The sequence below is a fragment of the Variovorax sp. 10N412 genome (assembly GCF_056394985.1).
The window spans coordinates 547,577-659,666 of the sequence record NZ_JBFTIO010000001.1; the positions used below are offsets into that span (position 1 = coordinate 547,577).

General features: G+C 67.3%; 110 protein-coding genes and 1 other RNA gene (2 of these 111 cut by a window edge). 69 read left to right on the forward strand and 42 right to left on the reverse strand.

The genetic code is table 11. The features are described from left to right. Positions 1-793, forward strand: partial view of an ABC transporter permease/substrate-binding protein gene (locus AC1DJH_RS02810; protein ID WP_478184634.1) — the 3' portion only. Its footprint begins 755 nt before the window's first position; only the last 793 of its 1,548 coding nucleotides appear in the window; its start codon lies beyond the left edge, outside the window; its stop codon occupies positions 791-793. Positions 794-865: 72 nt separating this feature from the next. Here the strand turns inward: AC1DJH_RS02810 and AC1DJH_RS02815 are convergent, their stop codons facing one another. The 6 genes from AC1DJH_RS02815 to AC1DJH_RS02840 form a co-directional block, all read right to left on the reverse strand. Further along, a complete protein-coding gene (locus tag AC1DJH_RS02815) occupies positions 866-2,302 on the reverse strand; it encodes an aldehyde dehydrogenase family protein (protein WP_478184635.1) in 1,437 nt (478 codons plus the stop codon). A gap of 88 nt (positions 2,303-2,390) precedes the next feature. Beyond that, positions 2,391-3,725 (reverse strand): glucarate dehydratase, encoded by a 1,335-nt coding sequence (gudD, locus tag AC1DJH_RS02820; protein ID WP_478184636.1) that lies wholly within the window; start codon positions 3,723-3,725, stop codon positions 2,391-2,393. Between the two features lie 4 nt (positions 3,726-3,729). Further along, positions 3,730-4,179: a nuclear transport factor 2 family protein gene (locus AC1DJH_RS02825; RefSeq protein ID WP_472117607.1), complete on the reverse strand. Its 450-nt coding sequence runs from the start codon at positions 4,177-4,179 to the stop codon at positions 3,730-3,732. 40 nt (positions 4,180-4,219) lie between these two features. After that, a complete protein-coding gene (gene kdgD / locus AC1DJH_RS02830) occupies positions 4,220-5,131 on the reverse strand; it encodes a 5-dehydro-4-deoxyglucarate dehydratase (protein WP_472117609.1) in 912 nt (303 codons plus the stop codon). Positions 5,132-5,193: 62 nt separating this feature from the next. Next, positions 5,194-6,201 (reverse strand): Bug family tripartite tricarboxylate transporter substrate binding protein, encoded by a 1,008-nt coding sequence (locus AC1DJH_RS02835; protein ID WP_478184637.1) that lies wholly within the window; start codon positions 6,199-6,201, stop codon positions 5,194-5,196. Between the two features lie 110 nt (positions 6,202-6,311). Beyond that, complete coding sequence (locus AC1DJH_RS02840) at positions 6,312-7,187, reverse strand: FadR/GntR family transcriptional regulator (protein ID WP_478184638.1); 876 nt, start codon at positions 7,185-7,187, stop codon at positions 6,312-6,314. A gap of 154 nt (positions 7,188-7,341) precedes the next feature. On the opposite strand from AC1DJH_RS02840, the gene AC1DJH_RS02845 reads away from it, so the two are divergent. The 19 genes from AC1DJH_RS02845 to AC1DJH_RS02935 all read left to right on the forward strand — a co-directional run bounded on the left by AC1DJH_RS02845 (position 7,342) and on the right by AC1DJH_RS02935 (position 29,456). Next, positions 7,342-8,163: an NAD-dependent epimerase/dehydratase family protein gene (locus AC1DJH_RS02845; protein ID WP_478184639.1), complete on the forward strand. Its 822-nt coding sequence runs from the start codon at positions 7,342-7,344 to the stop codon at positions 8,161-8,163. Then, the gene (locus AC1DJH_RS02850) at positions 8,153-9,043 is read left to right on the forward strand and encodes an SMP-30/gluconolactonase/LRE family protein (protein ID WP_478184640.1); all 891 of its coding nucleotides are present in this window, start codon (positions 8,153-8,155) and stop codon (positions 9,041-9,043) included. The genes AC1DJH_RS02845 and AC1DJH_RS02850 overlap by 11 nt, the downstream gene beginning before the upstream one ends. Positions 9,044-9,094: 51 nt before the next feature. After that, on the forward strand, positions 9,095-10,072 hold the full coding sequence (locus tag AC1DJH_RS02855) for a TRAP transporter substrate-binding protein (protein WP_435483325.1): 978 nt from the start codon (positions 9,095-9,097) through the stop codon (positions 10,070-10,072). Between the two features lie 135 nt (positions 10,073-10,207). After that, positions 10,208-10,696, forward strand: coding sequence for a TRAP transporter small permease (locus AC1DJH_RS02860; protein WP_435435546.1), 489 nt, complete (start codon positions 10,208-10,210; stop codon positions 10,694-10,696). A gap of 145 nt (positions 10,697-10,841) precedes the next feature. Continuing rightward, the gene (locus AC1DJH_RS02865; protein ID WP_435483324.1) at positions 10,842-12,137 is read left to right on the forward strand and encodes a TRAP transporter large permease; all 1,296 of its coding nucleotides are present in this window, start codon (positions 10,842-10,844) and stop codon (positions 12,135-12,137) included. A gap of 33 nt (positions 12,138-12,170) precedes the next feature. Further along, positions 12,171-13,745, forward strand: a complete 1,575-nt coding sequence (garD, locus tag AC1DJH_RS02870) for a galactarate dehydratase (RefSeq protein WP_478184641.1) — start codon at positions 12,171-12,173, stop codon at positions 13,743-13,745. 28 nt (positions 13,746-13,773) lie between these two features. Then, positions 13,774-14,535: an SDR family NAD(P)-dependent oxidoreductase gene (locus tag AC1DJH_RS02875; RefSeq protein WP_435435543.1), complete on the forward strand. Its 762-nt coding sequence runs from the start codon at positions 13,774-13,776 to the stop codon at positions 14,533-14,535. Positions 14,536-14,614: 79 nt separating this feature from the next. Further along, positions 14,615-15,592, forward strand: a complete 978-nt coding sequence (locus tag AC1DJH_RS02880; RefSeq protein WP_478184642.1) for a Bug family tripartite tricarboxylate transporter substrate binding protein — start codon at positions 14,615-14,617, stop codon at positions 15,590-15,592. Then, positions 15,589-16,668 (forward strand): lactonase family protein, encoded by a 1,080-nt coding sequence (locus AC1DJH_RS02885; protein ID WP_478184643.1) that lies wholly within the window; start codon positions 15,589-15,591, stop codon positions 16,666-16,668. Before AC1DJH_RS02880 ends, AC1DJH_RS02885 begins: the two co-directional genes overlap by 4 nt. A gap of 53 nt (positions 16,669-16,721) precedes the next feature. Further along, positions 16,722-17,717, forward strand: a complete 996-nt coding sequence (locus tag AC1DJH_RS02890; protein ID WP_478184644.1) for a Bug family tripartite tricarboxylate transporter substrate binding protein — start codon at positions 16,722-16,724, stop codon at positions 17,715-17,717. Positions 17,718-17,844: 127 nt separating this feature from the next. Further along, entirely contained in the window at positions 17,845-18,696 is an 852-nt protein-coding gene (gene asd, locus AC1DJH_RS02895) for an archaetidylserine decarboxylase (protein ID WP_478184645.1), read from the forward strand. A 189-nt stretch (positions 18,697-18,885) separates the two neighbouring features. Continuing rightward, positions 18,886-19,347 carry a winged helix-turn-helix transcriptional regulator gene (locus AC1DJH_RS02900; protein ID WP_478184646.1) on the forward strand — a complete coding sequence of 154 codons (462 nt, stop codon included), beginning with the start codon at positions 18,886-18,888 and terminating at the stop codon, positions 19,345-19,347. Positions 19,348-19,432: 85 nt separating this feature from the next. Then, a complete protein-coding gene (locus AC1DJH_RS02905; protein WP_472117642.1) occupies positions 19,433-19,783 on the forward strand; it encodes an FKBP-type peptidyl-prolyl cis-trans isomerase in 351 nt (116 codons plus the stop codon). 162 nt (positions 19,784-19,945) lie between these two features. Next, positions 19,946-20,518, forward strand: coding sequence for a nucleotide exchange factor GrpE (gene grpE / locus AC1DJH_RS02910; RefSeq protein ID WP_472117644.1), 573 nt, complete (start codon positions 19,946-19,948; stop codon positions 20,516-20,518). A gap of 119 nt (positions 20,519-20,637) precedes the next feature. Then, complete coding sequence (dnaK, locus tag AC1DJH_RS02915) at positions 20,638-22,578, forward strand: molecular chaperone DnaK (RefSeq protein ID WP_478184647.1); 1,941 nt, start codon at positions 20,638-20,640, stop codon at positions 22,576-22,578. 109 nt (positions 22,579-22,687) lie between these two features. Then, positions 22,688-23,827 (forward strand): molecular chaperone DnaJ, encoded by a 1,140-nt coding sequence (dnaJ, locus tag AC1DJH_RS02920; RefSeq protein ID WP_435435534.1) that lies wholly within the window; start codon positions 22,688-22,690, stop codon positions 23,825-23,827. Positions 23,828-24,616: 789 nt separating this feature from the next. Next, positions 24,617-26,539: a PrkA family serine protein kinase gene (locus tag AC1DJH_RS02925; RefSeq protein WP_435483317.1), complete on the forward strand. Its 1,923-nt coding sequence runs from the start codon at positions 24,617-24,619 to the stop codon at positions 26,537-26,539. Between the two features lie 68 nt (positions 26,540-26,607). Next, positions 26,608-27,900, forward strand: a complete 1,293-nt coding sequence (locus tag AC1DJH_RS02930) for a YeaH/YhbH family protein (protein WP_435483316.1) — start codon at positions 26,608-26,610, stop codon at positions 27,898-27,900. Beyond that, a complete protein-coding gene (locus AC1DJH_RS02935; protein WP_478184648.1) occupies positions 27,897-29,456 on the forward strand; it encodes a SpoVR family protein in 1,560 nt (519 codons plus the stop codon). Before AC1DJH_RS02930 ends, AC1DJH_RS02935 begins: the two co-directional genes overlap by 4 nt. 7 nt (positions 29,457-29,463) lie before the next feature. Here AC1DJH_RS02935 and aroQ read toward each other — a convergent pair whose 3' ends face one another. Next, positions 29,464-29,904, reverse strand: coding sequence for a type II 3-dehydroquinate dehydratase (aroQ, locus tag AC1DJH_RS02940; protein ID WP_435435530.1), 441 nt, complete (start codon positions 29,902-29,904; stop codon positions 29,464-29,466). A 40-nt stretch (positions 29,905-29,944) separates the two neighbouring features. Next, positions 29,945-30,916 (reverse strand): LysR family transcriptional regulator, encoded by a 972-nt coding sequence (locus tag AC1DJH_RS02945; protein ID WP_478184649.1) that lies wholly within the window; start codon positions 30,914-30,916, stop codon positions 29,945-29,947. 109 nt (positions 30,917-31,025) lie between these two features. Here AC1DJH_RS02945 and AC1DJH_RS02950 point away from each other — a divergent pair, with 109 nt between their 5' ends. Genes AC1DJH_RS02950 through AC1DJH_RS02995 form a run of 10 tightly spaced genes read left to right on the forward strand, consistent with a single transcriptional unit; the run spans position 31,026 to position 38,176 of the window. After that, positions 31,026-31,697 carry a Rieske 2Fe-2S domain-containing protein gene (locus AC1DJH_RS02950; protein ID WP_478184650.1) on the forward strand — a complete coding sequence of 224 codons (672 nt, stop codon included), beginning with the start codon at positions 31,026-31,028 and terminating at the stop codon, positions 31,695-31,697. A gap of 8 nt (positions 31,698-31,705) precedes the next feature. Beyond that, positions 31,706-32,560: an aromatic ring-hydroxylating dioxygenase subunit alpha gene (locus tag AC1DJH_RS02955; protein WP_478184651.1), complete on the forward strand. Its 855-nt coding sequence runs from the start codon at positions 31,706-31,708 to the stop codon at positions 32,558-32,560. After that, entirely contained in the window at positions 32,557-33,198 is a 642-nt protein-coding gene (locus AC1DJH_RS02960) for a glutathione S-transferase family protein (RefSeq protein WP_478184652.1), read from the forward strand. The genes AC1DJH_RS02955 and AC1DJH_RS02960 overlap by 4 nt, the downstream gene beginning before the upstream one ends. Before the next feature lie 40 nt (positions 33,199-33,238). Continuing rightward, on the forward strand, positions 33,239-34,345 hold the full coding sequence (locus AC1DJH_RS02965; protein ID WP_472117668.1) for an S-(hydroxymethyl)glutathione dehydrogenase/class III alcohol dehydrogenase: 1,107 nt from the start codon (positions 33,239-33,241) through the stop codon (positions 34,343-34,345). Between the two features lie 49 nt (positions 34,346-34,394). Continuing rightward, entirely contained in the window at positions 34,395-35,306 is a 912-nt protein-coding gene (locus AC1DJH_RS02970) for an alpha/beta fold hydrolase (RefSeq protein ID WP_478184653.1), read from the forward strand. A gap of 7 nt (positions 35,307-35,313) precedes the next feature. Then, on the forward strand, positions 35,314-36,192 hold the full coding sequence (fghA, locus tag AC1DJH_RS02975) for an S-formylglutathione hydrolase (RefSeq protein WP_478184654.1): 879 nt from the start codon (positions 35,314-35,316) through the stop codon (positions 36,190-36,192). A gap of 39 nt (positions 36,193-36,231) precedes the next feature. Beyond that, the gene (locus tag AC1DJH_RS02980; RefSeq protein ID WP_435493434.1) at positions 36,232-36,726 is read left to right on the forward strand and encodes a GNAT family N-acetyltransferase; all 495 of its coding nucleotides are present in this window, start codon (positions 36,232-36,234) and stop codon (positions 36,724-36,726) included. Positions 36,727-36,750: 24 nt separating this feature from the next. Beyond that, positions 36,751-37,146 carry a VOC family protein gene (locus AC1DJH_RS02985; protein ID WP_472117675.1) on the forward strand — a complete coding sequence of 132 codons (396 nt, stop codon included), beginning with the start codon at positions 36,751-36,753 and terminating at the stop codon, positions 37,144-37,146. Next, positions 37,143-37,571, forward strand: coding sequence for a TfoX/Sxy family protein (locus AC1DJH_RS02990; RefSeq protein WP_478184655.1), 429 nt, complete (start codon positions 37,143-37,145; stop codon positions 37,569-37,571). The genes AC1DJH_RS02985 and AC1DJH_RS02990 overlap by 4 nt, the downstream gene beginning before the upstream one ends. Beyond that, positions 37,568-38,176: a 3'-5' exonuclease gene (locus AC1DJH_RS02995; protein ID WP_478184656.1), complete on the forward strand. Its 609-nt coding sequence runs from the start codon at positions 37,568-37,570 to the stop codon at positions 38,174-38,176. The genes AC1DJH_RS02990 and AC1DJH_RS02995 overlap by 4 nt, the downstream gene beginning before the upstream one ends. Before the next feature lie 13 nt (positions 38,177-38,189). Here the strand turns inward: AC1DJH_RS02995 and AC1DJH_RS03000 are convergent, their stop codons facing one another. Then, positions 38,190-38,918: an alpha/beta fold hydrolase gene (locus tag AC1DJH_RS03000; protein WP_478184657.1), complete on the reverse strand. Its 729-nt coding sequence runs from the start codon at positions 38,916-38,918 to the stop codon at positions 38,190-38,192. 134 nt (positions 38,919-39,052) lie between these two features. Between AC1DJH_RS03000 and AC1DJH_RS03005 the strand changes: the two genes are divergently transcribed. The 4 genes from AC1DJH_RS03005 to arsH are packed head-to-tail and all read left to right on the forward strand — an operon-like array spanning position 39,053 to position 41,801. Continuing rightward, the gene (locus tag AC1DJH_RS03005; protein ID WP_435435518.1) at positions 39,053-39,370 is read left to right on the forward strand and encodes an ArsR/SmtB family transcription factor; all 318 of its coding nucleotides are present in this window, start codon (positions 39,053-39,055) and stop codon (positions 39,368-39,370) included. Between the two features lie 7 nt (positions 39,371-39,377). Beyond that, a complete protein-coding gene (locus tag AC1DJH_RS03010) occupies positions 39,378-40,670 on the forward strand; it encodes an arsenic transporter (protein ID WP_478184658.1) in 1,293 nt (430 codons plus the stop codon). Beyond that, positions 40,667-41,098, forward strand: coding sequence for an arsenate reductase (glutaredoxin) (gene arsC, locus AC1DJH_RS03015; RefSeq protein ID WP_478184659.1), 432 nt, complete (start codon positions 40,667-40,669; stop codon positions 41,096-41,098). The genes AC1DJH_RS03010 and arsC overlap by 4 nt, the downstream gene beginning before the upstream one ends. Further along, positions 41,082-41,801, forward strand: a complete 720-nt coding sequence (arsH, locus tag AC1DJH_RS03020) for an arsenical resistance protein ArsH (protein ID WP_478184660.1) — start codon at positions 41,082-41,084, stop codon at positions 41,799-41,801. The genes arsC and arsH overlap by 17 nt, the downstream gene beginning before the upstream one ends. Before the next feature lie 8 nt (positions 41,802-41,809). On the opposite strand, the gene AC1DJH_RS03025 is transcribed toward arsH, so the two are convergent. Then, positions 41,810-42,778, reverse strand: coding sequence for a helix-turn-helix domain-containing protein (locus tag AC1DJH_RS03025; protein WP_472117693.1), 969 nt, complete (start codon positions 42,776-42,778; stop codon positions 41,810-41,812). A 154-nt stretch (positions 42,779-42,932) separates the two neighbouring features. Here AC1DJH_RS03025 and gnd point away from each other — a divergent pair, with 154 nt between their 5' ends. Both gnd and AC1DJH_RS03035 read left to right on the forward strand, forming a co-directional pair. Continuing rightward, the gene (gnd, locus tag AC1DJH_RS03030) at positions 42,933-44,354 is read left to right on the forward strand and encodes a decarboxylating NADP(+)-dependent phosphogluconate dehydrogenase (protein ID WP_478184661.1); all 1,422 of its coding nucleotides are present in this window, start codon (positions 42,933-42,935) and stop codon (positions 44,352-44,354) included. Positions 44,355-44,491: 137 nt separating this feature from the next. Further along, complete coding sequence (locus AC1DJH_RS03035; protein WP_478184662.1) at positions 44,492-45,070, forward strand: N-acetyltransferase family protein; 579 nt, start codon at positions 44,492-44,494, stop codon at positions 45,068-45,070. Between the two features lie 39 nt (positions 45,071-45,109). On the opposite strand, the gene AC1DJH_RS03040 is transcribed toward AC1DJH_RS03035, so the two are convergent. Next, complete coding sequence (locus tag AC1DJH_RS03040) at positions 45,110-45,616, reverse strand: gluconokinase (RefSeq protein WP_478184663.1); 507 nt, start codon at positions 45,614-45,616, stop codon at positions 45,110-45,112. A 108-nt stretch (positions 45,617-45,724) separates the two neighbouring features. Between AC1DJH_RS03040 and AC1DJH_RS03045 the strand changes: the two genes are divergently transcribed. From AC1DJH_RS03045 to AC1DJH_RS03055, 3 genes are all read left to right on the forward strand, one after another. Next, the gene (locus tag AC1DJH_RS03045; RefSeq protein WP_478184664.1) at positions 45,725-48,946 is read left to right on the forward strand and encodes an efflux RND transporter permease subunit; all 3,222 of its coding nucleotides are present in this window, start codon (positions 45,725-45,727) and stop codon (positions 48,944-48,946) included. A 93-nt stretch (positions 48,947-49,039) separates the two neighbouring features. Next, the gene (locus AC1DJH_RS03050) at positions 49,040-50,296 is read left to right on the forward strand and encodes an efflux RND transporter periplasmic adaptor subunit (protein WP_478184665.1); all 1,257 of its coding nucleotides are present in this window, start codon (positions 49,040-49,042) and stop codon (positions 50,294-50,296) included. Then, a complete protein-coding gene (locus AC1DJH_RS03055; protein ID WP_478184666.1) occupies positions 50,293-51,804 on the forward strand; it encodes an efflux transporter outer membrane subunit in 1,512 nt (503 codons plus the stop codon). The genes AC1DJH_RS03050 and AC1DJH_RS03055 overlap by 4 nt, the downstream gene beginning before the upstream one ends. Here the strand turns inward: AC1DJH_RS03055 and AC1DJH_RS03060 are convergent. Continuing rightward, entirely contained in the window at positions 51,755-52,849 is a 1,095-nt protein-coding gene (locus AC1DJH_RS03060; protein ID WP_478184667.1) for a PA0069 family radical SAM protein, read from the reverse strand. The genes AC1DJH_RS03055 and AC1DJH_RS03060 overlap by 50 nt on opposite strands. 121 nt (positions 52,850-52,970) lie before the next feature. Here AC1DJH_RS03060 and AC1DJH_RS03065 point away from each other — a divergent pair, with 121 nt between their 5' ends. From AC1DJH_RS03065 to AC1DJH_RS03090, 6 genes are read left to right on the forward strand one after another with little or no spacing between them, the layout of a single operon-like run. After that, positions 52,971-53,573 (forward strand): GbsR/MarR family transcriptional regulator, encoded by a 603-nt coding sequence (locus tag AC1DJH_RS03065; RefSeq protein WP_478184668.1) that lies wholly within the window; start codon positions 52,971-52,973, stop codon positions 53,571-53,573. Between the two features lie 60 nt (positions 53,574-53,633). After that, positions 53,634-54,056, forward strand: coding sequence for a thiol-disulfide oxidoreductase DCC family protein (locus AC1DJH_RS03070; RefSeq protein WP_478184669.1), 423 nt, complete (start codon positions 53,634-53,636; stop codon positions 54,054-54,056). Positions 54,057-54,088: 32 nt separating this feature from the next. Continuing rightward, on the forward strand, positions 54,089-55,051 hold the full coding sequence (locus AC1DJH_RS03075) for an SAM-dependent methyltransferase (RefSeq protein ID WP_478184670.1): 963 nt from the start codon (positions 54,089-54,091) through the stop codon (positions 55,049-55,051). Positions 55,052-55,088: 37 nt separating this feature from the next. Next, a complete protein-coding gene (locus AC1DJH_RS03080; protein WP_478184671.1) occupies positions 55,089-56,141 on the forward strand; it encodes an SRPBCC family protein in 1,053 nt (350 codons plus the stop codon). Beyond that, positions 56,138-56,764: a DUF4166 domain-containing protein gene (locus tag AC1DJH_RS03085; protein ID WP_478184672.1), complete on the forward strand. Its 627-nt coding sequence runs from the start codon at positions 56,138-56,140 to the stop codon at positions 56,762-56,764. The genes AC1DJH_RS03080 and AC1DJH_RS03085 overlap by 4 nt, the downstream gene beginning before the upstream one ends. Positions 56,765-56,771: 7 nt before the next feature. Beyond that, a complete protein-coding gene (locus tag AC1DJH_RS03090) occupies positions 56,772-57,119 on the forward strand; it encodes a DOPA 4,5-dioxygenase family protein (RefSeq protein ID WP_435483289.1) in 348 nt (115 codons plus the stop codon). On the opposite strand, the gene AC1DJH_RS03095 is transcribed toward AC1DJH_RS03090, so the two are convergent. Continuing rightward, positions 57,116-57,772: a glutathione S-transferase gene (locus tag AC1DJH_RS03095; protein WP_478184673.1), complete on the reverse strand. Its 657-nt coding sequence runs from the start codon at positions 57,770-57,772 to the stop codon at positions 57,116-57,118. The two genes, AC1DJH_RS03090 and AC1DJH_RS03095, sit on opposite strands and share 4 nt — an antisense overlap. An 81-nt stretch (positions 57,773-57,853) precedes the next feature. Here AC1DJH_RS03095 and AC1DJH_RS03100 point away from each other — a divergent pair, with 81 nt between their 5' ends. The 3 genes from AC1DJH_RS03100 (at position 57,854) to AC1DJH_RS03110 (ending at position 60,969) form a co-directional block, all read left to right on the forward strand. After that, positions 57,854-59,074, forward strand: a complete 1,221-nt coding sequence (locus AC1DJH_RS03100) for a polyhydroxyalkanoate depolymerase (protein WP_478184674.1) — start codon at positions 57,854-57,856, stop codon at positions 59,072-59,074. A 363-nt stretch (positions 59,075-59,437) separates the two neighbouring features. Beyond that, entirely contained in the window at positions 59,438-60,319 is an 882-nt protein-coding gene (locus AC1DJH_RS03105) for a universal stress protein (RefSeq protein ID WP_478184675.1), read from the forward strand. 8 nt (positions 60,320-60,327) lie between these two features. Beyond that, on the forward strand, positions 60,328-60,969 hold the full coding sequence (locus AC1DJH_RS03110) for an N-acetyltransferase (protein ID WP_478184676.1): 642 nt from the start codon (positions 60,328-60,330) through the stop codon (positions 60,967-60,969). Between the two features lie 4 nt (positions 60,970-60,973). Here AC1DJH_RS03110 and AC1DJH_RS03115 read toward each other — a convergent pair whose 3' ends face one another. Next, on the reverse strand, positions 60,974-61,939 hold the full coding sequence (locus AC1DJH_RS03115) for a LysR family transcriptional regulator (RefSeq protein WP_472117725.1): 966 nt from the start codon (positions 61,937-61,939) through the stop codon (positions 60,974-60,976). A 95-nt stretch (positions 61,940-62,034) separates the two neighbouring features. Between AC1DJH_RS03115 and AC1DJH_RS03120 the strand changes: the two genes are divergently transcribed. The 3 genes from AC1DJH_RS03120 to AC1DJH_RS03130 are packed head-to-tail and all read left to right on the forward strand — an operon-like array spanning position 62,035 to position 65,214. After that, positions 62,035-63,135, forward strand: coding sequence for an adenosine deaminase family protein (locus AC1DJH_RS03120; RefSeq protein ID WP_478184677.1), 1,101 nt, complete (start codon positions 62,035-62,037; stop codon positions 63,133-63,135). A gap of 8 nt (positions 63,136-63,143) precedes the next feature. After that, positions 63,144-64,121, forward strand: coding sequence for a Bug family tripartite tricarboxylate transporter substrate binding protein (locus AC1DJH_RS03125; RefSeq protein ID WP_478184678.1), 978 nt, complete (start codon positions 63,144-63,146; stop codon positions 64,119-64,121). Positions 64,122-64,125: 4 nt separating this feature from the next. Beyond that, positions 64,126-65,214: a nucleoside hydrolase gene (locus tag AC1DJH_RS03130; RefSeq protein ID WP_478184679.1), complete on the forward strand. Its 1,089-nt coding sequence runs from the start codon at positions 64,126-64,128 to the stop codon at positions 65,212-65,214. Positions 65,215-65,256: 42 nt separating this feature from the next. Here the strand turns inward: AC1DJH_RS03130 and AC1DJH_RS03135 are convergent, their stop codons facing one another. Beyond that, entirely contained in the window at positions 65,257-65,712 is a 456-nt protein-coding gene (locus AC1DJH_RS03135; RefSeq protein WP_435435493.1) for a CBS domain-containing protein, read from the reverse strand. Between the two features lie 175 nt (positions 65,713-65,887). Between AC1DJH_RS03135 and AC1DJH_RS03140 the strand changes: the two genes are divergently transcribed. Together AC1DJH_RS03140 and AC1DJH_RS03145 are read left to right on the forward strand one after the other, a co-directional pair. Beyond that, the gene (locus tag AC1DJH_RS03140; protein WP_478184680.1) at positions 65,888-67,198 is read left to right on the forward strand and encodes an O-acetylhomoserine aminocarboxypropyltransferase; all 1,311 of its coding nucleotides are present in this window, start codon (positions 65,888-65,890) and stop codon (positions 67,196-67,198) included. Position 67,199: 1 nt separating this feature from the next. Further along, positions 67,200-68,006, forward strand: a complete 807-nt coding sequence (locus AC1DJH_RS03145) for an alpha/beta fold hydrolase (protein WP_478184681.1) — start codon at positions 67,200-67,202, stop codon at positions 68,004-68,006. A gap of 4 nt (positions 68,007-68,010) precedes the next feature. Here AC1DJH_RS03145 and AC1DJH_RS03150 read toward each other — a convergent pair whose 3' ends face one another. The 3 genes from AC1DJH_RS03150 to AC1DJH_RS03160 form a co-directional block, all read right to left on the reverse strand. Continuing rightward, complete coding sequence (locus AC1DJH_RS03150; RefSeq protein ID WP_478184682.1) at positions 68,011-69,030, reverse strand: Bug family tripartite tricarboxylate transporter substrate binding protein; 1,020 nt, start codon at positions 69,028-69,030, stop codon at positions 68,011-68,013. Positions 69,031-69,153: 123 nt separating this feature from the next. Then, entirely contained in the window at positions 69,154-70,143 is a 990-nt protein-coding gene (locus AC1DJH_RS03155; RefSeq protein WP_478184683.1) for a Bug family tripartite tricarboxylate transporter substrate binding protein, read from the reverse strand. An 18-nt stretch (positions 70,144-70,161) separates the two neighbouring features. After that, positions 70,162-71,595: a M20 family metallopeptidase gene (locus tag AC1DJH_RS03160; protein WP_478184684.1), complete on the reverse strand. Its 1,434-nt coding sequence runs from the start codon at positions 71,593-71,595 to the stop codon at positions 70,162-70,164. Between the two features lie 126 nt (positions 71,596-71,721). Between AC1DJH_RS03160 and AC1DJH_RS03165 the strand changes: the two genes are divergently transcribed. Next, the gene (locus AC1DJH_RS03165; RefSeq protein WP_472117745.1) at positions 71,722-72,660 is read left to right on the forward strand and encodes a LysR family transcriptional regulator; all 939 of its coding nucleotides are present in this window, start codon (positions 71,722-71,724) and stop codon (positions 72,658-72,660) included. 18 nt (positions 72,661-72,678) lie between these two features. Here AC1DJH_RS03165 and AC1DJH_RS03170 read toward each other — a convergent pair whose 3' ends face one another. Both AC1DJH_RS03170 and AC1DJH_RS03175 read right to left on the reverse strand, forming a co-directional pair. Further along, the gene (locus tag AC1DJH_RS03170) at positions 72,679-73,341 is read right to left on the reverse strand and encodes an NAD-dependent epimerase/dehydratase family protein (protein ID WP_478184685.1); all 663 of its coding nucleotides are present in this window, start codon (positions 73,339-73,341) and stop codon (positions 72,679-72,681) included. A gap of 34 nt (positions 73,342-73,375) precedes the next feature. Beyond that, complete coding sequence (locus tag AC1DJH_RS03175) at positions 73,376-73,777, reverse strand: thioredoxin family protein (RefSeq protein WP_478184686.1); 402 nt, start codon at positions 73,775-73,777, stop codon at positions 73,376-73,378. Positions 73,778-73,890: 113 nt separating this feature from the next. On the opposite strand from AC1DJH_RS03175, the gene AC1DJH_RS03180 reads away from it, so the two are divergent. After that, the gene (locus tag AC1DJH_RS03180) at positions 73,891-74,229 is read left to right on the forward strand and encodes an Mpo1-like protein (protein ID WP_478184687.1); all 339 of its coding nucleotides are present in this window, start codon (positions 73,891-73,893) and stop codon (positions 74,227-74,229) included. 6 nt (positions 74,230-74,235) lie between these two features. Here AC1DJH_RS03180 and AC1DJH_RS03185 read toward each other — a convergent pair whose 3' ends face one another. Then, complete coding sequence (locus AC1DJH_RS03185) at positions 74,236-75,447, reverse strand: YihY family inner membrane protein (protein WP_435483272.1); 1,212 nt, start codon at positions 75,445-75,447, stop codon at positions 74,236-74,238. Positions 75,448-75,513: 66 nt separating this feature from the next. Between AC1DJH_RS03185 and AC1DJH_RS03190 the strand changes: the two genes are divergently transcribed. Next, positions 75,514-75,930: a DUF2069 domain-containing protein gene (locus AC1DJH_RS03190; RefSeq protein ID WP_478184688.1), complete on the forward strand. Its 417-nt coding sequence runs from the start codon at positions 75,514-75,516 to the stop codon at positions 75,928-75,930. Beyond that, complete coding sequence (locus AC1DJH_RS03195) at positions 75,927-77,351, forward strand: FAD-binding oxidoreductase (protein WP_478184689.1); 1,425 nt, start codon at positions 75,927-75,929, stop codon at positions 77,349-77,351. The genes AC1DJH_RS03190 and AC1DJH_RS03195 overlap by 4 nt, the downstream gene beginning before the upstream one ends. Before the next feature lie 140 nt (positions 77,352-77,491). Here the strand turns inward: AC1DJH_RS03195 and AC1DJH_RS03200 are convergent, their stop codons facing one another. Genes AC1DJH_RS03200 through nthA form a run of 3 tightly spaced genes read right to left on the reverse strand, consistent with a single transcriptional unit; the run spans position 77,492 to position 79,148 of the window. After that, positions 77,492-77,860: a nitrile hydratase accessory protein gene (locus tag AC1DJH_RS03200; protein ID WP_478184690.1), complete on the reverse strand. Its 369-nt coding sequence runs from the start codon at positions 77,858-77,860 to the stop codon at positions 77,492-77,494. Beyond that, on the reverse strand, positions 77,857-78,522 hold the full coding sequence (gene nthB, locus AC1DJH_RS03205; protein ID WP_478184691.1) for a nitrile hydratase subunit beta: 666 nt from the start codon (positions 78,520-78,522) through the stop codon (positions 77,857-77,859). Before nthB ends, AC1DJH_RS03200 begins: the two co-directional genes overlap by 4 nt. Beyond that, positions 78,519-79,148 (reverse strand): nitrile hydratase subunit alpha, encoded by a 630-nt coding sequence (nthA, locus tag AC1DJH_RS03210; protein ID WP_435483267.1) that lies wholly within the window; start codon positions 79,146-79,148, stop codon positions 78,519-78,521. The genes nthB and nthA overlap by 4 nt, the downstream gene beginning before the upstream one ends. A 36-nt stretch (positions 79,149-79,184) precedes the next feature. On the opposite strand from nthA, the gene AC1DJH_RS03215 reads away from it, so the two are divergent. The 4 genes from AC1DJH_RS03215 to AC1DJH_RS03230 all read left to right on the forward strand — a co-directional run bounded on the left by AC1DJH_RS03215 (position 79,185) and on the right by AC1DJH_RS03230 (position 82,045). Then, a complete protein-coding gene (locus AC1DJH_RS03215; RefSeq protein ID WP_478184692.1) occupies positions 79,185-80,024 on the forward strand; it encodes a thymidylate synthase in 840 nt (279 codons plus the stop codon). Positions 80,025-80,037: 13 nt separating this feature from the next. Further along, positions 80,038-80,559, forward strand: a complete 522-nt coding sequence (locus AC1DJH_RS03220) for a dihydrofolate reductase (RefSeq protein WP_478184693.1) — start codon at positions 80,038-80,040, stop codon at positions 80,557-80,559. Continuing rightward, complete coding sequence (locus AC1DJH_RS03225) at positions 80,556-81,701, forward strand: phosphatidate phosphatase App1 family protein (RefSeq protein WP_478184694.1); 1,146 nt, start codon at positions 80,556-80,558, stop codon at positions 81,699-81,701. The genes AC1DJH_RS03220 and AC1DJH_RS03225 overlap by 4 nt, the downstream gene beginning before the upstream one ends. Before the next feature lie 104 nt (positions 81,702-81,805). After that, entirely contained in the window at positions 81,806-82,045 is a 240-nt protein-coding gene (locus AC1DJH_RS03230; protein WP_472117773.1) for a hypothetical protein, read from the forward strand. Positions 82,046-82,084: 39 nt separating this feature from the next. On the opposite strand, the gene AC1DJH_RS03235 is transcribed toward AC1DJH_RS03230, so the two are convergent. Continuing rightward, a complete protein-coding gene (locus AC1DJH_RS03235) occupies positions 82,085-85,264 on the reverse strand; it encodes an EAL domain-containing protein (RefSeq protein ID WP_478184695.1) in 3,180 nt (1,059 codons plus the stop codon). 268 nt (positions 85,265-85,532) lie between these two features. Here AC1DJH_RS03235 and xth point away from each other — a divergent pair, with 268 nt between their 5' ends. Both xth and AC1DJH_RS03245 read left to right on the forward strand, forming a co-directional pair. Next, positions 85,533-86,318 (forward strand): exodeoxyribonuclease III, encoded by a 786-nt coding sequence (xth, locus tag AC1DJH_RS03240; RefSeq protein WP_435483262.1) that lies wholly within the window; start codon positions 85,533-85,535, stop codon positions 86,316-86,318. 4 nt (positions 86,319-86,322) lie between these two features. Continuing rightward, positions 86,323-86,853: a hypothetical protein gene (locus AC1DJH_RS03245; protein WP_478184696.1), complete on the forward strand. Its 531-nt coding sequence runs from the start codon at positions 86,323-86,325 to the stop codon at positions 86,851-86,853. 23 nt (positions 86,854-86,876) lie between these two features. On the opposite strand, the gene ntrC is transcribed toward AC1DJH_RS03245, so the two are convergent. From ntrC to ompA, 17 genes are all read right to left on the reverse strand, one after another. Then, complete coding sequence (gene ntrC / locus AC1DJH_RS03250) at positions 86,877-88,412, reverse strand: nitrogen regulation protein NR(I) (RefSeq protein WP_478184697.1); 1,536 nt, start codon at positions 88,410-88,412, stop codon at positions 86,877-86,879. 26 nt (positions 88,413-88,438) lie between these two features. Beyond that, positions 88,439-89,518, reverse strand: a complete 1,080-nt coding sequence (glnL, locus tag AC1DJH_RS03255) for a nitrogen regulation protein NR(II) (protein ID WP_435435468.1) — start codon at positions 89,516-89,518, stop codon at positions 88,439-88,441. A 1-nt stretch (position 89,519) separates the two neighbouring features. Then, positions 89,520-90,026, reverse strand: a complete 507-nt coding sequence (locus AC1DJH_RS03260; protein ID WP_478184698.1) for a hypothetical protein — start codon at positions 90,024-90,026, stop codon at positions 89,520-89,522. Positions 90,027-90,185: 159 nt separating this feature from the next. After that, positions 90,186-91,601 carry a type I glutamate--ammonia ligase gene (gene glnA / locus AC1DJH_RS03265; protein ID WP_093434476.1) on the reverse strand — a complete coding sequence of 472 codons (1,416 nt, stop codon included), beginning with the start codon at positions 91,599-91,601 and terminating at the stop codon, positions 90,186-90,188. A 146-nt stretch (positions 91,602-91,747) separates the two neighbouring features. After that, a complete protein-coding gene (locus tag AC1DJH_RS03270; RefSeq protein ID WP_478184699.1) occupies positions 91,748-92,548 on the reverse strand; it encodes a competence/damage-inducible protein A in 801 nt (266 codons plus the stop codon). Next, positions 92,545-93,441: an EI24 domain-containing protein gene (locus AC1DJH_RS03275; protein ID WP_478184700.1), complete on the reverse strand. Its 897-nt coding sequence runs from the start codon at positions 93,439-93,441 to the stop codon at positions 92,545-92,547. Before AC1DJH_RS03275 ends, AC1DJH_RS03270 begins: the two co-directional genes overlap by 4 nt. 50 nt (positions 93,442-93,491) lie before the next feature. Continuing rightward, on the reverse strand, positions 93,492-94,466 hold the full coding sequence (locus AC1DJH_RS03280) for a sterol desaturase family protein (protein WP_478184701.1): 975 nt from the start codon (positions 94,464-94,466) through the stop codon (positions 93,492-93,494). A gap of 10 nt (positions 94,467-94,476) precedes the next feature. Next, the gene (locus AC1DJH_RS03285; protein ID WP_478184702.1) at positions 94,477-95,289 is read right to left on the reverse strand and encodes a polysaccharide deacetylase family protein; all 813 of its coding nucleotides are present in this window, start codon (positions 95,287-95,289) and stop codon (positions 94,477-94,479) included. Further along, positions 95,273-96,280, reverse strand: coding sequence for a YncE family protein (locus AC1DJH_RS03290; RefSeq protein WP_472117795.1), 1,008 nt, complete (start codon positions 96,278-96,280; stop codon positions 95,273-95,275). The genes AC1DJH_RS03285 and AC1DJH_RS03290 overlap by 17 nt, the downstream gene beginning before the upstream one ends. An 81-nt stretch (positions 96,281-96,361) precedes the next feature. Further along, positions 96,362-97,111: a pseudouridine synthase gene (locus tag AC1DJH_RS03295; protein ID WP_478184703.1), complete on the reverse strand. Its 750-nt coding sequence runs from the start codon at positions 97,109-97,111 to the stop codon at positions 96,362-96,364. 61 nt (positions 97,112-97,172) lie between these two features. After that, the gene (gene ggt, locus AC1DJH_RS03300; protein WP_478184704.1) at positions 97,173-98,909 is read right to left on the reverse strand and encodes a gamma-glutamyltransferase; all 1,737 of its coding nucleotides are present in this window, start codon (positions 98,907-98,909) and stop codon (positions 97,173-97,175) included. Between the two features lie 37 nt (positions 98,910-98,946). Beyond that, positions 98,947-100,542 carry a methyltransferase regulatory domain-containing protein gene (locus AC1DJH_RS03305; protein ID WP_478184705.1) on the reverse strand — a complete coding sequence of 532 codons (1,596 nt, stop codon included), beginning with the start codon at positions 100,540-100,542 and terminating at the stop codon, positions 98,947-98,949. Between the two features lie 209 nt (positions 100,543-100,751). Further along, positions 100,752-101,003, reverse strand: coding sequence for a hypothetical protein (locus AC1DJH_RS03310; RefSeq protein ID WP_478184706.1), 252 nt, complete (start codon positions 101,001-101,003; stop codon positions 100,752-100,754). A 587-nt stretch (positions 101,004-101,590) separates the two neighbouring features. Then, positions 101,591-101,977: a transfer-messenger RNA gene (ssrA, locus tag AC1DJH_RS03315) on the reverse strand. A 12-nt stretch (positions 101,978-101,989) separates the two neighbouring features. After that, positions 101,990-102,658 (reverse strand): HAD-IA family hydrolase, encoded by a 669-nt coding sequence (locus AC1DJH_RS03320; RefSeq protein ID WP_472117810.1) that lies wholly within the window; start codon positions 102,656-102,658, stop codon positions 101,990-101,992. Continuing rightward, on the reverse strand, positions 102,655-103,383 hold the full coding sequence (gene ubiG / locus AC1DJH_RS03325; protein ID WP_478184987.1) for a bifunctional 2-polyprenyl-6-hydroxyphenol methylase/3-demethylubiquinol 3-O-methyltransferase UbiG: 729 nt from the start codon (positions 103,381-103,383) through the stop codon (positions 102,655-102,657). Before ubiG ends, AC1DJH_RS03320 begins: the two co-directional genes overlap by 4 nt. 127 nt (positions 103,384-103,510) lie before the next feature. Next, positions 103,511-104,161, reverse strand: a complete 651-nt coding sequence (gene ompA, locus AC1DJH_RS03330) for an outer membrane protein OmpA (RefSeq protein WP_472117813.1) — start codon at positions 104,159-104,161, stop codon at positions 103,511-103,513. Between the two features lie 224 nt (positions 104,162-104,385). On the opposite strand from ompA, the gene gyrA reads away from it, so the two are divergent. The 6 genes from gyrA to AC1DJH_RS03360 all read left to right on the forward strand — a co-directional run. Further along, positions 104,386-107,031 (forward strand): DNA gyrase subunit A, encoded by a 2,646-nt coding sequence (gyrA, locus tag AC1DJH_RS03335; protein ID WP_478184707.1) that lies wholly within the window; start codon positions 104,386-104,388, stop codon positions 107,029-107,031. Beyond that, positions 107,028-107,603, forward strand: coding sequence for a DUF2059 domain-containing protein (locus AC1DJH_RS03340; RefSeq protein WP_435435453.1), 576 nt, complete (start codon positions 107,028-107,030; stop codon positions 107,601-107,603). Before gyrA ends, AC1DJH_RS03340 begins: the two co-directional genes overlap by 4 nt. A gap of 70 nt (positions 107,604-107,673) precedes the next feature. Next, entirely contained in the window at positions 107,674-108,741 is a 1,068-nt protein-coding gene (serC, locus tag AC1DJH_RS03345; RefSeq protein ID WP_478184988.1) for a 3-phosphoserine/phosphohydroxythreonine transaminase, read from the forward strand. Between the two features lie 29 nt (positions 108,742-108,770). Then, positions 108,771-109,904 (forward strand): prephenate dehydratase, encoded by a 1,134-nt coding sequence (gene pheA / locus AC1DJH_RS03350; RefSeq protein ID WP_478184708.1) that lies wholly within the window; start codon positions 108,771-108,773, stop codon positions 109,902-109,904. A gap of 16 nt (positions 109,905-109,920) precedes the next feature. Beyond that, positions 109,921-110,811: a prephenate dehydrogenase gene (locus AC1DJH_RS03355; protein ID WP_478184709.1), complete on the forward strand. Its 891-nt coding sequence runs from the start codon at positions 109,921-109,923 to the stop codon at positions 110,809-110,811. A 1-nt stretch (position 110,812) separates the two neighbouring features. Then, positions 110,813-112,090, forward strand: partial view of a bifunctional 3-phosphoshikimate 1-carboxyvinyltransferase/cytidylate kinase gene (locus AC1DJH_RS03360; protein ID WP_478184710.1) — the 5' portion only. Its footprint extends 774 nt past the window's final position; 1,278 of the gene's 2,052 nt are visible here — the first part of the coding sequence; its start codon is at positions 110,813-110,815; its stop codon lies off the right edge, out of view.

A 112,090-nucleotide genomic window follows, 5' to 3' on the forward strand; every position in this document is an offset into this window, starting at 1 on the left:
GGCATTGAAGACGCTCGAAGGCAAGGTCGACGAGCACGCGATGATCGCGATGAATGCACGCGCGGAGCTGCAGAGCGTGCCCTTCGATGCGATTGCGCGCGACTTCCTGGCGAGCACCGGCAAGGACGCGAAGGCCCAGCCGCAGGAGGCGCGTCGCGGCTTCATGGCCAAGCTGTTCGGGCCCGACCTGTGGAAGCTCGCGCGCCAGCACCTGCTGCTGGTGGCGCTGTCGGTCGGCATCGCGATATTGATCGGCGTGCCCATCGCGATCCTGGTGTTCCCGCACGTGCGGGTGCGCGCCGTGGTGCTGGGCCTGGCGAGCCTGATGCAGACCGTGCCGTCGCTGGCGCTGCTGGCGGTGCTGATCTCGATGCTCGGCGCCATCGGCGCCCTGCCCGCGTTGATTGCGCTCACGCTCTATTCGCTGTTGCCGATCATGCGCAACACGGTCACGGGCCTGGCCGAAGTGCCCAACGGGCTGCGTCTGGCCGGCACCGCGCTCGGCATGACGCCGCCGCAGAGCCTTCAGCTGGTGTTGCTGCCGCTCGCGCTGCCCACGCTGCTGGCGGGTGTGCGAACGGCCACCGCCATCGCGATCGGCACCGCGACCATCGCGGCCTTCATCGGCGCGGGTGGCTTCGGCGAACGCATCGTGACGGGGCTGGCATTGAACGACCGCGAACTGCTGATGGCGGGCGCGCTGCCCGCTGCGGCGCTGGCGCTGCTCAGCGAAGGGCTCTTCGAGCTGATCGAGTTCCTGATGCGGCGCAGTCGCAGGGCCCCGGCGGCCTAGGCCTTCGCTGAGGCGCGCGAACGCAAAAAAGCCCCCGGGCGGGGGCTTGCGAAACCTGGCGGCTCGACGAGATCAGGCCAGCGTATAGGCCGTCTTCACCGTCGTGAAGAACTCCTGCGCGTACTTGCCCTGCTCGCGCGGGCCGTAGCTCGAGCCCTTGCGGCCGCCGAACGGCACGTGGTAGTCCACACCCGCGGTCGGCAGGTTGACCATCACCATGCCGGCCTGGCTGTGGCGCTTGAAGTGGGTGGCGTACTTCAGCGAGGTGGTGGCAATGCCGGCCGACAGGCCGAACTCGGTGTCGTTGGCCGTGGCCAGCGCCTCTTCGTAGTTCTTCACGCGGATCACGCTCGCCACCGGGCCGAAGATCTCTTCCTTGTTGATGCGCATCGAGGCGGCCGATTCGCTGAACAGCGCGGGCGACATGTAGTAGCCGTCGGTCTCCAGCTTCAGCAGTTCGCCGCCGGCCGCCAGCGTGGCGCCTTCGCCCTTGCCGATGGCGATGTATTCCATGTCCTGGTCGAGCTGCGACTTCGACGAGACCGGGCCCACGTCGGTGCCCTGCGCGAGCGCGTCGCCCACCTTGATCTTGGCCATGCGTTCCTTCATGGCCGCGATGAACTTCGGGTAGATGCCCTCGGTCACGATGAGGCGGCTCGACGCGGTGCAGCGCTGGCCGGTCGAGTAGAACGCGCTCTGCACGCTGAGCTCCACGGCCTGCGCGAGGTCGGCGTCGTCCAGGATCACCTGCGGGTTCTTGCCGCCCATTTCGAGCTGCACCTTCTTGTGGTGGGTGACGCACTGGATCGCGATGTTGCGTCCCACGCCCACCGACCCAGTGAAGCTGATCGCATGGATGCCCGGGTGCTTGACCAGCGCCTCGCCGATCACGCTGCCGCGGCCCATCACCAGGTTGAACACGCCGGCCGGAATGCCCGAGCGGCTGATGATTTCACTCAGCGCCCAAGCGCTGCCTGGCACGAGGTCGGCGGGCTTCAACACCACGCAGTTGCCGAAGGCCAGCGCGGGCGCGATCTTCCAGGCGGGAATGGCGATGGGAAAGTTCCACGGCGTGATGAGGCCCACCACGCCGACCGGCTCGCGCGTGATTTCCACGCCGATGTTCGGGCGCACCGACGGCAGCACTTCGCCCGACAGGCGCAGGCACTCGCCCGCGAAGAACTTGAAGATCTGGCCCGCGCGCGCGGCCTCGCCCATGCCTTCGGCCTTGGTCTTGCCTTCTTCGCGCGCCAGCAGCGTGCCCAGTTCTTCCTTGCGCGCAAGGATCTCGGTGCCGATCTTGTCGAGCGCGTCGGAGCGCGCCTGGATGCTGCCCGTGGCCCAGGCGGGGAAGGCGGCGGTGGCGGCCGCTACGGCGGCATCGACATGGGCGGCGTCGCCTTGCGTGTACTGGCCCAGCACGTCGGTGAGGTTGCTGGGGTTGACGTTGGGGCTGTAGCTTGCGCCGGCACGCCATTCGCCTGCGATCAGGTTGTCGAAGTTCTGCATGTTGTGTTCCTTGCTGCTCGATGGAAAGAAAGAAGCCGGAGCGTGAAGGCTCCGGCTGCGGAAAGGGAAAAAGCGGGAGTCTGAACCTTCAACGGACCATGCATGGCTTCTTGTTGTCGAAGGTCCAATTCGGGATCAGGTACTGCATGGCTTGCGCATCGTTGCGCGCGCCCAGGCCGTGCTTCAGGTACAGCTGATGCGCCTTCTCGACTTCATCCATGTCGAGCTCCACGCCCAGCCCGCCGCGCGTTGGCACCTTCACGAAGCCGCCTTCGATCTGCAGCGGCGACTTCGTCAGGCGCTGGCCGTCCTGCCAGATCCAGTGCGTGTCGATGGCCGTCACCTTGCCGGGCGCGGCCGCCGCCACGTGCGTGAACATCGCGAGCGACACGTCGAAGTGGTTGTTTGAATGCGAGCCCCAGCTCAGGCCCCAGGCCTGGCACAGCTGCGCCACGCGCACGGAGCCCTGCATCGTCCAGAAATGCGGATCGGCCAATGGAATGTCGACCGATTGCAGCGAGAGGCTGTGCACCATCTCGCGCCAGTCGGTGGCCACCATGTTGGTCGCGGTCGGCAGGCCCGTGGCGCGGCGGAACTCGGCCATCACCTCGCGGCCGGAGAACACGCCTTCGGCGCCGCATGGATCTTCGGCATAGGCCATCACGCCGTGCAGGTCGCGGCACAGGCGAATGGCGTCCTGCAGCAGCCAGCCGCCGTTCGGGTCGAGCGTGACGCGCGCCTGCGGAAAGCGTTCGTGCAGCGCGCGGATGGCGTCGACCTCTTCCTCGCCGCGCAGCACGCCGCCCTTGAGCTTGAAGTCGGTGAAGCCGTAGCGCGCATGCGTGGCCTCGGCCAGGCGCACGATGGCCTCGGGCGTCATGGCCTCTTCGTGGCGCAGGCGGAACCAGTCGTTGTCGGCACCGGGGTCGCTCTCGTACGGCAGGTCGGTCTTCCGGCGGTCGCCCACATAGAACAGGTAGCCCAGCATCTGCACCGCGTCGCGCTGCTGGCCTTCGCCGAGCAGCGCGGCCACGGGCACTTCGAGGAACTGGCCCAGCAGGTCGAGCAGCGCGGCTTCCACCGCGGTGACCGCATGGATGGTCACGCGCAGGTCGAAGGTCTGCTGGCCGCGCCCGCCGCTGTCGCGGTTGGCGAACTCGCGCCGCAGGCTGTTGAGCACGGCGTTGTGGTTGCCGATGGGCTGGCCGACGATGAGGCTGCGCGCGTCTTCCAGCGTCTGGCGGATCTTCTCGCCGCCGGGCACTTCGCCCACACCGGTGCGCCCGGCGCTGTCGGTCAGGATCAGCAGGTTGCGCGTGAAGAACGGACCGTGCGCGCCGCTCAGGTTCATGAGCATGCTGTCGTGGCCCGCGACGGGGACCACGCGCATGGCCGTGACGGTGGGGGTCTGGCTCGTGCTCATGGGGTCACACGCGCACGGCCTGGCGGGCCAGCAGCTTCCAGCTGCCGCCCTGCTTCTGCCACACGCCCAGGATCTTCAGCGCGACCTTGCCGGGCTTGCCCGAGTCGTTGGTGTCGGCCGCGAGCGAGTGGCGCACGATGGCGGTGTTGGCGTCGACCACCTTGATGGTCTGCTCGGTGATCGTGATGGTCACGAAGTCGGACTTGCCGTCCATCAGGTCGGCGATGAAGCTGGCCTTGGTGTCGACCTTGCCGCCCGAGTGGCCGTAGCTCAGGTCGTCGGCCACCAGGGCGCCGAGCGCTGCGGCGGTCGGGTCGATCATGGCGATGCGCAGGCGCTCCGCGGCGGCAGCCACTTCGGGTTGCGCCGACGCACCGCTGCCCGCGGGCATCATCGCGCAGCCAGAGAACATCAGGGCCGCGGCGGCCACGAGGAAGAACTTCTTGATGGACATGTCGTCTTGTCTCCGTTGTCGTTGTGCTTGCTGCGGCGGCTTACTGCGGGCCGAGCGCGTCGATCAGCGCCTTGAGCTGTTCCACTTCGGCGGGCTTGAGGTCGGTGAGCGGTGCGCGCACGGGGCCGGCGTCGTGGCCGACGATCTTGGCGCCCGCCTTCACGATGCTCACGGCGTAGCCCGGCACGCGGTTGCGCAGTTCGAGGTAGGGCATGAAGAAGTTCTTCAGCAGGCGGTGCTGCGTGGGCAGGTCGTCGGCGGCAACGGCCTTGTAGAAGTCCATGGCGGTCTTCGGAATGAAGTTGAAGACGGCCGACGAATACACCGGCGTGCCCATGGCCTTGTACGCCGCGGCATAGACCTCTGCCGTGGGCAGGCCGCCCAGGTAGGCGAAGCGGTCGCCCATGCGCTGGTAGATGGCGACCATGGCCTCGATGTCGCCGATGCCGTCCTTGAAACCGACCAGGTTGGGGTTGCGCTCGGCCAGGCCGGCCAAGGTTTCGGGCTTCAGGCGGCTGGAGGCGCGGTTGTAGACGATCACGCCGAACTTCACGCTCTTGCACACGGCTTCCACGTGCGCGGCCAGGCCTTCCTGGCCGGCTTCGGTGAGGTAGTGCGGCAGCAGCAGGATGCCGTGCGCGCCGGCTTTTTCCGCCGCTTGCGCACACTGGATCGCGAAGCGCGTCGGGCCGCCGGCGCCGGCAATGATCGGCACCACGCCGCGACAGGTGTCCACCGCGGTCTTGATGATGCCGGGGTATTCGTCGCCCGTCAGCGAGAAGAACTCGCCCGTGCCGCCGGCCGCGAACAGCGCGCTCGCGCCGTAGGGAGCGAGCCATTCGAGGCGCTTGACGTAGCCCTGCGCGTTGAAGTCGCCGTTGCTGTCGAAGTCGGTCAACGGAAACGAGAGCAGGCCGGAGCCCATGATGGTCTTGAGTTCTTGCGGGTTCATGGGGAAGAGTCCTGTGAAGATTTGAAGAATGAAATGAAAGGGGGAAGGCTGGTATGGGCCGCTCAGTCGAGCTTGACGTTGGCTTCCTTGATGACTTGCGCCCAGCGCGCGCGCTCCTTGGCGAAGAACTGGTCCTGCTCGGGCGCGTTCATGGTCACCACTTCGGCGCCCTGCCCCGCGAGGCGGGCACGGATGTCGGGCGTGCGGATGATGCGCACCAGCTCGCGGTTGAGCCGCGCGACCACCGCGTCGGGCACGCCGCGCGCCGCGACCACGCCTTGCCAGGTGCCCGACTCGTAGCCGGGCGCGCCCTGCTCCGCGATGGTCGGCACGCTGCCGATCAGCGGCATGCGCGTGGCCTTGGACACGGCGATCAGCTTGAGCTTGCCGGCCTGCACCTGCGGGTAGGTGGCGAGCATGCCGTTCATCAGCACCTGCGTCTGGCCCGAGACAGTGTCGAGCACGGCCTGCACGCCGCCCTTGTAGGGCACGTATTCCCACTTGGCGCCCACCTTGCGCTGCAGCTCGATGCCGGCCAGGTGCGCGGTGCTGCCGCTGGCGGTGACGGCGAAGTTGAAGTCGCTCTTCTTCGACAGCTCGACCAGTTCCTTCAACGTGTTCGCCTGCACCGAGGGGTGCACCACCAGCAGGTGCGGCGAGTAGGCCAGCATGGCCACGCTGCGCAGGTCCTTCGACGGATCGAACGGCAGCTTGGGGTACAGCGACGGGCTGATGGCCAGCGCGCCCAGGTCGCACAGCATGAGGGTGTAGCCGTCGGCCGGCGCCTTGGCCAGCAGGTCGGCGCCGAGGTTGCCGTTGGCACCCGCGCGGTTGTCGATGATGACCGACTGCCCCAGCGCCTCCGACAGCGGCTGGCTGATGGAGCGCGCAATGATGTCGGACGAGCCCCCCGGCGGGTACGGAACGATGAGCTTGATCGGCTTCAGCGGCCAGTTGGTGCCCGCGCCCTGCGTGCCCTGGCCGGCTTGGGCGAGGGCGCGCAGCGGCAGGCTGGCGGCCAGTGTGGTGGCAAGTGCCGCGCCCAATGCGCCGCGTCGGTGGATGCTCATGTTGTCTCCTGCTTGTTCGATGAAGTCACGGGCTCACCCGTCCCACCGGGTGAGTTATCAGTCATCGTACAACTAGAAAAACAACTTGTCCAGAAAGACGGCCAAGAAAATCAGCGTACTGGCGAATTCGGGTAGGTGGACGAAGGCGCCGGCGCGCCCTGCCCCGCGGCGGCGTCGGCCTGCGCCTTCTGCTGCGCGGCCTCCTGCGCCATGCGCAGCCGCTCGCGGCTGTTGGTCAGGTGGATGCGCATGGCCGCGCGCGCAGACTCGGGGTCGCGCCGTGCGATGGCCGCGTAGATTTCTTCGTGCTCGCGGTTCACACGGCTCAGGTAAGGCGCCCCGCCGCCCTCGTGCGTGCGGATGGCGCTGATGCGCGTGCGCGGAATGAGGGTGGTGCCCAGGTGCCGCATGATGTCCGCGAAATACGGGTTGCCGGTCGACTGCGCAATCTGCAGGTGGAAGCGAAAGTCGGGCCCCACGGTGTCGCCGGCCACGGCCACGTTCTTCTCGAAGTCGTCGAGCGCCTGGCGCATGGCCACGAGCTGTTCGTCGGTGCGGCGGCTGGCGGCGAGCCCGGCCGATTCGGTCTCCAGGCTGATGCGCAGTTCCAGCACGGCCAGCACGTCGACCGAGGCCGCGATCTCGCCCGGGTCCAGGCGGAACACCCCGCCAGAGCGCGGCTGCAGCACGAAGGTGCCCACGCCGTGCCGCGTCTCGACCAGCCCGCCGGCCTGCAGCTTCGACAGCGCCTCGCGCACCACGGTGCGGCTCACGCCGTAGGCCTGCATGATGGCCGACTCGGTGGGTAGCTTGTCGCCCGGGCGCAGCGACTGGCTGCGGATCTTCTCGCCCAGGTCGTCCACCAGCCCATGCGCCAGGCCGCGTGCGCGCCGGCGCGGCTGGCCCACGAAAGCGACACCCGCGCCGGCGGCGGCGTCTGCCGGCGCTTCTGATACCGAGGGATTACCCGCAATCGACTGAACCATGGCCACGATGATAATCCCCCACTAGTTGTACGACAACAGATAACTCATCACTGAACCTCCCGAATCCGTCGTTCCACGCCCGCGGCTGCACAGGCGGCGCGTGCGACGGCAAGCCGCCTGAACACATCACGAGACCCTCAACGGACAAGCAACGATGGACGCTTCGAAACAAAAACTCAACCGGCTGCTGCTGACCGGCGCGGCCGGCGGCCTGGGCAAGGTGCTGCGCGAGCAGCTCAAGCCTTATACAGAGGTGCTGCGGCTGTCGGACATCGCGTCGCTGGCGCCGGCCGCCGATGCGCACGAGGAAGTCGTGCCCTGCGACCTGTCGGACAAGGCGGCCGTGCATGCGCTGCTGGAAGGCTGCGACGCCATCGTCCACCTGGGCGGCGTGTCGGTGGAGCGGCCTTTCGAGGAAATTCTCGAGGCCAACATCAAGGGCATCTTCAACGTGTACGAGGCCGCGCGCCGCCACGGCGTGAAGCGCGTGGTGTTCGCCAGTTCCAACCACGTGATCGGCTTCTACAAGCAGACCGAGCACATCGACGCGCACGCCGCGCGCCGCCCCGACGGCTACTACGGCCTGTCGAAGTCCTTCGGCGAGGACATGGCGCAGTTCTACTTCGACCGCTGGGGCATCGAAACGGTGAGCATCCGCATCGGCTCCTCGTTCCCCGAGCCGCTCAACCGCCGCATGATGAGCACCTGGCTGAGCTACCGCGACCTGACGACGCTGATCGAGAAGTCGCTGTTCACGCCCGACGTGAAGCACACCATCGTCTACGGCATGTCGGACAACCGCGACGTGTGGTGGGACAACAGCGCCGCCGCGCACCTGGGCTTCGTGCCGCAGGACGGCTCGGAGGTGTTCCGCGACAAGGTCGAGCAGCAGCCCCCCGTGGCGCCTAACGACCCGAACGCCATCTACCAGGGCGGCGCCTTCACCGCGCAAGGGCCGTTCGGCGATGCCAGCTGAACTCGTTCTCGACGCGCGCAACGGCACCGGTGAAAGCCCGGTGTGGCATGCCGGGGAGCAGGCGCTGTACTGGGTCGACATTCCGGCGCGCACGCTGAACCGCTGGCACGCGGGCGAAGGCCATGCGAAATGGACGGCGAACGAAATGATCGCCTGCATCGCCCCGCGTGCCGATGTGCCCGGCGAATGGATCGCCGGCATGGAAAGCAGCCTCTTCTCGCTGAAGCCGCAGGCCGACGGCACGCTGGCCGCCGCGCCGCTGGCCGCGGTCGAACACGCCGCGCCGGCCATGCGCTTCAACGACGGCCGCTGCGACCGCCAGGGCCGCTTCTGGGCCGGCACCATGCTGCTCGACATGGCCGCCGGCGCGCGCGTCGGCCGCCTCTACAGCTACGGCAAGGGCGACAAGGGCGCAGCCCTTCGCCTCGACGATTTCATCGTGCCCAACGGCCTGGCCTTCAGCCCCGACGGCCGAACCATGTACCTGTCGGACTCGCACCCCACCGTGCAGGCCGTGTGGGCCTTCGACTACGACACCGACAGCGGCACGCCCGGCAACCGCCGCCTGTTCGTCGACATGAAGCCCCTGCCCGGGCGCCCCGACGGCGCCGCCATGGACACCGACGGCTGCTACTGGATCTGCGGCAACGACGCAGGCCTGGTGCACCGCTTCACGCCCGACGGCCGGCTCGACCGCTCGCTCGAGGTGCCGGTGAAGAAGCCCGCCATGTGCGCTTTCGGCGGTGCGGGCCTGGACACGCTGTTCGTCACCTCCATCCGACCCGGCGGCATCGACCTGTCGGACCAGCCACTGGCCGGCGGCGTGTTCGCGCTGCGGCCCGGCGCGCAGGGCGTTCCCGAGCCAATGTTCGGCACCTGACGGCTGCGCCCCCCTTTTTTTCGACAACCACCCCAGCAGAGGAAGAGACAAATGAAATTCACGAAGACCCTCATCGCAATTTCTGCATGCGCCGCAGCCGCGCTGACCACACTGGCTGCACACGCCACCGAGTTCCGTTCGGCCGACATCCACCCCGACGACTACCCCACCGTGACCGCGGTGAAGTTCATGAGCGAGCGCCTGAAGGCGCTGTCGGGCGGCAAGCACAGCATCAAGGTGTTCAACAACAGTTCGCTGGGCAGCGAGAAAGACACGATCGAGCAGACCAAGATCGGCGCGCTGCAGATGGTGCGCGTGAACATCGCGCCCATGAACAACATCTGCGCCGAGACGCAGGTGCCGACCATGCCCTTCCTGTTCCGCTCGGTGGACCACCTGCACAAGGTGCTGGACGGCCCGATCGGCGAAGAAATCCTGAAGTCGTGCGAGAAGCAGGGCTTCATCGGCCTGGCCTACTACGACAGCGGCGCGCGCTCGATGTTCACCGCCAAGAAGCCGGTGCGCACCTTCGCCGACATGAAGGGCCTGAAGGTCCGCGTGCAGCAGTCCGACCTGTGGGTGTCGATGCTCGAGGCCATGGGCGCCAACGCCACGCCGATGCCCATGGGCGAGGTCTACACCGGCCTGAAGACCGGCCTGATCGACGCCGCCGAGAACAATTACCCCACCTATGAAAGCGCCCGCGCCTTCGAAGTGGCCAAGTACTACAGCAAGACCGAGCACTCGATGGCGCCCGAAATGCTGCTGTTCTCCAAGCGCGCATGGGACAAGCTCTCCGCCGAAGAGCAGGGCTGGATCCGCCAGGCCGCCAAGGAGTCGGTGCCCTACATGCGCAAGCAGTGGGAAGAGCGCGAAGTGAAGTCGCTGGCCACGGTGAAGGCCGGCGGCGCCGAGATCATCGAAGTCGACAAGGCCCCGTTCCAGGCCGCGATGAAGCCGGTGTACGACAAGTTCATCACCGACGCGAAGCTGAAGGACCTGGTCAAGCGCGTCCAGGACACGAAATAGGGCTCGCCCCCAGTCTTCGCGCACTTCGTGTCGCTTCGCCAACCCCCTACCGGGGGCAACACCTGAGGCCCGGCAAAGCCGGTTCCTCGGTGTTTCACGAAGGGCAAGCCTCATCTCTCTCTAGCGCTAGAAAATATGTACACCAAACTTTGCCGCACCCTCGCACGTGCCTGCATGTGGTTGGGCATCCTCGGTCTCGTCGCGGTGATCTGCGCGGTGAGCTGGCAGGTGTTCGGCCGCTACGTGCTCAACAACACCCCCACCTGGGCCGAAAGCCTCGCACTGCTGCTGGTGCTCTACGTCACGATGTTCGGCGTGGCCGTGGGCGTGCGCGACGCGGGCCACATCGGCCTGGAATCGTTCCTCGTGCTCGCGCCCGACTGGCTGCGCCTGAAGATGGAATACCTGATCCACGCGCTCATCCTCGTCTTCGGCCTGGCCATGGCCTGGAACTGCGCCTCGCTCGCCGAATCGGTGTGGGACTACCGCCTGCCCACGCTGTGGATCTCCGAAGGCTGGAAATACGTGCCCGCCTCGGTGGCCGGCGTCCTCATCGTGATGTTCTCCATCGAACACATCATCGCGCTCGCCCAAGGCCGAGAAGTCGAACCCGCCTGGGGATAGAGATGCATACCCCCAGGCTCCGCGCACTTCGTGTCGCTTCTCCCACCCCCTTGCAGGGGGCAATGCCTGCGGCCCGGCAAAGCCGGTTCCGCGGCATTCCCCGCACAGTCCGTAGCGCCCCAATTCGTGCCGAGGCGGCTTCAACATGACCATTCCTCTTCTCATTCTCTGCATCTCTTTCACGCTCTTTCTGCTGCTGGGCGTGCCGGTTGCCTTCTCGATCGGACTGTCGGCCCTGGCCACGCTGCTCTATGAAGGCCTGCCGCTGGCGGTCGGCTTCCAGCAGATGACCTCGGGCATGGGGATCTTCTCGTTCCTGGCCATTCCGTTCTTCATCTTCGCCGGCGAGCTGATGCTGTACGGCGGCATCGCGGACCGCATCGTCAACCTGGCGCGCGACCTCGTGGGGCACGTGCGCGGCGGCCTGGGCATGTCGAACGTGGTGGCCTGCACGCTGTTCGGCGGCGTCTCGGGCTCGCCCGTGGCGGACGTCTCGGCCATGGGCGCCGTGATGATCCCGATGATGAAGAAGGAGGGCTACCACGCCGACTACGCAGTCAACGTGACGACCCATGCGGCCCTGGTGGGCGCGCTGATGCCGACCAGCCACAACCTGATCATCTATTCGCTGGCAGCGGGCGGCAAGGTGTCGATCGCGGCGCTGATCCTGGCGGCGCTGCTGCCGGCGGCGGTGCTCACACTGAGCAACCTCGCAGCCGCCTACCTGGTGGCCGTCAAGCGCGGCTACCCGGCGGGCACCTTCCCGGGCTGGGCCATCGTGGCGCGCTCGTTCGCGGCGGCGCTGCCGGGCCTGTTCATCGTGGTGCTGATCCTCGGGGGCATCCTGTCGGGCATCTTCACGGCCACCGAATCGGCCGCCGTGGCGGTGCTGTACGCGCTGGTGCTGACGATCTTCCTGTACCGCACGCTGAAGTGGGAGCACTTCATCAAGGCGGCCTCCAAGGCGGTGCGCACCACCGGCGTCATCCTGCTGCTGATCGGCATCTCCAGCACCTTCGGCTACCTCATCAGCCTGTACGGCGTGGCCGAACTCACGGGCCAGATGCTGTCGCAGGTGACCAGCACGCCGTGGGTCATCTTCCTGCTGATCAACGTCATCCTGTTCGTCCTGGGCACCTTCCTGGACATGGCGGCCACCATCCTGCTGTGCACGCCCATCTTCCTGCCCATTGCCCAGCACTACGGCATGAGCTCGGTGCAGTTCGGCATCGTGATGCTGATCAACTGCGCGCTGGGCCTGAACACGCCGCCCGTGGGCACCACGCAGTTCGTGGGCTGCGCCATCGGCGGGGTGTCGGTGGGCACGGTGATGAAGACCATCTGGCCGTTCTACGGGGCATTGATCTTTGCGCTGGGCGTGGTCACATTCGTACCTGCCTTCTCGACCTGGCTGCCGAGCCTGTTCATGGTCGTGAAGTAAGTGCCCAAGGACCGGCCAGCCAAGGAACCCACGATGTCAGAACCCATTCGTCCACCGCTCTACATCCGCATCCACGCCGCGGACAACGTGGCCATCGTCGCGAACGACGGCGGCCTGAAGGCCGGCGCGGTGTTCGCCGACGGCCTGGTGCTGGTGGACAACGTGCCCCAGGGCCACAAGGTGGCGCTCACCGACCTGGCCGAGGGCGACGCCGTCCGCCGCTACGACGTGGTGATCGGCTACGCGTTGAAGGCGCTGCCGCGCGGCAGCTGGGTGCACGAGCGCGTGATGCGCATGCCGACCGCGCCCGGGCTCGACGGCTTGCCGATCGCCACCGTCAAGCCCCCTGCCCTGCCCCCGCTGGAGGGCTATACCTTCGAGGGCTACCGCAATGCCGACGGCTCGGTGGGCTCGCGCAACATCCTGGCCATCACCGAGACCGTGCAGTGCGTGGCCGGCGTGATCGACTTCGCGGTGCAGCGCATCAAAGCCGAGCTGCTGCCCAGGTACCCGAACGTGGACGACGTGGTCGGGCTGGCGCACGGCTACGGCTGCGGCGTGGCCATCGACGCGCCCGACGCCATCGTGCCCATTCGCACGCTGCGCAACATCAGCCTCAACCCGAACTTCGGCGGCGAGGTGATGGTGGTGAGCCTGGGCTGCGAGAAGCTGCAGCCCGAGCGGCTGCTGCCACCGGGCAGCATTCCGATCGTCGACAAGCGCGGCGAAGCACAGGGCGACGCCGCGCTCGACGTGGTCTGCCTGCAGGACGACGAGCACATCGGCTTCATGTCGATGATCGACGCGGTCATGCGCCAGGCCGAGGTTCACCTCGCGCGCCTGAACGCCCGCCGCCGCGAGACCGTGCCCGCCAGCGAACTGGTGGTGGGCGTGCAGTGCGGCGGCAGCGACGCCTTCTCGGGCGTCACCGCCAACCCCGCCGTGGGCTTTTGCACCGACCTGCTGGTGCGCGCGGGCGCCACCGTGATGTTCTCGGAAGTGACCGAGGTGCGCGACGGCATCGACCAGCTCACCTCGCGCGCATCCACGCCGGAGGTGGCCGCGGCCATGATCCGCGAGATGGCCTGGTACGACGCCTACCTGGAAAAGGGCCGCGTCGACCGCAGCGCCAACACCACGCCGGGCAACAAGAAGGGCGGCCTGTCGAACATCGTCGAGAAGGCGATGGGCTCCATCGTGAAGTCGGGCTCCGCGCCCATCACCGGCGTGCTCGCGCCCGGCGAAAAGGCGGCGCAGAAGGGCCTGATCTACGCCGCCACGCCGGCCAGCGACTTCATCTGCGGCACGCTGCAGCTGGCGGCCGGCATCAACCTGCATGTGTTCACCACCGGCCGCGGCACGCCCTACGGGCTGGCCGAAGTGCCGGTCATCAAGGTCGCCACGCGCAGCGACCTGGCGCGCCGCTGGCACGACCTGATGGACGTGAACGCAGGCCGTATCGCCGACGGCGAGGCCAGCATCGAGGACGTGGGCTGGGAGCTGTTCCGCCTGATGCTCGACGTGGCCAGCGGCCGCAAGAAAACGTGGGCCGAGCGCTGGAAGCTGCACAACGCGCTGGTGCTGTTCAACCCGGCGCCGGTCACCTGACACACACCCTCACTCACGGAGCAACGACATGGAAGACCTCAAGGACAAGACCGCCCTCGTCACCGGCGCCAGCACCGGCATCGGCGCGGCAGTGGCCATCGCCTTCGCCGCGCGCGGCATGCGCGTGGCGGTGCACTACAACAGTTCGGTCGCCGAGGCCAACGAGGTGGTCGAGACCATCCGTGCGGCGGGCGGCGCCGCGGTGGCCGTGAAGGCCGACGTGCGCGACACGGGCGCGATCCGCGCCTGCGTGAAGCAGACGGTGGACGAATTCGGTCGCATCGACGTGCTGGTGAACAACGCCGGCAGCCTGGTCAAGCGCGTGCCCATCGCCGAGTTCGACGATGCGCTGTTCGACGAGGTGATGCACATCAATGCGCGCTCGGTGCTCGCGTACTGCCGCGAGGTGGTGCCGCTGATGCGCGCACAGGGCGGCGGCAACATCATCAACGTGACCTCGGTGGCGGCACGCACCGGCGGCGGGCCGGCCGCCTACCTGTACGCGGGCTCGAAGGGCTTCGTGAGCACGGTCACGCACGGCCTGGCGAAGGAGCTGGTGGGCGACCGCATCCGCGTGAACGCGGTGGCGCCGGGCGTCATCCAGACGCCGTTCCAGGACCGCTTCTCGACGCCCGCGATGCTGGAGAACTTTCGCGCCAGCATTCCGATGGGCCGCATCGGCGAGCCCGAGGAGTGCGTGGGCGCCTTCCTGTACCTGGCCTCCGAGCAGCTCTCGGGCTACGTCACGGGCCAGGTGATCGAGGTGAACGGCGGGCAGTACATGCCCTGACGCGCAAGGACAGCGAGGAAGCCCCAAGAGGAAAAAACCCGGGGCTGAAGGATCAGATCAACCACGGAGACAAGACATCATGAAAAGAAGCCAATTCGTTCGCGGCGTGGCCGCCCTCTCGGCCACCGCGGCCCTGTCGCTCGGCCTGGCCGCGCCGGCCACCGCGCAAGCAGAGTTTCCGAGCCGCACCATCGAGCTGCTGGTGCCCTACCAGCCCGGCGGCGGCACCGACGGCCTGGCGCGCGCCTTCTCGGAGGCCAGCCGCAAGCACACCTCGCAGAGCATCGTGATCGTCAACCGCCCCGGCGCGGGCGGCGCCATCGGCTGGACCGAGGTCATCAACGCCAAGCCCGACGGTTACAAGCTCGCGGTGCTCACCGTCGAACTGCTGACGCTGCCGCACCTGGGCCTGGCCAAGTTCAACTACGACGACTTCCAGCCCATCGCACAGCTCAACGCCGACCCCGCCGCCATCACGGTGAAGGCCGACGCGCCGTGGAACACCATCGAGGAGTTCCTGGCCGCCGCGAAGAAGTCGCCCGAGAGCGTGCGCGTGGGCAACTCGGGCAACGGCTCGATCTGGCACCTGGCGGCCGCGGCCCTCGAGGACAAGACCGGCGCCAAGTTCGGCCACATTCCGTTCCAGGGCGCCGCACCCGCGGTGCTGGCGCTGCTGGGCGGCCACATCGAGGCCGTGGCGGTGAGCCCGGCCGAGGTCACCACGCACGTGCAGGGCGGCAAGCTCAAGGTGCTGATGGTGATGGCCGACAAGCGTGTGAAGGGCTTCGAGAAGGTGCCCACCGCCAAGGAGCGCGGCATCGACCTGTCGATCGGCACCTGGCGCGGCCTCGGCGCGCCGAAGAACACGCCGCCCGAAGTGATGGCCAAGCTGCGCGAGATCACCGCGAAGACCGCCGCCGAGCCGCTGATGCACGAGGTGATGGACAAGCAGAACCTGGGCTACGTCTACACCGACGGCGCGGTGTTCAAGGAGACGCTGGCCAAGGACAACGTGTACTTCAAGCAGCTGATCACCAAGCTCAACATCAAGCCATGAGCCTTACCGCCGTGAAAGCGACGGTGGCGTCGCTGCTGTGCCTGGCCGCCATCGGCCGGGTCTCGGCGGCCACCTGGGTCTACGTGGCCAACGCCGACAGCCAGGAGATCTCGGTGCTCGAGCTCGACCGTGCCCAGGGCGCGCTCAAGCCGGTGCAGACGCTGAACGTCGGCGGCACGGTGATGCCGATGGTGGTGAGCCGCGACAAGCGCGTGCTGTACGCCGCGCTGCGCTCGCAGCCGTTTCGCGTGACCGCGCTGTCGATCGACGGCGCCACCGGCGAGCTGCGCAAGCTCGGCGAGGCGCCGCTGGCCGACAGCATGGCCAACATCGACCTGGACGCCACCGGCAAGTGGCTGTTCGCAGCCTCCTACCAGGGCGGCAAGATCTCGGTCAACTCGATCGGCAAGGACGGCGCGGTGGGCGCGATCCAGCAGCTGATACAGACCGGGCCGAACGCGCACGCCATTCACGCGGACGCGAGCAACCGCTTCGTGCTGGCCACCAGCCTGGGTGCGGACAACGTGTCGAGCTGGCGCTTCGACGCTGACAAGGGGCTGCTGTCGGCCAACGATCCGCCTTTGACGAACACCGCCGCGAAGTCGGGCCCGCGCCACTTCGTGTGGGACAAGGCGCAGCGCCACGTCTACCTGCTCGACGAGCTCGATGCGGCACTGCACGTGTACGCATGGGACGCCGCGCGCGGGACGCTCAAGCTCGAACAAAGCACCACCGCGCTGCCGGCCGGCTTTGCCGGCAAGCCCTGGGCGGCCGACCTGCACCTGACGCCGGACGGGCGCTACCTGTATGCCTCGGAGCGCACGTCGAGCACGCTGTCGGCCTTCAAGGTCGACGCCGCCACGGGGCAGTTGCAGCCGCTCGGCCAGACCGCGACCGAGAAGGGCCCGCGCGGCTTCGCGATCGACGCCACCGGGCGCTACCTGATCGCTGCGGGGCAGGAGTCGAACGGCGTCTCGATGTACGCCATCGACGCCGACACCGGCGCGCTGGGCAAGCCGCAGCACCTGGACGTGGGCAAGAACCCGAACTGGATCGAGATCGTCGACCTGCCCTGACCGGGCACGCGGACCCGCGACGCCACCACCCCCAACCATCAGGAGACATTCACATGCAACGCCGCACCCTCATTCGCACCGCCCTCGCCTCTTCATTGACCGCCGGCCTGCCGGCCGCCTTCGCGCAGAGCAGCAACAACTGGCCCACGGGCAAGGCCATCACCTACCTCGTGCCCTTTCCGGCCGGCGGCACCACCGACGTGCTGGGCCGGCTGATTGCCCAAAAGCTCGGCCCGGTGCTGGGCACGAGCGTGATCATCGACAACAAGGGCGGCGCCGGCGGCAGCGTGGGCTCCGAAGTGGGCTCGCGCGCGGCGCCGGACGGCTTCACGCTGGTGGGCGGCACCGTCAGCTCGCATGCGATCAACGTGAGCCTGTACCCGAAGATCGGCTACGACCCGATCAAGTCGTTCGCCCCGGTGACGCTCATCGGCACCAACCCGGTGGTGCTGGTGGTGAGCCAGTCGAGCCCCTACAAGACGCTGAAGGAGGTGATTGCCGCGAGCAAGGCCAAGTCGGGCGGGCTCTCGTCGGCCTCGGCCGGCACCGGCACCTCGCAGCACCTGGCGCTGGAACTGCTGGCCTTCAAGTCGGGCGTGAAGTTCACGCACATTCCGTACAAGGGCAGCGGCCCGGCCATCCAGGACGCGATCGGCGGCCAGGTCGACATGATGTTCGACACCACGGTGGTGGCGGGCCCGCACATCCAGAGCGGCAAGCTGCGCGCCATCGCGGTCACCTCCTCCAAGCGCCTGGCCTCGATGCCCGACGTGCCGACGGTGGCCGAGTCCGGCGTGCCGGGCCTGGAGAACTTCGAGGTGGCGTCCTGGCAGGCGATCTTCGTGCCCGCGGGCACGCCGGCACCGGTGGTCGACAAGCTGCACACCGAGATCCGCAAGATCCTTGCAACGCCCGAGATGCAGGACAAGCTCAAGGGCTTCGGCATGGAGCCGGCCGACCTGAGCACCACGCAGATCGCGGCGTTCCAGAAGGCCGAAGTGGAAAAGTGGGCGCAGGTGATCAAGGCGGCGGGGATCAAGGCCGACTGATCTTTGGCTGGGGGGCGCCGCATCCGAAGGCTTGGGGCCGCCCGAACCAAGGGAAGCTTCCTACGCGCGCGCCAGGGAGCGCTTTATAGAATGCCCCTCCAAATCCAGAATTCCAGGCCCTCCCCACGTGTCCGACCGCTCCGCTGTACTGCCCCAATACCTGTTCCCGAAACAGGCACTGACCAATTTCGCCGGCTGGGTCGCGGGCAAGGAGCGGGGCGCTGTCACGACGTGGATCATCCGGCGCTTCGTGGCCAAGTACGACGTGAACATGGGTGAGGCGCTCGAGTCGGACATCCATTACTACAAGAGCTTCAACCAGTTCTTCACGCGGGCGCTGAAGCCCGGCGCGCGGCCGCTGGCGCAGGCCGACCTGGTGTGCCCCGTGGACGGGGCCATCAGCCAGTTCGGCCCCATCGAGGGCGACCAGATCTTCCAGGCCAAGGGCCACAACTACACGACCACCGCGCTGGTCGGCGGCGACGCCACGCTGGCCGCCAAGTTCGCGCACGGCAGCTTCGCCACGCTGTACCTGAGCCCCAAGGACTACCACCGCATCCACATGCCCTGCGACGGGCGGCTGGTGCGCATGATCCACGTACCGGGCGACCTGTTCTCGGTGAACCCCACCACGGCGCGCGGCGTGCCCGGACTCTTTGCGCGCAACGAGCGCGTGGTGTGCGTCTTCGAATCGGCGCACGGCCCCTTCGTGCTGGTGCTGGTCGGCGCGACCATCGTCGGCAGCATGGCCACCGTGTGGCATGGCGTGGTCAACCCGCCGCGCGTGGGCGAGCTGCGCGAGTGGCACTACAACGACCAGCAGATCGACATCCGCAAGGGCGACGAGATGGGCCGGTTCTTGCTGGGCTCCACCGTCGTCATGCTGTTCCCCGCGCCGCCGATGGCGTTCAATTCCGACTGGTCGCCAGGCCGCGCGATCCGCCTGGGCGAAGCCATGGCCAATTACACCGGCGTGTGACGCCAATTTGTGAAGCTTTGTCTCACAACCCGCATGCAGCATGCCCTGACAGCTATAAAACTAGTAGCATCCTCTTCCTTTGCGCTATAGTCGCCGGCCAACGAGACGGTCCGTAAACCACCACAAGAAAACGAGACACCGGCCGGCCCTCAGGCAGGTGGCTCGTCCAGCTTCGAGGAGATGATGTCGATGAGTACCAAGGAAAACGCAGCCGTCAGCCAGTTGCTCGCCCTGCTCGAAGCCCGCTACGCGCTGCGCGTGCTCTGGGCACTGCGCGACGGCCATGCCCAGACCTTCCGCCTGCTGCAGGACAGCGTGGGCGGCATCACTCCCAACACGCTGAACACCCGCATCAAGGAACTGCGCGAGGCCGGCATCGTCGGCCACGGCAGCGATGGCTACAGCCTCACGCTCAGCGGGCAGGACCTGCTCAAGCGCCTGTCCGACCTGCAGGCCTTTGCCGGCAAATGGCAGTTGGGGCAGATCAAGAAGGCGGCGGCACCGGCGCCTGCCGCACCGGTCGCACCACCGGCAGCCCCCGCAGCCCCCGCTTCCCCGCCCGCCGCCCACGTGCCGGCCCCCTCCGCCGCACCCTCGACAGCCCCGGCGCCCGTGGCCGCCCCACCCGCCGACGACAGCGGCAACAGCTGACGCACGCCAAGGCGCCTCGCGCGGCCTCGGTAAACTCCCCGCCTTCGATCTCATTCACATCCATTCGACGCAAGGAGCGTTTCTCATGCCTACCACCCCCTCCGGCCTGCAATACGAAGACACCGAAGTCGGCACCGGCGCCGAAGCCAAGGCCGGCCAGCACGTGCACGTGCACTACACCGGCTGGCTCTTCAACGACGGCGTGCAAGGCGCCAAGTTCGACTCCAGCCGCGACCGCAACGACCCGTTCGCGTTCTCGCTGGGCGCCGGCCAGGTCATCAAGGGCTGGGACGAAGGCGTGGCCGGCATGAAGATCGGCGGCAAGCGCACGCTGGTCATTCCCGCGGCACTGGGCTATGGCGCCCGCGGCGCCGGCGGCGTGATTCCCCCGAACGCCACGCTGAAGTTCGACGTCGAGCTGCTCGACGCGCACTGAGCCTTCCCCGACATGGCTCCAAGGCCCGGTTCCGGGCCTTTTTCATGTCCGGGAGGCACTGAAACGGCCCTTTTCGATGCATTTTTTCGCTTGAAATGCCTTCGGCCAGCCCCAAGTGGCTGGCTACCGTTTGTTTTCCGGTTCGCGCCGGTTCTTTGAAAAATGTCTGACCCGCAACAATCCGCACAGAATTCGCAAATGCTGCAAGGCGAGCCCAGTCCCGAAGAACTGGAGGCTGCGCACGCCGCCAACGAAGCCGACGCCCTCGCCGCCCTGGCGCAGGCCCAAGCTGAACTGGCTGCCCTCCAGGCCAAGAACACCGAGCTGGCCGACCAGTACCTGCGCGCCCAGGCCGACGTGCAAAACGCCCGCCGCCGCGCTGACGACGAGATCACCAAGGCCCGCAAGTTCGCGGTCGAGGCGTTCGCCGAGAGCCTGCTGCCGGTGACCGACAGCCTGGAAGCCGGCCTTGCCATCAAGGACGCAACGCCCGAGCAGATCCGCGAAGGCGCCGAAGCCACGCTGCGCCAGCTGAAGAGCGCGCTCGAACGCAACAAGGTGATCGAAGTGGCGCCGGCCGCCGGCACCAGGTTCGACCCGCACCAGCACCAGGCCATCTCGGTGGTGCCCGCCGAGCAGGAACCCAACACCGTGGTGAGCGTGCTGCAGAAGGGCTACACCATCAACGAGCGCGTGCTGCGCCCGGCGCTGGTGACGGTCAGCGCGCCGAAGTAAGCGGATTGCACCCGCACACAAGATTCCCACAGGAAATCCCCGCTTCATCCCCTTGAATCGCGCCGGGTTATCCACAAGTTCATAACAACATATTTTTCAGGCTTTCAGGAGTAAAGAACATGGCAAAGATCATCGGCATCGACCTCGGCACCACCAACTCGTGCGTGTCGATCATGGAAGGCAACACCACGCGTGTGATCGAGAACTCGGAAGGTGCCCGCACCACGCCGTCGATCGTCGCGTACCAGGAAGACGGTGAAGTCCTGGTCGGTGCCTCGGCCAAGCGCCAGGCCGTGACCAACCCCAAGAACACGCTGTACGCGATCAAGCGTTTGATCGGGCGCAAGTTCGAGGAAAAGGAAGTGCAGAAGGACATCGACCTGATGCCCTACACCATCGCCAAGGCCGACAACGGCGACGCATGGGTCGAGGTGCGCGGCAAGAAGATGGCCCCGCAGCAGGTCAGCGCCGACATCCTGCGCAAGATGAAGAAGACCGCCGAAGACTACCTCGGCGAGACCATCACCGAAGCCGTGATCACGGTGCCGGCGTACTTCAACGACGCCCAGCGCCAGGCCACGAAAGACGCCGGCCGCATCGCGGGCCTGGATGTCAAGCGCATCATCAACGAGCCCACCGCTGCTGCCCTGGCCTTCGGCCTGGACAAGCAGGACAAGGCCGACCGCAAGATCGCCGTGTATGACCTGGGCGGCGGCACCTTCGACGTGTCGATCATCGAAATCGCCGACGTGGACGGCGAGAAGCAGTTCGAAGTGCTGTCGACCAACGGCGACACCTTCCTGGGCGGCGAAGACTTCGACCAGCGCATCATCGACTACATCATTGCCGAGTTCAAGAAGGAACAGGGCGTCGACCTGAGCAAGGACGTGCTCGCCCTGCAGCGCCTGAAGGAAGCCGCCGAAAAGGCCAAGATCGAACTGTCGAACAGCGCACAGACCGACATCAACCTGCCCTACATCACGGCCGATGCCTCGGGTCCGAAGCACCTGAACATCAAGCTCACCCGCGCCAAGCTGGAAAGCCTGGTCGACGAGCTGGTCGAGCGCACCATCGCCCCCTGCCGCCTGGCCATCAAGGACGCCGGCATCAGCGTGAGCGACATCAACGACGTGATCCTGGTCGGCGGGATGACCCGCATGCCCAAGGTGCAGGAAAAGGTGAAGGCCTTCTTCGGCAAGGAACCGCGCAAGGACGTGAACCCCGACGAAGCCGTGGCCGTCGGCGCCGCCATCCAGGGCCAGGTGCTCTCGGGCGACCGCAAGGACGTGCTGCTGCTCGACGTGACCCCGCTGTCGCTGGGCATCGAGACCATGGGTGGCGTGATGACCAAGATGATCACGAAGAACACCACGATCCCGACGAAGTTCGCACAGACCTTCTCGACGGCCGAAGACAACCAGCCGGCCGTGACCATCAAGGTGTTCCAGGGCGAACGCGAGATCGCCTCGGGCAACAAGGCGCTGGGCGAATTCAACCTCGAAGGCATTCCGCCGGCATCGCGCGGCACGCCGCAGATCGAGGTGAGCTTCGACATCGACGCCAACGGCATCCTGCACGTGGGCGCCAAGGACAAGGGCACCGGCAAGGAAAACAAGATCACCATCAAGGCGAACTCGGGCCTCTCCGAAGACGAGATCCAGAAGATGGTGAAGGACGCCGAGCTCAACGCCGAAGACGACAAGAAGAAGCTCGAGATCGTGCAGGCCCGCAACCAGGGCGAGGCCATGGTGCACAGCGTGAAGAAGTCGCTGGGCGAACATGGTGCAAGCCTGGAAGCCGCCGAGAAGGAAGCGATCGAAGCCGCGATCAAGGACGTGGAAGAAGCCCTCAAGGGTGAAGACAAGGCCGTGATCGAGGAAAAGACCAACGTGCTGATGACCGCCAGCCAGAAGCTCGGCGAGAAGATGTACGCGGAATCGCAGGCCGCTGCCGCCGGTGCTTCGGCCGCTTCGGGCCCGGGTGGCGCGGAAGCTGCTGCGCATGCGCAGGCCGACGACAACGTGGTCGACGCCGAAGTCAAGGAAGTCAAGAAGGGCTGATTCCCAGCCCCTTGCACAAGGCTGGAACACCTGAAAAGGTGCTCCAGCCTTTCTCGCTTCCGAGCCACCCGAGTTCCTGCTGCTTCCCTGATCTGTTGAGCGACCTGCCATGGCCACCAAACGCGACTATTACGAAACCCTCGGCGTCCCCAAGAACGCGAGCGAGGAAGAAATCAAGAAGGCTTATCGCAAGCTTGCGATGAAGCACCACCCGGACCGAAACCACGGCGACACCAGCAAGGACGCCGAGGCCAAGTTCAAGGAGGTGAAGGAAGCGTACGAAATGCTGTCCGACGGACAGAAGCGCGCGGCCTACGACCAGTACGGCCACGCGGGGGTGGACCCCAACATGCGCGGCGGCCCAGGCGCGGAAGGCTTCGGCGGCTTCGCGGAGGCCTTCGGCGACATCTTCGGCGACGTGTTCGGCGGCGCCCGCGGCGGGCGTACCAGCAGCGGGCGCCAGGTGTTCCGCGGCAGCGACCTGAGCTATGCGATGGAAATCACGCTCGAGGAAGCCGCGGAAGGCAAGACCACCGAGATCCGCATTCCTACCTGGGACGAGTGCGACACCTGCCATGGCTCCGGCGCCAAGCCGGGCACCAAGCCGATCACCTGCACGACGTGCCACGGCGCGGGCGCGGTGCAGATGCGCCAGGGCTTCTTCAGCGTGCAGCAGACCTGCCCCACCTGCCACGGCAGCGGCAAGATCATTCCCGAGCCCTGCACCGTGTGCCACGGCCAGGGCAAGATCAAGCGCAACAAGACGCTCGAAGTGAAGATCCGCGCGGGCATCGACGACGGCCAGCGCATGCGCGTCACGGGCAGCGGCGAGCCCGGTGTGAACGGCGGCCCGCCGGGCGACCTGTACATCGAGATCCGGCTCAAGAAGCACGAGATCTTCGAGCGAGACGGCGACAACCTGCACTGCGTGGTGCCCGTGAGCATGACCACGGCGGCGCTGGGCGGCGAGATCAACGTCCCCACCCTCAAGGGCGCCGCGGCCATCGACATTCCCGAAGGCACGCAAAGCGGCAAGCAGTTCCGTCTGCGTGGCAAGGGCATCAAGGGTGTGAACTCGAGCTACCCGGGCGACCTGTACTGCCATGTGCGCGTCGAGACGCCGGTGAAGCTCACCGAGCACCAGCGCAAGGTGCTGAAAGAGCTCGACGAGTCGCTCAAGAAGGGCGGCGAGAAGCACAGCCCGACCGACAAGGGCTGGTTCGACAAGGCGAAGGAATTCTTCAGCTGAGCCAGTGGCGCCAGTGCCGGGGCGGGCTTGTCCGCCCCCGAGCACCAAAGGCGTGCAAGGATAGGGCCGACTCCCTGTTTCTGACGCGTCGGGCGATGGCGCAGCGCGTTACGCCCCCTTTCTCTTCTGACATGTAACACCAGGGACCCCATTCCTGATGGTTGCATCGTCTTCCCGGAAGGGCCGCTCCGCGGCCCTTTTGCACGTCTGGTGCTTCAGTGCGGTGCAGTCGCGTGCCTGGACAGTCCTCGTTGCACCGAGAGTGCACCTTTCGCACCGTCTCTGAGCACGTCAGGCTGCATCCGCGCCGCGTTCCACCGCGTACAAGCCCTGAGACGCTCCTGCAGAAGTGGCGCGAGGATTGCTTTTATATTTTTTTCGGATGTGCAATAAACCAAACGGCAGGTCGCGCGTTATTGAAGAAGACACCTTTTTTATTGAGCGCGCAGGCTCAATAGGCGGTGCTTTCCCGGAGAAACATAAAAATGGACGATAGCCATTCGTCATAGGCGTTTCACCCGGGGAGAATTACGAAAGCGAGCTTTTGAATTTAACTGAAATTTGAAAAATCGTTCTGCGTTTTTCGAGGAACTTTACTCAGCGACGTGGTTCTGATTTAACAAATGATTTGCCAGGTTCAATCTTTGCTTTATGCTGATTGTTAGCAGAATGTTGTAAGGGGAGTTTTCCGCGGCATGCAGTCAAGGGCAGGCACACCTCCAAAGTTGCGCATCGCCTCAGCTGCAGGCTTTCGGGCCAAAAGCCCACTGTCTTGATGGAGGCGTGACCATGGATGTGATCAGCAACTTTGCCGCCCGCTACGAGCGAACCCGCGAGGAAGTCATCTCGCTGCAGGAGTACCTGGACACCTGCAAGCGAGACCGCACGGCGTATGCCACGGCCTCGGAGCGCATGCTCAAGGCCATCGGCGAGCCCGAACTGGTGGATACCCGAAACGACCCGCGTCTTTCGCGCATCTTCGCCAACAAGGTCATCAAGATCTATCCGGCGTTCAAGGAGTTCTATGGCATGGAAGAAGCCATAGAACAGGTGGTGTCCTATTTCCGCCACGCCGCGCAGGGGCTGGAAGAAAAAAAGCAAATCCTTTACCTGCTCGGACCGGTCGGCGGCGGCAAGAGTTCGATCGCGGAGCGCCTGAAGCAGCTCATGGAACACGTGCCGTTCTACGCCATCCAGGGCTCGCCGGTCAATGAATCCCCGCTCGGCCTGTTCGACACGATCGAAGACGGCGAGATTCTTGAAAAGGAATACGGCATTCCCCGCCGCTACCTGAACCGAATTCTCTCGCCCTGGGCCGTCAAGCGGCTCGAGGAGTACGGCGGGGACATCCGCCAGTTCAAGGTCGTCAAGCGCTACCCGTCGGTGCTGCGGCAGATCGCGGTGGCCAAGACCGAGCCCGGGGACGAGAACAACCAGGACATTTCCTCGCTAGTCGGCAAGGTGGACATCCGCAAGCTGGAGACCTATGCCCAGGACGACCCGGACGCCTACGCCTACTCCGGCGGCCTGTGCCTGGCCAACCAGGGGCTGCTGGAGTTCGTGGAAATGTTCAAGGCGCCCATCAAGGTGCTGCACCCCCTGCTGACCGCCACCCAGGAAAGCAACTTCAAGGGAACCGAAGGCTTCGGCGCGATTCCGTTCGACGGCATCGTGCTGGCCCACAGCAACGAGAGCGAGTGGAAGGCCTTCCGCAACAACAAGAACAACGAGGCTTTCCTCGACCGGATCTACATCGTCAAGGTGCCCTACTGCCTGCGCGCCTCCGAAGAAATCAAGATCTACGAGAAGCTGGTGCGCAACTCGTCTCTGGCGCAGGCGCCCTGCGCCCCGGGAACGCTGCGCATGATGGCCCAGCTCTCGGTGCTCACCCGCCTGAAGGAGCCGGAGAACTCCAGCACCTTCAGCAAGATGCAGGTCTACGACGGCGAAAGCTTGAAGGACACCGACCCCAAGGCGAAGTCGATCCAGGAGTACCGCGACTACGCGGGCGTGGACGAAGGCATGAGCGGTGTATCGACCCGCTTCGCCTTCAAGATCATCTCGAAGGTCTTCAACTTCGACAGCTCCGAAGTGGCCGCGAACCCGGTGCACCTGATGTACGTGCTCGAGCAGCAGATCGAGCGCGAGCAGTTCGCCCCCGAGGTCGAGCAGAAGTACATCAGCTACATCAAGGAGCTGCTGGCGCCGCGCTATGCCGAGTTCATCGGCAAGGAAATCCAGACCGCGTATCTGGAGAGCTACAGCGAGTACGGCCAGAACATCTTCGACCGCTACGTGACCTACGCCGACTACTGGATCCAGGACCAGGAGTTCCGCGACGTGGACACCGGCGAGGTGTTCGACCGGGCCTCGCTCAACGGCGAGCTCGAGAAGATCGAACGCCCGGCGGGCATCGGCAACCCCAAGGACTTCCGCAACGAGATCGTCAACTTCGTGCTGCGCGCGCGGGCCGGCAACAGCGGACGCAACCCGGCATGGACCAGCTACGAGAAGCTGCGCTCGGTGATCGAGAAGAAGATGTTCTCCAACACCGAAGAGTTGCTGCCGGTCATCAGCTTCAACACCAAGAGCAGCGCCGACGAGCAGAAGAAGCACGAGGACTTCGTGACGCGCATGGTCGAGAAGGGCTACACCGCCAAGCAGGTGCGCCTGCTCTGCGAGTGGTACCTGCGGGTGCGCAAGAGTTCATAGCGCATAGATAGCCACGGCGCCGCCCAGGCCGTTCTCCCCTCTTCCTTGCAAGGAGCTTTGACACCATCGTGGCCATCCTGCAGCAGATCATCGACCGCCGGCTATCGGGCAAGAACAAGTCCATTGGCAACCGCGAGCGCTTTCTCCGGCGCTACAAGGGGCAGATCCAGGAGGCGGTGCGGCGCGCGGTGAGCGGGCGCAACATCCGCGAGCTGGAGCAAGGCGAAGACGTGACCTTGCCGCGCCACGATGTGTCCGAACCCGTGTTCGGTCACGCCCGGGGCGGCGACCGCGAGTATGTGCACCCGGGCAACCAGGAGTACCTGAAGGGCGACCGCATCAAGCGCCCCGAAGGCGGGAGCGGTGGCGGCTCCGGCAGCGGCGAGGCCGGCGACAGCGGCGAAGGCGACGACGACTTCGTCTTCCGACTGACGCGCGAAGAGTTCATGCGCGTGTTCTTCGACGACCTGGCGCTGCCGCACCTCATTCGCACACAGATCGCCGACGTGCCCGAGTGGAAGAGCCACCGCGCCGGCTTCACCAGCGACGGCTCTCCCAACAACCTGCACGTGGTGCGTTCGATGCGCGGGGCGCTGGCGCGGCGCATCGCGCTGGGCGGTGAGCCGCGCAAGGAGCTCAAGCGCCTCGAAGCGCACCTGCTCCATCTGCAGCACCATCCGCAAGCGGCAACGGCCTTGATCCAGAAAGAGATCCGCGAGACCGAGGAGCGCATCGAGGAAATGCGCCGCACCATGCGGCGCGTGCCCTACATCGACCCGATCGACCTGCGCTACCGCAACCGCGTGAAGACGCCGGTGCCCAGCGCCAAGGCCGTGATGTTCTGCCTGATGGACGTGTCGGGCTCCATGGACGAGGCGCGCAAGGACATGGCCAAGCGCTTCTTCATGCTGCTGTACATGTTCCTCACGCGGCACTACGAGACCATCGACCTCGTGTTCCTGCGCCACCACACGCAGGCGCAGGAAGTGACGGAAGAAGAGTTCTTCCACGCCACCGAGACCGGCGGCACCGTGGTGTCGAGCGCGCTGGTGCTGATGGACGAGATCATCAAGGCGCGCTACCCCAGCGGCGAATGGAACGTGTACGGCGCGCAGGCCAGCGACGGCGACAACTGGCACCAGGACAGCGGGCGCTGCCGCGAGCTGCTGGTCAACGACATCCTGCCGGTGGTGCGCTACTACGCCTACGTGCAGGTGGCCGAGACCGAGCAGAACCTGTGGCAGGAGTACGCGCAGCTCGAAGGCGTGCAGCCCAACTTCGCGATGCGCAAGGTGTCCGACGCGCAGGACATCTACCCGGTTTTCCGCGACCTGTTCAAGAAGGAAGGGGTCACGTCATGAGCACCATCCTCACCCCCGACGCCCTCGACACGCCCGCCGGCCTGCCCCGGCTGGAGCGCCTGCCCAGTCCCTCGGACTGGACCTTCGAGCTCATCGAGACCTACCACGCCGAGATCGCGAAGACCGCCCGGGGCTTCGGACTCGACGTGTACCCGAACCAGCTCGAGGTGATCACCGCCGAGCAGATGATGGACGCCTACGCCAGCGTGGGCATGCCCATGATCTACAGGCACTGGTCGTACGGCAAGCAGTTCATCGCCACCGAGAAGAACTACAAGCGTGGCCACATGGGGCTGGCCTACGAGATCGTCATCAACTCCGATCCGTGCATCGCCTACCTGATGGAGGAGAACACCATGGCCATGCAGGCCCTGGTGATCGCGCATGCGGCCTACGGCCACAACAGCTTCTTCAAGGGCAACTACCTGTTCCGGATGTGGACCGACGCGTCGTCCATCATCGACTACCTGGTCTACGCGCGGCACTACATCGCCGAGTGCGAGGACCGCCACGGCGTCGACGCGGTGGAAGAACTGCTCGACTCCTGCCATGCGCTGATGAACTACGGCGTCGACCGCTACCGCCGCCCGCAGAAGCGCTCGCTGGCGCAGGAAAGCGCCCAGCGCGCGGAGCGCGAGCGCCACATGCAGCAGCAGGTGAACGACCTGTGGCGCACGCTGCCGCGGCGCAGCGAGCAGGCCGCCGAGTCCGATTCGGCGCGCCGCTTTCCGCCGGAGCCGCAGGAGAACCTGCTGTACTTCATCGAGAAGAACGCCGCCCTGCTCGAACCCTGGCAGCGCGAGGTGGTGCGCATCGTGCGCAAGATCGCGCAGTACTTCTATCCGCAGCGCCAGACCCAGGTGATGAACGAAGGCTGGGCCACGTTCTGGCACTACACGCTGCTCAACACCATGTACGACCGCGGGCAACTGGCCGACGGCTTCATGATGGAATGGCTCAGCTCGCACACCGGCGTGATCTACCAGCCGCCCGTGGGGCACCGCGCCTACAGCGGCATCAACCCCTATGCGCTGGGCTTTGCGATGTTCACCGAGCTGCGCCGCATCTGCGAGAAGCCCACCGAGGAAGACCGCCGCTGGTTCCCCGACTTCGCGGGCACCGACTGGGTCAAGACGCTCGACTACGCGATGCGCAACTTCAAGGACGAGAGCTTCATCGGCCAGTTCTTGAGCCCCAAGACCATGCGCGACTTCCGGCTGTTCTCCATTCGCGACTACCAGAGCGAATCGGAGCTGCAGGTGTCCGCCATCCACGACGACAGCGGCTACCAGGCGCTGCGCGAATCGCTCTCCCGGCAGTACGACATCAGCAGCCGCGAGCCCGACATCCAGGTGTGGAACGTGGCCACGCGCGGCGACCGTTCGCTCACCCTGCGCCACACGCAGCGCAACAACCTGCCGCTGCACGACGGCGCCGAAGAGGTGCTCAAGCACGTCGCGCGGCTCTGGGGCTTCGACGTGCACCTGGAGAGCATCGACAACGCCGGGCGCATCAGCCGCAGCTGGAAGGCGGCGGCACCCAAGCAGCAGTACTAGCCGGGAATCAGGGCACCAGCGCTGCGATGGCCAGCGTGTAGCCCTTCACGCCCAGGCCCACGATGATCCCGCGCGCCGCGGGCGAGATGTACGAGTGGTGGCGGAACTGTTCGCGCGCATGCACGTTCGAGATGTGCAGCTCGATCAGCGGCACGCTCGCGCCCTTGATGGCGTCGTGCAGCGCAATCGACGTGTGCGTGTAGGCGCCGGGGTTCATCACCACGCCCAGCATGGTGCCCGCGGCCACTTCGCGGCCCGCCTCCTGCACCCAGTCGATCAGCACGCCTTCGTGGTTCGACTGGCGACATTCGATCTCCACACCGAGTTTGGCGCCGGTGTCCTTGCACAGGCGCTCGACGTCGGCGAGCGTGTCGCGTCCGTACTGTTCGGGCTCGCGCGTGCCGAGCAGGTTGAGGTTGGGGCCGTTGAGGACGAGGATTTTCTTCATGATGAACAGCAGGTTCGAAGGCCGGAGCCGGGGGCGCCAATTATGGTCTTGCGGCCGGCTTTCGGCGCCGCCCGGCCGACGAGCCCACGTAGTGGTTGAAAGAGTCGATGTCCACCACGCTGCGCGCCATCAGGTCGACGAATGCGCGCAGCTTCTGCCCCATGTAGCGCTGGCGCTGGTAGGCGCAGTAGATGCGGCGCGGCTCGGGCTGCCACTGCGGCAGCACCGGCACGAGCACGCCCTGCGCGACCTCGGGTCCGGCGAAAAAGACCGGCAGCAGGGCAATGCCCAGCCCGTCGATGCAGAAGGTCTTCATGACCCAGTGGTCGTTGGTTTCGAACGCGGGCTCCGCGCCGAAGGCGAAGCTGCCTGCGTCCGACAGCAGCAGCACCTGCGCGCGGCCTGATGACGGCTCCTTCATCGCGATCGACTGGTGCCGCGCCAGTTCCTCGGGTGACGACGGCGTGCCGTGGCGGGCCAGGTACTGCGGGCTCGCATAGAGCCCGTAGTTGAGCCGCCCCAGCAGCTTGGCCACGAGGTTCGGCGCATCGGGCGGCTCGGCGCACACGTAGCAGTCGACGTCGCCGACCTGCGGCGCATGGGAGCCGCTGGCCACGTCGAGCTGGCAGCGCACGTCCGGGTGCGACGCCAGGAACAGCTTGACCACATGGCAGACGAAGGAGGTGCTGAACTGCGTGTCGGACAGCAGCGAGAGGCGGCCCGACACGCCGGTCGTCAGCGCGTGGACCTCGGTGCTGGCGGCTTCCAGCCGGCCGGTCACTTCGTCGAGCAGTCCTTCCGAACGAACCAGGAAGGCACGGCCGGCCTCGGTGAGCGCCATGCGGCGCGGGCTGCGCAGCAGCAGTTGCGCGCCCAGCAGCTCTTCCAGCCGCGTGAGCTGCCGGCTCAGTGTGGCCTTGGACGTGCCCGAGAGGGTTTCGGCCTTGGTGAGGCTGCCGCTCTGTGCGACCAGCACGAAGGCCTCGACCAGCGCGAGATCGATGCGGCTCATGCGAGCCAGCGTTTCAGGAATGAAAAGATGCGTCTCTTCATGTGGCTTTCATCGGTGGGGCAGAAGCGGTACGGTATCACCGGCGCTTTGCCCTGCGACCTCACGACGAATGAACACACCCCCTGCATCCACCTGGCACCCCGTTGCGCCCTCGGCCGACCTGCGCCCCGGCGCCAACATCGTGGCCGGCTTCGCCGAAGGCCAGGAACTCGCGCTCTGGCGCGCCGCCGACGGCAGCCCCCAGGCCTGGGAGAACCGATGCCCGCACCGCAGCGTGCGCTTCACGCTGGGCCAGGTGATCGAGAACCGCCTGGCCTGTGCCTACCACGGCTGGGAATACGCGGCGGGCAGCGGGCAGTGCACGCGCATTCCGGCGCACCCGGCCATGCAGGCGCCACGCAACGTCTGCGCGAAGACCTTCGGTGCGGTAGAGGCGGCGGGGATGCTGTGGGTCCTGCTGTCGCCTGAGGCCTCGCTCGCACCGCCGTCACTGGCCGATGCCGTGCCAGCCGGCTGGCAGTTCTGCCGCACGCTCACATTGCGTTCGCCCGCCAGCACCGTGCGCGAAGCGCTGGCGCAACGCGGCTTTGCAGCCGATGCGGCAACAGGCGCCTGGCGCGGCCAGCTCGGCGGGGTGGACACCGTCGCCCTGGTCCTCGATGCGCAGCCCCGCCTCGCCTTCGTCCACCTCTGGAGCGACGCTGCCCCTGGCTCAGCCGCCCTGAAGACCCTGCACACCGCCGCCCGCAGCTTGCGCAGCGACATCGAAGCCCTCGGCTGAAAGACACCATGCCCTTCGTCACCGACGACCCCAACATGCTCGACGACTGGCTCGTCATCGGACCCGCCGCGCCGGCGCCTCGCACCACCCGCCTGCTCGGCGACACCGTGCAACTGTGGATCGACGCCGGCGGCACGCCCCACTGCCGCCTGGGAGACCAGCCGCTGACCGTGCAGTCGCGCTACGGCCATCTCTGGGTCTGCCCCAGCGGCCGTCCGGCACGCGCCCTGTTCGACTTCCCGGAATACAGCGAAGCTAGCCGCCGCACCATCGACTGCGGCGGCATCGGCGTGGCGGTGTCCGGCCTGCGCGTGATCGAGAACTTCCTGGACATGGCGCACTTCCCCTTCGTGCACGCCGACTACCTCGGCAAGGTGCCGCACACCGAGGTGGCGAAGTACAACGTCGAGGTCGAACCCGCCACCGGCGAGATCTGGGCCACCGACTGCCGCTTCTGGCAGCCGCGCGCTTCGGCCGCGCACGACACGGGCAGCGAGGTGCTCTACAAGTACCGCGTGATGCAGCCCTTCTCGGCCATGCTCTACAAGTCGAGCTTTCGCGCGGGCGCGCTCGACGCCATCGGCCTGTTCCTGCAGCCCGTGGACCATGAGCACGTGATCGCCCACACGGTGCTGGCCTGCTACGACGACGACTCCAGCGACGCCGCGCTCATCGCCTTCCAGCACACCATCTTCGGGCAGGACAAGCCGATCCTGGAGAACCACGCCTTCAAGCGCATGCCGCTCGAAGGCCGCGCCGAGACGCCCACGCGCGGCGACACCTCGTCCGTCACCTACAGGCGCTGGCTGCGCGAGCGCGGCATGCGCTTCGGCGTGCTGCAAGCGGCCGGGGCCGCGCCATGATCAAGCTCCACGACTACCCGCTGTCGGGCAACTGCTTCAAGGTGCGGCAGATGCTGGCGTGGCTGGGCCTTGCGCACGAGCTGGTGCCGGTCGATTTCTTCCCGGGCCGCGAACACACCCGCGCGGCGTTCCTGGCGAACGTCAATCCGCTGGGCCAGCTCCCGGTGCTGGATGACGACGGCTTCGTGTTGCGCGATGCGCAGGCCATCGTGGTCTATCTCGCGAGCCGCTACGACACGCAGGGCCGCTGGTACCCGGACGACGCGAAGCTGCGGGGCCAGATCGCCATGTGGCTCGCCACCGCCGACGAGATCACCCGCACCGCGTCGGCCGCGCGGCTGCACGATGCGCTGGGCTACCACCACCTGGACATCGAGGCCTGCCGCAGCGGCGCACGCGCGGTGTTCCGCGTGCTCGACGACCACCTCGCCGAGCAGGCCAGCGCAGGCCTTCGCTGGCTGGCCGCGGCCCCCGAGCCGACCATTGCCGACCTTGCCTGCTTCCCCTACGTGGCCCTGGCCGGCGAAGGCGGCATTTCGCTCGATGAATTTCCCGCACTGCGAAACTGGGTCTGGAATTTCCGCCACCTGAGCGGGTTCATCGGCATGTCGGGTATCTTCCCTGCTGGCCCCGCCTGAGAATCCTCATTCCTCCCGCTTTCTGAAGAACCCCCACACCATGAAAACCAAAGCTGCCGTCGCCTGGAAATCCGGAGAACCGCTCACCATCGAAACCGTGGACCTCGAAGGCCCCAAGTTCGGCGAAGTGCTGGTCGAGATCAAGGCCACCGGCATCTGCCACACCGACTACTACACGCTCTCGGGCGCCGACCCCGAAGGCATCTTTCCCGCGATCCTCGGCCACGAAGGCGCGGGCATCGTGGTCGACGTAGGCCCCGGCGTCACCACGCTGAAGAAGGGCGACCACGTCATTCCGCTGTACACGCCGGAATGCCGCCAGTGCAAGTTCTGCCTGAGCCGCAAGACCAACCTGTGCCAGCTGATCCGCGGCACGCAGGGCAAGGGCCTGATGCCCGACGCCACCAGCCGTTTCAGCCTCGACGGCAAGCCCATCTTCCACTACATGGGCACGAGCACCTTCAGCAACTACACGGTGGCGCCCGAGATCTCGCTCGCCAAGATCCGCGAAGACGCCCCCTTCGACAAGGTCTGCTACATCGGCTGCGGCGTTACCACCGGCATCGGAGCGGTGATCTTCACGGCCAAGGTGGAAGCGGGTGCCAACGTGGTGGTGTTCGGCCTCGGCGGCATCGGCCTGAACGTCATCCAGGGCGCCAAGATGGTGGGCGCGGACAAGATCATCGGCGTCGACCTGAACCCCGAGCGCGAGGCCATGGCCCGCAAGTTCGGCATGACGCACTTCATCAACCCGAAGACGACGGAAAACGTGGTCGACGCCATCGTGCAGCTGACCGACGGCGGCGCGGACTACAGCTTCGAGTGCATCGGCAACACCCAGGTGATGCGCCAGGCGCTCGAATGCACGCACAAGGGCTGGGGCCGCAGCATCATCATCGGCGTGGCCGAGGCAGGCGCGGAGATCAGCACGCGCCCGTTCCAGCTGGTCACGGGCCGCAAGTGGGAAGGCTCGGCCTTCGGCGGCGCGCGCGGGCGCACCGACGTGCCGAAGATCGTCGACTGGTACATGGAAGGCAAGATCAACATCGACGACCTGATCACGCACACCATGCCGCTGGAAGACATCAACAAGGGCTTCGACCTGATGAAGCGCGGCGAGTCGATCCGCGGCGTGGTGCTTTACTGACCCCCAGGCCAGCGGCGCTCTTCGTGGAGGTGAACTCGTGATCGAAAGAATGACGCCCTTACACAAGATCGAGGCCGGTGTGCTCGAAGTCGCGTACTTCGAAGCCGGCCCCGCCGACGGGCCGCCCGTGCTGCTGATGCACGGGTTTCCGTACGACATCCACACCTACGCCGAAGTCGCGCCCCTGCTGGCGGGGCAAGGCTGCCGCGTCATCGTGCCGTACCTGCGCGGCTATGGCGCCACGCGCTTCCTGAGCGATGCCACGCCGCGCTCGGGCGAACAGGCCGCGCTCGGCGCCGACCTGCTCGCGCTGCTCGACGCGCTGAAGATCGAACGCGCGGTGCTGGCCGGCTACGACTGGGGCGGCCGGGCCGCCTGCGTGGTCGCGGCGCTGTGGCCCGAACGCGTGGCGGGGCTGGTGTCCTTCAACAGCTACAACATCCAGAACATCGCGAAGGCGATGGAGCCGGACACGCCCGCCAACGAGCACAGCCTCTGGTACCAGTACTACTTTCACAGCGAACGCGGCCGCGCCGGCCTTGCGAAAGACCGCAAGGGGCTGACGAAGCTGCTGTGGAAGCTGTGGTCGCCGACCTGGAAGTTCGACGACGCCACCTTCGAGCGCAGCGCCGCCGCCTTCGACCACCCCGACTTCGTGGACGTGGTGATCCAGTCGTACCGCCACCGCTTCGCACTCGTGCCCGGCGACCCGGCCTACGCCGACATCGAACGCCGGCTCGCGGCCCAGCCGGCCATCACCGTGCCCACCATCACCTTCGACGGCATCGACGACGGCGTGCGCCCGCCGGCCGAGGCGTCGGCCCATGCCCATCGCTTCAGCGGACCGCGCTCGCACCGGCTGGTGCCCGGCGTGGGCCACAACATGCCGCAGGAGGCGCCCCGCACCTTTGCGGATGCCGTGCTCGAACTGGTGCCGGCCCTGCGCGACCAGACCCCATGACCACTCCATGACCGACCACACCCCCAAGACCCTTTCCGCGCACCACGCCTTCGGCGGCGTGCAGAGTTTTCACGAACACGCATCGCAGGAGATCGGCCTGCCGATGCGCTTTTCGGTCTACCTGCCGCCCCAGGCCGCGCACGCTCGCGTGCCCGCCCTGCTCTACCTCGCGGGCCTGACCTGCAACGAAGAAACCTTCGCGGTGAAGGCCGGCGCACAGCGCCTGGCCGCGAGCATGGGGCTTGCACTGATCGCACCCGACACCAGCCCGCGCGGCGCCGCAGCGGAAAGCCTGCCGGGCGCCAGGGACAGCTGGGACTTCGGCATCGGCGCGGGCTTCTACCTCGACGCGCTGGCCGAGCCCTGGGCCACGCACTGGCGCATGGAAAGCTGGATCGTCCAGGAGTTGCTGCCGCTGGCGGCGCAGCAGTTCGCCATCGACGGCGACCGCATCGGCATCTTCGGCCACTCGATGGGCGGCCACGGCGCGCTCACGCTGGCGCTGCGGCATCCGGGGCGCTTCAAGTCGTTGTCGGCCTTCGCACCCATCTGCGCGCCCACGCAGTGCCCGTGGGGCGAGAAGGCCTTCGCCGGCTACCTGGGCGAGCCGGGCGCCGACCGCGCGCAGTGGCTGGCGCACGATGCCAGCGCGCTCATGAAGTCTCAGGTGACCGCGCCCTACCCGCAGGGCATCCTGATCGACCAGGGCCTGGCCGACAAATTCCTGGCCGAGCAACTGCACCCCGAGGTGTTCGAAGCCGCCTGCTCCGCAGCGGGCCAGCCGCTGACGCTGCGCCGCCATGCGGGCTACGACCACGGCTACTTCTTCATCCAGAGCTTCATGGCCGACCACATTGCGCACCACGCGCAGACCCTGCACACCTGATCGACCGCACGGGCGGCCCTGGCCCGTATCATGAGCCGCATGTCCGCTGCCCAGATTCCTGCCTTCCAGTTGCGATCGCGCGAAGGCGGTCCCGAAGAGAACATGGTGCTGGCCGGCATCTGGCGCCGCGCCTGGATCGCGGCCAACCGCGGCGCCGCCACCATCGAACCCATCGCCCATTGGCTGCAGCGCGTGCAGGCCGAGTTCGGCCCGCCGGCCGACGTGGTGCTGGCGGAACGCGACGGGCAGGTGCTCGCCTTCATGGTGCTGCTGGGCCGGCGCGAGTACGTGGCCCAGCTGTTCGTCGAGCCGCACCTGCGCAGCCAGGGCCTGGGCAAGGCGCTGCTCGACGAGGCCTGCGTGCGCATCCCCACCGGCTGGCGGCTGCATGTGGCGGTCACCAACACCTCGGCGCAGCGCTTCTACGAACGCTATGGCCTGGAACGCGGCACGGTCGACCGCCACCCCACCAGCGGGCGCGAACGCATCGCCTACCATTGGTCCCCCTCGCGTCCGCCGTGGCGCGTGGGCTGACCCTCTCCCTTCTTTTTTCGCCCCATGCGCATCGACCACATCGCACTCTGGACCACCGATCTCGAACGCTGCAAGCGCTTCTATGTCGATTACTTCGGCGCCACCGCCGGCGCGGGCTACACCAACCCGGCCAAGGGCTTCGAATCGTGCTTCCTGAGCCTGGGAGGCGCTGAAGGCGCGCGCATCGAGGCCATGACGACGACCGCGCTCTCGCCCGTGACGGCCGAAGCCGGCGCGCAGCGCATGGGCTGGACGCACCTGGCCATCAGCGTGGGCTCCGACGCCGCGGTCGACGCACTCACGCAGCGCCTGAAGGCCGACGGCTACCCGCTGCTCGACGGCCCGCGCCGCACCGGCGACGGCTACTACGAGAGCGTGGTGCTCGACCCGGACGGCAACCGCATCGAGATCACTGCATGAGCGCCTTCGTCGACAGCCTGCACGAGAGCTTCGAGCGCTTCGGGCGCATCGCGCCGCGCCGCATGTTCGGCGGCCATGGCATCTTCCACGAGGGCCGCATGATCGCGATCGTGATCGGCGACACGCTCTACCTGAAGTCCGACGCCGAAAGCGCACCGCACTTCGACCGCCAGAACCTGCCGCCCTTCACGTACATGCGCCAGGGCAAGTCGATGCCCATGTCGTACCGGCAAGCCCCGGCCGACCTGTTCGAAGACCGCGAGGAAGCCGCGCGCTGGGGCCGCCGGGCCTACGAGGCGGCGCTGCGCTCAGGCCAGCCACCCAAGCCCAAAAAAGCACCCGCCGCCAAGAAGGCAGCAGCCAGGAAAACGCCCGCAAAGAAAGCCGCAGTGAAGAAAAAGACATCGAAAGCAGCCCCCCGGTGAGCGACAACCCCCATCTCCCGCCCCTGCCCGAGCGCGAACAGATCGCGCTGCTCGAGCCCTTCGAGGGCCTCGGCCTGAAAGACATCGTCGTCGTCGCCACGCAGCAGGACGCCGAGCGCGCCGCCGCCGCGCTGCTGGCCGCAGGCATCGCGGGCTTCGACACCGAATCGAAACCCACCTTCGCGAAGAACGAAGTCTCGGGCGGCCCGCACGTGGTGCAGTTCTCCACGCGCGACACGGCCTGGCTGTTCCAGCTGCACCGCACCGAATGCAACCCGGTGGTGGCCGCGCTGATCGCCTCGACCGAACTGCGCAAGGTCGGCTTCGGCCTGTCGGGCGACCTCACGCTGATTCGCAACCGGCTGAACATCGAACCGGGCGCGGTGTTCGACATCGACACCGAATTCCGCCACCGCGGCTACCGCAAGTCGGTCGGCGTGAAGGCGGCGGTGGCGCTGGTGTTCAACCGCCGCTTCATCAAGTCGCGCAAGGCGACCACCTCGAACTGGGCCAACAGGCAGCTCACCGAGGCACAGATCCGCTACGCCGCGAACGACGCCTATGCGTCGATCCGGGTGTACGACGCGCTCTTCAACAGCCACTGAACGCCCTGCTCGCTCAGTCGCGCCCCGCCTCGAGGATGGCCTGCGCCAGCCGCTGCGGGTTCGAGAAGAACATCTCGTGGCTGCCGGGGCACTCCACCAGCCTGAACAGGCCCAGCCGCTCCGACAGCCGCGGATGCCAGGGCAGGCTGTGCGGCAGCGCGGTGTCCTGCTGGCAATTGACGTAGGACTTGCCCAGCGCCAGCGCCGCCAGCGGCTGGCTCAGCCTGATCTTGTCGGTGAAGGTGCGGTACGGATGGGGGTTCAGCTTGTCGTAGGCGGCCTGCGCGGTCGGCAGGTCGGCGTCGTTGATGAAGGCTTCGCGCCAGATCTCGAAGGGCAGCGTCACCGCGTTGGCGTTCGCGGCGGCGATCGCATCGAACATCGTCACGTAGTTCGGCGGCACCATGTCGTTGAGCGACTCGCCGTCCAGCGGCACGAAGGCATTGATGTACACCAGCCGCTTCAGGCGCGGCGCAATGCGCTCTGCCACGCCCGAAATCACCATGCCGCCGTAGCTGTGGCCCACGAGGCGCACCTGCGTGAGGTTGTTCTGCTCGATGTAGCGCACGGCGGATGCAATCGCGTCTTCCAGCGTGGTCGCGGTGCGGTCGTCGCCGGGGTTGTTGCCCGCGAGCGTGGGGCAGTGCACGGTGTGGCCTGCCGCGCGAACGCCGTCGGCCACGGCTTCGATTTCAGCGCCGGTGTGCCACGCGCCGTGGACAAGAACATAGGTGTCGGACATGGGGTCTCCTTCGTTGTGACGAAGCCAGACTGTAGGAACGGCGGCGCGCCGCAAATGGCCGATGCCTGCCAGCCCGATGGCCGGTTCGTGCCGGACGGTTTGCTCCAGTTCAATTATTCAACGATACTTGAACTATGGAAGAAAACGACGTTGTCCGCTCGCTGGCCGCCCTGGCGCAACCCATCCGCCTTCGGGTGTTCCGCGCGCTGGTGGTGGCCGGGCCTGCCGGCCTCACGCCCGGCACGCTGACCGAATCGCTGGAGGTGTCGGCCACCAGCCTGTCGTTCCACCTCAAGGAACTGATGAACTCGGGGCTGGTGTCGCAGGAGCGGCAGGGGCGCAACCTCGTGTACCGGGCCGCGTTCGAGCAAATGAACGGGCTGCTGGCCTATCTCACGGAAAACTGCTGCCAGGGCGAAACCTGCGCCGCCGGGTGCCCGCCGACATGCTGACCGCCCAATGCTGACCGCCGTCGCGATCTTCGTCTTCACGCTGGTGCTGGTCATCTGGCAGCCGCGCGGCCTGGGGATCGGCTGGAGTGCTTCGCTGGGCGCCGTCATCGCGCTGCTCCTCGGCGTCGTTCACCTGGCAGACATTCCAGCCGTCTGGGGCATCGTGTGGAACGCGACCGCGACCTTCATCGCAGTGATCGTCATCAGCCTGCTGCTCGACGAGGCCGGCTTCTTCGAGTGGGCCGCGCTGCACGTGGCGCGCTGGGGCAACGGGCGCGGGCGGCTGCTGTTCGCCTTCATCGTGCTGCTGGGCGCGGCCGTGTCGGCGCTGTTCGCCAACGACGGCGCGGCGCTCATTCTCACGCCCATCGTCATGGCGATGCTGGTCGCGCTCGGGTTCACGCCGGCCGCCACGCTGGCGTTCGTGATGGCGGCGGGCTTCATCGCCGACAGCGCGAGCCTGCCGCTGATCGTGTCGAACCTGGTGAACATCGTGTCGGCCGATTTCTTCAGGATCGGCTTCAACGCGTACGCCGCGGTCATGGTGCCGGTGAACATGGCGGCGGTGCTCGCGAGCCTGCTCGTCCTGATGCTCTACTTCCGCCGCAGCATTCCAGCGCGCTACGACGCGAGGCAGTTGAAGTCGCCCACAGAGGCGATCCGCGACGTTCACACCTTCCGCGCCGGCTGGGTGGTGCTGGCGCTGCTGCTGGTCGGCTTCTTCGGCCTGGAACCCTTGGGCATTCCCGTGAGCGCGGTGGCCGCCTTGGGTGCGGTCGTCCTGCTCGCGGTTGCCGGGCGCGGCCCGGTCATCAGCACGAAGAAGGTGCTGCGCGGCGCGCCGTGGCAGATCGTCGTCTTCTCGCTGGGCATGTACCTCGTGGTGTACGGGCTGCGCAACGCCGGGCTGACCGGCCAGATGGCCGGACTGCTGAACGTGTTTGCGCAAGGCGGCGTGTGGGGCGCGGCCATGGGCACGGGCTTCCTGACCGCAGTGCTTTCTTCCGTGATGAACAACATGCCGACCGTGCTGGTCGGTGCGCTCTCCATCGACGCATCGGGCGCCACCGGCGTGGTGAAGGAAGCCATGGTCTACGCCAACGTCATCGGTTGCGACCTGGGCCCGAAGATCACGCCGATCGGCAGCCTGGCCACGTTGCTGTGGCTGCATGTGCTTCAGAAAAAAGGCATGGCGATCGGCTGGGGCTACTACTTCAAGGTCGGCATCGTGCTGACCGTGCCGGTGCTGTTCGTGACCCTCGCGGCACTGGCTGTTCGACTCACCCTCTCCCTGCCATGAACGACATCACCATCTATCACAACCCCGCCTGCGGCACGTCCCGCAACGTGCTCGCGCTGATCCGCAACACGGGCGACGAGCCCACCGTCATCGAGTACCTGAAGACACCGCCCGACCGCGCCACGCTGACGCGGCTGATCGCGGCGATGGGCGTGTCCGTGCGCGACGTGCTGCGCCGCAAGGGAACGCCGTACGACGAACTGGGCCTGGACGACCCGAAGTGGACCGACGAACAACTGATCGGCTTCATGCTGCAGCACCCGGTTCTCATCAACCGGCCGATCGTGGTCACGCCGCTGGCCACGCGCCTGTGCCGCCCGTCCGAAGCGGTGCTCGACATCCTGCCGCGCCCGCAGCAAGGCACCTTCTCCAAGGAAGACGGCGAAGCCGTCATCGACGCGAAAGGCCGGCGTGTCTCAAGGCCCTGAACTCGCGAACATCGATGCGGACAACTTCCGCCAACCCGATCTTCGTCATCTGCTGCCCACGGCGCGCGCCATGCACGCACCGCGCATCCTGCTGCTCTACGGTTCGTTGCGCGAACGCTCATACAGCCGGCTGCTGACCGAGGAAGCGGCGCGCCTGTTGCAGGCCCTGGGCGCCGAGCCGCGCATCTACGATCCGCACGGGCTTCCGCTGCCGGACGACGCGCCCGACGACCACCCGAAGGTGCAGGAACTGCGCGAGAGCGCGCAATGGGCCGAGGGCATGGTGTGGACATCGCCCGAACGACACGGCGCGATGACCGGCATCATGAAGGCGCAGATCGACTGGATCCCGCTGGCCCTCGGCTCGGTGCGGCCCACGCAGGGCAAGACGCTCGCGGTGATGCAGGTGTCGGGCGGTTCGCAGTCGTTCAACGCGGTGAACCAGTTGCGCGTGCTGGGCCGCTGGATGCGCATGATCACCATCCCCAACCAGTCGTCGGTGGCCAAGGCGTTCATGGAGTTCGAGGACAACGGGCGCATGAAGCCGTCGCCCTACTACGAGCGCGTGGTCGACGTGATGGAAGAGCTGGTGAAGTTCACGCTGCTCACGCGCGACTGCGCGGACTACCTGGTCGACCGCTACAGCGAGCGGCGCGAGAGCGCGCTGGCGCTGTCGAAGCGGGTCAACCTGCGCAGCATCTGAGCGCGGGCTCAGTGCCGCAGCAGGCGCCGCAGCGCACCGGGCGTCGTGCCCAGGTGCCTGCGGCACTGCCGCACGAAGTGCGAGGCGTCCGCCAGGCCCACGCGAAAGCCGATCTCCGCGATGCTCAGCCTGTCGAAGCGCGCATCGGCCAGCATGCGACGCGCCACCTGCATGCGGAAGTCCACCAGCGCGTTGGCGAAGGTGGTGGCGCTCTCGCCTTCCGCCAGGCAGCGGTGCAGGCTGCGCTCCGAAATGCCCAACCCGCGCGCCACGCCCGCCGCCGTAAGGCCGGGTTCGGCATGCCGCTCCCGCGTGGCGTCGAGCACCCGGCGGCGCAGCGCCGCGCGGCCCTCGCTGGCCGGCTCCGACGGCCCCTTTCCGAGCGCCAGTGCCAGCAGGCCGCCCAGCTGGTCGCACAGCAACGCAGCCGGCAACGGCGGTTTAGCAGCCACATCGGGTGTCAGCTGCCGCACGAAGGCGCTCAGCACGGCGCCCCACCCCGCCTGGGCGTCGATGCGGCGCGCCACCTGGTCGCCCGCATCGGGCAACCACGCGTCGACCCAGGCGGTCGGCAACTCGAGCGACAGGGTGTCGGCCGATTGCAGCAAGTGAAATTCATACAGCCGACGTGAATCGACCAGCACCGCGTCGCCCGGCAACAGCCGCGCGCATCGCTCCTCCTGCACCGTGACCCAGGGCGAATCGGTCTTGCACAGCAGGTAGTAGTAGTTGTGGCGGCTGTGGGCAATGGCGCGCCGCGTGCGGTACACGTCCTGCGCGCTGCCGCGCACCTGGTTGGCCACCAGGGGACCGAGCGGCGCCGATTCCAGCGTGGCGCCGAAGCTGCCGCCGGCCTGGCTGGTCACGTCCATCTCCAGGAAGCCTTCGCAGACCGCGCCCACCCAGTAGTCCAGCCGCTGTGCAGGCGGCACGGCGTCGGTGGACCAGCGCTGGAGGGCGTCGATGGCTTGGCTCATGCGCGCCGAACATACCCAAGCCGTGCCCGCTTGCCAAGCGGGTATAGACCATCTCCCACGGCAGGGCGCCCGCCGCACCGGCAAAATGGCCGGCGAACCAACCCGTGCGCGGGGCATTCCGGCGCACGCACATGAAAGAAGGGCAAGACGGGTCATGAGCAACAAAAGCGATTTCGGACTGATCGGACTGGCGGTGATGGGCCAGAACCTCGTGCTGAATGTGGAAAGCCGCGGCTTCCAGGTCAGCGTCTACAACCGCACCGAGGCCACCACCGAAGCCTTCGTGGCCGCCAACCCCGGCAAGAAGCTGGTGGGCGCCAAGACGCTCGAGGCGTTCGTGCAGAGCCTGGCCAAGCCCCGCAAGATCCAGATCATGGTGAAGGCCGGCGCGCCGGTCGACCAGGTCATCGAGCAACTCATTCCGCTGCTGGACAAGGACGACATCGTCATCGACGGCGGCAACAGCCTCTACACCGACACCGAGCGCCGCGATGCCTACCTGTCGAGCAAGGGCCTGCGCTTCATCGGCGCGGGCGTGTCGGGCGGGGAAGAAGGCGCGCGCAAGGGCCCGTCGATCATGCCGGGCGGGCCGCTCTCCACCTGGGAGGTGATGAAGCCGATCTTCGAGAGCATCGCGGCAAAGGTGGACGGCGAGCCCTGCGTCATTCACATCGGGCCGGGCGGTGCCGGCCACTACGTGAAGATGGTGCACAACGGCATCGAATACGGCGACATGCAGCTCATCTGCGAGGCCTACAGCCTGTTCAAGGCCGCGGGCTTCAGCACCGACGAAATGGCCGCCATCTTCAACGAGTGGAACGACGGCGAGCTGCAGAGCTACCTGATCCAGATCACCGCCAAGGCGCTGGAGCAGAAAGACCCGGAAACAGGCAACCCGATCGTCGACATGATCCTGGACAAGGCCGGCCAGAAGGGCACGGGCCAGTGGACGCTGATCAACGCGGCGGAGAACGCGGTGGTCATCAGCACCATCAACGCCGCCGTCGAGGCGCGCGTGCTGTCGTCGCAGAAGAAGGCGCGCGTGGCGGCCAGCAAGGTGCTGCAGGGGCCGAAGATCGAACTCTCGCTCGAGAAAAAGGCGCTGGTGGCCAAGGTGCACGACGCGCTGTATGCGTCCAAGGTCATCAGCTACACGCAGGGCTTCGACCTCATCAAGACGATGGGCGACAAGAAGGAATGGAAGCTCGACCTGGCGAGCATCGCGTCCATCTGGCGCGGCGGCTGCATCATTCGCGCGCGCTTCCTGAACCGCATCACCGACGCCTTCCGCACCGACCCGGCGCTGAACAACCTGATGCTCGACCCCTTCTTCAAGGACCTGCTGAACCGCACGCAGCAGAACTGGCGCGAAACGGTGGCGCTGGCAGTGAGCAACGGCATTCCGGTGCCGGCCTTCAGCGCCTCGCTGGCCTACTACGACAGCTACCGCACCGAGCGCCTGCCGGCCAACCTGCTGCAGGCGCAGCGCGACTTCTTCGGTGCGCACACGTACGAGCGCACCGACAAGCCCGAAGGAAAGTTCTTCCACACCGACTGGCCCGAAGTCATCGGATAACTTGTCTCTCCCCCAGGCTGCGCGCACTTCGTGTCGCTTCGCCAACCCCCTTCCGGGGGCAACACCTGAGGCCCGGCAAAGCCGGTTCCTCGGTGTTCGCTGGAAGGGGCGGGCCCGATTGACCGGCGGGGGCGGCCGTGGCACAACGCGCCATGCCCGTGCCGCTGCCCCCTCACTACCCCAGCCACCTGGTCGAGGACTGGCAACTGAGCGACGGCACGCCGGTGCGGATCCGCCCGATCCGCGCCGACGACCTGGCCCTGCACACAGCCTTCGTGTCAGGCCTGTCGAGCGAAACGGGCTACCACCGCCTGCTGTCGCCGCGCAAGCCGCAGTTCGACGAACTGTGGCGCATGACCCATATCGACTACCAGCACGAACTGGCCCTCATCGCGACCACCGAGGTCGACGGCCATGAACAGCAGATGGGCGTGGTGCGCTATGTGCGCGGCGACACACCAGATACCGCGCACGTCGCCGAATTCGCCGTGGTCATCGCCGATGCGTGGCAACGCCACGGCGTTGCACTGAAGCTCCTGCGCAAGCTGATCGATGCGGCCAGGGCGGCCGGCGTGAAGCAGCTGGCGGACATCACCCTGTACGACAACGTCGGCATGCTGGCGCTGGCGCGCAAGCTGGGGTTCAAGCTGCAGCGCGACACAGGCAACCGGAACGTCACGCGGCTGCGGCTTGAGTTGGATTTGCCTGCACGCTGAGGCCTCCCGTTCAGGGACCCCGCAAGAACGAAGAAAGACTCAGCCGGCAGCAAGCCAGGCTTGGACCCGGGCCACAGCCTGCCCCAGCGGCGCAGTCGCATCCACCGCCAGCACACCCGCCTCGCCGACAGGCGATTCGAGCGTCGCGAACTGATTGGCCACCAGGCTCGCCGGAAACATGTGCTCCCCGGCGCCAGCCCGCGCGGCCACCCGGCGCTCGGACTCCGCCCGCTCGATCGCCATGAACACGAACCGCAGCCCTGGTGCCGCCGCGCGCAACTGCTCGCGGTAACTGCGCTTGAGCGCCGAACAGGTAAGCACCGCCCCCTGCGGCGCACCGGCCAGCGCGCGGCCCAAGGTGGCCAGCCAGCCGGCGCGGTCGGCATCGGTCAGCGCAATGCCCTGGCTCATCTTCTCGACATTGGCCGGCGGATGGTGGTCGTCGCCTTCTATGAGCGGCAGCCCGAGGGCTGTGGCCAGCGCCGCGCCCAGGCTCGACTTGCCGCATCCCGACACGCCCATCACTACCAGCCAGACCCTGTCCATATGCACCCTTTTGGTAAAGCGCCACACCAAAAAAACGGCGCCAGCAAACTTAAATCTACTTCCTTATGATGCGACACCTTTTTCCGTCGGAAGCAGAGAGCCCGCGCCATGGTCCAGCTTGCGTTGCGTCGTCCGTACACCTTCATCGTCATGGCGATGCTGATCGTGCTGGCCACGCCTTTTGTCCTGGCGCGCATGGCCACCGACATCTTCCCGGAAATCAACATTCCGGTGGTCAGCGTCATCTGGAACTACACCGGCCTGCCGGCCCAGGAAATGGGGCAGCGCATCTCGGGCCAGGTGGAGCGCGGGCTCACCACCACGGTGAGCGACATCGAGCACATCGAGTCGCAGTCGCTCGCCGGCGTGTCGATCATCAAGGTGTTCTTCCAGCCCACCGCCAACATCGAGATGGCCATCTCGCAGGTGGTGGCCTCCATGCAGGCGCAGGTACGCCAGCTGCCGCCGGGCATCACGCCGCCGCTGGTCATCAAGTATTCGGCCTCCAGCGTGCCGGTGATCCAGCTGGCGCTGTCGAGCCCCACGCGCTCTGAAAACTCGCTGTTCGACGCCACCGTCAACCAGCTGCGCCCGCAGCTCATCACGGTGCCGGGCGCGGCCATTCCGTTTCCGTACGGCGGCAAGAACCGGCTGATTTCGGTCGACCTCGACACCCAGGCGCTGCAGGCGCGCGGCCTGTCGCCGGCCGACGTGGTGAACGCGGTCAACACGCAGAACCTGATTCTTCCCTCGGGCACGGCCAAGTTCGGTTCCACCGAATACAACGTGAAGATGAACGGCTCGCCCGACGCCATCGCGGGCCTGAACGACCTGCCGGTGCGCACCGTGAACGGCGCCACCACGTATCTGCGCGACGTGGCCTACGTGCGCGACGGCTTCTCGCCGCAGACCAACGTGGTGCGCCAGGACGGCGTGCGCGGCGTGCTGCTGTCGGTGCTGAAGAACGGCGGCGCCTCCACGCTGGACATCGTGTCGAACATCCGCGCCATGCTGCCGATCGCCGCGCAGACGATGCCGGACGACATCAAGATCACGCCGCTGTTCGACCAGTCGGTGTTCGTGAAGGCGGCGGTGAAGGGCGTGGTGTTCGAGGCCATCCTGGCCGCCGCGCTCACCGCCGCGATGGTGCTGCTGTTCCTGGGCAACTGGCGCAGCACGCTGATCATTGCGCTGACCATTCCGCTGTCGATCCTGGCGTCCATCCTGGTGCTGTACGCGCTGGGCGAAACGCTCAACCTGATGACGCTGGGCGGGCTGGCGCTCTCGGTGGGCATCCTGGTGGACCAGGCGATCGTGACCATCGAGAACATCGAGCGGCACCTGCACATGGGCACGCCGCTGAAAGAGTCCATCGAGGTGGGCGCGGGCGAAATCGGCTCGGCCGCCTTCGTTTCCACGCTGTGCATCTGCATCGTGTTCGTGCCGATGTTCTTCCTCTCGGGCGTGGCGCGCTTCCTGTTCGTGCCGCTGGCAGAGGCGGTGGTGTTCGCCATGCTGGCCTCCTACCTGCTCTCGCGCACACTGGTGCCCACGCTGGTGATGCTGCTCATGAGCGGCTCGCATGGCGGAGGCCACGCACCGGCGCAAGGGGCAAAGCAAAGCCCGCTGCAGCGCCTGTACCGCGCCTTCGACCGCCGCTTCGAGCGCGTGCGCCGCGCCTACACGCTGGTGCTGTCGGCGGTGCTGTCGAAGCGGGCCGGGTTCATCGGCCTGTTCCTGGGCTTCTGCCTGCTGTCGTGCCTGCTGTACCCGGCGCTGGGCCGCGACTTCTTCCCGACGGTGGACGCCGGCCAGATCCGCCTGCACCTGCGCGCGCCCACCGGCACCCGCATCGAGGAAACCGCCCGCCTCACCGACCAGGTGGAGGCCGCCATCCGCGAACTGGTGCCGCAGGACCAGCTCGAGACCATCCTGGACAACCTGGGCGTGCCCAACAGCGGCATCAACCTGTCGTACAGCAACGCCGGCACCATCGGCACCTTCGATGGCGAGCTGCTGCTGTCGCTGAAGGAGGGCCACCGGCCGACCGAGCACTTCGTGTCGATCCTTCGGGCCGAGCTGCCCCGGCGCTTTCCGGGCATCGAGTTCTTCTTCCAGCCGGCGGACATCGCCACGCAGATCCTGAACTTCGGCCTGCCCGCGGCCATCGACGTGCAGTTCAGCGGCAACGACATGGCCGGCAACGCCGCCCGCGCCGCCGAGCTGACCAAGGCGATCCGCCAGATTCCGGGCGCGGTCGACGCCCATGTGCACCAGCGCCTTGACGGTCCCGCGCTGAGCCTGCAGATGGACCGCACGCGGCTGCAGCAGTACGGCCTGACGGCGGCCAACGTGGGGCAGAACGTGCTCATCGCGCTGTCGGGCAGCTCGCAGACGGCGCCGGCCTTCTGGCTGAACCCGGTGAACGGCGTGGTCTACAGCATCGCGGTGCAGACGCCGCAGTACACGGTCGATTCGCTCGACTCGCTGCTGAACATTCCGGTGGGCGCGGGGGCAGGCACGGCTGGCGGCAACGGCGCGCAGCAGCTGCTCGGCAACCTCGTGACCACGCAGGCCGACCGCCAGCCGGCCGTGATGTCGCGCTACAACATCGCGCCGGTCATCGACGTGTACGTGAGCGTGCAGGGCACCGACCTCGCCAGCGTGGCTTCGAAGGTGCAGAAGCTGGTCGACGAGATGCGCCCGAAGCTCTCGCGCGGCAGCCGGGTGGAGATGCGCGGGCAGGTGCAGACCATGCAGTCGTCGTTCATCGGCCTGGGCGTGGGGCTGGCCATGGCCATCGTGCTGGTGTACCTGCTGATCGTGGTCACGTTCCAGTCGTGGCTGGACGCGGCCATCATCATCACCGCGCTGCCGGCCGCGCTGGCGGGCATCGCGTGGATGCTGTTCATCACCGGCACCACGCTGAGCGTGCCGGCGCTCACGGGCGCCATCATGACCATGGGCGTGGCCACGGCCAACTCCATCCTGCTGGTGTCGTTCGCAAGAGAGCGGCTGGCCGCGGGCATTCCGCCGCTGTCGGCTGCGCTGGAAGCCGGCGCCACCCGCATCCGCCCGGTGCTGATGACGGCGCTGGCGATGATCATCGGCATGATCCCGATGGCGCTGGGCCTGGGCGAAGGCGCCGAGCAGAACGCGCCGCTGGGCCGCGCGGTGATCGGTGGCCTGATCTTTGCCACGGTGTCGACATTGTTTTTCGTTCCCGCGGTGTTCGCGGGGGTGCACAGTCGGCTTGCGCACCGCAAGGCGGCACGCGAGGCTGCTCACCAGCCACAACCGCCAGCGGGCGCAGCGCCCCAGGAGAATTGAAACCTTGACCCCCACGCTCATTCACTTCGTGTATTCGCTGCCCCCCGAGGGGGCCGCAGCTCGCCTTGGGAGCGGCCCGGCGCCGAGCTGGTCATGACGGAACAACGCCATTCGGCATTGGCCATCCACCCCATCGCCGCAGGAGAGGGCGAAGGCGAACTGCTGCGCCGCCGGCAGATCGTGCGGCGCACGCGCTGGCTGGTGCTGGTCGTGCTGGTGCTGCTGGCGCTGGGCGCGGCACGCACCGTGTTCGTGCGCATGGCCAATGCCCGCGCGCTCGAGGCGGGCACCACCGAGCGCGCCAAGCAGTACGTGCAGACCGCTTTCCCCCGCACACCCACCGCCGGCCAGACGCTGGCGCTGCCCGGCACGCTGCAGGGCTTCGTGCAGTCGCCCATTTCGGCGCGCGCCAGCGGCTACCTCAAGCGCTGGACCAAGGACATCGGCAGCCGCGTCGAGAAGGGCGAGCTGCTGGCGGAGATCGAGACGCCCGAAATCGACCAGCAGCTGTCGCAGGCCGTGGCCGCGCGCGCGCAGGCCGCCTCGGGCCTGGCGCTCGCGCAGAGCACCGCCGAGCGTTGGGAAGCGCTGCGCAAGAAGGACGTGGTTTCGCAGCAAGACCTGGACGAACGCCGCGGCGCCGTGGCACAGGCCACTTCGAACGTGGCCGCGGCCGATGCCAACGTGCAGCGCCTGAAGCAGACCGAGGGCTTCAAGCGCGTGGTGGCGCCGTTCGCGGGCGTGATCACGCGGCGCAACGTCGACACGGGCGACCTGATCGATGCCGGCGCGGGCGGCGGCGCCGGGCGCGCGCTGTTCCTGCTGGCGCAGACCGACCCGCTGCGCGTGTACATCAACGTGCCGCAGGCCTACGCCCAGCTCGTGAAGACGGGCCAGCCGGTGGTGGTGACACAGGCCGAGCTGCGCGGCCAGAGCTTCAAGGGCGAGGTGGCGCGCACGGCCGGCTCCATCGACGCGACCACGCGGATGATGCAGGTCGAGGTCTCCCTGCCCAACAAGGACGGCGCACTGCTGCCGGGCGCCTATGTGCAGGTGTCGCTGCCGCTGGCGGCCAGCCGCACGCTCACCGTGCCGTCGAACGCGCTGCTGTTCCGCGCCGAGGGCACGCGCATCGCGGTGGTCGATGCGCAAGGCCGCATCGGCCTGCGCCCCGTGACGCTGGGGCGCAACTACGGCGAGAACGTCGAAGTGCTCGGCGGGCTCGAAGGCACCGACCGCATGGTGCTGAACCCGTCCGATTCGCTGGCGGACGGCGACGTGGTGGCCGTGGCGCCCGACGCGCCGCCACCGGCGGCCAAGGGCGCCGCGCCGAAGAAGGAGCCGGCGTGAGACTGCGACTGCTGGCTGCAGCGTGGGCAACGGCTTGCGTCGCGCTTCCCGCGCTCGTTGCACTTCTTGCAGGCTGCGCCGTCGGCCCCGACTACAAGACCCCCGACACGCCCCTGCCCGTCAGCTGGAAGCTGGAGGAGCCCTGGCGCCTGAGCACACCCAGCGACAGCGCCGACAAGGGCCCGTGGTGGCAGCGCTTCGGCGACGCGCAACTCGACGCGCTGCAGGCGCAGGCACTGGCCGGCAGCCCCACGCTCACGATCGCCAATGCGCGGCTGGCCCAGGCGCGTGCTGCGCTGGCCTCCAACGCGGCCAGCCGGTACCCGCAGCTGGGCCTGGGCACCCGCGCCTCGCGCCTGAAGATTTCCGCCAACCGGCCGCTCACCAACTACGCCAGCGCCAACGCATCGACCGTGCAGAACGACTTTGCGCTGTCGCTCAACGCCAGCTACGAGGTCGACCTGGCGGGCCGCGTGCAGCGCACGGTCGAGGGCGCCACGGCGTCCGCCGAGCAGTCCGCGGCCGACCTGGCGAACACGCGGCTGCTGCTGAGCGCCGACGTGGCCAGCAACTACTTCAACCTGCGCTCCAGCGACATCGAGCTGGACGTGATCTCGCGCTCGGTCGGCCTGCAGCGCCGCGCGCTCGAACTGGTGACGGCGCGCCATGACCTGGGCGCCGTGTCGGGCCTCGACGTGGCGCAGCAGCAGGCGCTGCTGGAGACCACGCTCACGCAGATCGACGTGCTGAAGAAGCAGCGCGCGCAGTACGAGCACGCACTGGCCACCCTCACCGGCACGCCCGCGCCCAGCTTCTCGCTGCCGGTGGACCTGCGCGAGATACGTCCGCCCGCGGTGCCGCTGGGCGTGCCGTCTGAAATTCTGCAGCGCCGGCCCGACGTGGCTTCGGCCGAGCGCGCCATGGCCGCGGCCAACGCACAGATCGGCGTGGCCACCGCGGCCTTCTACCCGAGCTTCATCATCTCGCCGACGCTGGGCGTGGACAGCCGCATGATCGAGTCGCTGTTCAACGGCCCCAGCCTGCTGTGGTCGGTGGGCGTGTCGGCCACGCAGGTGCTGTTCGACGGCGGCCGGGTGCGCGCGAACGTCGACTTCGCCAAGGCCGGCTACGACGCCACCGTGGGCAGTTACCGCCGCACCGTGCTCACCGCCATGCAGGAGGTGGAAGACGGCATCACCGGGCTTTCCGCGCTCGACAGCGCCACCAGACAGGCGCAGGCCGCCGTGACGGCCGCGCGCCGCGTGCTCGACATGGCGACCAGCCGCTACGAGGGCGGTGCGTCGACCTACCTCGACGTGATCACCGCGCAGCAGTCGCTGCTGACGGTGGAGCGCCAGGCCGCGCAGTTGCAGGGGCAGCGGCTGCTGACGGCGGTGTTCCTGGTGAAGGCGCTGGGGGGCGACTGGTGCGGCATGGACGGCCTCGCTGCCGTCGGACCTAGAACAGGCTGCCCTGCCCCGCAGTCCCAGGTGGTCGGAACGCGCTGATGTCGAGCGGGATGCGCTCGCGGTTGTAGCCGATGCGTTGGGTCGCTTTCATGAAGCGCTGGTTGATCAGGTCGGCCCACAGGCCCGAGCCCTTCATGCGCGTGGCGAAGTCGGCGTCGTAGTCCTTGCCGCCGCGCATGTCGTGGATGCGCGCCATGATGCGGTCCGCCCGCTGCGGGTAGTGCAGCGACAGCCATTCCTTGAAGAGCGGCGCCACCTCCCAGGGCAGCCGCACCACCGTGTAGAAGGCGCTGCGCGCACCGGCCTCCCAGGCGGCTTCGAGCACCTGCTCCATGTCTTCGGTGACGAAGGGAATCTGCGGCGCCACGCTCACCCCCACCGGCACGCCCGCCTCGGCCAGCGTGCGAATGGTGCGCAGCCGCCGGTGCGGCGCCGCGGCGCGCGGCTCCAGCTTGCGCGCGAGTTCGCCGTCGAGCGTGGTCACGGTGATGTACACGGCGGCCAGGCGCTCGGCGGCCATGGGCGCGATCAGGTCGAGGTCGCGTTCGATGGCGCTCGACTTGGTGACCAGCGCGAACGGATGCCGCGTTTCCCGCAGCAACTCGATGATCGAACGCGTGAGCCGCAGCTCGCGCTCGATGGGCTGGTAACAGTCGGTCGCGGTGCCGATGGCGATGTAGCTCGGCCGGTAGCTCTTGCGCGCTAGCTCGCCGCGCAGCACCTCGACGATGTTGCGCTTGGCGATGAGCTTGGTCTCGAAATCGAGGCCGGGCGACAGGTTGAGGTAGCTGTGCGTGGGGCGCGCAAAGCAATAGATGCAACCGTGCTCGCAGCCCCGGTACGGATTGAGCGAGCGGTCGAAGGAGATGTCGGGCGAGTCGTTGTCGTTGAGCACCGACTTCACGTCCTCGAAGCGCACCTCCGTGGCCAGGGGCTGCAGTTCGTCGGCCTCGGCCACGCCGTCCTCGAGCGTGCCCCAGCCGTCGTCGAAGGCGTTGCGCTCGTCGCTCGAGAAGCGATGCGCCAGCCGCGTGGCCGCACCGCGGCCCTTGATGGCGTGGATGGGAATCTGGGCAGCGGGCATGGCAACTCCTGGATGGCTGGAATTTACTGTTTATTCATACAGTATTCCACCGATTCACTGTTGTCGCCGATTTTTCTATTTCTCTATTGACAGAAATTTCGTAAATCCTAAACTCGACGCCATGGAACTCACCGACATTCAACGCAAGTTCGTCCTGCACTGGGGCGAAATGGGCTCCATGTGGGGGGTGAACCGCACCGTCTCGCAAATCCACGCCCTGCTCTTCGCCCACGGCAAGCCGATGAACGCCGAAGAGCTGTCCGACACGCTCGGCGTGGCGCGCTCCAACATCAGCAACAGCCTGAAAGAGCTGCAGGCCTGGAACCTCGTGCGCATCACCCACACGCTGGGCGATCGCCGCGACTACTTCGAGACCAGCGTCGACGTGTGGGAGCTGTTCCGCACCGTGGTGCGCGAGCGCAAGGAACGCGAATTCGACCCCACCGTGCGCGTGCTGCGCGAGCTGGTGGCGAACCCCGACTTCCAGAAGGAGCCAGCCGACGCGCAGGACCGCATCCGCTCGACGATGGAGCTCATGGACAAGCTGGCCACCTGGGCCGACGAAATGCTGCGGCTGTCGCCCGGCACCCTCGACAAGGTGCTGACGCTGGGCGCGAGCGTGCAGAAGTTCGTGCGCGGCGATGCGCCCGCGGCAAGCCAGGGCGGCAACGGTGACAAGGGCGAAGACCCTGACGCGCACCATGCCAGCCTCCCCATGATCTGAGCCCCTTTTTTTTGCCCAGTTATTTCTGTTTTGACAGAAATATCGAGAACCAAGAACATCATGAACACCGCCACCGCCCCCGCCTACCCGCTGACCATCTACTTCGACGCAAGCTGCGCCATCTGCAGCGCCGAGATGAATCACATGAAGGCGCGCGATGCGGCCGGCCGGCTGCGACTGGTCGATTGCTCACCCGCGGCATTCACCGCCGGACCTGCTGCGCGCGACGCGCTGATGGCCGCCATCCATGTATCGGACGCGCAGGGCCGGGTGTTCGTCGGCGTGCCGGCCATCCGCATCTGCCGCACGGCGGTGGGGCTGTCCAGCGGCGGCTTCCTGCTCGACCTCCCGCTCGTTGCGCCGCTGGCCGACCGCGCCTATGCGCTGCTGGCACGCAACCGCTACCGCATTCCGCGCTGGCTGGCCGCCAGGCTCGCGGGGCGCGTGGCGCCTTCCTGCGACGACGGCAACTGCCGCCTCTGAGAACCGACGAGCCACCCAGCCAGGGAATCGCCATGCCCACTGTTTTCCAGCCCGACTTCCGCATGTCCGACGAAACGTCCGCGCCCTCTCCCGTGCCCGCACCCGACGCCGGCGCCCCCATCACCGCCGAGGACACGCAGCACTACTTCACCGAAGTGGCGGTCGACTACAGCGCCTGGAGCCCGAGCTACAACATGCATTTCGGCTACTGGCGCGCCGGCCTGAACCCGCTGCGGCGCGAAGGCATGCTGGTCGAGATGAACCGCGTGATCGGCCGCGCGCTGCGGTTGCCCGAGGCAGCGCAAGGCACCGCAGCGCGCCGCTGCGTGCTCGACCTGGGCTGCGGCGCCGGCGCCACCGCGCGCACGCTGGTCGGCGACGACCCCTCGCTGTACGCCATCACCGTGACCAACGTGCCGGTGCAGAACCGCATTGCCGCCCGGCTCGACGCGGCCGCGCGCGTGGCCGACCGCATGGCGCACCTCGAGGCCGACTACACCCGCACCGGCCTGCCCGCGGCGCAAGCCGACGGCGCCTGGGCTGTTGAAAGCGCCTGCTATGCCGACGGCACCGCCAAGGCCGGCTTCGTGCGCGAAGCCGCTCGCCTGCTCAAGCCCGGCGCGCGCCTGGCAGTGGTCGACGGCTTCTTGCTGCGGCGCGAGCCGGGCCGGGCCGCCGGCTGGCTGCACCGCCTGTGGGCCGACAGCTGGGCCGTGCCCACGCTGGCCGTGCGCGACGACTTCGTCGCGGCGTTGCACGCGCACGGCTTCGAGGACATCGAGGTCGAGTCGCTGCGCTGGCGGGTGGCGCCGAGCGCGCTGCACATCCCGGTGCTGGCCACGCGCTTCACGCTGGCCGAACTGTGGAAGGCGCGCGGCAGGCTCAGCCCCTGGCGTCGCAAGCACATCGTGGCGAGCTATTGCGCCCTGGCGCTGGGCATGTTCTGTCGCGACTTCGACTACTGCATGGTCACGGCCAGGCGCCGCGCCGACTGAGCGAACCACAACACACAACGAGGAGAAGAGGTTTCCCATGCGCAACGACACACCGGAAGAAAGCAGGTTCTCGGGGCTGGCGCCCGTCGAGCAAACGGCGAACGACATGCAAAACGCGCCCCGGCGCCGCATGCCCTTCGCATGGTTCTGGCCGATGCTGGCGGGCGCGCTCGTCGCGCTGGTGCTGCGCATCGTCTTCAGCGGCGGGCCGGGCCACCGCTTCTCGCCGATGCTCGGCGCCTTCGTGTACTTCGTGCCCGCGGTGTGCGGCGCGGTCACGGTGTACATGGCCGAGCGCATCGAGCGGCGCAGCTGGGGCTACTACCTCTGGGCGCCGTGGGTGGCCACGGCGCTGTTCGTCACCGGCACGCTGGCCGTGTTCATCGAAGGAATCATCTGCGCCATCGTCATCGTGCCGCTGTTCGCGGTGATGGGCAGCGTCGGCGGGCTGGCGATGGGCATCGTGTGCCGCATCACCAACTGGCCCAAGCCTGCCCTGTACGGCTTTGCGCTGCTGCCTTTGCTGCTCGGCGGCATCGAGCCCCAGCTGCCCAACCCCGACCAGTTTTCCCATACCTCGCGCACGCTCTTCATTGCGGCGCCGGCCGAGCGCGTGTGGCACGCGCTCAACGAGGCGCGCGACATCCGTCCCGGCGAGGTCGGCGACGCGTGGGCCTTCCGCATCGGCGTGCCGATGCCGATGTCGGGCGTGACCGTCGAGACGCCCGAGGGCCGCGTTCGCCAGGTGCAGTGGCAGAAGAACGTGCACTTCGAAGAAGTCATCACCGAGTGGCAGCCCGGGCGCCTGCTGAAGTGGCGCTACCGCTTCACGCCCGAGTCCTTCCCCGCCGGCGCATTGGACGACCACGTGATGATCGGCGGCCAGTACTTCGACCTGCGCGACACCAGCTACACGCTGACCCCGCGCGCGGGCGGCACCGAGCTGCGCATCGACGTGTCGTGGCGGCTGAGCACGCGCTTCAACTGGTATGCGGACCGCGTGCTGCAGGCCCTGCTGGGCAACGGCTCGGAGAACATCCTGCGCTTCTACAAGGCACGCAGCGAAGCCGCTGCCGTGGCGGCCGGATGATGCAGCCCGTGTTCCAGCAGGTGCTGGGCCCCGCGTGGGAGCGGCTGGGCGACGTCGTCAGGCGGCACTACACGATGGCGCCGTTCTCCGACGACCATGTGTGCGTGCGCGGCGTCATGAGCGAGGTCTGGCACGCGCCCTGGGCCGCGCTGCTGATGCCCTTCGGCCGGCTCTTCGGCGCGCTGGTGCCGCACGAGGGCACCGATGTGCCGATCGAGGTGCACTACCACTGCCACCCCGACAACGCCAAGCTGTACTGGAACCGCGTCTTCCACTTTCCCGGCAAGCGGCCCTTTCACTTCCGCTCGCACATGGAACACGACGCGGGCGGCGGCAGCGAGGTGATCGAGTACGTGCGTTTCGGCATCGGCATGCGCCTGGCGGTGAGTGCGGAAGAAGGCGCGGTGGTGTTCCGCGACCTGGGCTACGTCTGGCGCATCGGGGGCCTGCGCATCCCGCTGCCGCTGGGCCTGTGCCTCGGCACCGCCTACGTCGAGGAGCGCCCCGACCCGCACAGCGCCGAGCACTTCACCATGAAGATGCGGCTGCGCCACCGCTGGTTCGGCGACGTGTTCCGCTACAGCGGGCGTTTTCACCTGGCTCCGCGCTTGGGGCCACAATGAGCGCACCATGCCGCGCCGCCCCGAAAACCTCTACGCCCAGTACCACGCCCACGTCTATTTCGCGCCCGCCACGCTGGCGCAGGCCCGCGCCCTGGTCGAGCGCGCGGGCCATGAACTGATGGTGGTGGTCGGCCGCGTGCACGAGCGGCTGGTGGGGCCGCATCCGCACTGGAGCTGCCAGCTCGCCTTCGACGCGGCCGAGTTCGACCAGGTGATCGGCTGGCTCGACGCCCACCGCGACGGGCTCGACGTGTTCGTGCACGGCGTGACGGGCGACGACTTTGCCGACCACACGGCGCACGCCATGTGGCTGGGCGAGGAAAGCGCGCTCGACCTGCGGATGTTCAGGCACTAGAACTCGGCGTCGAGCTCGTCGATCTCGTCGGGCTCCTTCTTGGCCTCGGCCACCCATTCCTTCATGGCCGGCAGCTCCATCACGCGCTTGCAGTAGGCCGCGCAGGTGCTGTCGAGCGCCACGTCGTAGCTCAAAAAGCGCGTGACCACCGGCGCGTACATCGCGTCGGCCATGCCCGGCTGCTTGCCGAACAGGAAGGGCCCGCCATGGGCCTTCAGGCATTCGCGCCAGATGGCGACGATGCGGTCGATGTCGGCCTGCGCGCGCGACCACACCTTGAAGCTCTTGAAATGGGCCTTGATGTTCATCGGCAGCGCGCCGCGCATCGAGCCGAAGCCGGAGTGCATTTCCCCGCAAATGGCGCGGCAGTGGGCGCGCGCGGCCACGTCGTCCGGCAGCAGCCCGGCCTTGGGCTTGATCTCGTTCAGGTACTCGCCGATGGCCAGCGTGTCCCACACCTTCACGCTGCCGTGCTGCAAGGAAGGCACCAGCATGGAAGAAGACAGCAGCAGCATCTCGGCCTTCATGGCCGGATCGTCGGGCGGAATGACCTTCTCGCTGAAGTCCAGGCCGGCCAGCCTGCACATCAGCCAGCCGCGCAGCGACCATGCGCCGTAGTTCTTGCTGCTGATGGTGAGAACGGGTTTGGCCATCGGGAAGCTCCTTGGACGTTGCTGCACTGCGTGCAAGCGCCATGCCATGCGGTTGGCCCGCAACTTGCCTGCACCGGGTTCATGCTGTACCGGGCCTACCAGAACCAAGCCGACCTGCTTTCACCGGCACGCCTGGCGGCGCAATTCCTGGGCAAGGCCCTCTGGCAGGACGGCACGGAGCACACCCCGGTGCGGCGCATGGCCGCCCAGTTCGAGGTGTTCTCGCGCATGCGGCTCACGCACACGCGGCCGCCCTACGGCATCGACAGCGTGCCGGTCGACGGCGTCGACGTGGCCGTGCACGAGGAGACGGCGCTCGTTTCGCCCTTCGGCACGCTGCTGCATTTCAGGAAGGACATCAAAGCGGTGCACCCGCCCGTGCTGCTGGTTGCACCACTGTCGGGCCATTTCGCCACGCTGCTGCGCGAAACCGTGCGCACCTTGCTGCGCGACCACGATGTGTACCTGACCGACTGGCACAACGCGCGCGACGTGCCGCTGTGGCATGGCGGCTTCAGCCTGGACGACTACACGCTGCAGCTCATCAAGTTTCTGGAGGCCATCGGCCCGGGCGGGCACATGGTGGCGGTCTGCCAGCCCTGCGTGGCCGCGCTGGCCGCCACCGCGCTCATGGCCGAAGACGACAACCCGGCCACGCCGCGCAGCCTGACGCTGATGGCCGGCCCGGTCGATTGCCGCATCAACCCGACCGGCGTGAACGTGCTGGCCACCAGCAAGCCCATCGAATGGTTCCGCCGCAACCTCATCAGCCATGTGCCGTGGCCGCACAAGGGTGTGATGCGGCGCGTGTATCCGGGCTTCCTGCAGCTGTCGGCGTTCATGAGCATGAACCCCGAGCGGCACAAGAAGCAGTTCCAGGACATGGTCACGCACCTGATCGAGGGCGACCTGGAAAAGGCCCGCACCATCGGCAGCTTCTACGACGAGTACCTGGCGGTGAACGACCTGCCGGCCGAGTTCTACCTGGAGACGGTGGAGCGGGTGTTCCAGACCTACGACCTGCCGCGCGGCGTGCTCACCGTGGGCGAGCGCACCGTCAACCCGGCCGCCATCCGCCGCACCGCGCTGCTGACGGTGGAAGGCGAGCGCGACGACATCTGCGCCGTGGGCCAGACGGTGGCGGCGCAAGACCTGTGCACCGGCATCCGGCCCTACCTGAAGACACACCACCTGCAGGCCGGCGTGGGCCACTACGGCGTGTTCAGCGGCAGCAAGTGGAACCTGCAGATCTACCCGCGGGTGCGCGAAACCATCCACGCCGCCGCCGAGCTGAACGGCTGACGCGCCGAGCCCCTCGGCCTTCAATCCGGCAAAGGGCGTGAGGCCTTTGTTTGCCCTTGCGCGTGGGGCTTCCTACACTCGGGGCCCCATGCAACGCCAGGCTCTCTTTCGCAACACATCGCGCGCAGTCGTCACTGCGCGGATGACTGCCGGGTCGCACCAGACCCTCGCAGATCTCTGAGCCCGGCGGTCAGCCTCCCCCTTTCTTCAGCACCCACCATCGACCGCCGGGCCCAGCCCGCGCGGTAGCGCGCCCGCCCCGGGCACGCCGCGCTTTCCCAGCTGATTCCCCCGCCTGTCGCCGCCCGCCCGCCTCACCGCGGGCGTGGCCGCGGCCGGCCTCGTCATGCGGAAAGAACACTGATGAACATCCAATCCATCCTGGCGGTGACGGACCTGTCGGCCCACGGCCTGCGCACGGTCGTGCGCGCGGCCTCCATCGCGGCGGCGCATGGCGCGCTGCTGAAGATCATGTACGCGCCCGCGGCGTTCTGCGGACCGGCCCAGGCCGACGCGGCGCAAGACCTGGGCGCGGTCTGCCTGGAGGTCGCCGAGCGCTTCGCCGTCCTGGTGAAGAAAGTCGACGACGCGAGCGGCCGCCTGGACAGCGCTGCACGCGAGGCGCAGTGGTGCGACCTCGTGGTGATCGGCGACGAGCCCGACCGCTCGGTCGCGGCCTTCTTCCACGGCCAGCCCGCGGAGCAGTTGCTGCGCGCCGCGCAGCGCCCCGTGCTGGTGACGCGGCTCGACCCGCGCGCAGGCGGCTACGGCCGCGTCCTCGTCGCCGTCGACCTCATGGACGAATCGCGCCCGCTGGTCGACCTGGCCTGCGCCTTCGACAGCGCCGCCGAGATCGAGCTGTTCCACGCCTTCACCGCCATGCACGAGGGCAAGCTGCGCTACGCGGACGTGTCGGCGCACGTCATCGACGCCTACCGCCATGCCTGCGCGCGCCATGCGCGCGAGCGGATGCTGTGGCTGTCCGACGCGTCGAGCGCGCGCCGCAACCGCGTGGTGTCGTCGATCGGGCGGGGCGACCCCGCGCGGCAGGCGGCGGTGCAGCAGCAGTACACGAACGCCGACCTGCTGGTGGTCGGCAAGCGCAGGCGCAGCGCGGCGATGGACTTCCTGTTCGGCAGCGTGGCGCTGCGCGTGCTGAGGTGGTCCACGGGCGACGTGCTCGTGGTGCCGCACGGTGCGCTGGCCGAATGGCAGGGGCGCCACGCGACGGCGCCGGCACGGTGAGGCACGGCATGGCACCCGCACCCGCACCGGCCCTGCCCTTCATTTTTCCGATGCTGCCGACCTGGCTGCGCAGGCCGGCCGAACTGCGCGTCGACGTCGATGCCCGCCAGGCAAGGCCCGCCGACGCGCTCGGCCCGCTCCACGAGCGCATGCGCGCGCTGGGCGACCGGTTGCAGGACATGCCGCACCTCACGCTCGACGATCCCGCCCTGCGCGCCCGCTTTCGCGAGGCCGACGGCGAGTTCTACGTCTACATCGAAGACGTGCGCCACGAACGCCTGGTCGGCTACACGGTGTTCAACCGGCTGATCGAGCTGGACCGCAGGGCCGACCGCCACATCCGCGCGCCGCATTCGCAGTACGACCCCGCGTACCAGCGGCGCGGGCTGGCGTCGTCCGTCTACCGCTGGGCGCTGGACCAGGGCATTTGCCTGATGAGCGGCGCGCGGCAGTCGCCAGGCGCCCATGCGCTGTGGCAAAGCCTGTCGCGCCACTACGAAGCGGGCTTTGCCGATCTGCGCCGAAAGCAGCTGAGCTATCTTGGCCGCGAGATCCCGGCCTCCACGCTGGCCGAACTGCACACGCGCATGTTCCTGCTCGGCGACGGGTGGACGCTGGCGCGCTTCAGGCGCGACGCGCAGATGACCTGACGGCCTAGCGCCGCGCCCGCGTGCCCTTGGTCATGCGGCGCAAGCTCAGCTCTCCGGCCTGCGGCAGCCGCTCGCGCAGGAACGCGATCAGCTCCTGCGCCACCACGTTGCGCATCGGCCCCGGCAGGTAGGCCAGCACCACGCGGCGCTCGACGCGCGGCTTCAGCAGCGGCACCACCGCCAGCTCGGGGTCGCGCAGCGAAGAGGTGTACAGGCGCGGCATCAGGCCCAGCGCCTGGCCGCTGCGCACCAGCGCGTAGAGCGTTTCGGAATAGCTCACGCGGTACGGCTCCGCGCCCTGTGCGAACTGCGCGCGCGCCGGATTGCCCAGCGCCGGCATGCTGCCGCTTTCGAACAGCACCAGCCGCTCCTTGCCAATGGCCTCCCAGTTCGCGTCGCCGGCCGCCGCCAGTGCGTGGTCGCGCCGCACCACCAGCACCAGCGGGTCGCGGAACAGGTCGATGCAGGTCAGCCCGCCCGGCGGCTCGGTGATGGCGGCCACCGCCATGTCGATCTGACCGCTGCGCAGTTCGGCCAGCAGCGTGTTCGACGGGGCGTCGCGCCAGGCCAGCTCCACCTCGCGTTGGCCGCTCTTGAGGAACTCGCCGGCCGCGGCCGTCACGCGCGCGCTGGCAGAGGGAATCACGCCGATGCGCACGAACGCCCTGCCCCGCTGCACCGTGCTCTCGATGTCGCGCAGCGCCACCTCGAAGGTGTTGACCAGGAAGTCGGTGCGCGCCAGCACCTCGGCGCCCACGGGCGTGAGCTCCAGGCGGTGGGTGGAACGCGTGAGCAACTCGGCGCCGAGCAGCTTTTCCATCTGCTTGATGGCGTTGCTCAGCGCGGGTTGCGTGATGGCCAGCCGCCTGGCCGCGCGGCCGAACTGGCCTTCTTCCACCAGGACCGAGAAGAACTGCAGCTGGCGCAGGGTGAGTGCACGCAGGGGCAACGGCAAGGGCAAGGCGGCCATGGGCACTCCCGGTTGCTTCGGTTATTGATTCAGTGAATCAAATTATAGAAATTCAAAATTTTCCTTATGAGGTCGCCGTTACTAGACTGGCCCGCATGACCAGCCCCACGCCTGCACTTTTCACGCTGGAACCGTTCCTGCGCGCGATCCCGAAGGTCGAGCTGCACTGCCACCTGTTCGGCACGGTGCGCCACGAGACCTTCAAGCAGCTCAACCTGCGCGCCGGCGCGCCGCTCGCGGCCGACGAGATCGAGGGCTTCTACACGCGCGGCGAGAAGCCGGTCGGCGTGCTGCGCGTGCTGCGCGCGCTCGACGCCCAGCTGGTGCGCAGCGCCGGCGACCTGTACCAGCTCACGCTCGAGTACCTGCAGGACGCGGCCTCGCACAACGTGCGCTACGCCGAGTTCTTCTGGAACCCGACCGGCACGGTGCACGGCTCGGGCATTCCCTACGCCATGGCGCAAGGCGCGATCGTGCGCGCGATCCACGACGCGCAGCAGGAGTTCGGCATCGCCGGGCGCCTCATCGCCGCCATCGACCGCGAAGCCAGCCCCGAGGCGGCCGTGGAGATGGTGGAGTGGGTCAAGGCGCACCGCTGCGACGAGGTCATCGGCATCGGCATCGACTACCGCGAGAACGACCGCCCGCCCGAACTCTTCACGCAGGCCTACGCGAACGCGAAGAAGGCCGGCCTGAAGACCACCGCGCATGCCGGCGAGTTCGGCATGCCGTGGACCAACGTGCGCACCGCGCTCGACGTGCTGCAGGTCGATCGCATCGACCACGGCTACACGGTGGTCGACCAGCCCGACTTCGCGCGCCAGTGCGCCGAGCGTGGCGTGCTCTTCACCGTGGTGCCCACCAACTCGTACTACCTGCGTACGCTGCCGCCGGAGCGCTGGGCGCTGGACCATCCGATCCGCCGCATGCCCGGCCTGGGCCTGCGCATCCACCCCAACACCGACGACCCGACGCTGCACAAGGTGACGCCCACGCAGGCCTGGCTGATGATGGTGCGCGACTTCGGCTTCGGCCTGGACGAGCTGCGCGGCTTCATGCACAACGGCCTGGACGGCGCCTGGATCGACGACACCCAGCGCCGCGAATGGCGCACGCAGTGGGGCGAGGCCTTCGATTCGCTGCGCGCGCGCCTGGACACCGAACCCGTTCCTTCTGCCCCTCCCACCCTCGGATGACTCCCGCCATGAACACCCCTCGACGCCTGCTCCTCGCCGCCTCGCTCTGCGCTTTGCTTCCCGCCGTGGCCTTCGCGCAGGCGTGGCCCGCCGCCAAGCCCATCACGCTGATCGTTCCCTACACGGCCGGCGGCAGCGTGGACGTCAACGCCCGCCTCGTGGCGCAGCGGCTCGGCGAGCGGCTCAAGCAGTCGGTGGTGATCGAGAACGTGAGCGGCGCGGGTGGCGCCATCGGCGTGGCCAAGGCGGTGAACGCATCGCCCGACGGCTACACGCTGGTGGTCGGGCCCGACAGCGCCATCGCCATCGGCAAGCTGGTCAACCCGACGGCCTTCCGCTTCGACCCGCTCAAAGACCTGGCGCCGGTCGGCCTGCTCAACACCGCGCCGATGGTGCTGGTGGCGCGCCCCGGCCTGGAGGCGCAGACCTTCACCGACTTCGTGAAGCTCGCGAAAGCCAAGCCCGGCAAGTACAACTACGCCACCTCCGGCGTGGGCACGGTGCTGCAACTGGCCATGGAACTGCTCAAGGAGCGCAGCGGCATCTTCGTGACGCACGTGCCCTACCGCGGCGGCGCGCAGATCGCCACCGACGTGATCGGCGACCAGGTCGACCTGGCGATGCTGGTGAGCACCAGCGCCATTCCGCACGTGAACGGCAAGCGCCTGAAGGCGCTGGGCATCACCAGCAGCAAGCGGCTGGCCGCGTTGCCCAACGTGCCCACCTTCGACGAGATGCCCGGCCTGAAGGGCTTCGACATGGTGAGCTGGACGGGCATCTTCGCGCCCGCGAAGACGCCGCCGGCCGTGGTGGCGCAGATCAACCAGGAGCTGAACGCGGTGCTGCAGGAAGAAGCCGTGCGCTCCAAGCTGATGGAACAAGGCGCGCTGCCGGGCAGCGGCACGCCGGAATCGTTCGGCAAGTTCGTGCAGGCCGAGTACGCCCGCAACCAGAAGATCGTTCAGACCGCCAACATCAAGGAGTGAGCGCGTGACGAAGACGATGTTGTCCCGCCGCGCCCTGCTGGCGGCGTCCACTGCCAGCCTGGGCGGCCTGGCCTTCGCGCAGAGCCCCGGCACGGCCGCGCTGGCGCAGGCCCTCGCCGGCACGCCGGCCACGCAGCTGCCGCCCGTGCAGGGCAAGCGACAGGTCATCATCGACACCGATCCGGGGCAGGACGACGCCGTCGCGCTGCTGATGGCCATGGCGGCAACCGACCGGCTCGGCATCCTGGCGCTGACCGTGGGCGTGGGCAACCTGCCGCTCACCGTGACCGAGAAGAACGCGCGCATCGTGCGCGACTGGGCCGGCCGGCCCGACATTCCGGTGTACGCCGGCTACCCGCGCCCGCTGGTGCGCGAACCCATCTTCGCGGACGACGTGCACGGCAAGACCGGCATGGAAGGCCCCGCGCTGCACGAGCCGCGCGGGCCGCTGATGCCCGTGCACGCGGTTCAATACCTGATCGAGACGCTGCGCGGCGCGGCGCCCAGGAGCATCACGCTCGTGGGCCTGGGCCCGCTCACCAACTTCGCGGCCGCGCTCAACGCGGCGCCGGACATCAAGCCGGCCATCGCGGAGATCGTGGTGATGGACGGCGCATGGGGCGTGGGCGGCAACATCACGCCGGCCGCCACCTTCAACGTGTATGCCGACCCCGAGGCTGCGGCTGTCGTGTTCCGCAGCGGCGTGCCGGTGACGGCCATGTCGCACGACGCGGCTCGCCGCGTGCTGCTGACGCCGGAGCGCATCGTGCCTTTTCGCACCATGGGCAAAAACGCCGGCAAGGTGGTGGCCGACATCTTCGACTCGATGATGGCGTACGGCCTGCGCCGCCGGGGCGTGGCGGTCGGGCCGATCTACGACCCCTGCGTGATCGCCTATCTGCTCGCGCCCGAACTGTTCAAGGGCGCGAAGGTGAGCGTGGACGTGGAGACCAAGGGGGAGTTCACCACCGGGGCGACGGTGGTCGACTTTCGCGGCTACAACCGCCGCACGCCCAACACGCTGTGGATCAGCGAGGCCGACACCGAGGGTTTTTATTCGCTGCTGCGCGCGCAGATCGCGCGGCTGCCCTGAGCCGGCAGACCGGCCTGACCGGCGCGAACGGCGTGAGCGGCCTCAACCGGTCTTGCTCTCGTCTTCCGCAGGCCAGTCGCGGATGTAGGCCTTGAGCATCTTGTTCTCGAAGTTCTGGCTGTCCACCACGGCCTTGGCCACGTCGTAGAAGCTGATCACGCCCATCAGCATGCGCTTGTCCATCACGGGCATGTAGCGCGCGTGGCGCTCCAGCATGATGCGGCGGATTTCGTCGAGGTCGGTTTCCAGCGTGCAGGTGACCGGGGCGTCGTCCATGGCCTTGCGCACGAGCGTGGTGCCGACCTGGCCGCCGTTGTTGACGATGGCGACGATCACTTCCCGGAAGGTGAGCATGCCGACCAGGTCGCCATGCTCCATGACCACCAGCGAACCGATGTCCTTTTCCGCCATGGTGGTGGCGGCTTCTGCCAGCTTGTCGTCTGGTGTGATGGTGAAGAGCGTATTGCCCTTCACGCGAAGGATGTCGCTGACTTTCATCGTGTGCTCCTCTCGGGACTCAATCTCGGCTATCTCTGGGGCTGGGTCGGCGGCGTGCCGTTTTTGAATATAGCCCACAATCGGCGCCGACCTGCACGCCCCTGTCGCGCACGCATGAATTGCAGACGTAACGGGGCTTTGCCAAGCGACCCCAGAGACAACAGAAAGGCCCTGCATGCCCGGATATTCCGACCCCGGTTTCGACACCCTCGCGCTGCACGCCGGCGCCTCGCCCGACCCCGCCACCGGCGCGCGGGCGGTGCCGATCCACCTGACCACTTCCTTCGTCTTCGAGTCCAGCGACCACGCGGCCGCGCTGTTCAACCTGGAACGCGCGGGCCATGTGTACTCGCGCATCAGCAACCCGACCAACGCGGTGCTGGAACAGCGCGTGGCGGCGCTCGAAGGCGGCATCGGCGCCATCGCCACGGCCAGCGGCCAGGCCGCGCTGCACCTGTCGGTGGCCACGCTGATGGGCGCGGGCTCGCACATCGTCGCCAGCACGGCGCTGTACGGCGGCTCGCAGAACCTGTTGCACTACACGATGCGCCGCTTCGGTATCGAGACGACCTTCGTGAAGCCTGGCGACCTGGACGGCTGGCGCGCGGCGGTACGCCCCGAGACCAAGCTGTTCTTCGGCGAGACCGTGGGCAACCCCGGCCTCGATGTGCTCGACATCCCCGCGGTGAGCGACATCGCGCACGAAGCCGGCGTGCCGCTGCTGGTCGATTCGACCCTGACCTCGCCCTACCTGATCAAGCCCTTCGACTGGGGCGCCGACCTGGTCTACCACTCGGCGACCAAGTTCCTGTCGGGCCACGGCACCGTGATCGGCGGCGTGGTGGTCGACGGCGGCAGCTTCGACTGGGAAAAGTCGGGCAAATTCGCCGAACTCACGCAGGCCTACGACGGCTTCCACAACATGGTGTTCAGCGAGGAAAGCACGGTCGGTGCCTTCCTGCTGCGCGCGCGCCGCGAGGGCCTGCGCGACTTCGGCGCCTCGATGAGCCCGCACACGGCCTGGCTGATCCTGCAGGGCATCGAGACGCTGCCGCTGCGCATGGAGCGCCACATCGACAACACGCAGAAGGTGGTCGAGTTCCTGTCCACCCACCCGTTCGTGTCGCGCGTGTGCCATCCGCTGATCGAATCGCATCCGAGCCATGCGCTCGCGCAGAAGCTGCTGCGCCACGGCGCGCGCGGTGCGGGCGCGGTGTTCAGCTTCGACATCAAGGGCAGCCGCGCGCAGGGCAAGGCCTTCATCGAGGCGCTCAAGCTGTTCAGCCACCTGGCCAACGTGGGCGACTGCCGCAGCCTGGTGATCCACCCGGCGAGCACCACGCACTTCCGAATGACCGACGAAGCGCTGGCAGGCGCAGGCATCTCGCAGGGCACCATTCGCCTGTCGATCGGACTGGAAGACCCGGCCGACCTGATCGACGACCTGAAGCGTGCGCTCAAGGCGGCGGAAAAGGCGAGGGCCTGACATGAACTACACCGTCAACGGCCACACCACCTACTGCTACACCGGCGGCAAGCCCCTCGATGCGGCCAAGCCCACGGCAGTGTTCATCCACGGCGTGCTCAACGACCACAGCGTGTGGATCCTGCAGAGCCGCTGGTTCGCCAACCACGGCTGGAACGTGCTCGCGGTCGACCTGCCCGGCCACTGCAAGAGCGAAGGCCCGCCGCCCGCCAGCGTGGAAGACGCGGCGCAGTTCGTCATTGCACTGCTCGACGCCGCCGGTGTCGACAAGGCCGCGCTCATCGGCCACAGCTTCGGTTCGCTCATTGCGCTGGAAACCGCCGCGCGCGCGCCCGGGCGCATCACGCACCTGGCAATGGTCGGCACCGCCTACCCCATGGCCGTGTCGCCCGCGCTGCTCGAGGGTGCGCTCAACGATCCGCAGCGCGCCATTGCCATGGTCAACACCTTCTCGCACTCGATGATGGCGCCGCCGCCCTCCTCGCTCGGCCCGGGCACCTGGCTGCACGGCAGCTCGCGCGCGCTGATGCGCCGCGTGCTCGCGGGCAACCGCGACGCCAACGTGTTCCACATCGGCTTCAAGGCCTGCAACGACTACGCCAACGGCGAAGCCGCCATCGAAAAAGTGCAGTGCCCGGTGCTGTTCCTGCTCGGCGACGCCGACCAGATGACGCCGCCGCGCGCCACCCGGCTGCTGGTCGGCAAGGCCCGCAACGCCAAGGTGGTGACGGTGCCTGCCGGCCACGCGCTGATGAGCGAGGCGCCCGACGCGGTGCTGTTCGCGCTGCGCGACTTCGTCGCCGCGTGAGCGTTCAGTCCACCGAGATGCCCGCGCGCGCCGCCTGGATGCGGTAGCGCGCGATCTCGGCTTCCGCCTCGTTGCGGAAGGCCGCCGCGTCGAGCGCCACCGGCTCCATGCCTTGGGCGCGCAGCGCCGCCTGCACGGCGGGGTCTGCCATCGCGGCCATTACCGCGCGCGACAGTGTCTGCAGCACCGGCGCGGGCGTTCGGCCCGGGGCGGCCAGGCCGAACCAGGCCTCGAAGGTCGCGTCGCGCAGGCCCTGCTCCGCCAGCGTGGGCACCTCGGGCAACGCCGCGGATCGGCCGGCGCCCAGGACCGCGATGGCGCGCAGCTTGCCCGCGCTCGCCTGCGGCGCCAGCGCGCCGGGCACCTCGATGCCCAGCGCCACATCGCCGCTGTTCAGCGCCACCAGCAGCTGGCCGGAGCTGCGGTACGGAATGGGCTGCAGCTGCACGCCCGCGGCCAGCGCGAACATCTCGCCGGCCAGGTGCGGGCCCGAGCCCGGGCCGAAGGTGCCGTAGCGGATGCGCCCGGGGCTGGCCTTGGCGGCCGCGATCACCTCGCGCAGCGAACGCCACGGCGTGCCCTGGCCCACCACCATGACCAGCGATGTGCGCGCCACGATGGCAATGGGCGCCAGGTCGCGCGCCGGGTCGTAGGGCAGCGTCTTGCGCAACGCCGGATTCACGGTGAAGCTGGTGGAGGCCGACAGCAGCAGCGTGTAGCCGTCCGGCGCGGCACGCACCACCTGCTGGGTGCCAAGGACCGTCGCGGCGCCCGGCCTGTTGTCCACGACGACAGGCTGGCCGAGCCGTTGCGACAGGCTGTGCCCCAGCACCCGGGCCACCATGTCGCTGCCCCCGCCCGGCGCAAAGGGCACGACCACGTGAATGGGGCGTTGCGGCCAGGCCGCAGGCGAGGCCGGTGCGGGTGTCTGTGCGTGAACGGCCGATGCCGCCGACAGGCACAGCAGCAGGGCGGGCAGGAGGACGCGGCGGATGCGAGGCACGCAGGAAGTGATGTGTGTCATCAGGTCGGCATCGGGCCGCGGCATTCAGCCGCGGGCATTGCCGATGCGGCAACGAACGACGTTCGAGTTTGCCCGATGCGTCCTGCCTTCACCGCCGCAGGGCCTGCGGTTCGCGCGCCCGCCCTACTCGGCGGCAATGCCCGCGCGGTGCGCCAGCGCGCGGTAACGCGAGATCTCGCCCTCCATCTGCGTGCGGAAGGCGGCCGCGCCGATGGCCACCGGCTCCATGCCCTGCGCGCGCAGCTGCGCCTGCAGCGCGGGGTTGCCCATGGTCGCGGTGACTGCGCGGGTGAGTTTGTCGATCACCGGGGCGGGGGTGCGCGCCGGCGCGGCAAAGCCGTACCAGGCATCGAAGGTGGCGTCGGGCAGGCCCTGCTCGGCCAGCGTGCGCACCTCGGGCAGCATGCTGGAGCGCGTGGCGCCCACGATGCCCAGCGCGCGCAGCTTGCCCGAACGCACATGCGGCGCCACGGAAGCCACGGTGTCGATGCCCACCTCGATCTCGCCGCCGATCACGGCCATCGAGCTCTGGCTGCTGCCCTTGTACGGAATGTCCTGCAGCTGGATGCCGGCGGCCAGCGCCAGCAGCTCGCCCGCCAGGTGCGGGCCCGAGCCCGAACCGAAGGTGGCGTAGCGGATGCTCCGGGGCTTGGCCTTGGCCGCTGCGACGAGCTCGGCCACCGAATGCCACGGCGTGCCCTTGCCCACCACCAGCACCAGCGGCGTGCGCGCCACGATGGCAATGGGCGCCAGGTCGCGCACCGGGTCGTAGGGCAGCCTGGCGCGCAAGGCCGGGTTCACGCTGTAGCTGGTCGAGCCGGAGAGCAGCAGCGTGTAGCCGTCGGGCGCGGCCTTGGCGACCGCGTCGGTGCCGATGATGGTGGCGGCGCCGGGCTTGTTGTCGACCACGATGGGTTGGCCCAGGCGCTCCGAAAGGGTCTGCCCCATCGCACGCGCCACGATGTCGGTGCCGCCGCCGGGCGGAAACGGCACGACGAGCTTGATGGCGCGCTCGGGCCAGGCATCTTGCGCGAACGCGGGGGCGTGCGCGCCCAGGACGGTGCAGGCGCCGAGCAGCAGGCCGAAGGTGCGGCGGGAGACAGGAGAGTTCATGGCGTGTGCGTGTGCGAGTCAGGAGGTTGAAGAAGCGGCAGCGGCGGTCGGGATCCGGCCGGCGGCCCATGGCACCAGGCCGGGCTCGCCCAGGTCCCAGTACAGGCCCGCCATGATCCGCAGGCCCTCGCGCGCCAGCGGCGCGAGCAGGTGCTCGTTGGGCGCGTGCTGCGCGCAGGCGGGGTACGAATGCGGCACCCACAGCGTCGGCAGGCCGAGCAGGTCGGCGAACACGTCGTTGGGCAGCGAGCCCGCAAGGTTGGGCAGCAGGTCCAGTCGCTGGCCGCTGCTCTGCTCGATGGACTGGCGCGCCCAGCCGACCCACGGGTTCTGCACATCGAGCCGCGTGGCCGCGCCGGTCAGCGTGACAGCCACCTCGACCTGCCCGAAGCCGTGCGCATCGAGGTGCGCGCGCACGATCTGCTGCAGGTCTTGCCAGGGCGTGCCGACCACGAAGCGCAGCTGGCAATGCGCCACGGCCTCCGACGGAATGGCGTTGACCGGCCGCGCGGCCGAGCCGGCGCCGAGTGCCAGCACCTCGATGGTGTTCCACGCCACCAGCCGCTCGGCCGGGCTCAGGCCGGGTTCGCCCCAGCCCGCGTCGACCGCGGGGTCGTCCGTGCCGCCGCCGATGGCGATGTCGGCCAGCGCGTCGCGCACGGCCTGCGTGACCGGCGGCGGGCGCAAGGCGTCGACCAGGATGCGGCCGCGCGCGTCCACCAGCGAGGCCACCGCATGGCTGATCACCGTGCCCGGGTTGACCAGCACGCCGCCCCAGTTGCCCGAGTGGTAGGCGCGCGGCCGGGCGCGCAGCCGCAGGCTGAAGTTGACCGCGCCGCGCGAGCCCAGGAACAGCGTGGGCCGTTCGGCGCTCACGCGCGGGCCGTCGCTGGCGATGAACAGGTCGGCGCGCAGCTTGTCGCGCTCCTGCGCGCACACCGCGTGCAGGCCGGGCGAGGCGGCCTCCTCGCCCATCTCGACGAGCCAGGTCATGTTGTAGCCCAGGCGCCCGCCGCGCGCCTCGATGGCGGCGGCCAGCCCGCCCAGGTTGATGCTGTGCTGGCCCTTGTTGTCGGCCGTGCCGCGCCCGTACCAGCGCTCGCCGCGCACGGTGAGCGCCCAGGGGGCGAGGCCTTCTTCCCACTGCGCGTCCTGCCCGCTCACGACGTCGCCGTGGCCGTAGGTCATCACCGTGGGCAGGGCCGGGTCTTCGATGCGGCGCGCGATGAGAAAGGGGCCGCCGCCGGGCACCGGGTTGGCCACCACCTCGCAGGCGAAGCCGAGCGCCGCGAGCGGCGGCATCAGCTCCTCGCGCAGGTAGGCCTCCAGCGCGGGCGTGGCGGCGCCGGTGTCGCTTTCGGTGCGAAAGGCGATGCGGCGCTGGAGGTCGGCGAAGAAGCCGCCGCCTTCGAAATAGGCTGTGGCAGCGGCCAGGCTGTGGGTGCGTTGCATGAAGGGTGTCCTTGTCTGTCCATCGGGTGGAGCAAGTACAAGGCCTGAAGGCCGATGCTTCCAGCATCGTTTTGGCAAGCTACCATTGCCTTCAAGGCAACACCTGGCCGCGCGCATGACCTTCCCATGACTCTCCCGCTTCTGAGCATCCCGATGCGCCACTTCCTCGAAGTGGCGCGCAGCGGTTCGGTCAACCAGGCCGCGGCGCGGCTGTTCGTGGCCTCGTCGGCGGTGAGCCGGCAGATCGCCAAGCTCGAAGACAGCCTGGGCACGCCGCTGTTCGAGCGGCATGCGCGCGGCATGGCGCTCACGGCCGCCGGCGAGCGGCTGGCGGCGCACTTGCGCAACGCGCAGCTCGACATCGAGCAAGTCGTCGAGCAGGTGCGCGACCTCGGCGGGCAAGGCGCGCGGCGCATCCGCATGGCCTGCACGGAAGGCTTCGCGGGGCACTTCATGCCGCTGGTGATGCGCAGCTTCGAAGAGGCGCACCCGGGCTGCCAGCTCGAGCTGCACGTGGGCTCGCCCGACGGCGTGAGCGCCTTGCTGGCGCGCGGCGAGACCGACATCGCGCTGAAGTACGTGGTGGCGCCGGAGCCCGGCCTGGCTGTTGCGCACACGGCCACCGCGCCGGTGTATGCCGTGCTGCGGCCCGACCATCCGCTGGCGCGCCAGCGCGTGGTGTCGGTGGCCGATGCGGTGCGCTACCCGCTGGCCGTGGGCGACAAGGGCGTCACCGCGCGCCAGCTGTTCGACCAGGCCTGCAGCCTGCAGGGGCTGCGGTACCACGCGATCTTCGTGAGCAACTTCTCGTCTGTGCTGTTGCCGCTGCTGCGCACGCCCGACGTGATGCTGTCGGGCCACCTCACGGTGATGCACCTGATCGACGCGGGCACGGTGGTGGCGCGGCCCTTTGCCGAGGCGCCGCTGCAGCAGCGCCAGTTGCAGGTGCTGGCGCTCGAAGGCCGCACGCTGCCGCCGCTGGCGCAAGCGTTCGTGAAGCACTTGGTGGGCGCCATCGCCAGTGCGGGACGGCGCAAGCTGGGGCGGGCGCGTGCCGGCGCCTGAAACCAGGCGCGAAGAAGCTCAGCCCAGCGCGTTGATGTCCGCCGGGTCGAGCACCTTCTTGGGCGCCCCGTTGCGCGCCACGGCCAGCATGGCGCGGCCGACCTTCTCGGTGGTCGTCACCTTGTTCGGCCAGAGCCGGTAGGCCAAGCTCAGCAGCGGCGAGAGCACGACGTAGAGGCCGTCGTACAGCGGCGTCTTGGAGCGAACGCCGTGCAGCGGCTGGATGACGCCGGGGCGGAACATGTACGCCGCCTTGAACGGCAGGCGCAGCAAGGCGTTTTCGGTCGCGCCTTTCACGCGCGCCCACATGCTGCTGCCGCGCTCGCTGCTGTCGGTGCCGGCGCCCGTCACGTACGTGAAGGTCATGCCCGGGTTGAGCCGCGCGAGCACGGTGGCGGCGGCCAGCGTGAGGTCGTAGCTGATGCGCTTGTACTCGGGCTCCTTCATGCCGACCGAGGACACGCCCAGGCAGAAGAAGCAGGCGTCGAAGCCCTGCAGCTGCGACTCGACGGCGCTGTAGTCGTACATGTCCTTGTGCACCAGGTCGCGCAGCTTGGGGTGCTGCTGCCCCGTGGCGTTGCGCCCGATGGCCACCACGCCTTGCACGTCGGGCGCCAGCAGGCACTCGCGCAGCACGCCCTGCCCCACCATGCCGGTGGCGCCAAAAATCAGGATCTTCATGAAGGGTCCGCCGGGAGAGGTGGAAGGGAAAAGCTCAGACCGTGAAGACGGCCGGCTTCTTGTTCAGCACCGCCAGCAGCAGGTCGACATCGAGGCTCGAAGGCTTGGGCGGCTGCAGCGCCGACAGCATGCGCGAGAGCGTTTCCGCGTGCGGCAGCAGCGGGCCGAGAAAGCGCGTGCCGTCCGCACCGGCGACCAGCAGGGTCGGGAAGGTCTCGACGTCGAAGGCGTCGGCAATGTCGGCGTGGTCCTCGATGTCGACCCATGCGAAGCGCAACTGCGGATGCGCGCGCGCCACCTGTTCGAGCAGCGGCCGGTAGTCGCGGCAGGTGCCGCACCATTCGGCGCACAGGCAAACGACCCACAGCGCATCGGTGGACGGCTCGGGGGATGCCGGCGTGTTCGGGGTGCTCGGGGTGTTTGGAAGAGCGCTCAAGGTCGATGCGTCCGGGGAGTGATGGAAGGGCCGGATGGTGCCGGCGCAAGGTCGTGGCTATTATGGACAACGCACCCTCTGCCGGGGGTTCCAGGTCACAGGAGACTCGCCCGATGAACACCACGACCGCCCCCGCATCTGCAGTCGATCCGCGCCGTTTCAAGCGCTTTGCCGAGTTCTATCCGTTCTACCTCACCGAGCATGCCAACCGCACCTGCAGGCGGCTGCACTTCGCAGGCTCGACGATTTCGCTGCTGTGCCTGCTGGCGCTGCTGGTCACGCGCAACCCGTGGTGGCTGCTGGCCGGGTTGGTGGCGGGCTACGGCTTTGCCTGGGTCGGGCACTTCGGGTTCGAGAAGAACCGGCCGGCGTCCTTTAAGCGGCCGCTTTACAGCTTCATGGGCGACTGGGCGATGTACCGCGACATCTGGCTGGGCCGCGTGAAGATCTGATTGCTACTAAATTAATAGCACATCGCCCAGCCGCAGCGTGCGTAATGGGCCTTTTTGCCACAGGTCTTCGAGCGGTTCGGCGCGCGGCATCATCAGTTCCCTGAGCAGCGGCTCGATGGGCGTGGACGGGTCGGCCAGCAGCACATAGCGCGGGTCCCGGCCCTCGGACTCCTCGGCCAGCGGCGCGATCCAGTCGAGCGCCACCAGTGTCTCGAGCACCGGCGCCAGCTGCAGCGCGTCGACCCGCATGTGCGCCACCAGCTCGGCCGCGCCCATGCCCTTGGACGGCGTGGCCCGCGCGCGCGCCAGGTGCTGCAGCGACTCCATCGCCAGCTGCAGCGGCCAGCCCGCCGTGCCGCCGCGGCGCGCCACGCCCGTCAGCAGGCTCGGCAGGTAGGCGGCGATGACCGCGCCCAGCAGCACGATCACCCAGGCCACGTAGATCCACACCAGAAGAATCGGAAAGGTGGCGAAGGCGCCGTACACCACCGAATAGGTCGGCACCAGGCTCAGGTAGTACCCCAGCACGCGCTTGGCGATCTCGATGGCCGCGGCCACGAAGATGCCGCCCGCCCAGGCGTGCGACCAGCGCACGTGGGTGTTGGGCACGTAGTGGTACAGCGCGGCCATGCCGGCGCCCAGCAGCAGGAACTCGAGGCTGTCGAAGGCCAGCTTGACCATGGCACCGCCCACCACGTCGCGCGAGGCCGCGAACACGTAAGAGGTGGTCGACAGGCTCACCGCCAGGATCAGCGGGCCCAGCGTGATGGTGGCCCAGTAGATGAGCACCCGCTGCGCCAACGGCCGCGACGTGCGCACGCGCCAGATGTTGTTGAGCGTCTTGTCGATCGTGAGGATCAGCGCAATGGCCGTGATCAGCAGCACGATCAGGCCCGCGATGCCCAGCCCACTGGCCTTGCTCGCGAACTGGTTCAGGTAGCCGAGCACCTGGCGCGAGATGTTCTCGGGAATCAGGCTTTCGACCAGCCAGCGCTGCAGCCGGCCCTGCATCTTGGCGAACATCGGGAACACGGTGAACAGCGCCAGCGCCACCGTGAAGAACGGCACCATCGCGATGGTGGTGGTGAAGGTCAGGCTGCTGGCCGTGAGGCCGAGCTTGTCTTCGCGAAAACGCTCGCCCAGCACCGCCGCGGTGTTGCGCCAGGGAAAGCGAGAAAGATCCCTCCAGAGTTGCCGACGATTCATGGCGGCTATCATGCCATCCGCTCTTTTCCATCGCGTCCGCCACCGACCGCGCGCCCTCTTCTTTCCTGCCGCTCCGACGTGTCCGCACCAACGCTTCCACCCTCCTCCGTTCGCGCGACCCGCTGGGCCGCCGTGGGCAGCCTCGTCGGCCTCATCGTGCTGGGCCTGGCCTGGGAGCTGTGGCTGGCACCGTTGCGCCCGGGCGGCTCGCTGCTGGCGCTGAAGGTGCTGCCGCTCGTCGTTCCGCTGGCGGGGCTGTGGAAGAACCGCATGTACACCTACCGCTGGGTCAGCCTGATGGTCTGGCTCTATTTCACCGAGGGCGTGGTGCGCGCCTGGAGCGACACCAGCGGCGTGAGCCAGGTGCTCGCGCTCGTCGAGGTGCTGCTGTGCCTCGTGCTGTTCGCGGCCTGCGCCTGGCACGTGCGGCTGCGACTGCGCCACGCCAAGACTGCTGCTGCCGCTGACCGCCCCCTGGAGGCCTCCGCCCAATGACCACTGCATCCCTGATCGATCAACTGCGCGCCATCGTCGGCGCCGCGAACGTGCTCCACGAGGGCGACCTCACCGCCTACGAGCAGGACTGGCGCAAGCGCGCGCGCGGCAAGTCGCTGGCCGTGGTGCGGCCCGGCACCGCGCAACAGGTGGCCGACGTGGTGAAGGCCTGCGCCGCGGCCGGCACGGCCGTCATTCCGCAGGGCGGCAACACCGGCCTGGCGGTCGGCTCCATTCCCGACGAGAGCGGCACGCAGGTGGTGCTGAGCCTGCAGCGCATGAACGCGATCCGCACCATCGACGGCGCGAACCTCACCATGACGGTGGAGGCCGGGTGCATCCTGCAGACGCTGCAGGAAACGGCCGAGAAAGCCGGCTTCCTGTTCCCGCTGAGCCTGGCGGCCGAAGGCAGCTGCACCATCGGCGGCAACCTCGCGACCAACGCGGGCGGCACGCAGGTGGTGCGCTACGGCAACACCCGCGACCTGTGCCTGGGCCTGGAAGTGGTCACGCCGCAGGGCGAAATATGGGAAGGCACCAGCGGCCTGCGCAAGGACAACACCGGCTACGACCTGCGCGACCTCATCGTGGGCAGCGAAGGCACGCTGGGCATCATCACCGCCGCGACCATGAAGCTCTACCCGCTGCCGGCCGCGCAACTCACCGCCTGGGCCGCCGTGCCCTCGCTGGACCATGCGGTCACGCTGCTGGGCCTGGCGCACAAGCACCTGGGCTCGGGCCTCACGGGTTTCGAGGTGATGGGCAAGTTCGCGCTGAGCCTGGTCGACAAGCACATGCCGCAGCTGCGCGTGCCCTTCATCAAGGACGAGGCCGTGCCCTACTGCGTGCTGCTGGAAAACTCCGACAGCGAGTCCGAGGACCACGCCCGCGCGCGCTTCGAGGCGCTGCTCGAAACCGCCTTCGAAGACGGCTGCGTGACCGACGCGGTGGTGGCCGAGAACCTCACGCAGGCGCACCAGCTGTGGCACATCCGCGAGAGCATTCCGCTGGCGCAGGCCGAGGAAGGCCTGAACATCAAGCACGACATCTCGATTCCGGTGTCCCGCATCCCGGCCTTCGTGGCGGAGACCGACGCGCTGCTGCAGCGCGAGATCGCCGGCGTGCGGCTGGTGAACTTCGGCCACCTGGGCGACGGCAACCTGCACTACAACGTGCAGGCGCCGGAGAACATCGACACCAAGGCCTTCCTGAAGAACGAGGAAGAGCGCATCAACACGCTGGTGTACGACGCGGTCGAGAAGTTCGGCGGCTCGTTCTCGGCCGAGCACGGCGTGGGTTCGCTCAAGGTCGACAAGCTCGAGAAGCACAAGTCGCCGGTGGCGCTGGAGATGATGCGGGCCATCAAGCGCGGACTGGACCCGAAGAACACGCTGAACCCGGGCCGTGTGATCCGCGTCTAGGTTCTGCTGCATTGCTCCCTCCCCTTCCGGGGGAGGGCTGGGGTGGGGGCACGCGGCGTATCCATTGCCCCTGGCCCATCCACCGCCGCTTGCCCCCGTCCCAACCTTCCCCCGGAAGGGGAAGGAGCAAGACAAGACCCTCAGCCGGGAAAGTCTTCGGCCCGCAACTCGATCGGCTGCCCATGCGGGGTGCGATCCGCGGCATGGTCCCACGCATGCCGGTAGCGGGCCAGTTCGTCGCCGGAGCTCGCGCCCTTGCGCGCCACCAGCGTCTCGAGCGCCGCCAGCCAATGCCGGTAGTAGGTGTCGCCCGTGTCCGGATCGCCCGCGGCCTGCGCGGCGGCGATCTGCGCGGCCAGCGTCTCGGCCCACTCGGACCAGGTGAACAGCCCGCGTTCATGCAGCGCCAGCGTCATCGCGAAGGCCTGCGCTTCCCACGGCGCGCCGAAGACAGGCCCGTCGGCATCGCGCGGCATGCCGGGCGACAGGGGCAGGCGGTCGCCGTTCATGCGACGGCCTCCAGGTAGCTTTCCCACGCATCGACAGACACCGAGAGGTTCTGGCGCGGCGCCGTGTCGCCCCAGAGCTCGGCCTCGGCGAACTCCACCGTGTAGAGCCACTGCGGCTGCTCGCCGAGCCCCTGTGCATTCGCGTCGGCGAACACGTGGGCGCCGTGCACATGCGCGATGGTGCCGCGCTTGCCCTGCACATAGGCGGGCAGCCGCGTGTGATGGTCGACCTTGCCTAGGTGAGTGCGCACCGCCTGCCCGACGGCGAAGCGTGCGGGTCCCGGCTCGGGGCGCTGCGTCGGCGAGCCCTTCGCCAGCACGAGCGGCACGTTGGCCGCCTGCAGCACGCGTGCGACAGGTGCGGGCGCATGGCGCATCTCGCCGCTGGCGATCTCGTCCGCGAAGACCTGCCCGCGCTGCAGCATCAGTTGCTCCAGCGCGTAGAGCCAGATCTGGTAGTAGCTCAGGTCGCGGTAGCCAGGCAGTGTCTCGCGCACCGCGCGGCTCGCATCGATGTTCCATGAACCGGTCGCACCCATGGCCAGCACGAGCGCCAGTGCGCGCGGCTCCCAGTCCGCATGGAACAGGTCGCCCTCGGCCTCCGACACCACCTTGCCGAAACCGGGCTGGCCGCCGAGATCGGCCTTGGTGTCGTAGCTCATGCAGGGCTCCCCTCTTTCGCGGGGGCCTGCGCCAGCCGCGTGCCGATCATCGAATCGCGCGAGACCAGCGCCGCAAGCGCTTCTTCATCCAGGCCCTCGCTGCCGGCGGGCCGCTGTGGGATCACGAGGTAGCGCACCTCCGCGGTCGAGTCCCACACGCGGATGCGCGTGGCCTCGGGCAGCGTCACGCCGAAGTCGGCGAGCACGCCACGCGGGTCTTTCACCACGCGCGAGCGGTACGGCGCGCTCTTGTACCAGGTGGGCGGCAGGCCCAGCACCGGCCAGGGGTAGCAGCTGCACAGGGTGCACACGACCATGTGGTGCAACGCGTCGGTGTTCTCCACTGCCACCATGTGTTCGCCCTGCCGGCCCGTGTAGCCGAGCGAGGCGATCGCCGCGGTGGCATCGGCCAGCAGCCATGTGCGAAAGGCCGGGTCGACCCAGGCACGCGCCACCACACGCGCGCCGTTGCGCGGGCCGATGCGGGTCTGGTAGGTGTCGATCAGCGCGTCCAGCGCGGCGGGGTCGATGTAGCCCTTCTGCGTGAGCACGCTCTCGAGCGCGCGCACGCGCAGGTCCATGTCGCCGAGTTCGCTGTGTTCGTGGGAGTGGTCATGACCGGTCATCGGCCAATGCTAGCGCCGCCCCGTAAAATTCCCAACATGACCTCGCCCACCCGCCCCGTTCGCTCCCAGTACGAAGATTTCATGCGCCACGTGGACACCCACGGCGTGTTCAAGAGCGACCGCACGGGCACCGGCACCAAGAGCGTGTTCGGCCACCAGATGCGCTTCGACCTGAACGAAGGCTTTCCGCTGGTCACCACGAAGAAGGTGCACCTGAAGTCCATCATCCAGGAACTGCTTTGGTTCCTGACCGGCTCGAGCAACAACAACTGGCTGAAGGAACGTGGCGTCAGCATCTGGGACGAATGGGCGCGCGAAGACGGCGACCTGGGCCCCGTGTACGGCGTGCAGTGGCGCAGCTGGCCCACGCCCGACGGCGGTCACATCGACCAGATCTCCGACGTCATCAAGACGCTGAAAAGCAACCCCGATTCGCGCCGCATCATCGTGAGCGCATGGAACGTGGCCGAGCTGTCGAAGATGGCGCTCATGCCCTGCCACGCCTTCTTCCAGTTCTACGTGGCGCCGCCGCAGGCCGAGGGCGAGCGCGGCAAGCTCAGCTGCCACCTCTACCAGCGCAGCGCCGACATCTTCCTGGGCGTGCCCTTCAACATCGCGAGCTACGCGCTGCTCACGCACATGGTGGCGCAGCAGTGCGACCTGGACGTGGGCGACTTCATCTGGACCGGCGGCGACTGCCACATCTACAGCAACCACGCCGAGCAGGTGGCGCTGCAGCTGAGCCGCACGCCCTACCCATACCCCACGCTGAACATCAAGCGCAAGCCGGACTCGATCTTCGACTACCAGTACGAAGACTTCGAGGTGCTCGACTACCAGCACGGCGACCCGATCAAGGCGCCCGTGGCGGTATGACCGGGGTGACTGCATGAGCACGCCCCGCATCAACCTCATCTTCGCCCGCGCCGCAAACGGCGTGATCGGCGCGAACAACACCATTCCCTGGCACCTGCCCGAGGACATGGCGCACTTCAAGCAGCAGACAGCTGGCGCGCCGGTGGTCATGGGCCGCAAGACCTGGGACTCGCTGCCGCCGCGCTTTCGCCCGCTGCCGGGCCGGCAGAACATCGTGGTCACGCGCCAGGCCGACTGGCAGGCCGAAGGCGCACAGCGCGTGGGTAGCCTGCAGGAGGCCTTCGCGCTGTGCGAGCAGCAACAGCCCGCAGACGTGTGGGTGATCGGCGGCGCGCAGATCTACGCCGAGGCCGAGCCCCTGGCGCAACGGGCGGTCGTGACTGAACTTGCGCGCGACTACGAAGGCGATGCCCACGCGCCCACGCTCGACGCCACCGTGTGGCACGAAACGCAGCGCGCCTCGCATGTCTCGGCGAAGGAAGGCCTCGGCTTCAGTTTCGTCACGTACGAGCGGATAGCCTCCCCCAGCCGATGAGCGACGACGGCCCTGGCCACACGCCCGCCCCGACCCTGCGTCGCAGGTCGGTGGTGATGGGCGCGGCGCTGCTTGCGGGCCTTGCGCCGCTGCGGTCCGCGCAGGCAGCGCCCGAGCCTCTGGAGCCCGACGAAGAGGCGCTCTTCATGACCGGCACGGCGCGCCCCACCGCCGACGGCCGGCTCGAGGTCGACATCCACGGCTGGATCTTCGAGCGCGAGCACCGCTGGGGCCTGAACACCGCGCTCGCGCGCTACCTGGACCTGAACCTCAAGAAGCTCTCGCCCGCCGCACGGCTGCGCTTCAACCAGCGCACCGCGCTGTTCCATGCGGAGTCGGAAGAAGACAAGGTCATCGACATCGAATTCGACGGCAGCCCGACGCGCGTGACGATGCCGCCTTCGGGCAAGGACGGGCGCTGCAACCTGCGCGTGGTGATCGACATGCCGCGTGCGTCGCTCCTGTCGCCCTCGGCGTCCTCGCAGGAGTGGGTGCAGTTCCACGGCGTCACGGGCCCGGGCGAATTGCTGCACCGATTCCGGGGGCAGGCACTGATCGTGCCGGCGCAGGGCGTGTCGATCATCTCGGACATCGACGACACCATCAAGCGCACGCAGGTGCGCGACCGGCGCGAGATGCTGCTCAACACTTTCTCGCGCCGCTTCGAGCCTGCGCCGCGCATGGCGCAGTGGTACCGCGAGATCGCGAAGACGCCCGACACGCGCTTTCACTACCTGTCCGCCAGCCCGATCCAGCTGTACCCCGCGCTCGCCGACTTCATTCGCGGCGCCGACTTTCCCGCGGGCAGCATGCACCTGCGCGAGAGCACCACATGGCGCACGCTGGTGCCCGGCGCCGAGGATTCGCGCGCGCACAAGCTCGGCGTGATCGAGCGGCTGCTGGCCGAGTTTCCGCAGCGCCGCTTCGTGCTGGTGGGCGACTCGGGCGAGGCCGATCCGGAGATCTACGCGCAAACGTTTCGCACCCACCCCGGACGCATCGACGCCGTCGTGATCCGCGACGTGACCGGCGAAGACCGCCTGTCGCAGCGCTACCTCGCGACCTTCGACGGCATCGACCCGGTGCACTGGCACATCGTGATGCCCGACACCACCGCGTGGCCGGCGCAGGGCCGAAACTAGGTCTTCGGTACACGCACAAAGGCCTGCGCGCCGCAGGGGTTAGACAGGGCTAATTGTTTGTGCGCACAATGGCCGTCACGCCCTCAACCCCAAGGAGACGGCCCATGTCCATGGAATTTCTTCGGGTGCTCTCCGAGCAGAAATTGCCATACGTGATTCACACGCCCGCAGACATCGACAGGCTGCGCGTGCTGCGTGCGGCAGAGTTGGTGACAGCCTTCATTCCACCGTCGAACCGCGCACCCGGTGCACGCGCGATCCGTCAGCTGGCCCAGGTCGAATCGATCACGGTGAAGGGCCAGCTGGCCCTGAACAAGGCCACCTCGGCGTTCATCGAACTCTGAGCCAGGCTCTAACGGCCGGGCAGTCTTCCGGACAAGGCGTCAGATCGACGCCGCATCCATCCGGCTGTCGTGCTCGATCCAGCCCGCCAGCCTGGACGCCGGCATCGGCCTGGCAATGAGGTAGCCCTGCAATTCGTCGCATTGCGCGGCGCGCAAGGTGTCGGCCTCTTCGCGCCGCTCGACCCCTTCGGCCACCACGCGCAGCCCCAGCGTGTGCCCCAGCCCGATGATGGCCCGCGCAATGGCCATGTCGGTCGGATCGCCCAGCATCTTGTGGACGAAGGAACGGTCGATCTTCAGCTTGTCGATGGGAAAGCGGTTCAGGTAGTTCAGGCTCGAAAAGCCCGTGCCGAAGTCGTCGATCGACAGCATCACGCCGAGCGCCTTCAGCGCGTGCAACTGCACCAGCGTCTGCTCGGCCGCATCCATCAGCGTCGATTCGGTGAGCTCGAGCTCGATGTCGCCCGGCGGCACGGCGTTGAACGCGATCGCGTCTCGCAGCACATCGACCAGGCTGCCGTCGCGCAACTGCAGCGCCGACATGTTGATCGCCACCCGGATCGCACCCAGCCCTTCGCGGCGCCAGGCGGCGTGCTGCGCGCAGGCCTGCGCGATGACCCACGCGCCGATGGCCACGATCTGGCCCGACTCCTCGGCGATCGGGATGAACTGCGCGGGGGGCACCTGCCCCAGCTCCGCGCTGTGCCAGCGCAGCAGCGCCTCCACGCAGATCAACTCGCCGTTGTGGGCGTCGATGCGCGGCTGGTAGTGCAGGCTGAGCTCTTGGCGCTCGATCGCGTGGCGCAGGCTGGACTCGAGCTGCAGGCGTTGTTGCGCGCGCTCGTTCATTTCGGGCGTGAAAAAACGCGCGGTGTCGCGCCCGCTCGCCTTGCTCTGGTACATGGCGACGTCGGCATGGCGCATGAGCGCGTCGATGTCCTGGGCATCGTCGGGGTAGACCGCAATGCCCACGCTGCACGAGACATGGATCTCGGCGCCGTCGATGTCGTGCGGCTGCCTGATCAGCGTGATCAGCCGTCGCTCGACCAGCGAAAGAATTTCCCCGGCGTCGGCCACGTTGTTGAGCACCACCACGAACTCGTCGCCGCCGAGCCGGCTCACCGTGTCGCCGGGCCGCACGGCCTGCGTCATGCGCCCGGCCACCGAGCGCAGCAGGGCGTCGCCGACATGGTGGCCCAGCGAGTCGTTGATGTTCTTGAACCGGTCGAGGTCGATGAACAGCACCCCCACGCGCTGCCCCTTGCGCTGCGCCTGCTGCAGCGCGAGCCCCAGCCGTTCGATGCACAGCGACCGGTTGGGCAGCTCGGTCAGCACGTCGTGGTGCGCCAGGAAGCGGATGCGCGCCTCGCTGCGCTTGCGGTCGCTCACGTCGATGGACGTGAAGATGTAGTGCGAGATGCGCTCCGGCCCGTCGCGCACCACGCTCGCCACCAGCCACGCCGGGTAGCTGCCGCCGTTGCGCCGGCGAACGCTGACCTCGCCCTGCCAGGTGCCACGCTGGTCGAGCACCGGCCACAGTCCGGCGAAGTGCAGCGTGTCGTCGCTCATGAGCCGCTCGGGCGGCTCGCCCACGAGGTCGCCCAGGTCGTGGCCCGTGAGGCGGCACAGCGCGCGGTTCGCGGTGAGGATGCGGTGCTGCTCGTCGATGATCAGGATGCCTTCGGACGAGGCCTCGAACACCTTGGCCCAGAGCATGAGCCGCTGCTCCATCAGCTTCAGGTGGTTGATGGGCGTGAAGGCGGTCAGCAGCGCGTCCTGGCCCTGGTAGACCAGGCGCCGCGCCGACAGCACCGCCCACGACGGCTCGGCGCCGCCGAGCCAGCGCACCTCGAACTCGTCGACCGCGCCGCGGTCGGCCAGCTGCTGGAAGAAGCGCGAGCGCACGCCCGGCGCCACGCCCAGCGCCCAGGGGTCGCGCGTGCCGCCGCCGAGCCAGGCCTGCGCGCTGGGGTTGGCGTTGAGCACCTCGTGGTTCGGAATGGCCGTGACCATCAGCGGGATCGGAATGGCCGCGACCAGGTCGCGCTGCGCTTCGGCCGCGCGCGCGCTGGCTGCGAGTTCCTGCTGCGTCCGGCGCTCGCGGTCGAGCTGCGCCAGCATGTCGTTGAAGCCGAGTACCAGCACGCCGATTTCGTCGCCGCTGTCCCAGTGCGCGCGCAGGCTGTGGTCGCCGGTGCGGCGCACGGTGTCGACCACGCCAGACAACCGCCGCAGCGGCCGCGAGATCTGGCGCGCCACGTAGAACACCGCCGTGAGGATCATCAGCAGCAGGAAGAGCGCCGTGCCCAGGTGCAGCCACATGCGCGCGAAGAAACCCTGCTCGCGCGAGGTGAGCATCGCGTCGAGTTCGCCGATGGCACCGGACCACGCGCTGTCGAGTTCGCCGAACAACGCCTGCTGGGCCGCGTCGAAGGCCACGAGACCGCGGCGGCTGCCGCTGTTGTCGGTGCTGTCGCTGGACGCGAGCACGCTGCGCGAAGCGTCGCGGAAAGCTTCGATGCCTGCCAGCAGGCGGGCGCGCGAGGGGTCCAGCCGCGCCTGCAGCGGGCCCTTGGCGGCGGCGAAGGCCTCCGCGTAGTCGCTCTTGATGCTGGCCGCGATCGCGTCGATGCGCCCCTCCAGGATGAAGTACTGCGTGCGCGCCTCGGTCGTCGCGAGGCCGCTCGCGCCGGGGGCGTGCAGCCGCGCGGCCATGTCGGAGCCCAATTCGAGCAGCTCGGGGAAGCGCAGCAGCACCAGCGACATCGTGTAGTAGCTGTCGAGGTCGGGGTCGAGGATCAGGTTCGACTGGTTGCCTATGCGCGTGACCAGTGCGCGCCCGTGTTCGAGCGCGGTGCGCCTGGCCGCCTCGCGCCCGGGCGAAGCCGCCTGCGCGGCCGCCGCCAGCGCGTCGCGGAACTGGCGGCTGACCTCCGCGCTCTGCATGCCGTCGCCGTACTGCTGCTCGAGCCGCTCCAGCACCTGCGGCGGCGCAGCGTCGGCGCCGTGCCATCCGGCGGTGGCCAGCAGCGTGGCGCGCATGCGGTCGATGTAGGCCGCGCCCGCCATCTCCTTGCGGCCGAAGTCGATCGCGATGAATTTCTCGCTGATGAGGATGCCGCTGATGAAGATGACCGCGCTCAGGTCCAGCAGGTAGATGACCAGCAACTTGCGGCCAACACTGAGGCGGCTCAGCCGACGGGTGACGAATTGCAACATATCCCTCCAGGATGGGGTACATGCATGCAATCTTTAGGCCTCTTTCCGTACGGTCGTTCGGAATGCGCCGCAACCGGGGCAACCCGGACCCGAGGCACGTTACCAAGCGTAGCAGCCGGCGGGTTTTCAACCCCGGGCTGCCGCCTTTGCTAAGCTGTCCGCCGACACTCCCACGCGCCCCGCGTCGTGCCTCTCTTGCGGGCATCCGCGAGACACCCCACACAACGAATCCTGTGTTCTTCGAAACGACGGACACGCTGCCAGCCCCATGAAAATTGCCACCTGGAACGTCAACTCCCTCACCGCGCGCCTGCAGCACGTGCTCGACTGGCTCGCGGCCAACCCCGTCGACGTGCTCTGCCTGCAGGAGCTGAAGATGACCGACGACAAGTTCCCGCTCGACGCGCTGAAGGCCGCGGGCTACGAGGCCGCAGTGTTCGGCCAGAAGACCTACAACGGCGTGGCCATCCTCAGCAAGGCGCCGGTGCGTGACGTGGTGAAGAACATCGGCGGCTTCACCGACGAGCAGTCGCGCGTGATCACGGCCACCGTCGAGACGCCTGCGGGCCCGCTGCGCGTCGTCAACTGCTATTTCGTGAACGGCCAGGCGCCGGGCTCGGAAAAGTTCGCCTACAAGCTCAAGTGGCTCGACGCGCTGCACGACGCGCTGCGCCAGGAGCTGGCCGCCCACCCGAAGCTGGTGCTGCTGGGCGACTTCAACGTCACGCCCGAGGACCGCGACAGCTTCGACCCGGTGGGCCTGAAGGAAACGATCCACCACACGAGCGAGGAACGTAACCATTTCAAGGCGCTGCTCGCGCTGGGCCTGACCGACAGCTTTCGCATGTTCGAGCAGCCCGAGAAAAGCTACTCGTGGTGGGACTACCGCATGCTGGGCTACCAGAAGAACCGTGGCCTGCGCATCGACCACATCCTGGTGAGCGAGCCGCTGGTGCCGCAAGTGAAGGGCTGCGTCATCGACCGCGTGCCGCGCAAGTGGGAAAAGCCCAGCGACCACGCGCCGGTGGTGCTCGACGTCGACCTCGGAGCCTGAGGCCATGGCGGCGCTCATTCGCATCGGCGGCCGTCTTGCCGTGGTCGCCGCGGCCCTTGCCCTGTCGGCCTGCTCGCTGCTGAAACCTTCGGACAAGGCGGAGGAAGGCGGCGCCGCACCCGCCACGACCTCGCCCACCGGCGAGGCTGCGCAGGGCGACCGCAACGTGCCCACGGTGCGCCTCATCACCGCGCAGACGCCGGCCGTGCGCACCTACCGCAAGATCGGCGCGCGCCACATCTACAACAAGTACGCTGGCCGCATCTACAAGGGCAAGATCCCGCCGCTGGTGTATGCGGTGGTGGTGGTGGAGACCGACATCGATGCCAATGGCAAGGTGATGAACGTGACCTTCAGCCGCACGCCCAGCCACGCGCCGGAGGTGGCGCCGATGATCGCCGAGCTCATCAAGGCCGCATCGCCCCTGCCCAGCCCGGGCAAGTTGGGCGGCCACACGTACGTGGACACGTGGCTCTGGGACAAGAGCGGAAACTTCCAGCTCGATTCGCTGACCCTGGGCCAGCGCAGCAGATAAAAAAAGGCCCTGAAGGGCCTTTTTCATTCGATCCCGAGTTCCTGGATCTTGCGGGTGATGGTGTTGCGACCGATGCCCAGCTTCTGGGCGGCTTCGATGCGGCGCCCTCGCGTGTTGGTCAACGCGGTGAGGATCAGCCGCGATTCGAAGCGGCGCGACAGCACGTCCCAGACATCGGTGCGGCCGGCCGCCAGCAGGGCCTGGGCTTCGACCTCGAGGCCGCTTTCCCAGCTGCTGACGCCGGTGGGCGCGGCTTCGGCGTGTTCGGGCGATGCCACCGCCACATGCGCAACTTCGCGTTCGGCGCCCGCCGGAGGCAATGCTGGCGCCTGGGCCGCAACGGCATGGCTCGCGGCTTCGTGCGCATGGACATGGACCTCGGGCACCGATGCCGACATCACCTCGGGCGGCAGGTCTTTGGATTCGATCAGCTGTGCCGGCGCCATCACGGTCAGCCAATGGCAGATGTTCTCCAGCTGGCGCACGTTGCCCGGAAAGCCGAAGGCCGCGAGCTTGGCCAGCGCGGCATCGGAAATGCGCTTGGGCTCCACGCCGAGCTGGCGCGCGCTCACCTGCAGGAAGTGGCGCGTGAGCGCGGGCACGTCTTCGCCACGTTCGCGCAGTGCCGGCAGGCGCAGGCGGATCACGTTGAGGCGGTGGAACAAGTCTTCGCGGAAGCCGCCGAGCTTGACGCGCTGCTCCAGGTCCTGGTGGGTGGCCGCGATCACGCGCACATTGGCCTTGACCGAGTTGTGGCCGCCCACGCGATAGAAATGGCCGTCGCTCAGCACGCGCAGCAGGCGCGTCTGCAGGTCGAAGGGCATGTCGCCGATTTCGTCGAGGAACAGCGTGCCGCCCTCGGCCTGCTCGAATCGGCCACGGCGCATGGTCTGCGCGCCGGTGAAGGCGCCGCGCTCATGGCCGAAGAGTTCGCTCTCGAGCAGGTCTTTCGGAATGGCGGCGGTGTTGATGGCCACGAAGGGGCCGTTGGTGCGCGGCGAATGCTTGTGCAGCGCGCGCGCCACCAGCTCCTTGCCCGAACCCGATTCGCCGGTGATGAGCACCGTGACGTTGCTTTGCGACAGCCGGCCGATCGCGCGGAACACGTCCTGCATGGCGGGCGCCTGGCCGAGCATTTCGGGCGCGGCGACCATGCGCTCCTCGGCCACTTCCTCGCGCTGGCTTTCATCGACGGCGCGGCGGATGAGTTCGACCGCACGCGGCAGGTCGAAAGGCTTGGGCAGGTATTCGAAGGCCCCGCCCTGGAAGGCCGAGACGGCGCTGTCGAGGTCGGAGAACGCCGTCATGATGATGACGGGCAGGCCGGGGTGCTTGGCCTTGATCTTGTCGAGCAGGTCGAGCCCGGAACCGCCGGGCATGCGGATGTCGCTCACCAGGACCTGGGGGCCTTGCTGTTCGTCGTCGGCGGCCTGCTCGAGTGCGGCAAGCACCTCGCGCGTGTTCGTGAAACTGCGCGTGGGCAGGTCTTCGCGCAGCAGAGCCTTCTCGAGCACGAAGCGAATCGATTGGTCGTCATCAACTATCCAGATCGGCTTCATGCATCTCCTCTGTTGCCGGGGCTGCGCTAAGGCAGCGGTATCAATATCTTGAAATCGGTTCGGCCCGGGACGCTGTCGCACTCGATCACACCGTGATGCTGCTGCACAAAAGTTTGCGCGAGCGTCAGTCCCAGCCCCGTCCCGCCTTCCCTGCCCGAGACGAGCGGATAGAAGATGCGGTCCTTGATCGTGTCCGGCACACCCGGTCCATTGTCAATGACATGCAATTCCAGTGCCAGTCGATACCACTGCTTGTTGAAGATCACCTGACGGGCCACGCGCGTCTTGAAAGTGATCTGCGCATCGCCCGCCGCGCGGCGCTCGGACAGCGCCTGCGCCGCGTTGTGCGCGATGTTGAGCGTGGCCTGGATGAGCTGCTCGCGGTCGCCGCGAAACTCGGGAATCGACACGTCGAAGTCGCGCTCGATGTGCAGGTCGCGCGGAAACTCCGCGAGGATCACGGAACGCACGCGCTCGCACACCTCGTGGATGTTCACATCGCCCACCACATGCGGGCGGCGGTGCGGCGCAAGCAGGCGGTCGACCAGCGTCTGCAGCCGGTCGGCCTCGTGAATGATGACCTGGGTGTACTCGATGAGGTCGCGCGACTCGACCTCCATCTGCAGCAGCTGCGCCGCGCCGCGAATGCCACCGAGCGGGTTCTTGATCTCGTGCGCGAGGTTGCGGATGAGTTCCTTGTTGGCCTGCGCCTGGTCGATGAGGCGCTCTTCGCGGTCCTGTCGCACCTGGTTCTCGAGCGGCGACATCTCGATGATGAGCTCGCCCTTCTTGTCGCCGTGCGCCAGCGTGACCTGAACGGGCATCAGCTCGTGATTGACTCGGCGCAGGAAGGCCTCGTAGCGCAGCGTCGCAAAGTCGTTGCTGGCGGCGCCGTCGATGGCGGTGCGCAGCACCTGGGGCTCATGAAAACATGCGCCGAACTGCGAGCCCTCGAGGGTGCGTCGCGAGGTGCCCAGTGCGTCTTCGAGGCCTGCGTTGGCAAACAGCACGGAGCCGTTGCTGTTGACCACCGCGATCAGCGTGGACAGCAGGTCGAAGGACTGGAAGCGCGGATTGGCGCCGTTCGCCTTCTTCCCGAACACCATGTTATTGCGGCTGCTTTGCGGGCAGCCGGCCGATTTCGCGGCGGATGCCGGCAATGTCGCTCTCGTTGCGCGCCAGCTCGGCCTTCATTTCGGCGACGCGGTCCAGGTACTTCTGGTAGTTGCGGCCTTCGCTGCCCTGCTTTTCGGGCTCGCCGTTGTTGTAGTCCTTCTGCAGCTCGGCCTGGCGGGCCTCGGCCTTCCTGAGCTCGGCCTCGAGCACCGAGCGGGCCTCGCCGTCACGGGCGCGCTGGTCGACACCTTCGACGCGCGGGCTGCCGGCCGGCGCGCGCGCCGCAGACGAACCACCCGACGACGCAGAGCCGCCCCCCGCGGGCTTCGTGCCCTGCACCACCGTGACGTTGCCGCCTTCCAGCGGCTTGCAGCCCTTTTGCTGGGCCACGCTCGCGTTGTTGGTGTATTCGTTGCCGCAGCGCCAGACGCGTTCCTGCGCAAGCGCCGGCAACGCGATCAATGAACCGGCCAGGAAAATGAGGGAAGCAGTCTTCATGTGTATCGGTAGAGGGGCGCGACAAAGGCGCATTTTCATGCAATTCGACGCCACCGGTGACCAGATGTTCCGCAGTAAGACAAAAGGACGGCCAGGGCCGTCCTTTTGTCTTACTTCCCCTCGGAAGACCGAGGGGAATGGCTGCTTTCGCGCGAGCGATTACAGCGAGTAGTACATGTCGAATTCGACGGGGTGCGTCGCCATGCGGAAGCGCGTGACTTCCTGCATCTTGAGCTCGATGTACGCGTCGATGTACGAGTCGGTGAACACGCCACCCTTGGTGAGGAACGCACGGTCCTTGTCGAGGTATTCCAGAGCCTGGTCGAGGCTGTGGCACACGGTCGGGATCAGCGCGTCTTCTTCCGGCGGCAGGTGGTACAGGTCCTTGCTGGCGGCTTCGCCCGGATGGATCTTGTTTTCCACGCCGTCGAGACCGGCCATCAGCAGCGCAGCGAAGCCGAGGTACGGGTTCATCAGCGGATCGGGGAAGCGCGCTTCGACGCGGCGGCCCTTGGGGTTCGCCACGAACGGGATGCGGATCGAGGCCGAGCGGTTCTTGGCCGAGTAGGCCAGCTTCACCGGGGCTTCGAAGCCGGGCACCAGGCGCTTGTAGCTGTTGGTGCCGGGGTTCGTGATGGCGTTCAGGGCACGGGCGTGCTTGATGATGCCGCCGATGTAGTGCAGCGCGAAGTCCGACAGGCCCGCATAGCCGTCGCCGGCGAACAGGTTCTTGCCGTCCTTCCAGACGGACTGGTGCACGTGCATGCCGGAGCCGTTGTCACCGACGATGGGCTTGGGCATGAAGGTGGCGGTCTTGCCGTAGGCGTGGGCCACGTTGTGGATCACGTACTTCTGCAGCTGGACCCAGTCGGCGCGCTGGACCAGCGTGCTGAACTTGGTGCCGAGTTCCATCTGGCCGGCGTTGGCCACTTCATGGTGATGCACTTCGACCGGGATGCCGAGGGCTTCGAGCACCAGGCACATTTCCGAGCGCATGTCCTGGAAGCTGTCGACCGGGGGCACCGGGAAGTAGCCGCCCTTGACTGCCGGACGGTGGCCGGTGTTGCCGTGTTCGTATTCCTTGTCGGTGTTCCACGAGGCTTCTTCGGAATCGATCTTCACGAAGCAGCCGGACATGTCGTTCTTCCAGCGAACGCCGTCGAACACGAAGAATTCGGGTTCCGGACCGAAGAAGGCGGTGTCGCCCAGGCCCGAAGCCTTCATGTAGGCCTCGGCGCGCTTGGCGAGCGAACGCGGATCGCGCTCGTAGGCCTTGCCGTCTGCCGGGTCGATCACGTCGCAGGTCAGGATCAGCGTCGTTTCTTCGAAGAAGGGGTCGATGTTGGCGGTGTTCGGGTCGGGCATGAGCTGCATGTCCGAGGCTTCGATGCCCTTCCAACCGGCGATGGAGGAACCGTCGAACGCGTGGCCCGAGGTGAATTTGTCTTCATCGAAAGCCGAGACCGGCACGGTGACGTGCTGCTCTTTGCCACGGGTGTCGGTGAAGCGGAAGTCGATGAACTTGACCTCGTTTTCCTTGACGAGCTTGAGTACATCGGCGACGGTCTTTGCCATCAGTTTCTCCTGAGTTGGATGGTGGTTAGGAATACAGGGACGAGGGATGCAGTTTCTGTGCCATTGTCACCTCACGGGATGAGGCCTTGATGAACGCTGCAAACCCCAAATAAAAGCGAAATTTCACCAAATTGGTGCCATCGACATTAACGCACCAATTCGGGTCCGAGCTTGGCATCAAAACCGTGCAAGCCTTCGATGAGCTGGGCATAGGCCGCCTCGAGGCGGACGCGGTCGCCCTTCACGCCAAGCTCGATATGACGGCCATATTCGGGGTGATCGACGCTCGGCAGGCTGAACACCTTGACGCCGGCATGCTGGTCTTCGATGGCCTGCATGAGCGGCGTGAGGGTGGCCTCCATGGCACCGAAAACGATCACGGACTTCTCGGCGACGGCGTTTCGGGTAAACAGATCGGCGTAACGGCCGTCGAGCACGGACTCGACCATCGGCCAGGCCATGACCGGGAAGCCCGGCACGAAATGGACGTCCGCCACGCTGAAGCCGGGGATCTTGTTGTACGGGTTGTGGATGAGCGTGGCGCCCTGCGGGAACACGCCCATGTTGAGCCGGTGCACGTTGTCGGACCGGTCGGGCTCGTAGGGCACGCCCTGCTCGCGCGCGGTGTCCTGCATGCGCTCGCGGATCAGCAGCTCGGCCTCGGGGTGCAGCGCCAGCGGCACGCCCAGCGCCTTGGCAGCGCACTGGCGGGTGTGGTCGTCGGGCGTGGCACCGATGCCGCCGGTCGAGAACACGATGTCGCCCGAGGCAAAGGCACGGGCGAGCGCTGCGGTGATGCGCGCCGGCTCGTCGCCGACGTATTCGGCCCAACTGAGCTGCAGGCCGCGGGCGGCGAGCAGTTCGATGACCTTCGCCATGTGCTTGTCGGCCCGTTTGCCGGAAAGGATCTCGTCGCCGACGACGATGAGACCGAATGCGCGTGTCATGGTGAACCCCATTGAGAAAGAGCGGCCTTGTTGGCTTGCGCGGCCTCCAGCGCCGGTGTGCCGCCGGCGGCCGACGCCGCAGCCACCTCGGCCACTGCGCGCTGGGCCCGCAACTGCCCGAGCGCGTCGAGGCAGTAGTGGGCGAACCAGAGCGCCGAAAAGGCAAAGACCAGTGTGTAGATCCAGATGGCGATCGGCACCAGAACGAAGAAGGCGGCTGCGAACAGCAGGCCCGACGCCCAGACGAGGCTGGGCGCCGCGCCCAGGTAGCCGCACAGCACGCCGATGCACAGCAGCGGCAGCCGGTGCGCGCGCAGCAGCGCGGCGCGCTCCTCGGGGCTGGCATGGTCGGCCAGCGCGTCGAAGCTCATCACGCGGTAGGTGAGCCAGCCCCAGATGAGCGGCGGAAGAATCAGCACGAGCGGCGGAATGAGCCACAGCGGCATCGACACCACCAGGGCAACCAGCGCAAGGAGGGTGACGCCGATCGAACGCAGGGCGCTGCCGAAAAAAGAGGCGCCCTTCTTCTGCTCCAGCGACGGAAAACGCCGCTCGGCCACCAGCCTGGTGAGTGCCGGCGCCATGAACCCGGCCACGATCAGCAGGCAGAGCACCACGATCAGCGGGGTGGCGGCGAACACCACGACCAGCGGCGCCAGCATGCCGGCGACGTCGCCCGAGAACAGCCGCCCGATCCAGGCCCAGAAGCTGGACAGCAGCGGCCAGGCGTCCAGCGCACCGCGCGTCCAGGCCACCGACGCTTCCCAGTAGAAATAGCCGAGACCGGCCGCCAACGCCACCATCAACGCCAATGGGAGCAACGACAGCACGATCACGCGCGGCAGCATGCAGTAGGCGACCGCGCGCCAGAAGGAATCGAGGAGCAGGCGCATGAGGCAGCGAGGATAACGCCTGGGGCGAACCATCCGGGGGCCGGAGCCCCTCAGCCGCGCCCGACCATTCGCTTCAGGCCGAGCCACTGCTGCGACCAGAAGCCGCGGCCGTACTCGCGCACGCGGCCGTCGGCACCGGGTTCGACCTGGTCGCGGATGCCCGTGGGGTCGTAGCGGTTCTCGAAGTTGGCGGTGCGAAACATCATGTCCCACCAGGGGAGCAGCACGCCGAAGTTGTGGCCGCCCAGCGTGCTCTTGCCGTTGGATTCGTGACCCAGGCCGATGCTGTGGTGCAGCCGGTGAAAGCGCGGGCTGATCCACAGCCGCTCGCCGAGGGCACCGAAGCTCAGCCGCAGGTTGGCGTGCTGCAGGCTCTCGCTGAGCTGCGTGAACGCGACGAAGGCGATGAACTGGCCCGGCGCCACGCCGATGAGCTGCGCCACGACGACGATCAGCGTGTCATGGACGATGTCGTCTAGCAGGTGGTTGCGGTCGTCGCTCCACATGGTCATCTGGCGCTGCGAGTGGTGCAGCGAGTGCAGGCCCCACCACCAGTTGAACTGGTGCTGGCCGCGATGGATCCAGTAGCCGACGAAGTCGAGCACCACCAGGTAGATCGCAAACGCGAGCACCGGCACGTCGGTCACGCCGGGCCACACCTCGTCGAGGTGGAAGGTACCCCACCCTGCCGTGCGCAGGCTGCCCATGGCGTCGTCGAAGAAGGGCTGCAGCGTGAAGAAGATGGCCAGGCGGAACAGTCCGAGCCGGTGGATCAGCGTGTAGAGCACGTCGGTGCGGATGGCCTGACGGTCGACCACAGGCTCCACCGAACGCCAGCGCTGCAGTGGCCCGATCACCGCGATCAGCACCACGATCTGGATGGCGCCCACCAGCAGCCAGCCGGTGGCGTCGAAGGCGTCCTCGGTCCAGCCGCCCAGGCCCACCGCGAAGACCAGCGGCTGCACCACGGCTTCGAAGAACCAGCCCTGCAAGGTGGAAAAAATGTCCGTCAACCACTCGATCACGACAGAAACCTCAAGGATGGGATGCGATCCAGGCGCGGAAGTCGGGGTGTTGGCGCAGGGTTTCGAAGCAGAAGCCCTTGGCCTTGAGGCCCACGATCAGCGGCTCCAGATTGGCCGGCGCCCACGGATCCTTGCGCGACCAGATGCCCAGGTGCGCGAGCAGGATGTCGCCGGGGCGGATGGTGTCGAGCGCCTGGGTGAGCAGCCTGGCGTTGCTGAATTTTTCGCTCGGAAGTTCGTCGCCCAGGAAGCCCGCGGGCGCCCAGCCGACGTACTTGTAGCCACAGCCCTCGGCGGCCGCCAGCAGCGCGGGCGAGGTCTTGCCGCCGGGCGCACGGTACAGGGGCAGCGGCTTCTTGCCGGTGATGGCGGCCAGCCGGTCGGACGACTTGCGGATGTTGGCGCAGTACTCGGCGGCGGTCCAGGTCGATTCCTTGCCGTCCTGCGGACCGGCCGACGCTTTGATGCGAAAGCTCGGCGGCGTGCCCTTGACGTCGGCGCGCCAGTAGGCGTGGTCGTAGGTGTGCGAGCCGAACTCGTTGCCCTCGGCCGCCCTCGCCTTCCACCATGGCGCCCAGTGGTCGTCGAGGCTGTCGCCGTCGGTCTGGGTGCGTTCCGCGGCGGCAAAGAAGGTGACGCGCACGTTCTGCCGTTTGAGCACGTCGGCCACCAGCGGGGCGATGCCCATGTGACCGGTGTCGAAGGTCAGGTAAACCGGCTTCTTGCAGGTGGCCGCGCCCTGCGCCGCCCACGCGCCAGGAATGACGCTTGCGGCCATCAGCAGCGCGAAAGCCGCGCCGATGCGCCTACGTCCGCTTGCCATGGTCCAGCGTCCACACGCCGTGCGGCGAACGGCCGACGTTGACCTGGCGCACCACCTTCTGGGCCACGAGGTCGACCACGGTGAGCTTCTTGGCCCAGCGCGAGGTCACGTACAACGTCTTGCCGTCGGCCGACACGTCCATGCAATCAGGGCCGCCGGGCACGGCGTAGTTGGCAACGACCTTGAGCGTCGCCAGGTCGATGCGGCTGATGGTGTTGGCCACGCGGTTGCTCACGAACACGGTCTTGCCGTCGCCAGCCGAGCGGAAGGCATGGGCGCCCTTGCCGGTGGGGATCTTGCCGACCAGCTTGGGCTCCGCGCCGGCCACGTCGAACACCTGCACGCCGTCGCCGCCGGTCAGGCCGACCAGCAGGGTCTTGTCGTTGTGCACGCCGAAGATGTCGGCCGGCATCGGGCCGGTGGCGGTGCGCCACTTGACTGTTTGCGTGGGCAGGTCGACCGCGATCATCTCGTCGCTGTCCTGCATCGTCACGTAGGCGATGGTGCTGGTGTTGTCGATCCAGATGTGGCTGGGCGTCTTGCCGCTGGCAATGCGCTTGGCCAGCTTCAGGTCCTTGCCGTCCCAGCGGTACACGTCGACGTGGTTCAGGCGGTTGCCCGCCGTGACGAACCACTTCATGTCACGCGAGAACTGCAGCTGGTACGGATCGATGATGCCGTACACCACGCGCTGCACCGCGGCCGTCTTCGGGTCGAGGAAGGTCAGCGAATCACCGGCCGAATTGGCCACGATGACCGACTTTTCGTCGGGCGTCATGTAGAGGTGATGCGGCTCCTTGCCGGTGGCGATGCGCTGCTTTTCGGTCCAGTCGACCGGATTGATCACGCTCACGCTGGCGTCCAGCGAGTTGAGCACGAAGATCGGCGGTGGTTCGGCCGGTGCTGCGGTTGCGGTGTGCGCCGCCAGAACCGTCAGACAGGAAAAAATCAGAGCCGCGAGGCGGCCGTTCGGTCGAGCAGGAAGTCGCAAGGGAAGGTTCCGAGAGAGAGCTGACGATCTTAACGATCCGGACTTAAGGCTGGCTGACCGGGCGGGCGCTCTTTCTCTCCCCTATTTCGGTGGTTTGGCGGGTTTCGAGGGCGCGCGCAGCGCCGCGACCTCTTCGGCCGTGAGCCAGCGCCACTGCCCCGGCGCCAATGCCTCGGGCAGCGCCAGGTCGCCGATGCGCGAACGGTGCAGCCCTTCGACCCGGTTGCCGACCGCAGCCAGCATGCGCTTGACCTGGTGGTACTTGCCTTCGGTCAGCGTGAGCCGCAGGTGCAGCGGGCTGTCCGATTCGCAGGCGGCGGCGCGCACGGGCTTGGGGTCGTCGTCGAGCACCACGCCGGCCAGCAACTTCGCGATCTGCGCCTCGTCGACCGGGTGCTTGGCCGTCACCTCGTAGACCTTGGGCACGTGGTGCTTCGGCGAGCCCATCTTGTGGATGAACTGGCCGTCGTCGGTCATCAGCAGCAGCCCGGTGGTGTCCTGGTCGAGCCGGCCGATGGCCTGCACGCCCTGCACCGCGCCCTTGTTGGGGCGAAGGCGCAAGGGGGACGGCAGCAGCGTGTAGATGCTCGGGTAGGTCGAGGGCTTCTGCGAACACTCGGTGCCGGCCGGCTTGTGCAGCATCAGGTAGGCCTTCTCGTGGTACGCCCACGCGGTGCCCTGGACAGTGAAAAGCAGGCCTTCGGGGTCGAGGTCGGCGAAAGGATCGGTCACGGCCCGGCCGTCGATGGCCACGTGGCCTTGCTGCGCAAGGCCCGCGCAGACGCGCCGTGTGCCGAAGCCCTGGGTGTAGAGAATGTCTTGCAGGTGCATGGGAAATGAAAAAAGCGGCCGCGCCCACAAGGGCACGACCGCCTTCAAGTGTGCCGCAGGTTCAGTAGCCCGCCGCCAGGCCCGTGTTGCGGCGCGGGTCGTTGGCACCGTAGAAGCGGTTGTTGCCGACCGGCTTGCCGCCCAGCGAAGGTGCGCCCACGATGATCGCCGCGAGGTGGTTGGCCGGCTGCGGCACGCCCAGGTTGTGGCCCATGTCGGTCAGTATCTTGCGCGTGTCGGGGCTGATGGCGAAGGTCTCGACGTTGGTGACGTCAGGCAGCCATTGCTGGTGGAAGCGCGGCGCATCGACGGCTTCCTGCACGTTCATGCCGTAGTCGACCACGTTCAGGATGGTGTGCAGCACGGCCGTGATGATGCGGCTGCCGCCCGGCGTGCCGACCACGAACACGGGCTTGCCGTCCTTCGACACGATGGTCGGGCTCATGGAGCTCAGCGGGCGCTTGCCCGGGGCGATGGCATTGGCTTCGCCCTGCACCAGGCCGTACATGTTGGGCACGCCGATCTTCGAGGTGAAGTCGTCCATCTCGTTGTTCAGCAGCACGCCGGTCTTGGCGGCCGTGACCTTGGCGCCGAACCAGTCGTTCAGCGTGTAGGTGACGGAGACGGCATTGCCCCACTGGTCGGTGATCGAGTAGTGCGTGGTGTTGCTGCCTTCGTGCGGCGCGACGCCGGGCTTGATGTCCTTCGACACACCGGCCTTCTTCGGGTCGATGGCGGCGCGGATCTTCTCGGCGTAGCCCTTGTCGAGCAGGCGGTCGAGCGGGTTCTTCACGAAGTCGGGGTCGCCCAGGTAGCTGTTGCGGTCCACGTAGGCGTGGCGCATGGCCTCGATCTGGTAGTGCACCGACTGCGCCGATCGGAAGCCCAGGTCCTTGAGCGGGTAGCCCTCGAGGATGTTGAGCATCTCGCAGATGATCACGCCGCCCGAGCTGGGCGGCGGCGCCGACACCACGCGGTAGCCGCGGTAGTCGCACTCCACGGGGGCGAGTTCGCGCGTCTTGTACTGGTCGAGGTCGGCCTGGGTGATGATGCCCTTGCCTGCCTGGCTGGAGGCCACGATGGCATTGCCGACCCAGCCCTTGTAGAAGCCGTCGGGTCCCTTGGCGCTGATCTCCTTCAACGTCTTGGCCAGGTCCTTCTGCACCAGCTTCTGGCCGACCTGGAAGGGCTGGCCCTTGTTCAGGAAGATGGCGCCGGAGACCGGGTCTTTCTGGAAGTCGGCGGTGGCGGTCCAGAGCATGTCGATGTCGCCCTGCTCCAGCGCGAAGCCCTTGTCGGCCAGTTGGATCGAGGGGGCGATCAAGTCGGCGCGCTTCATGGTGCCGTACTTCTCGCGCGCGTATTCCATGCCCGACACGGACCCTGGCACGCCCACGGCCAGGTGCCCGTTGGTGCTCAGGCCCTTGACGACGTTGCCGTCCTTGTCCAGGTACATGTTGGCCGTGGCGGCCAGCGGCGCCTTCTCGCGGAAGTCGAGGAAGGTCTTGCGGCCGTCGGCCAGCTGCACGGTCATGAAGCCGCCGCCGCCGAGGTTGCCCGCGGCGGGGTACACCACCGCCAGCGCGTAGCCCACAGCGACCGCCGCATCGACGGCGTTGCCGCCGCGCTTGAGCACATCGACGCCGACCTTGCTGGCCAGGTGCTGGGCGCTCACGACCATGCCGTGCTCGGCCGCGACGGGCGCCTGCGACGCCGCTTGGGACGCGCCGGCGGCCGCCAGCGCGAGCACCGCAGCAACGGCAGCGCGCAGGTTGGGGGTCCAGTGAATGGGTTGCATGCGAGAGTCTCCTCTGTGGTCGATGAAGAATGAAATGTCAGGCGGTGAGCAAGGCCTTGCGTCGCAAGGAAGCCAGCGCCAGCGCAACTTGCTGACGGGCGAATTCTTTCACCTCCGAAGGGTCGGTCAGCGGTTGGTCGTCCTTGACGAAGCGCAGGCGGTCGTCGCGCACTTCGGCTTCGAGATATTCGGCCAGCGCATCGTGCGAGCGCGTGCCGTCGAGCAACGCCAGCAGGCTGCGCTCCAGCGGCGACAGTGCCACGGACTCGTGCCACTGGTTGCATGCGCTGGCCGTGGTGCCCGCCCCCAAGGGCAACGTCGGCGCGCTTCGTACCGCGGGCAGCGCCTGGGGCAGGCTGGACACCGCGCAGGCCACCGGCACCGGCGAGCGGCGGATGCGCAGGGCGCCGAGGATCAGCAGCTCCTCCAGCATGGCCATCACGACGGGCTCGACGGTGGCTGACGATTCGTCGGCAAGCCTGGCTGCCGCTTCGATCAAGGCGTGTGGCGACATCGACGAGGGGTAGCAGGCATCCAGCAACTGCGCAACCGCCTTCTGCACCGGCAGCCTCGGCGTGACCTTCAGGCCGCGAATGGCATTGCAAGGCTGCGCTCGCGCGTCGCGCGTGAACGCGCCGCCGTCTTCGGGGGTGAACACACCTGCGAACTCGAGCACACGAAGGCGCGCGGGGTCCAGCCGGTAGCGAACGCGCTCGGCGTTCGCCTGCTTGACCAGCAGCGTCTGGCGGAAGGTGCGGTTGACCAGGAAGTCGAGGTACTGCTCCATCAGGACCTGGCTGCCGCCGCATTCGCGCAGCAGCGGGTCGCGAACCTTCTCGCCGTAGTTCTGCACGAACATGGTGGAAGGCTCGGCGTCGCAGAGATAGGCCAGGCCGTGGTCGGCGGCCCGGGCGACAAATTCCTTGAAGTAGCACGGCGCGTTGCAAGGCTCGAGGAACTCGTGCATCAGGTACGAACTGCTGGCGCTGCGCACGATGGGCATCGTCTCTTCGAGCGTCTTCTTGAGCACGCTGTCGGGGCGCGCCGACTGCTCCAGGAAATCGAGCATGCCGCGTGCGTACGAAAGCTGTTCTTCCGGCGTGTCCCGCGGCCCGCCGCGCAGCATCATGGCGTCGCGCACGATCTCGCGCGCCTTCCAGCCGGGGTACACGTTGTAGCTCACGTAGGCCACGCCGTTCGGCGCCAGGTTCTGCGAGCAGATGCGCAGGATCGCGTCCTGCACGGGGCCTGGTACCCAGCTGTACACACCATGGCAGACGATGTAGTCGAACTGGCCGAACGAGGCGTCGATGTCCGCGATGTCGAAGGCTTTGAGGTCGATGTTCCGCAGTCCCGCATGCCCGATGGCCGCCACGCCATGCGCGACCTGCACCGGGGACAGATCGACGCCGACGGCGCGGGCCTGCGAGTGGCGCGCCGCGAAGGGAATCAGATTGCCGCCGGCGGCGCAGCCGAGTTCGAGCACGCGAGAGGTGGAGGGGTCGGGCGCATCGAGGCCGAAGAGGAAGGCCAGCGCTTCCAGGTGCTCCATCGCCGACTGAGGGAACGGGTGCGAGTCATAGGGCACTTCGTCGTAGTAGCGGGTCAACGTGGAGGTCAGGGTATCCGGCACGGGTGTCCTTTTTCGGGATCTGGGCGGGCGCACAGGCCTTGCGCATTGCGTGGTCCACGAAAGTTGCAGTGACTGCAACGTGACAACGCTCGGCGACTATAGCCTTGCGCTGAACCGAAAAAACGTTGGCCTGCGCACTGCTTCGCGAACCGGCGCATAAAAAAAGCCCAGCCATTCGGCTGGGCTTGAAAGCCTATTGCTGGCATGCATCAAGGCCCCCGCACAGGTTGACCAGCGGGGGACGGTTTACCCGTCAAGGAGAAATTCGGAGGCGCAGGGGCAAGCACGGTGTGAATGACAGGACGCAGCCAATGCGTGGCCGCATCCTCGGGCCACATGGCGCGCAAGCGATCATCGCGCCACAGGTCGCGTGCGACGTCTTCCAGTTCGAGGAGGTCCACGGTGTGCCACTGCCGATGCAGCCGGTGCGCACAGGCGGCGATCCAGAGTGTGGCGGGCATGGTTTGCATGTGCTTAGTCTACTGTATATTTGTACAGTATTCCAGCAAGGAGATCCGCAATGCCTGCGACAGAGGAAACCGACGAAAAGCAGAAGTGCGAAGACCCGGTACAACTGGCACAGCAACTGTTCGGCAACCCGGGGAGCTACTTCCGGTATCTATACCCTGGCCGCGAGCACGGAGCCAACGATCCCCGGTCTTAGAATGGCCAGATGAATTGGCGCACACTGCTTCCGCTTGCCTTGGTCCTCACTGGCTGCTCTACACCTCCCAACGAAGTCACGCAGATCCGAGAAGGTGTCCTTCGCGCCATGACCTATGTTCAGGCTGCAGATTATTGCGACGCAAGAAGCAAGACACCGCGTTGGCTGGGCAAGGCGCCGGCCGAACAGGGCGTGCTGTTCCAGTGCAACTGAACCTCTGAGATTTGCCAATCGGGCGCCGAGCAGCGCTCGATGACGAGAACGCGTGCACCCTGCGCTCGATGGGCTCAAGCGTCATGGGTCGGTCAGGAAAAGCATACGACGACGTACGGCGGTCGTACGCGTCGCGGGCCCCACGTTCAGTGAGACCCGTCCGCAAGAATGTGGTGGAGCTGGGGGGATTTGAACCCCCGTCCGCAAGCCTTCATCGCGCAGTTCTACATGTTTAGTGATCTGATTTAAGTCTCGCTTCCTGAGTCGCGCAGTCACACGCTAAACCGGACGCCAGCACCCTATTTTCTCGCCTCGACCCAAGGTACCCGGATCGAAGCCAGCCCATGTAATTATCTTTGCAGCCGGGAGGTTTCAGATTGCTCTGTTACCCCCTTGCCCAGCCCATCGGCCTGCTGTTGCAAAGCTCACTGGCAATTAAGCAGCGAGTGCGAAACGTTCGTCGTTTGCAGTTAGTTTGTTTGAATCTGTTTTACGAGCGCATTCAGCTCGACATGCCCCGCTGCGACTCCGAACCCACGTCGAAACCAGTGCAGCCCCAAGCGAACCATTTTAGGCGTTATTCAGCAACTTCAAGAGCTCAAGGGGTGAAGAGATTGAAGCATCTGCATTCCATCGCGTCGAATCGGCCTGCGTTCCCATGTAGCCATAGGTGGCCGCGACCGTTCGCATGCCCGCGGCACGGCCCGCGATGATATCGCGCTCATCGTCACCAACGTAGACGCACGCTTCCGAAGGAACGCCCAGGCGACGAGCAGCCTCATGCAAAGGTTCGGGATGCGGCTTTGCAAAAGGGGTGGTGTCGCCACTCACTACCGCGCCCGCACTCGTGAAAAGCGCCATGGCGCGCGTCAGCGGATCAGTGAAACGCATCGACTTGTTGGTCACGACACCCCAAAGCAGGCCCTGCTCTCGCAGCGCTTCGATCAGGGCCTGAACGCCGTCGAACACTTGCGTGTTGAGCAGCATGCGGCGCTCGTAAATGACGAAGAACTCCTCGCGCAGATCGTCGAATTCGGGCGATTCCGGCGTGATGCCGAATGCCACGCCCAGCATTCCCCGCGCACCGGCACCGGCCATCGGCCGATATCGCTCGAGCGGATACGACGCAAGGCCGCGATCGGTTCGCATCTGGTCGGCTGCGGCCCCCAGGTCGGGCGCGCTGTCGATCAGTGTGCCGTCGAGGTCGAACAGCACGGCCTGGATCAATGCTCCCGTCATCCTTGCAACTCCGGCAAGGCGGGCTTCTGAGTCGCGAACATGTAATTGACGCTGGTATCGCCGCTGAGCCAGTAGCGCCGGGTCAACGGGTTGTGCTCCAAGCCGCGCGTGTGTCGCAGGTCAAGGCCCGCTGCACGGCAGTAGCCGGCAAGCTCGCTGGGCCGGATCAACTTCGCATACTCATGGGTTCCGCGCGGCAACATGCCCAAAACGTACTCGGCGCCCACGATCGCGAGCATGAACGCCTTCAGGTTGCGGTTGATGGTGGAAAAAAACACCCACCCGCCCGGCTTGACCAGCGTGGCGCAGGCCTGAATGACCGAGCCCGGCTGCGGCACATGCTCGAGCATTTCCATGCAGGTGACGACATCGAAGCTGCCTGGCTGTTCGGCTGCGATGGCCTCGGCGCTGATCTCCCGGTACTTCACCCCCCGCGTGCCAGCTTCGAGCGCGTGCAGTTGCGCGACCTTGAGCGCCTTGCCCGCCAGGTCGATGCCCAGGACATCCGCGCCCTTGCGCGCCATGGAGTCGGCCAGGATACCGCCGCCACAACCGATATCGAGCACACGGCGCTGCGAGATCGGCGCAATGCCTTCAATCCAGTCAAGGCGCAATGGATTGATTTCATGCAGTGGTCGGAATTCGCTCTCCAAATCCCACCAGCGATGTGCGAGTTCCGAGAACTTGGCCAGTTCGGCCGGGTCTGCATTCACGTTTTCTGTCATGCAGCGATTATGAAACGAGCAATGCCAAATCAACGCCTCATGGGCTTTGGCAAGATCGATCACTAATTCGACGCCCATAAAAAAACCCCGCCGAAGCGGGGTTTTCACGGTCGATGGAATCGATCGATCAGTTGGCGCGGGTGCCAACCACTTCGATTTCCACGCGACGGTTCTTGGCGCGGCCTTCCTTGGTGCGGTTGTCAGCCACTGGCTGCTTCTCGCCCTTGCCTTCGGTGTAGACGCGGTTGCGTTCGATGCCCTTCGAGACCAGGAAGGCCTTGACGGCTTCGGCGCGACGCACCGACAGACGCTGGTTGTAGGCGTCCGTACCGATCGAGTCGGTATGGCCCACAGCGATGATCACTTCGAGGTTGACGCCACGGATCTTCTCGACCAGGTCGGTCAGCTTGGCGCGACCTTCAGGCTTGAGGACCGATTTGTCGAAGTCGAAGAAGGCGTCAGCAGCGAAGGTCACCTTCGAAGCAGCGACTTGTGCCGGGGGTGCAGGAGGCACCGCGCCAGGGGCGGGAGCCACAGCAGCCGGACCAGCCGGAACCAGAGCGCCGTCGCAACCGGCAGCAGCCGTAGCAGGCGTCCAGTTGGCATCACGCCAGCACAGTTCGTTCGTGCCGTTCTTCCAAACCAGTTCGCCAGTGCCGTTTTGCCAGTTGTCGATCGTAGGACCGCCGTCCGCAGCGGTGACACGGGTCTGCGCGCCGGCGGCAGTGGCGAGCGCAGCGACTGCAAACATCATCGCCACTTTATTCAGTTTCTTCATGGTTCTCCTCTTGGGGAAAAAGCCGCAGCCGCGCTGCGAATCAAGGACGCTTTAAGTGACCACCACCCAAAACGTTGAGGCGATTGTGCCATAGGGTCTTTGGCAAACAGGCCGCCGGGCACCCCGGAAGCGTAGGACGGAGGCGGAATAGACGCCTTGTGTTGCGGCGGTGCGACACCCCTCACAGCGTAAAATTTCGGCTTCCTGCCGCCAGCCACTCGCCCATGACCTCCTTCGCAAAAGAAACCCTGCCCATCAGTCTCGAAGAGGAAATGCGCAGCAGCTATCTCGATTACGCCATGAGCGTGATCGTGGGCCGGGCGCTTCCCGATGCCCGCGACGGCCTCAAGCCGGTGCATCGCCGCGTGCTGTTCGCCATGCACGAGCTCAACAACGACTGGAACCGGCCGTACAAGAAATCGGCCCGTATCGTCGGCGACGTCATCGGCAAGTACCACCCGCACGGAGACCAGTCGGTCTACGACACCATCGTGCGGCTGGCCCAGGATTTCTCGATGCGCCACATGCTGGTCGACGGCCAGGGCAACTTCGGGTCGGTCGACGGAGACAATGCGGCCGCAATGCGCTATACGGAAATCCGGCTGGCCAAAATTGCGCATGAAATGCTGGCCGATATCGACAAGGAAACCGTCGACTTTCAGGACAATTACGACGGCTCCGAAAAAGAGCCGAAAGTTTTACCGAGCCAGTTGCCTAATTTGCTGGTCAATGGCTCGGGTGGTATTGCGGTCGGCATGGCCACCAATATTCCTCCGCACAACCTGAATGAAGTTGTGGACGCCTGTCTTCATCTGCTGCGCAATCCCGAGGCGAGCATCGACGAGCTGATGGAAATCGTGCCCGCGCCCGACTTCCCCACCGCCGGCATCATCTACGGCATCAACGGCGTGAAGGATGGTTACCGCACGGGCCGCGGCAAGGTCGTGATGCGTGCGAGGTGCCACTTCGAGGACATCGACCGCGGCCAGCGACAGGCGATCGTCGTCGACGAGCTCCCCTACCAGGTCAACAAGAAGACGCTGCAGGAGCGCATGGCCGAACTGGTGCACGAGAAGAAGATCGAGGGCATCAGCCACATCCAGGACGAGTCCGACAAGTCGGGCATGCGCCTGGTGATCGAACTCAAGCGCGGCGAAGTGCCAGAGGTCGTGCTGAACAACCTCTATAAGCAGACGCAGCTGCAGGACACCTTCGGCATCAACATGGTGGCGCTGGTCGACGGCCAGCCGAAGCTGTGCAACCTGAAGGACCTCATTCAGGTCTTCCTGCAGCACCGTCGCGAAGTGGTCACGCGCCGCGCCGTCTTCACGCTGCGCAAGGCCCGTGAACGCGGCCACGTGCTGGAAGGCCTCGCGGTGGCACTCGCCAACATCGACGAATTCATCCGCATCATTCGCGAATCACCGACGCCGCCCGTCGCCAAGGCCGAGCTGATGACCCGCAGTTGGGACAGCAAGCTGGTGCGCGAGATGCTCACGCGTTCGCGCGCCGACGGCGGCGTGATCAACGCCGACGACTACCGTCCCGAAGGCCTGGAGCGCGAATTCGGCATGGGCTCGGATGGCCTCTACCGCCTTTCGGACACGCAAGCGCAAGAAATTCTGCAGATGCGCCTGCAGCGCCTGACCGGCCTCGAGCAGGACAAGATCGTCGCCGAGTACAAGGACGTCATGGCGGAGATCGACGACCTCCTCGACATCCTGTCCAAGCCCGAGCGCGTTTCGATCATCATCGGCGACGAACTCGGCACCATCCGGCAGGAATTCGGCCAGACCAAGGTCGGCGCACGCCGCAGCCAGGTCGAACACAGCGCGTTCGACCTGTCGACCGAAGACCTGATCACTCCGACCGACATGGTGGTCACGCTTTCGCACAGCGGCTACATCAAGAGCCAGCCGTTGGGCGAATACCGCGCACAAAAGCGCGGCGGCCGCGGCAAGCAAGCCACGGCGACGAAAGAAGACGACTGGATCGACCAGCTCTTCATTGCCAACACGCACGACTACATCCTGTGCTTCTCCAACCGTGGCCGTCTCTACTGGCTCAAGGTATGGGAAGTGCCCGCGGGCTCGCGCGGTTCGCGCGGCCGCCCGATCGTCAACATGTTCCCGCTGCAGGAAGGCGAAAAGATCAACGTCGTGCTGGCGCTGACCGGCGAAAAGCGCGTCTTCCCGGCCGACCAGTACGTGTTCATGGCCACATCGATGGGCACCGTCAAGAAGACTGCCCTCGACGAGTTCAACAACCCGCGCAAGGGCGGCATCATTGCCGTCAACCTCGACGAAGGCGACTACCTGATCGGCGCCGCACTCACCGACGGCAAGCACGACGTGATGCTCTTCAGTGACGGCGGCAAGGCCGTGCGTTTCGACGAGGAAGACGTTCGTCCGCTGGGCCGCAATGCACGCGGCGTGCGCGGCATGTCGCTGGACCCGGGACAGGGCGTGATCGCCATGCTGGTGGCCGAGGACGAGCAGCAAAGCGTGCTCACCGCCACGGAAAACGGTTACGGAAAGCGCACAAGCATTACGGAATACACCCGTCACGGCCGGGGAACCAAAGGCATGATCGCGATTCAACAGAGTGAGCGCAACGGCAAGGTCGTCGCCGCCACACTCGTGCATGCGGACGATGAGATCATGCTCATTACCGACAAGGGCGTGCTGGTGCGCACCCGGGTTGCCGAAATTCGTGAACTGGGTCGCGCGACGCAAGGCGTCACGCTGATCGGGCTTGACGAAGGCGCCAAACTCAGCGGACTACAACGTATCGTCGAAAACGACGCGAACGGCGAAAGCGAGCCGGACGCGGACGATACTTCCACATCTTCAACGGAGAATCCTCAGTGAAAAAAATCAAACTCGCACTTCTGACGGTCGCCCTGGCAGGCAGTTCCATGGCCGCAATGGCCCAGGACAAGGCCACGCTCATCAAGCAGTTCATCGACATCCAGCGCCCCGGCATCGAATCGCTGGCGCGCGGCTTGGTCGAGCAATCGAGCGCTCCGATCGCACAGGCGGGTTCGCAGTATCTGCAGACGCAGGTTCCTGAAGCCAAGCGTGAATCGGCCGCCAAGGCCGCCGATGCAGAGCTCAAGAAGTACTTCGACGACGCCTACCCGATCGTTCGCGACAAGGCCATTCAACTGGCACCGGGCGCCCTCACCCCGCTGCTCGAGCAGAACTTCAGCGAAGACGAACTCAAGCAACTGCTGGCCTGGATCAACTCGCCGCTCAGCAAGAAGTACCAGGAACTGAACCCGAAGATGCAGACCGCATTGACGGAAAAGCTGGTCACCGACACGCGCGCCACCATCGAGCCCAAGATGCGCGCACTCGACGAGAACGTCGCCAAGGCACTGGGTGCCCCGACCGAAGCCCCCGCTGCCAAGGCACCCGCCAAGGCTCCAGCCAAGAAGTAAAAGCAAAGTGACCCAGCAGCAGACGCCGGCCGGCAAGCGCCCCTACAACTTCTCGGCCGGTCCGGCTGCCATGCCGGAGGCGGTGCTGCAACGTGCCGCCGCCGATATGCTCGACTGGCAGGGCAGCGGCATGAGCGTGATGGAGATGAGCCATCGCGGCAAGGAATTCGGTGCGATCTGCACCCAGGCCGAAGCCGACATCCGCACGCTGCTGGCCATTCCCCCAAATTTTCACATCCTGTTCATGCAGGGTGGCGGGCTGGGCGAAAACGCCATCGTCCCGCTGAACCTGTCGCGTGGCAAAGCCGCCGATTTCGTCATCACCGGCAGTTGGAGCGTCAAGTCGCACAAGGAAGCGCAGCGCTACTGCACGGCACGCGTGATTGCAACAAACGCCGACAACCAGCACACGCAGCTGCCCGATCCCGCGACCTGGCAGCTCTCGAAGGACGCCTCGTACGTTCACGTGTGCTCCAACGAGACCATCAACGGCATCGAATTCCAGCAGTTGCCCGACCTGGCCGGACTTGGCAGCACGGCCCCGCTGGTCATCGATTTCTCTTCGCACGTGGCCTCCCGCAGCGTCGACTGGTCCCGCGTAGGCCTGGCCTTCGGCGGCGCACAGAAGAACCTCGGCCCGGCTGGCCTGACGATCGTGGTGGTGCGCGACGACCTGCTGGGCCATGCGCTCGAGATCTGCCCGAGCGCGTTCAACTACAAGACGGTGGCCGACAACAACTCCATGTACAACACCCCGCCGACCTGGGGCATCTACATGGCGGGGCTCACTTTCCAGTGGCTGCTTGCGCAGAAGGAAGGCGACCTGACGGGCGTGGCTGCCATGGAGCAACGCAACATCGCCAAGGCGAAGCTGCTGTACGACTTCATCGACGGCTCCGACTTCTATGCCAACCGTATCGACCCGAGCTGCCGTTCGCGCATGAATGTGCCGTTCTTCCTGGCCGACGAGGCCCGCAACGAGGCCTTCCTGGCCGGCGCGCGCAAGGCCGAGCTGCTCCAACTCAAAGGCCACAAGTCGGTCGGCGGCATGCGGGCGAGCATCTACAACGCCATGCCGTTGGCAGGGGTGCAGGCCCTCGTGGGCTACATGCGAGAATTCGAGCGATCGCACGCCTAGTCGCGTGCTCCGCTCAGCTGCTCGCACCGATGACCGATTCCGCACCCACACCACCCTCCTCGTCCGGCGCTCCCGCCGATAAATCCGAAGGCCTTTCCGATCTGCGCGTGCAGATCGATTCGCTCGACCAGAGGCTGCTCAGCCTTCTCAACGAGCGGGCCCACGTCGCCGAACTGGTGGGCGAGGTCAAGAAGCGCGAAGGCACGCCGTTCTTCCGCCCCGACCGTGTGGCGCAGGTCATCGACAAGATGCAAAAGAGCAATGGCGGTCCGCTTAAGGACCTCCATGTCGCGGCCATCTGGCGCGAGATCATGTCGGCCTGCCTGGCGCTCGAATCGCCGCAGCGCGTGGCCGTGCTGGGCCCCGAAGGCACCTTCTGCGAACAGGCCGCCGTCGAATACTTCGGCGGCGCCGCGGACCTGGTCTATTGCGCCAGCTTCGACGAGGTGTTTCACGCCACGGCGGCGGGCAGCGCCCAATACGGCGTGGTCGGCGTCGAGAACTCGACCGAAGGCGTGGTTACCCGTTCGCTCGACCTGTTTCTGCATTCGCCCACCCATGTCGTCGGCGAAGTCAGCCTGCTGGTGCGCCACCACCTGCTGCGCAACAGCAACTCGCTCGAAGGCGTCGAGGCCGTGCTGGCCCACCCGCAGGCGCTGGCGCAGTGCCAGACCTGGCTGTCCAAGCACCTGCCCAACGCAGAGCGGCGCGCCGTGTCGAGCAACGCCGAAGGCGCACGCCTTGCGGCCACCAACCCGGCCTGGGCCGCGCTGGCCGGCGAACGTGCCGCCACCCGCTTCGGCCTGCACATCGTGGCGCACGCCATCCAGGACGACTCCTACAACCGCACCCGTTTCTCGGTGATCTGCCTGCCGCAGACGCTGGCCATGCCGCCGGCCTCGGGCCGCGACTGCACGAGCCTGATCGTCTCGGTGCCGAACCGCCCGGGCGCGGTGCACGACCTGCTGGTGCCGCTGAAGGCGAACAACGTGTCGATGACGCGCTTCGAGTCGCGCCCCGCGCGCACGGGCCAGTGGGAGTACTACTTCTACATCGACCTCGACGGCCACCCCTCGCAGCCCAATGTGGCCGCGGCGCTGGCCGAGCTGCGCGGCCTGTGCGCCTTCTACAAGGTGCTGGGCGCGTACCCCGTCAAGGCCTGAGCGGCAGGCAGACAGCATGTTCGAACAACTGGGACTGATCGGCTGCGGCCTGATGGGCGGCTCCTTTGCGCTCGCGCTCAAGCGCGCGAAGCTGGTGAAGCGCGTGGTGGGCTACAGCAAGTCGCCCTCCACGACCGAGCGGGCACGCCAGCTCGGCGTGATCGACGTGGCGGCGCCCTCGGCGCTGCTGGCGGTGTCGGGGGCGGACCTCGTGCTGCTCGCCGTGCCGGTCGCGGCCTCGGAGGCCATGTTCAAGGCCATTCGCCACGGCATTTCGGCCGACACGCTGGTGATGGACGTCGGCTCGACCAAGGGCGACGTGATCGAGGCCGCACGCAACGGCCTGCAAAAGCAGTTCGCGAACTTCGTGCCGGCTCATCCGATCGCCGGCAAGGAAGTCTCAGGCATCGAACACGCCGAAGCTTCGCTCTTCACCGGCCGCCAGGTCGTGCTGACACCGGTCAAGACCACGCTGCGCTCCAACGTGCAGCGCGCCTCGCAGGTGTGGAGCGGCATCGGCGCCCACGTGCTCACCATGACGCACGAGGAGCACGACGCCGCCTTCGCCGCCGTGAGCCACCTGCCGCACCTGCTGGCCTTCGCCTACACCAACGCCATTGCGGCGCAGCCGCACGGCGACCGCTTCCTGAGCCTCGCAGGACCGGGCTTTCGCGACTTCTCGCGCATTGCCGCCAGCGACCCGGTCATGTGGCGCGACGTGCTGCTGGCCAACCGCGAACAGGTGCTGCAGCAGTCGCAGGCCTTCCGCAAGGCGCTGGAAGACCTCGAGGCGCTGATGACCGCGGGCGACCTGCAGGCGCTGGAGCAATCGATTGCCGCCGCCAGCAAGACCCGCGCGGCCTGGAAGCCGGCCGCCGGCACGTCGTCGCAGCAACAGGACAACTGACATGTTCTCGACGGCCTTCCTCGACCTCCCGCCGCTGGCAGGCGCTGCCGGCACGGTGCGCCTGCCGGGCTCCAAGAGCATCTCCAACCGCGTGCTCCTGCTGGCCGCGCTGGCCAGCGGCACCACGACGGTCCACGACCTGCTCGACTCCGACGACACGCGCGTGATGCTCGACGCCTTGCGCGCGCTCGGTTGCGGCATCGACCCCGGCGGAAACACGCTGCGCATCACCGGCGTCGGCGGCCAGCTGAAACCCGGCGGCACGCTGCTGCCGCTGTTCCTCGGCAACGCCGGCACCGCCATGCGTCCACTGACCGCGGCGCTGTCGCTGCTGGGCGGCGAATTCGAACTCAGCGGCGTGCCGCGCATGCACGAGCGCCCGATCGGCGACCTCGTCGACGCGCTCACGCAGCTCGGCTGCCGCATCGACTACCTCGGCAACCCCGGCTACCCGCCACTGCGCATCCACCCGGTGCCGCACGGCGAACTGGCGCTCGACGCGCCGATCCGCGTGCGCGGCGACGTGTCCAGCCAGTTCCTGACCGCGCTGCTGCTGGCGCTGCCGCTCGCGGCGGGCAATCTTGCCCCCACGACCGGTGCTGAGGCGTCGGCGGGGCGCGACATCGTGATCGAGGTGGTCGGCGAGCTCATCTCCAAGCCCTACATCGAGATCACGCTGAACCTGCTGGCGCGCTTCGGCATCCAGGTGCGGCGCGACGGCTGGGAGCGCTTCACCATTCCCGCCGGCAGCCGCTACAGCTCGCCGGGCGACATCCATGTAGAAGCGGACGCGTCTTCTGCTAGCTATTTCATAGCGCTTGGTGCAATAGCGACGGGCGTATCCGGCAAAAATGGCGTACGCATCGAGGGGGTGGGCGGCGATTCGATCCAGGGCGACATCCGATTCATCGACGCGGCCCGGCAGATGGGCGCGCAGGTCGACAGCGGCCCGAACTGGCTGGAAGTGCGCCGCGGCGCCTGGCCGCTGAAGGCGATCGACATCGACGCCAACCACATCCCCGACGCCGCGATGACGCTGGCCGTGATGGCGCTCTACGCGGACGGCCCGACCACGCTGCGCAACATCGCGAGCTGGCGGGTGAAGGAAACCGACCGCATCGACGCGATGGCCAACGAACTGAAGAAGCTCGGCGCCACCGTCGAGGCCGGGCCGGACTTCATCCGCGTGCACCCGCTGGCCCAGTCCGACTGGCGGGCGGCAGCCATCCACACCTACGACGACCACCGGGTGGCCATGTGCTTCTCGCTGGCGGCGTTC

Coding starts and splice junctions, on each gene's coding strand:
- AC1DJH_RS02815 (WP_478184635.1), bottom strand. CDS start 2,302: ATGCAGAACTTCGACAACCTGATCGCAGGCGAATGGCGTGCCGGCGCA.
- gudD (WP_478184636.1), bottom strand. CDS start 3,725: ATGAGCACGAGCCAGACCCCCACCGTCACGGCCATGCGCGTGGTCCCC.
- AC1DJH_RS02825 (WP_472117607.1), bottom strand. CDS start 4,179: ATGTCCATCAAGAAGTTCTTCCTCGTGGCCGCCGCGGCCCTGATGTTC.
- kdgD (WP_472117609.1), bottom strand. CDS start 5,131: ATGAACCCGCAAGAACTCAAGACCATCATGGGCTCCGGCCTGCTCTCG.
- AC1DJH_RS02835 (WP_478184637.1), bottom strand. CDS start 6,201: ATGAGCATCCACCGACGCGGCGCATTGGGCGCGGCACTTGCCACCACA.
- AC1DJH_RS02840 (WP_478184638.1), bottom strand. CDS start 7,187: ATGGTTCAGTCGATTGCGGGTAATCCCTCGGTATCAGAAGCGCCGGCA.
- AC1DJH_RS02845 (WP_478184639.1), top strand. CDS start 7,342: ATGGACGCTTCGAAACAAAAACTCAACCGGCTGCTGCTGACCGGCGCG.
- AC1DJH_RS02850 (WP_478184640.1), top strand. CDS start 8,153: ATGCCAGCTGAACTCGTTCTCGACGCGCGCAACGGCACCGGTGAAAGC.
- AC1DJH_RS02855 (WP_435483325.1), top strand. CDS start 9,095: ATGAAATTCACGAAGACCCTCATCGCAATTTCTGCATGCGCCGCAGCC.
- AC1DJH_RS02860 (WP_435435546.1), top strand. CDS start 10,208: ATGTACACCAAACTTTGCCGCACCCTCGCACGTGCCTGCATGTGGTTG.
- AC1DJH_RS02865 (WP_435483324.1), top strand. CDS start 10,842: ATGACCATTCCTCTTCTCATTCTCTGCATCTCTTTCACGCTCTTTCTG.
- garD (WP_478184641.1), top strand. CDS start 12,171: ATGTCAGAACCCATTCGTCCACCGCTCTACATCCGCATCCACGCCGCG.
- AC1DJH_RS02875 (WP_435435543.1), top strand. CDS start 13,774: ATGGAAGACCTCAAGGACAAGACCGCCCTCGTCACCGGCGCCAGCACC.
- AC1DJH_RS02880 (WP_478184642.1), top strand. CDS start 14,615: ATGAAAAGAAGCCAATTCGTTCGCGGCGTGGCCGCCCTCTCGGCCACC.
- AC1DJH_RS02885 (WP_478184643.1), top strand. CDS start 15,589: ATGAGCCTTACCGCCGTGAAAGCGACGGTGGCGTCGCTGCTGTGCCTG.
- AC1DJH_RS02890 (WP_478184644.1), top strand. CDS start 16,722: ATGCAACGCCGCACCCTCATTCGCACCGCCCTCGCCTCTTCATTGACC.
- AC1DJH_RS02900 (WP_478184646.1), top strand. CDS start 18,886: ATGAGTACCAAGGAAAACGCAGCCGTCAGCCAGTTGCTCGCCCTGCTC.
- AC1DJH_RS02905 (WP_472117642.1), top strand. CDS start 19,433: ATGCCTACCACCCCCTCCGGCCTGCAATACGAAGACACCGAAGTCGGC.
- grpE (WP_472117644.1), top strand. CDS start 19,946: ATGTCTGACCCGCAACAATCCGCACAGAATTCGCAAATGCTGCAAGGC.
- dnaK (WP_478184647.1), top strand. CDS start 20,638: ATGGCAAAGATCATCGGCATCGACCTCGGCACCACCAACTCGTGCGTG.
- dnaJ (WP_435435534.1), top strand. CDS start 22,688: ATGGCCACCAAACGCGACTATTACGAAACCCTCGGCGTCCCCAAGAAC.
- AC1DJH_RS02925 (WP_435483317.1), top strand. CDS start 24,617: ATGGATGTGATCAGCAACTTTGCCGCCCGCTACGAGCGAACCCGCGAG.
- AC1DJH_RS02935 (WP_478184648.1), top strand. CDS start 27,897: ATGAGCACCATCCTCACCCCCGACGCCCTCGACACGCCCGCCGGCCTG.
- aroQ (WP_435435530.1), bottom strand. CDS start 29,904: ATGAAGAAAATCCTCGTCCTCAACGGCCCCAACCTCAACCTGCTCGGC.
- AC1DJH_RS02945 (WP_478184649.1), bottom strand. CDS start 30,916: ATGAGCCGCATCGATCTCGCGCTGGTCGAGGCCTTCGTGCTGGTCGCA.
- AC1DJH_RS02950 (WP_478184650.1), top strand. CDS start 31,026: ATGAACACACCCCCTGCATCCACCTGGCACCCCGTTGCGCCCTCGGCC.
- AC1DJH_RS02955 (WP_478184651.1), top strand. CDS start 31,706: ATGCCCTTCGTCACCGACGACCCCAACATGCTCGACGACTGGCTCGTC.
- AC1DJH_RS02960 (WP_478184652.1), top strand. CDS start 32,557: ATGATCAAGCTCCACGACTACCCGCTGTCGGGCAACTGCTTCAAGGTG.
- AC1DJH_RS02965 (WP_472117668.1), top strand. CDS start 33,239: ATGAAAACCAAAGCTGCCGTCGCCTGGAAATCCGGAGAACCGCTCACC.
- AC1DJH_RS02970 (WP_478184653.1), top strand. CDS start 34,395: ATGACGCCCTTACACAAGATCGAGGCCGGTGTGCTCGAAGTCGCGTAC.
- fghA (WP_478184654.1), top strand. CDS start 35,314: ATGACCGACCACACCCCCAAGACCCTTTCCGCGCACCACGCCTTCGGC.
- AC1DJH_RS02980 (WP_435493434.1), top strand. CDS start 36,232: ATGTCCGCTGCCCAGATTCCTGCCTTCCAGTTGCGATCGCGCGAAGGC.
- AC1DJH_RS02985 (WP_472117675.1), top strand. CDS start 36,751: ATGCGCATCGACCACATCGCACTCTGGACCACCGATCTCGAACGCTGC.
- AC1DJH_RS02990 (WP_478184655.1), top strand. CDS start 37,143: ATGAGCGCCTTCGTCGACAGCCTGCACGAGAGCTTCGAGCGCTTCGGG.
- AC1DJH_RS03000 (WP_478184657.1), bottom strand. CDS start 38,918: ATGTCCGACACCTATGTTCTTGTCCACGGCGCGTGGCACACCGGCGCT.
- AC1DJH_RS03005 (WP_435435518.1), top strand. CDS start 39,053: ATGGAAGAAAACGACGTTGTCCGCTCGCTGGCCGCCCTGGCGCAACCC.
- AC1DJH_RS03010 (WP_478184658.1), top strand. CDS start 39,378: ATGCTGACCGCCGTCGCGATCTTCGTCTTCACGCTGGTGCTGGTCATC.
- arsC (WP_478184659.1), top strand. CDS start 40,667: ATGAACGACATCACCATCTATCACAACCCCGCCTGCGGCACGTCCCGC.
- AC1DJH_RS03025 (WP_472117693.1), bottom strand. CDS start 42,778: ATGAGCCAAGCCATCGACGCCCTCCAGCGCTGGTCCACCGACGCCGTG.
- gnd (WP_478184661.1), top strand. CDS start 42,933: ATGAGCAACAAAAGCGATTTCGGACTGATCGGACTGGCGGTGATGGGC.
- AC1DJH_RS03040 (WP_478184663.1), bottom strand. CDS start 45,616: ATGGACAGGGTCTGGCTGGTAGTGATGGGCGTGTCGGGATGCGGCAAG.
- AC1DJH_RS03045 (WP_478184664.1), top strand. CDS start 45,725: ATGGTCCAGCTTGCGTTGCGTCGTCCGTACACCTTCATCGTCATGGCG.
- AC1DJH_RS03050 (WP_478184665.1), top strand. CDS start 49,040: ATGACGGAACAACGCCATTCGGCATTGGCCATCCACCCCATCGCCGCA.
- AC1DJH_RS03060 (WP_478184667.1), bottom strand. CDS start 52,849: ATGCCCGCTGCCCAGATTCCCATCCACGCCATCAAGGGCCGCGGTGCG.
- AC1DJH_RS03065 (WP_478184668.1), top strand. CDS start 52,971: ATGGAACTCACCGACATTCAACGCAAGTTCGTCCTGCACTGGGGCGAA.
- AC1DJH_RS03070 (WP_478184669.1), top strand. CDS start 53,634: ATGAACACCGCCACCGCCCCCGCCTACCCGCTGACCATCTACTTCGAC.
- AC1DJH_RS03075 (WP_478184670.1), top strand. CDS start 54,089: ATGCCCACTGTTTTCCAGCCCGACTTCCGCATGTCCGACGAAACGTCC.
- AC1DJH_RS03080 (WP_478184671.1), top strand. CDS start 55,089: ATGCGCAACGACACACCGGAAGAAAGCAGGTTCTCGGGGCTGGCGCCC.
- AC1DJH_RS03085 (WP_478184672.1), top strand. CDS start 56,138: ATGATGCAGCCCGTGTTCCAGCAGGTGCTGGGCCCCGCGTGGGAGCGG.
- AC1DJH_RS03090 (WP_435483289.1), top strand. CDS start 56,772: ATGCCGCGCCGCCCCGAAAACCTCTACGCCCAGTACCACGCCCACGTC.
- AC1DJH_RS03095 (WP_478184673.1), bottom strand. CDS start 57,772: ATGGCCAAACCCGTTCTCACCATCAGCAGCAAGAACTACGGCGCATGG.
- AC1DJH_RS03100 (WP_478184674.1), top strand. CDS start 57,854: ATGCTGTACCGGGCCTACCAGAACCAAGCCGACCTGCTTTCACCGGCA.
- AC1DJH_RS03105 (WP_478184675.1), top strand. CDS start 59,438: ATGAACATCCAATCCATCCTGGCGGTGACGGACCTGTCGGCCCACGGC.
- AC1DJH_RS03110 (WP_478184676.1), top strand. CDS start 60,328: ATGGCACCCGCACCCGCACCGGCCCTGCCCTTCATTTTTCCGATGCTG.
- AC1DJH_RS03115 (WP_472117725.1), bottom strand. CDS start 61,939: ATGGCCGCCTTGCCCTTGCCGTTGCCCCTGCGTGCACTCACCCTGCGC.
- AC1DJH_RS03120 (WP_478184677.1), top strand. CDS start 62,035: ATGACCAGCCCCACGCCTGCACTTTTCACGCTGGAACCGTTCCTGCGC.
- AC1DJH_RS03125 (WP_478184678.1), top strand. CDS start 63,144: ATGAACACCCCTCGACGCCTGCTCCTCGCCGCCTCGCTCTGCGCTTTG.
- AC1DJH_RS03135 (WP_435435493.1), bottom strand. CDS start 65,712: ATGAAAGTCAGCGACATCCTTCGCGTGAAGGGCAATACGCTCTTCACC.
- AC1DJH_RS03140 (WP_478184680.1), top strand. CDS start 65,888: ATGCCCGGATATTCCGACCCCGGTTTCGACACCCTCGCGCTGCACGCC.
- AC1DJH_RS03145 (WP_478184681.1), top strand. CDS start 67,200: ATGAACTACACCGTCAACGGCCACACCACCTACTGCTACACCGGCGGC.
- AC1DJH_RS03150 (WP_478184682.1), bottom strand. CDS start 69,030: ATGACACACATCACTTCCTGCGTGCCTCGCATCCGCCGCGTCCTCCTG.
- AC1DJH_RS03155 (WP_478184683.1), bottom strand. CDS start 70,143: ATGAACTCTCCTGTCTCCCGCCGCACCTTCGGCCTGCTGCTCGGCGCC.
- AC1DJH_RS03160 (WP_478184684.1), bottom strand. CDS start 71,595: ATGCAACGCACCCACAGCCTGGCCGCTGCCACAGCCTATTTCGAAGGC.
- AC1DJH_RS03165 (WP_472117745.1), top strand. CDS start 71,722: ATGACTCTCCCGCTTCTGAGCATCCCGATGCGCCACTTCCTCGAAGTG.
- AC1DJH_RS03170 (WP_478184685.1), bottom strand. CDS start 73,341: ATGAAGATCCTGATTTTTGGCGCCACCGGCATGGTGGGGCAGGGCGTG.
- AC1DJH_RS03180 (WP_478184687.1), top strand. CDS start 73,891: ATGAACACCACGACCGCCCCCGCATCTGCAGTCGATCCGCGCCGTTTC.
- AC1DJH_RS03185 (WP_435483272.1), bottom strand. CDS start 75,447: ATGATAGCCGCCATGAATCGTCGGCAACTCTGGAGGGATCTTTCTCGC.
- AC1DJH_RS03195 (WP_478184689.1), top strand. CDS start 75,927: ATGACCACTGCATCCCTGATCGATCAACTGCGCGCCATCGTCGGCGCC.
- AC1DJH_RS03200 (WP_478184690.1), bottom strand. CDS start 77,860: ATGAACGGCGACCGCCTGCCCCTGTCGCCCGGCATGCCGCGCGATGCC.
- nthB (WP_478184691.1), bottom strand. CDS start 78,522: ATGAGCTACGACACCAAGGCCGATCTCGGCGGCCAGCCCGGTTTCGGC.
- nthA (WP_435483267.1), bottom strand. CDS start 79,148: ATGACCGGTCATGACCACTCCCACGAACACAGCGAACTCGGCGACATG.
- AC1DJH_RS03215 (WP_478184692.1), top strand. CDS start 79,185: ATGACCTCGCCCACCCGCCCCGTTCGCTCCCAGTACGAAGATTTCATG.
- AC1DJH_RS03220 (WP_478184693.1), top strand. CDS start 80,038: ATGAGCACGCCCCGCATCAACCTCATCTTCGCCCGCGCCGCAAACGGC.
- AC1DJH_RS03225 (WP_478184694.1), top strand. CDS start 80,556: ATGAGCGACGACGGCCCTGGCCACACGCCCGCCCCGACCCTGCGTCGC.
- AC1DJH_RS03230 (WP_472117773.1), top strand. CDS start 81,806: ATGTCCATGGAATTTCTTCGGGTGCTCTCCGAGCAGAAATTGCCATAC.
- AC1DJH_RS03235 (WP_478184695.1), bottom strand. CDS start 85,264: ATGTTGCAATTCGTCACCCGTCGGCTGAGCCGCCTCAGTGTTGGCCGC.
- xth (WP_435483262.1), top strand. CDS start 85,533: ATGAAAATTGCCACCTGGAACGTCAACTCCCTCACCGCGCGCCTGCAG.
- AC1DJH_RS03245 (WP_478184696.1), top strand. CDS start 86,323: ATGGCGGCGCTCATTCGCATCGGCGGCCGTCTTGCCGTGGTCGCCGCG.
- ntrC (WP_478184697.1), bottom strand. CDS start 88,412: ATGAAGCCGATCTGGATAGTTGATGACGACCAATCGATTCGCTTCGTG.
- glnL (WP_435435468.1), bottom strand. CDS start 89,518: ATGGTGTTCGGGAAGAAGGCGAACGGCGCCAATCCGCGCTTCCAGTCC.
- AC1DJH_RS03260 (WP_478184698.1), bottom strand. CDS start 90,026: ATGAAGACTGCTTCCCTCATTTTCCTGGCCGGTTCATTGATCGCGTTG.
- glnA (WP_093434476.1), bottom strand. CDS start 91,601: ATGGCAAAGACCGTCGCCGATGTACTCAAGCTCGTCAAGGAAAACGAG.
- AC1DJH_RS03270 (WP_478184699.1), bottom strand. CDS start 92,548: ATGACACGCGCATTCGGTCTCATCGTCGTCGGCGACGAGATCCTTTCC.
- AC1DJH_RS03275 (WP_478184700.1), bottom strand. CDS start 93,441: ATGCGCCTGCTCCTCGATTCCTTCTGGCGCGCGGTCGCCTACTGCATG.
- AC1DJH_RS03285 (WP_478184702.1), bottom strand. CDS start 95,289: ATGGCAAGCGGACGTAGGCGCATCGGCGCGGCTTTCGCGCTGCTGATG.
- AC1DJH_RS03295 (WP_478184703.1), bottom strand. CDS start 97,111: ATGCACCTGCAAGACATTCTCTACACCCAGGGCTTCGGCACACGGCGC.
- ggt (WP_478184704.1), bottom strand. CDS start 98,909: ATGCAACCCATTCACTGGACCCCCAACCTGCGCGCTGCCGTTGCTGCG.
- AC1DJH_RS03310 (WP_478184706.1), bottom strand. CDS start 101,003: ATGCCCGCCACACTCTGGATCGCCGCCTGTGCGCACCGGCTGCATCGG.
- AC1DJH_RS03320 (WP_472117810.1), bottom strand. CDS start 102,658: ATGACGGGAGCATTGATCCAGGCCGTGCTGTTCGACCTCGACGGCACA.
- ubiG (WP_478184987.1), bottom strand. CDS start 103,383: ATGACAGAAAACGTGAATGCAGACCCGGCCGAACTGGCCAAGTTCTCG.
- ompA (WP_472117813.1), bottom strand. CDS start 104,161: ATGAAGAAACTGAATAAAGTGGCGATGATGTTTGCAGTCGCTGCGCTC.
- gyrA (WP_478184707.1), top strand. CDS start 104,386: ATGACCTCCTTCGCAAAAGAAACCCTGCCCATCAGTCTCGAAGAGGAA.
- serC (WP_478184988.1), top strand. CDS start 107,674: ATGCCGGAGGCGGTGCTGCAACGTGCCGCCGCCGATATGCTCGACTGG.
- pheA (WP_478184708.1), top strand. CDS start 108,771: ATGACCGATTCCGCACCCACACCACCCTCCTCGTCCGGCGCTCCCGCC.
- AC1DJH_RS03355 (WP_478184709.1), top strand. CDS start 109,921: ATGTTCGAACAACTGGGACTGATCGGCTGCGGCCTGATGGGCGGCTCC.